Annotated in this window: 61 protein-coding genes and 2 pseudogenes; 22 read left to right on the forward strand and 41 right to left on the reverse strand. The window is 48.1% G+C overall.

Annotated features, from left to right (window positions below; translation table 11 throughout):
- The first annotated feature begins 254 nt into the window (after positions 1-254).
- From NW212_RS06345 to rodA, 7 genes and pseudogenes are all read left to right on the forward strand, one after another.
- On the forward strand, positions 255-1,397 hold the full coding sequence (locus NW212_RS06345; protein WP_258337807.1) for a leucine-rich repeat protein: 1,143 nt from the start codon (positions 255-257) through the stop codon (positions 1,395-1,397).
- Positions 1,398-1,659: 262 nt separating this feature from the next.
- A pseudogene (locus NW212_RS06350) lies at positions 1,660-2,244 on the forward strand (IMP cyclohydrolase); the annotation flags it as partial.
- A gap of 105 nt (positions 2,245-2,349) precedes the next feature.
- A complete protein-coding gene (locus tag NW212_RS06355) occupies positions 2,350-3,372 on the forward strand; it encodes a rod shape-determining protein (RefSeq protein ID WP_258337808.1) in 1,023 nt (340 codons plus the stop codon).
- Between the two features lie 118 nt (positions 3,373-3,490).
- Complete coding sequence (mreC, locus tag NW212_RS06360) at positions 3,491-4,348, forward strand: rod shape-determining protein MreC (protein ID WP_258337809.1); 858 nt, start codon at positions 3,491-3,493, stop codon at positions 4,346-4,348.
- A gap of 20 nt (positions 4,349-4,368) precedes the next feature.
- Positions 4,369-4,866, forward strand: coding sequence for a rod shape-determining protein MreD (gene mreD / locus NW212_RS06365; RefSeq protein ID WP_258337810.1), 498 nt, complete (start codon positions 4,369-4,371; stop codon positions 4,864-4,866).
- Positions 4,866-6,716, forward strand: coding sequence for a penicillin-binding protein 2 (gene mrdA / locus NW212_RS06370; RefSeq protein ID WP_258337811.1), 1,851 nt, complete (start codon positions 4,866-4,868; stop codon positions 6,714-6,716). Before mreD ends, mrdA begins: the two co-directional genes overlap by 1 nt.
- Positions 6,697-8,151 (forward strand): rod shape-determining protein RodA, encoded by a 1,455-nt coding sequence (rodA, locus tag NW212_RS06375; protein WP_258337812.1) that lies wholly within the window; start codon positions 6,697-6,699, stop codon positions 8,149-8,151. The genes mrdA and rodA overlap by 20 nt, the downstream gene beginning before the upstream one ends.
- A 5-nt stretch (positions 8,152-8,156) precedes the next feature.
- Here the strand turns inward: rodA and NW212_RS06380 are convergent, their stop codons facing one another.
- From NW212_RS06380 to NW212_RS06400, 5 genes are all read right to left on the reverse strand, one after another.
- Complete coding sequence (locus tag NW212_RS06380; protein ID WP_258337813.1) at positions 8,157-8,786, reverse strand: gliding motility lipoprotein GldH; 630 nt, start codon at positions 8,784-8,786, stop codon at positions 8,157-8,159.
- Positions 8,752-10,200 carry a regulatory iron-sulfur-containing complex subunit RicT gene (gene ricT, locus NW212_RS06385; RefSeq protein WP_258337814.1) on the reverse strand — a complete coding sequence of 483 codons (1,449 nt, stop codon included), beginning with the start codon at positions 10,198-10,200 and terminating at the stop codon, positions 8,752-8,754. The genes NW212_RS06380 and ricT overlap by 35 nt, the downstream gene beginning before the upstream one ends.
- Before the next feature lie 6 nt (positions 10,201-10,206).
- Complete coding sequence (holB, locus tag NW212_RS06390; protein WP_258337815.1) at positions 10,207-11,337, reverse strand: DNA polymerase III subunit delta'; 1,131 nt, start codon at positions 11,335-11,337, stop codon at positions 10,207-10,209.
- 83 nt (positions 11,338-11,420) lie between these two features.
- Positions 11,421-12,725 carry a cardiolipin synthase gene (gene cls / locus NW212_RS06395; RefSeq protein WP_375337957.1) on the reverse strand — a complete coding sequence of 435 codons (1,305 nt, stop codon included), beginning with the start codon at positions 12,723-12,725 and terminating at the stop codon, positions 11,421-11,423.
- A 151-nt stretch (positions 12,726-12,876) separates the two neighbouring features.
- The gene (locus tag NW212_RS06400) at positions 12,877-13,935 is read right to left on the reverse strand and encodes a carbohydrate porin (protein ID WP_258337817.1); all 1,059 of its coding nucleotides are present in this window, start codon (positions 13,933-13,935) and stop codon (positions 12,877-12,879) included.
- A gap of 557 nt (positions 13,936-14,492) precedes the next feature.
- On the opposite strand from NW212_RS06400, the gene dnaG reads away from it, so the two are divergent.
- A complete protein-coding gene (gene dnaG, locus NW212_RS06405) occupies positions 14,493-16,583 on the forward strand; it encodes a DNA primase (protein WP_258337818.1) in 2,091 nt (696 codons plus the stop codon).
- Here dnaG and NW212_RS06410 read toward each other — a convergent pair.
- The 3 genes from NW212_RS06410 to NW212_RS06420 form a co-directional block, all read right to left on the reverse strand.
- Positions 16,570-17,622, reverse strand: coding sequence for a hypothetical protein (locus NW212_RS06410; protein WP_258337819.1), 1,053 nt, complete (start codon positions 17,620-17,622; stop codon positions 16,570-16,572). The two genes, dnaG and NW212_RS06410, sit on opposite strands and share 14 nt — an antisense overlap.
- Before the next feature lie 353 nt (positions 17,623-17,975).
- On the reverse strand, positions 17,976-19,820 hold the full coding sequence (locus NW212_RS06415; RefSeq protein WP_258337820.1) for a RagB/SusD family nutrient uptake outer membrane protein: 1,845 nt from the start codon (positions 19,818-19,820) through the stop codon (positions 17,976-17,978).
- A gap of 15 nt (positions 19,821-19,835) precedes the next feature.
- Entirely contained in the window at positions 19,836-23,000 is a 3,165-nt protein-coding gene (locus NW212_RS06420) for a TonB-dependent receptor (RefSeq protein ID WP_258337821.1), read from the reverse strand.
- Positions 23,001-23,447: 447 nt separating this feature from the next.
- Between NW212_RS06420 and NW212_RS06425 the strand changes: the two genes are divergently transcribed.
- Positions 23,448-25,364: a heparinase II/III-family protein gene (locus NW212_RS06425; protein WP_258337822.1), complete on the forward strand. Its 1,917-nt coding sequence runs from the start codon at positions 23,448-23,450 to the stop codon at positions 25,362-25,364.
- A 130-nt stretch (positions 25,365-25,494) separates the two neighbouring features.
- Here NW212_RS06425 and folE read toward each other — a convergent pair whose 3' ends face one another.
- The 11 genes from folE to NW212_RS06480 all read right to left on the reverse strand — a co-directional run bounded on the left by folE (position 25,495) and on the right by NW212_RS06480 (position 42,500).
- Complete coding sequence (folE, locus tag NW212_RS06430) at positions 25,495-26,088, reverse strand: GTP cyclohydrolase I FolE (protein WP_258337864.1); 594 nt, start codon at positions 26,086-26,088, stop codon at positions 25,495-25,497.
- Positions 26,088-26,549, reverse strand: a complete 462-nt coding sequence (locus tag NW212_RS06435) for an SPOR domain-containing protein (protein ID WP_258337823.1) — start codon at positions 26,547-26,549, stop codon at positions 26,088-26,090. Before NW212_RS06435 ends, folE begins: the two co-directional genes overlap by 1 nt.
- Positions 26,550-26,658: 109 nt before the next feature.
- The gene (tpiA, locus tag NW212_RS06440; RefSeq protein WP_258337824.1) at positions 26,659-27,414 is read right to left on the reverse strand and encodes a triose-phosphate isomerase; all 756 of its coding nucleotides are present in this window, start codon (positions 27,412-27,414) and stop codon (positions 26,659-26,661) included.
- A 44-nt stretch (positions 27,415-27,458) separates the two neighbouring features.
- Entirely contained in the window at positions 27,459-28,799 is a 1,341-nt protein-coding gene (locus NW212_RS06445) for a BT_3928 family protein (protein ID WP_375337954.1), read from the reverse strand.
- 154 nt (positions 28,800-28,953) lie between these two features.
- On the reverse strand, positions 28,954-29,862 hold the full coding sequence (locus tag NW212_RS06450) for a M23 family metallopeptidase (protein ID WP_258337826.1): 909 nt from the start codon (positions 29,860-29,862) through the stop codon (positions 28,954-28,956).
- Positions 29,863-30,151: 289 nt separating this feature from the next.
- The gene (locus NW212_RS06455; protein WP_258337827.1) at positions 30,152-30,814 is read right to left on the reverse strand and encodes a DUF3256 family protein; all 663 of its coding nucleotides are present in this window, start codon (positions 30,812-30,814) and stop codon (positions 30,152-30,154) included.
- A 54-nt stretch (positions 30,815-30,868) separates the two neighbouring features.
- The gene (locus NW212_RS06460; protein ID WP_258337828.1) at positions 30,869-33,610 is read right to left on the reverse strand and encodes a substrate-binding domain-containing protein; all 2,742 of its coding nucleotides are present in this window, start codon (positions 33,608-33,610) and stop codon (positions 30,869-30,871) included.
- A 57-nt stretch (positions 33,611-33,667) separates the two neighbouring features.
- The gene (locus tag NW212_RS06465; RefSeq protein WP_258337829.1) at positions 33,668-34,642 is read right to left on the reverse strand and encodes a tRNA-dihydrouridine synthase family protein; all 975 of its coding nucleotides are present in this window, start codon (positions 34,640-34,642) and stop codon (positions 33,668-33,670) included.
- A gap of 4 nt (positions 34,643-34,646) precedes the next feature.
- The gene (locus tag NW212_RS06470) at positions 34,647-37,553 is read right to left on the reverse strand and encodes a chondroitinase family polysaccharide lyase (protein ID WP_258337830.1); all 2,907 of its coding nucleotides are present in this window, start codon (positions 37,551-37,553) and stop codon (positions 34,647-34,649) included.
- A gap of 216 nt (positions 37,554-37,769) precedes the next feature.
- The gene (locus NW212_RS06475; protein ID WP_258337831.1) at positions 37,770-39,365 is read right to left on the reverse strand and encodes a RagB/SusD family nutrient uptake outer membrane protein; all 1,596 of its coding nucleotides are present in this window, start codon (positions 39,363-39,365) and stop codon (positions 37,770-37,772) included.
- A 12-nt stretch (positions 39,366-39,377) separates the two neighbouring features.
- The gene (locus tag NW212_RS06480) at positions 39,378-42,500 is read right to left on the reverse strand and encodes a SusC/RagA family TonB-linked outer membrane protein (RefSeq protein WP_375337955.1); all 3,123 of its coding nucleotides are present in this window, start codon (positions 42,498-42,500) and stop codon (positions 39,378-39,380) included.
- Positions 42,501-43,001: 501 nt separating this feature from the next.
- Here NW212_RS06480 and NW212_RS06485 point away from each other — a divergent pair.
- Positions 43,002-43,529: a DUF4833 domain-containing protein gene (locus tag NW212_RS06485; protein WP_258337833.1), complete on the forward strand. Its 528-nt coding sequence runs from the start codon at positions 43,002-43,004 to the stop codon at positions 43,527-43,529.
- Between the two features lie 124 nt (positions 43,530-43,653).
- Here the strand turns inward: NW212_RS06485 and hisS are convergent, their stop codons facing one another.
- Positions 43,654-45,021, reverse strand: coding sequence for a histidine--tRNA ligase (hisS, locus tag NW212_RS06490; protein ID WP_258337834.1), 1,368 nt, complete (start codon positions 45,019-45,021; stop codon positions 43,654-43,656).
- A gap of 352 nt (positions 45,022-45,373) precedes the next feature.
- On the opposite strand from hisS, the gene NW212_RS06495 reads away from it, so the two are divergent.
- Positions 45,374-46,180: a KilA-N domain-containing protein gene (locus NW212_RS06495; RefSeq protein WP_258337835.1), complete on the forward strand. Its 807-nt coding sequence runs from the start codon at positions 45,374-45,376 to the stop codon at positions 46,178-46,180.
- A 512-nt stretch (positions 46,181-46,692) separates the two neighbouring features.
- Here the strand turns inward: NW212_RS06495 and NW212_RS06500 are convergent.
- Positions 46,693-47,370 carry a zinc metallopeptidase gene (locus tag NW212_RS06500; RefSeq protein WP_258337836.1) on the reverse strand — a complete coding sequence of 226 codons (678 nt, stop codon included), beginning with the start codon at positions 47,368-47,370 and terminating at the stop codon, positions 46,693-46,695.
- Positions 47,371-47,560: 190 nt separating this feature from the next.
- Here NW212_RS06500 and NW212_RS06505 point away from each other — a divergent pair, with 190 nt between their 5' ends.
- Positions 47,561-49,711 carry a DNA topoisomerase 3 gene (locus NW212_RS06505; RefSeq protein WP_258337837.1) on the forward strand — a complete coding sequence of 717 codons (2,151 nt, stop codon included), beginning with the start codon at positions 47,561-47,563 and terminating at the stop codon, positions 49,709-49,711.
- A gap of 3 nt (positions 49,712-49,714) precedes the next feature.
- Here NW212_RS06505 and NW212_RS06510 read toward each other — a convergent pair whose 3' ends face one another.
- Positions 49,715-51,088 carry an MATE family efflux transporter gene (locus NW212_RS06510; protein ID WP_258337838.1) on the reverse strand — a complete coding sequence of 458 codons (1,374 nt, stop codon included), beginning with the start codon at positions 51,086-51,088 and terminating at the stop codon, positions 49,715-49,717.
- A gap of 172 nt (positions 51,089-51,260) precedes the next feature.
- On the opposite strand from NW212_RS06510, the gene NW212_RS06515 reads away from it, so the two are divergent.
- A complete protein-coding gene (locus NW212_RS06515; protein ID WP_258337839.1) occupies positions 51,261-52,568 on the forward strand; it encodes an NAD(P)-dependent oxidoreductase in 1,308 nt (435 codons plus the stop codon).
- 58 nt (positions 52,569-52,626) lie between these two features.
- Here NW212_RS06515 and NW212_RS06520 read toward each other — a convergent pair whose 3' ends face one another.
- A complete protein-coding gene (locus NW212_RS06520; RefSeq protein ID WP_258337840.1) occupies positions 52,627-53,085 on the reverse strand; it encodes a hypothetical protein in 459 nt (152 codons plus the stop codon).
- A gap of 1,236 nt (positions 53,086-54,321) precedes the next feature.
- Between NW212_RS06520 and NW212_RS06525 the strand changes: the two genes are divergently transcribed.
- From NW212_RS06525 to NW212_RS06545, 5 genes are all read left to right on the forward strand, one after another.
- Positions 54,322-56,322: an AAA family ATPase gene (locus NW212_RS06525; protein ID WP_258337841.1), complete on the forward strand. Its 2,001-nt coding sequence runs from the start codon at positions 54,322-54,324 to the stop codon at positions 56,320-56,322.
- A gap of 89 nt (positions 56,323-56,411) precedes the next feature.
- Entirely contained in the window at positions 56,412-57,023 is a 612-nt protein-coding gene (locus tag NW212_RS06530) for an L-threonylcarbamoyladenylate synthase (RefSeq protein ID WP_258337842.1), read from the forward strand.
- A gap of 21 nt (positions 57,024-57,044) precedes the next feature.
- On the forward strand, positions 57,045-57,911 hold the full coding sequence (locus NW212_RS06535) for a mechanosensitive ion channel family protein (protein WP_258337843.1): 867 nt from the start codon (positions 57,045-57,047) through the stop codon (positions 57,909-57,911).
- A 106-nt stretch (positions 57,912-58,017) separates the two neighbouring features.
- On the forward strand, positions 58,018-58,953 hold the full coding sequence (locus tag NW212_RS06540) for a TIGR01212 family radical SAM protein (RefSeq protein ID WP_258337865.1): 936 nt from the start codon (positions 58,018-58,020) through the stop codon (positions 58,951-58,953).
- 17 nt (positions 58,954-58,970) lie between these two features.
- Positions 58,971-60,161: an FprA family A-type flavoprotein gene (locus NW212_RS06545; RefSeq protein ID WP_258337844.1), complete on the forward strand. Its 1,191-nt coding sequence runs from the start codon at positions 58,971-58,973 to the stop codon at positions 60,159-60,161.
- 100 nt (positions 60,162-60,261) lie between these two features.
- Here the strand turns inward: NW212_RS06545 and NW212_RS06550 are convergent, their stop codons facing one another.
- The 11 genes from NW212_RS06550 to NW212_RS06600 all read right to left on the reverse strand — a co-directional run bounded on the left by NW212_RS06550 (position 60,262) and on the right by NW212_RS06600 (position 81,617).
- On the reverse strand, positions 60,262-61,620 hold the full coding sequence (locus NW212_RS06550; protein WP_258337845.1) for a sulfatase: 1,359 nt from the start codon (positions 61,618-61,620) through the stop codon (positions 60,262-60,264).
- A 21-nt stretch (positions 61,621-61,641) separates the two neighbouring features.
- The gene (locus NW212_RS06555; RefSeq protein ID WP_258337846.1) at positions 61,642-64,128 is read right to left on the reverse strand and encodes a DUF4962 domain-containing protein; all 2,487 of its coding nucleotides are present in this window, start codon (positions 64,126-64,128) and stop codon (positions 61,642-61,644) included.
- 196 nt (positions 64,129-64,324) lie between these two features.
- On the reverse strand, positions 64,325-65,269 hold the full coding sequence (locus NW212_RS06560) for an ROK family protein (protein WP_258337847.1): 945 nt from the start codon (positions 65,267-65,269) through the stop codon (positions 64,325-64,327).
- Between the two features lie 10 nt (positions 65,270-65,279).
- A complete protein-coding gene (locus NW212_RS06565) occupies positions 65,280-66,908 on the reverse strand; it encodes a Tat pathway signal sequence (RefSeq protein ID WP_258337848.1) in 1,629 nt (542 codons plus the stop codon).
- A 19-nt stretch (positions 66,909-66,927) separates the two neighbouring features.
- Entirely contained in the window at positions 66,928-68,535 is a 1,608-nt protein-coding gene (locus NW212_RS06570) for a sulfatase (RefSeq protein ID WP_258337849.1), read from the reverse strand.
- Between the two features lie 70 nt (positions 68,536-68,605).
- Positions 68,606-70,582, reverse strand: a complete 1,977-nt coding sequence (gene hepC / locus NW212_RS06575; RefSeq protein WP_375337958.1) for a heparin-sulfate lyase HepC — start codon at positions 70,580-70,582, stop codon at positions 68,606-68,608.
- Between the two features lie 29 nt (positions 70,583-70,611).
- Positions 70,612-71,892: a DUF4995 domain-containing protein gene (locus tag NW212_RS06580; RefSeq protein ID WP_258337851.1), complete on the reverse strand. Its 1,281-nt coding sequence runs from the start codon at positions 71,890-71,892 to the stop codon at positions 70,612-70,614.
- Between the two features lie 160 nt (positions 71,893-72,052).
- A complete protein-coding gene (locus tag NW212_RS06585) occupies positions 72,053-73,786 on the reverse strand; it encodes a RagB/SusD family nutrient uptake outer membrane protein (protein WP_375337956.1) in 1,734 nt (577 codons plus the stop codon).
- 14 nt (positions 73,787-73,800) lie between these two features.
- Positions 73,801-76,947, reverse strand: a complete 3,147-nt coding sequence (locus NW212_RS06590; protein ID WP_258337852.1) for a TonB-dependent receptor — start codon at positions 76,945-76,947, stop codon at positions 73,801-73,803.
- Between the two features lie 141 nt (positions 76,948-77,088).
- The gene (locus NW212_RS06595) at positions 77,089-79,356 is read right to left on the reverse strand and encodes a surface glycan-binding family protein (protein WP_258337853.1); all 2,268 of its coding nucleotides are present in this window, start codon (positions 79,354-79,356) and stop codon (positions 77,089-77,091) included.
- Between the two features lie 26 nt (positions 79,357-79,382).
- The gene (locus NW212_RS06600; RefSeq protein WP_258337854.1) at positions 79,383-81,617 is read right to left on the reverse strand and encodes an alginate lyase family protein; all 2,235 of its coding nucleotides are present in this window, start codon (positions 81,615-81,617) and stop codon (positions 79,383-79,385) included.
- A 412-nt stretch (positions 81,618-82,029) separates the two neighbouring features.
- Between NW212_RS06600 and NW212_RS06605 the strand changes: the two are divergent.
- Positions 82,030-83,667: pseudogene (locus NW212_RS06605) on the forward strand (beta-N-acetylhexosaminidase); the annotation flags it as partial.
- Positions 83,668-83,792: 125 nt separating this feature from the next.
- Here the strand turns inward: NW212_RS06605 and recG are convergent.
- Genes recG through NW212_RS06635 form a run of 6 tightly spaced genes read right to left on the reverse strand, consistent with a single transcriptional unit; the run spans position 83,793 to position 89,092 of the window.
- On the reverse strand, positions 83,793-85,892 hold the full coding sequence (gene recG / locus NW212_RS06610; protein WP_258337855.1) for an ATP-dependent DNA helicase RecG: 2,100 nt from the start codon (positions 85,890-85,892) through the stop codon (positions 83,793-83,795).
- A complete protein-coding gene (locus tag NW212_RS06615; RefSeq protein WP_258337856.1) occupies positions 85,892-86,563 on the reverse strand; it encodes a 2-C-methyl-D-erythritol 4-phosphate cytidylyltransferase in 672 nt (223 codons plus the stop codon). Before NW212_RS06615 ends, recG begins: the two co-directional genes overlap by 1 nt.
- Positions 86,563-87,111, reverse strand: coding sequence for a DJ-1 family glyoxalase III (locus NW212_RS06620; protein ID WP_258337857.1), 549 nt, complete (start codon positions 87,109-87,111; stop codon positions 86,563-86,565). Before NW212_RS06620 ends, NW212_RS06615 begins: the two co-directional genes overlap by 1 nt.
- A 28-nt stretch (positions 87,112-87,139) precedes the next feature.
- The gene (locus NW212_RS06625; RefSeq protein ID WP_258337858.1) at positions 87,140-87,940 is read right to left on the reverse strand and encodes an energy transducer TonB; all 801 of its coding nucleotides are present in this window, start codon (positions 87,938-87,940) and stop codon (positions 87,140-87,142) included.
- Between the two features lie 5 nt (positions 87,941-87,945).
- Positions 87,946-88,365 carry a biopolymer transporter ExbD gene (locus NW212_RS06630; RefSeq protein ID WP_258337859.1) on the reverse strand — a complete coding sequence of 140 codons (420 nt, stop codon included), beginning with the start codon at positions 88,363-88,365 and terminating at the stop codon, positions 87,946-87,948.
- A 10-nt stretch (positions 88,366-88,375) separates the two neighbouring features.
- Positions 88,376-89,092, reverse strand: coding sequence for a MotA/TolQ/ExbB proton channel family protein (locus tag NW212_RS06635; RefSeq protein WP_258337867.1), 717 nt, complete (start codon positions 89,090-89,092; stop codon positions 88,376-88,378).
- A 170-nt stretch (positions 89,093-89,262) separates the two neighbouring features.
- Here NW212_RS06635 and NW212_RS06640 point away from each other — a divergent pair, with 170 nt between their 5' ends.
- Positions 89,263-90,147 carry an NAD kinase gene (locus tag NW212_RS06640; protein ID WP_258337860.1) on the forward strand — a complete coding sequence of 295 codons (885 nt, stop codon included), beginning with the start codon at positions 89,263-89,265 and terminating at the stop codon, positions 90,145-90,147.
- A gap of 308 nt (positions 90,148-90,455) precedes the next feature.
- Here the strand turns inward: NW212_RS06640 and NW212_RS06645 are convergent, their stop codons facing one another.
- Entirely contained in the window at positions 90,456-92,033 is a 1,578-nt protein-coding gene (locus NW212_RS06645; protein WP_258337861.1) for an MFS transporter, read from the reverse strand.
- A gap of 168 nt (positions 92,034-92,201) precedes the next feature.
- Between NW212_RS06645 and NW212_RS06650 the strand changes: the two genes are divergently transcribed.
- Together NW212_RS06650 and NW212_RS06655 are read left to right on the forward strand one after the other, a co-directional pair.
- A complete protein-coding gene (locus NW212_RS06650) occupies positions 92,202-92,759 on the forward strand; it encodes a DUF3332 domain-containing protein (protein WP_258337862.1) in 558 nt (185 codons plus the stop codon).
- A 96-nt stretch (positions 92,760-92,855) separates the two neighbouring features.
- Positions 92,856-95,342, forward strand: coding sequence for a family 43 glycosylhydrolase (locus NW212_RS06655; protein WP_258337863.1), 2,487 nt, complete (start codon positions 92,856-92,858; stop codon positions 95,340-95,342).
- The last annotated feature ends 55 nt before the right edge of the window (positions 95,343-95,397 follow it).

Genomic DNA, 95,397 nt, shown 5'->3' on the forward strand with positions numbered 1-95,397 from the left:
GTATTCTTTTTAATGCGTCAGCCCTGACGGATAATTCCGGGCAAGATGCCGCGTATGGATATCCCAAACAGCCGTTTTCCGGATGCAGGCAACAGGCTGCATGCCAGCAAAGCCGCCGGAAGCCCGCCAACGTTTGCCCCCAACCATGCAGCCTCCAGCCTGTTAATAAAAATCAATCAATGAACAAAACCGGCATCCGGATTGTATATATTTTTGCAAAATATACATTTATAATATAACAAAGAACAGACAACATGAAACGAAAGAACGTACTGAATGTTTTGGCACTCTTTGCTGCCTTGTCCGGATTGGCTGCCTGCTCGGAAAAGAACAACGACAATCCACCCACAGAAACCTTAACTCTTTCATTAGAAAAAAGCATCACACTTACTGTAGGCGAAGAACATCAGTTGTCGCTCAAAATCACTCCCGCAACCGACTATCAGGTGAATTGGGGAAGTGTCGACGCATCCGTCGCCACCGTTTCCGAAACAGGTCTGCTTAAGGCCGTGGCCAAAGGAGAAACCGAAGTGACAGCAACCGTAAACGGACATACAGCCGTGTGCGAGGTTACGGTGAAGGCTTCAGAAACATCTCAGCCCGAAACTTCCATACGCATCGCCCTCGCCGACTATCCGGATGCAGAATCCGTGGCACGGGCCATAAAGAATGCCGACGGGAAAGGCATTACCGAATACATCCTTTCGGGCGACTTTTCGAAACTGGGCATCGAAACCGTAAAAGACGCCGAGGGATATGTGACGGATGTAAAGAATCCCTTTTTAGGAACCAAGGCCGAAGTGATAGACATGTCGGGCGTAAACGGATGGCCGCAGGTGGAATCCGGCGACCTCAAGACGCTGCCCGGGCTTCCCCCTTATGCGTTCAACGGAAAGAACGGACTGAAACGTGTGGTTCTGCCCGATGAAGTGAAAGCGATAGGCAGCTATACTTTCATAAGCTGCATCTCGCTCGAGTCCATCACGGGCGAAGGGCTTGTTTCAATCGGAGAGAACGCCTTTACGGAGTGCCACTCGCTGTCTGCCTTATCCATGCCAAAAGCTGAATCGGTCGGAGATTTTGCGTTCATCAATTGCGAGGCGCTGGAAACTGCCGTCTTCCCCAAACTGCAGACCGCCGGCAACGCGGCCTTTTTCGGGTGCTACAGGCTGCGCTCCGCAGAAATGCCGAAAGTTTCCTTCATCGGACAACGCATCTTCCAGGGATGTGACGCGCTGGCCGAACTGAAGCTGAACGCCTCGGCAGAAGTGCTTCCCAACACGTTTGAGGGGCTCGACACTGCAAACTGCACGCTCTGGCTCGACCAAGCTCCCGAATCCGGAAACAAGTGGAAAGACAAGGACTGGAAAAAAATAGAAACATACCCGAAAGAATAAAAAACTTTCATATAGCACCGGCTCAATACTTTTCTTATTTCAATTCCAGGCGGGCCGTCATTCCGGACAAAGAATGGCGGTCCGTTTTGAATTTGAAGAAAACCGCGCCGGCATATCCGCCCGGCAAAAAAGGCAGGAATCCGCTTCCGGTTGCAATTTATCAGATTATCAGAAAAAAAACACATTTTTATGTTTCCATGCAACAACTTATCTCCTGAAAATTTGTATTTTTGCAGCCGAATCACTTTTAAAAGAAAAAAGCATGTCAGAAACAAAAAGAATAAAGACCGCTCTGGTATCCGTTTACCACAAGGACGGACTGGATGCCATTTTGGCAAAGCTTCATGAAGAAGGCGTAGAATTCATGTCAACAGGCGGAACCCGCCAGTTCATCGAATCGCTGGGATATCCCTGCAAGGCAGTTGAAGACATCACAACCTATCCGTCAATTCTCGGCGGCCGTGTCAAGACGCTTCATCCCAAAATTTTCGGAGGCATACTTTGCCGCCGCGAACTGGAAAGCGACCAGCAGCAGGTGGCACAATACGAAATCCCGGAAATAGATCTGGTAATCGTTGACCTGTATCCGTTTGAAGACACTGTGGCCAGCGGCGCTTCTGAACAGGACATCATCGAAAAAATAGATATAGGAGGAATCTCGCTGATCAGAGCCGGAGCCAAAAACTTCAACGACGTGGTTATCGTTGCAAGCAAGCATCAGTACCAGCCGCTGCTCGACATTCTGAAGAGCCAGGGAGCTGAAACGACACGCGAACAGCGCCGCTGGTTTGCCGGAGAAGCATTCACGGTGTCGTCGCACTATGATTCGGCAATCCGCGACTACTTCAAGAAATAAAAAACAGGAAAAGAGAGAAACAGACATTCCCTACGGAATGCATGCTTCCCGCTTAACCGTCTTTCATCAACAGTCAACTATCAATCAACAGAGAAAATGGGCTTATTCTCATTTACACAAAATATTGCAATGGATCTTGGTACGGCCAACACCATCATCATCAGCAATGACAAGATCGTTGTCGATGAGCCGTCGGTTGTGGCTTTAGACCGCCGCACCGACAAGATGATAGCCGTGGGCGAACGTGCCAAGATGATGTACGAAAAAGAAAATCCCAATATCCGCACGGTCAGGCCGCTCCGCGACGGAGTGATCGCTGACTTCAACGCATGCGAACAGATGATGAGAGGGCTTATCAAGAAAGTCAACTCAGGACGCCACCTCTTCACGCCCTCGCTGCGCATGGTTATCGGTGTACCCTCCGGTTCGACGGAAGTGGAACTGCGCGCCGTACGCGACAGCGCTGAACACGCCGGAGGACGCGACGTCTATCTTATCTTTGAACCGATGGCGGCAGCGCTCGGCATCGGGCTGGACGTAGAAGCTCCCGAAGGAAACATGGTGGTCGACATCGGCGGCGGATCCACAGAAATTGCCGTGATATCATTGGGAGGCATCGTGTCAAACAACTCCATCCGTGTGGCCGGCGACGAACTGACTGCCGACATTCAGGAATATATGAGCCGCCAGCACAACGTCAGGGTGAGCGAACGTATGGCCGAACGCATCAAGATTCACGTAGGTTCTGCCATTACTGACCTGGGAGAGGACGCTCCGGAAGACTACATCGTGCGCGGACCGAACCGCATTACGGCACTTCCGATGGAAGTACCCGTAGGGTATGAAGAAATAGCCCATTGCATGGAAAAGACAATCGCCAAGATTGAATCGGCCATCCTCAGCGCACTGGAGAACACTCCGCCCGAACTTTATGCCGACATCGTGAACAACGGCATCTATCTGGCAGGCGGAGGCGCTTTATTGAGAGGACTGGACAAGCGACTGACAGACAAGATCAACATTCCGTTCCACATCGCAGAAGATCCGCTGCTGAGCGTTGCCAAAGGTACGGGTGTGGCATTGAAGAATGTCGACCGCTTCTCTTTCCTGATGCGGTAAACAAGATACACAAGAGCTGGAGAATTGAACATGGAGGGCTGCTTCCGCAACATACCGGAACAAACGCTCATCTCCATCTTCAATTCTCCGTTCAATTAGACCTATAGACTGCCCTGATATGCGAAACTTGATTAATTTCCTGTTAAAATACAACCATTGGTTGCTCTTTGTTCTGCTGGAAGTGATTTCGTTCGTGCTATTATTCCGGTTCAACAACTATCAAGGCAGTGTATTCTTCACTTCGGCCAACCGGCTGAGCGGAGCGGTCTATGATGCTGTCAACCACATCACACGCTATTTCAGCCTGGCAGACATAAACAGCGACCTGACGCGGCGCAATGTCGAACTTGAAATAGAACTCGAACGTCTTACCGAGCAGCTGCAACGCTACACGCGCGACACGACTTCGCTCGACAAGCTCCGCCAGGAATCGCTGAAAGGATACCGGCTGTTCTCTGCACGGGTTACGAACAACAGCGTAACTCATCCCAACAATTTCATAACCATCGACAAAGGCCGCAACGACGGAATACGCCCCGAAATGGGAGTAGTCTGCGGAAACGGTGTTGTCGGCATCATCTATCTCACAGGGGCCAACCACTCCATCGTTCTGCCTGTCCTCAACTCACAAAGCAACATCAGCTGCAAAATCAAAAGGACATCCTATTTCGGCATCCTGAAATGGGAAGGAGGGTCGTCGCAATATGCTTACGTGAAGGACATGCCCAGACACTCAGAGTTCACGCTGGGCGATACAATCGTTACCAGCGGATACAGCGCCGTATTCCCCGCAGGGATTCCCGTCGGCATCATCGACGACATGAAGGACAGCCACGACGGATTGTCCTATCTGCTGAAAGTCAAACTTTTTACCGACTTTGCGAAATTAAATGACGTGCAAGTGATCAGTTCGACAACCGGAACGGAACAAGTACATCTGGAAGACAGCGCACGAACCGCATCCGACAAACAATAGACCGAAAAAAGAATGAAGCTATGCAACATCTAATAAGACTACAATGGTTTGTTCTTCTGGTGCTTCTTCAAGCACTGGTGCTTAACCATATCCATATCGGACAGTTTGCCACTCCATTCTTATACATCTACTTCATCTTGAAATTCAATTCAGGAACGAACATCAAGACCCTCACCTTATGGGCCTTTTTCCTGGGACTCTCCGTTGATATCCTGAGCAATACGCCGGGACTCAATGCAGCGGCTTCCGTGCTCACCGCTTTCTGCCGCCCCCGCATGCTGCGCATCCTCTCTACGCGAGATGTCAGCGACAACTTTGAGCCGAGCATCCGGATAATGGGAATGGCTTCATTTTTCCGCTATTCGCTGGCAACAGTGTTTCTGCACACCGCCACGTTAAATGTGATTGATGCCTTTTCATTCGTCAGCTTCAGCACACTGGTGCTGAAAATACTGACTGATACGCTTATAACGCTGGTATGTATCCTATGCATTGATTCGATAAGGAGGAACAGATAGTGGAACGCAACTACAATCTTGAAAAAAGGAAAACGGTAATCGGTGGAGCTGTCGTTGTTGTTGTAGCCATCTTTCTCATACGCCTTCTCTCCCTGCAGATCATGAGCGAAGACTACAAGAAGAATGCCGACAGCAATGCCTTTCTGAAAAAAATACAGTACCCCAGCCGGGGAGTAATCTACGACCGCAATGAAAAACTGCTCGTCTACAACCAGCCGGCATACGACATCACGGTCATCATGAAAGAAATTACGGCACTCGATACGACAGACCTCTGCCAGACACTCGGCATCACTCCAGAGTTTCTCCGGAACCGCTTCAAAGAGCTGAAAGACCGGCGGCTCAATCCGGGATATTCGCCTTATACCAACCAGGTGCTGCTCACCCAACTGTCGGCAGAAGAATGCGGAGTGTTTCAGGAAAAGCTTTTCAAGTTTCCCGGATTCTACATACAAAGACGCACCATCCGGAAATACGCTTATCCGGTGGGGGCACACATACTGGGCGATATCGCAGAAGTATCCAAGTCGGATATGGAAAAAGACGACTATTACATTCCGGGCGACTTCATCGGAAAGCTTGGCGTAGAACGCTCCTACGAAAAACAACTGCGCGGAGAAAAGGGAGTGGAAATTCTTCTGCGCGATGCCAGGGGCAGAATACAGGGAAACTACATGGACGGAAAATTCGACAAGGCACCGGTTGCCGGAAAAAATCTGAAGCTGAGCCTGGACATCGAGCTTCAGGCACTGGGAGAACGGCTCCTTGAAGGGAAAATCGGAAGCATCGTGGCCATCGAACCTTCCACGGGGGAAGTGCTGTGCCTGGTGTCATCTCCCTCATACAATCCACAGCTCATGTCTGGACGAAACAGAGGCAAAAACCACATGAAGATGGCCAAAGACCCATGGAAGCCTCTGTTAAACCGTGCCATCATGGGAACATATCCCCCCGGCTCTACATTCAAGACGGCACAGGCGCTGACTTTTCTTCAGGAAGGGATTATCGCCCCGTCTACAACCTATGCGTGCAACAAAGGATTCAATTTCCGCGGACTGCACGTGGGATGCCACGCACACCCCTCTCCGCTCCCGCTGATTCCCGCCATAGCCACATCATGCAACGGCTATTTCTGCTGGGGACTTTATCACATGATCGGCGCAAAAAAGCAATACGGCTCCGTGCAGAAGGCCATGAACACCTGGCGCGACTATATGGTATCAATGGGATTCGGATACACACTAGGAATCGACCTCCCCGGAGAAAAGAGAGGGTTTATTCCCAATGCAAGCGTCTACGACAAAGCTTACCGCGGCTCATGGAACGGACTGACCATCATCAGTATCGCCATCGGGCAGGGAGAGGTGACCTTGACTCCGCTGCAAATAGCAAACCTCGGAGCTACAATAGCCAACAGAGGATATTTCATCACGCCCCATGTGGTAAAAGAAATTGAAGGAGAATCCATCGATTCGATATACCGCGAGAAAAGATACACCAAAGCCGACCGGTCACACTACGAGGAAGTGGTGCAAGGAATGCGGGCTGCCGTAACCGGAGGAACATGCCGCATGGCAAATCTTCCTGACATCGAAGTGTGCGGCAAGACCGGAACGGCTCAGAACAGAGGAAAAGACCACTCTGCATTCATGGGGTTTGCACCTATGGACAATCCTAAAATCGCCGTTGCCGTATATGTTGAGAACGGAGGATTCGGCGCCGTATACGGAGTGCCCATCGGCAGGCTCATGATTGAAAAATACCTGAAAAGGGAATTATCTCCACAAGACGAACTATTGGCAACAGACATTCAGAACCGGAGGATAGAATATGGCATACATGAGAGGTAGCGTTTGGAAAAATATCGACTGGTGGACCGTGGGGCTTTACCTTGCCCTGGTCATCTACGGATGGTTCAGCATATGCGGAGCCAGCTACAACTATGGGGAGCCGGAGTTCTTCGACCTTGCCACACGGTCGGGCAAACAGTTGATGTGGATAGGCTGCTCACTGGGGCTGGGATTCGTTCTGCTAATGCTTGAAGACCGCATTTATGACACATACGCCTACCTGATTTATGGCATCCTGATTCTTCTGCTATTCGGAACGATTTTCAACCCTCACGAAATAAAAGGCTCACGCTCATGGATCGTGCTGGGACCCGTCAGTCTGCAACCGGCAGAGTTTGCAAAGTTCGCCACAGCCCTTGCGCTGGCAAAATATATCGGAGAATACACGTTCTCCATGCAACGCACACGCAATCTGCTGACCGTTCTGGCCATTATCCTGCTTCCTATGATGCTGATAATTCTTCAGCAGGAAACAGGATCTGCACTGGTATACTTGTCATTCTTTCTCATGCTGTACCGCGAAGGGATGACAGGCGCTGTACTTTTTTCGGGAGTCTGCGCCGTTGTCTTTTTCATTGTCGGCTTACGGTTCGGAACAGAAATGATGCCGGATGAAATGACCTCATGGGGAGAGTTCTCGGTATTGACACTGATTGTGCTGCTCGCCGGAATACAGGCATGGATTTACAAGAGCCGGGGATCCTGCACTCACATGTATATTTTAGGAATAGGCGGAGGGATCATATTGGCAAGCAGTCTGTTCTCATGCTACGTCATACCGTTCAACGTGTGCCACCTGCAATTATGGCTGTGCGGAGCCTTATGCGTGTTCCTTTTCCTGCTTTTTCTGCGCGAACGGCTGCGCAACTATCTGTACATCATTTTCTTTACAGCAGCATCCATCGCTTTTTTCTTTTCTACCGACTATGTTTTCAACAAAGTTCTTGAACCTCACCAGAAAGTCCGCATTGAGGTTCTGCTGGGAATGAAAGATGATCCGGCAGGTGCCGGATACAATGTAAACCAAAGCAAAATAGCCATCGGGTCAGGAGGACTCTTCGGCAAAGGCTTCTTAAACGGAACGCAGACAAAACTGAAATATGTGCCGGAGCAAGACACCGACTTTATTTTCTGCACAGTGGGAGAAGAGCAGGGATTTGTAGGTTCTGCAACAGTCATCCTTCTCTTCATGGCACTTATACTGCGGCTTATCATTCTATCGGAACGCCAAGAAACACGCTTCGGCAGAGTGTACGGCTATTGTGTATTGGGGATTTTCTTCTTCCACCTGTTCATCAACATAGGTATGGTATTGGGACTCACACCCGTAATCGGCATTCCTCTGCCGTTTTTCAGCTATGGAGGCTCCTCTTTGTGGGGATTCACCATTCTGCTGTTCGTCTTTCTGCGGATAGACGCAACGCGCGAGAAATAAGCACACTACTTTCTCAAAAGACGTATGCCGACATCAGCGATTCCCGGAAGCGGATTGTCGCGCATCACATGGATGATATGCAGACTTCTGTTGAAAGAGTCTGTCCCGATAACCAGCGGCTCGTCGCAGACAAATGTGCTTTGATAATACCCGCCCGCACTGCGGTCTTCATTCCACCGCCCGTTTTCATCGGCAAGGTAAAAATGCAGCGTATCTGTTACAGCAGGTAAGGTGTCACTCATAACCTTGGTAGCTTCAAGCCAGATATCCCTGTACGGATACATGTCAGTGTTCCGTATGCCTACTTCAAGCGTATACGCTGCCGGAGGAATCCCTGGAGGGAAGTAAAAATTCAGCGAATCCCCCCGCCCCCATCCGAAGTTCTCGGGGATAGCCTGGTAAGTATGATACACCGTATCATTCTGGCACGAAAAGGAAAGACAAGCCAGAAATGCCAGCAAAACAAAGTTTCTGAACTTGTAGAAGAAATAAGCGCCGCATGAATTTGCGTGATACACACTAGGGCCGGCACCACGCAAACTCTTTTCATCAAAATCACCATGCAAACAACTCTCAGACAGTCTGAAAAATGTCTTCGAATCAGGCCTGCACTTCTGGAACTGTTTTATTATCATTGCCTGAAGCATTAGTATTGCCTTCCTTTTCCGGCTGGCGCCTGTTTCCGTCATTCCGCCGGAACTTTCTGCCGTTCCGGTTCTGGCGCGGCTGCTGCGAAGCGTTGCTGCCTCCTTCTGCCACAACCTGCCTGCCGTCAGCCGGACGGCCTTCACGATGCTCTGCCGCAGCAGACTGTGCCTGAACAGCCTGCGGCATTGCTCCCCCTTGTTTCTGCCGCCCGTCGGAAGCAGGCTTGCGCGCCTGCTTATTCCGGTTCGCATTCGGTTCGCCTGCATTCTGCTTCTTTTCACTCTTTGCAGAAACATCCTTATTCTGTACAGAACTATTTTTCTGTTTTTTCTTCTTTTTCTTGTTCTTGTCAAAACGAGTCAGGCTTTCCTGCTCCAAAAGATCTTTTGAACGGGGGACATCAGACACTGTTGCATTTTCGCCCAGGGTGTCGGGCTTCTCCCCCTTTTTGTTCATGCTGATGACTTCAAACGCACGCCGTGCAGAGATTGTCACCTCATTCGCCAAAATGCCTTTGTCTGTGCTGTATGTCACCTGGTTTTTCAGGATATCAGCCTTGAAGTAATAATAAGTGCTGTCCTTCGTTTCCAAAGTAATCTCTTTGCTTGGAAGACGTTTCTGACATTCCACATAAGCGTCCACTTCGTAATTGAGGCAGCATTTCAGCTTGGCACATTGTCCGGCCAGTTTCTGAGGATTCAATGAAATATCCTGATAGCGGGCGGCACTGGTAGACACAGACACGAAATTCGTCATCCATGTCGCACAGCACAGTTCACGTCCGCACGGCCCTATTCCACCGATGCGGCCGGCTTCCTGACGTGCTCCGATCTGCTTCATTTCAATGCGGACACGAAATGTTTCAGCCAGCACCTTTATCAGCTGCCGGAAGTCCACACGTTCGTCTGCTATATAATAAAAAATCGCCTTATTGCCATCTCCCTGATACTCTACGTCGCCGATTTTCATCTGCAAGCCCAAACTCTCCGCTATTTTCCTCGAGCGGATCATTGTATCGTGCTCACGCGACTTGGCTTCTTCATACTTCTCCATATCCACCGGCTTCGCTTTCCGATAGATTCTGCGGATTTCAGCGTCAGGCTTGATATTGGCCTTCCGCATCTGCAACTTCACGAGCCTGCCTGTCAGCGTCACAGTACCGATATCATGGCCTGGACTTGCTTCGACCGCCACTACATCGCCCTTTTCCAAATGCAGCCCGTTGCTGTTCTTGAAATATCCCTTACGCGTATTCTTGAACTGCACTTCCACCATATCCTGCTCCTCCGCATTCCCTGGAATATCAGCCAGCCAGTCGTAAGTGTTCAGTTTATTATTCTGTCGTCCGCAGCCCTTGCAACAAAGCGGGCCGCTTCCGTTTTTAAGCTTGAATTCATTCATATATCGTTATCGTTGTTTCATTTCAATAATCATTTTCAGTGCCATATCAAAGAAAACCATTTTGGGATTCACATTCTGTTCAATGTGGGCTTGAGCTTCTCCCAACAATGCCATTATCTGAAAGATATTGCGTTCGTTGATGAACGGAGAGAACCGGACCGCAAAATGCTCCTCCTCCGCATTCATATAAACCATTTCCTTACGGTGGAAATTGTTGACAAAATTCTCTCTTGTCATCCGCTGGCAATACTCCAGCAAGTTCTTCTGCCGTTCGCGGCCCATCCCGGCAACCTGTTCGCTCCATGATTTGAGCCCGCGGATATCACGGCTGTATGCCTGACGCATCAAACTGACAAAAAGTTCGAAACAAAGCTTGTTCTCGTCGCTCAACTGAATGTTTTCGAGAGCCTTGATCAAACTTCCCGCCGAACGGTGAGCTATATCATGCGCATCCTCCTCCACCAGTCCGCAGCGTTCCTGCAGGAAGCGGACAATGTCCGCATCTTCCAACGGATGAAGATTTATCCGCTGCGTGCGGCTGACAATCGTGGCAAGCAACTGTTCAGGCTGCTCGCTCACCAAAAGAAACACGGTTTTGGCAGGAGGTTCTTCAAGCAGCTTCAGAAGTTTGTTGGCACACTCCACGTTCATCTTTTCAGGCAGCCAGACCAGCATCACTTTATAGCCTCCCTGACTCGATTTCAACGAAAGCTTCCGCTGGATCTCGTCACTTTCGCGCACATAAATCTGCGGCTGCTGGTTGCCGGCATCAATCTTCTCCATCCATTGCTGCAAAGTGACATAAGCGTTCCTCTCCAGCATTTCCCGCCATTGGGACAGATATTCATCACAAACCGTATCTTTACCGCCTTTTCTCTTGACTATAGGAAAAACGAAATGCAGATCAGGATGTGCCAGACGGTCCATCATCTTACAGGCAGGGCATTTGCCGCAAGCGTCTTCCGGATCCGGATGCTGGCAGAGAAGATAGCGTGACAGAGCCAATGCCAAAGGAAGCTTCCCAGTTCCAAGCTTGCCCGCGAACAACAGGGCATGCGGCATTTTGCCGTCATGCGCACAGCCCAACAAAAGTCGCTTCGCCTCATCCTGTCCAACTACATCTCTAAAAAATGGCATATCCCGTCTAAATTACTATAGCTGGACAAAAATAAAAAAAATATTGAACATAATGTGAAAGATATGACGTTTTTATTTCCTTTCTATAACAACGGAGTAAACAAATGCGCAAACCAGCCCACAAAACGTTTCCACGGGCCGCGCTTCCGATACTCTTCGCGCGTCATGACAGTACTGTTCTTTTTGTCGGCCTTGAACACATCTCCCAGTTCGGCAGTAGTGGGCAGGTCAAAGATAAACGCATTGATTTCATAATCACAGCGCAGACTCCTGCTGTTGAGATTTGTACTTCCTACCGTACAGAAGCGGTCGTCCACAATCATCACCTTAGAATGATGGAAGCCTCCGTTAAACACATAAATGTGCGCTCCTGCTTTTCGCAGCCTCTCGGCAATATAGAATGCCGCATCGGGCGTAAAAGGAATGTCTGATTTGCCCGGAATCATGATCTCAACCCGCACCCCGCGTCTGGCAGCCCGCTTAATGGCTTTCCGCACGCTGCGTGTAGGCGTAAAGTAAGGATTGATTATCTGAACCTTATGTTCGGCCACATCCAAGGCAGTGATATAAGCTTTGCGCATAATGTCGGGAGCCACCTTTGGCACACGCTGCACAATGGCCACCTGGCTGCCGAGGTGAGAAGAAGCTGTATCTGCATGCAGCGCGCCTGAAGTGTAGGGAAAATACCGGCTGCCTTCCACCTGCTGGTGCGACTCCTGATTCCATACCCGGAAAAAAGCTTTCTGAAGCTGTTCGGAAGCAGGCCCTTCAATCCGTACATGCATATCGCGCCACTGGCCCACTTCAGGAAGGCCGTTTATATAATAATCAGCTATATTCATTCCCCCCGTATATCCCGTCGTTCCGTCAATGACCACAATCTTCTGATGATCTCTGCAAAAGATATGGTTCACATAAGGAAAGCGGATAGGATCGAACTTGATGATTTCGATGCCACGGTCGTTCAACATTTTCAGATGCTCCTTCCGGAGCGGGCGGCTGTTTGACAAGTTTCCAAAGTCATCGAACATGGCGCGTATTTTCACCCCCTCCTTCGCCTTTTCGGCCAGAAGGGTAAAAAGCTCCTTTGCTATCGAGTCGTTGCGGAAATTGAAATACTCCAAATGAATATCCTGCTTTGCCTTCCGTATATCCTTGAACAGATGGGCGAACTTGCTCCTTCCGCTGGTAAGGAGAGTGATTTTATTATGCTGTGTCACAGGTATATCCCTGCTATGCAGGAAACGGACAAAAAGAGAATCGGAGGGCAAATAAGCCTTCGATGAGTCTACAGCCGCCGCATTCTGCGCCTGCACACCAAAGACGCACCAAAGAAAGAAAAACGACAACAAACATCTATTTTGATTTTTCTTCATTCCAATTCTGATTCAAACCGAAGCAAAAGTATGGAATATTTCAGAAACAGCAAAAGCACACGCACAAAATACACGCAACTCCGACAAAACAAGCCATTACCCCAGCCAAGACGACCACTTATCCTTCCGACATTCTGACCACAGCCTGCCGCCTGTCCGGACATTACAGATTGCCCAGTGACACGCTCAAGCGAAGCAGCCCCACCACATCCTTGCGATGATGGCTATAAATAAAATGCAGTGCCGGCTGTATGGAAAGCCAGTTGTTCAACGGAACCAGCCACGTATGCTCCATACCCACTTCATTGCCTTCAAGGTGGTCATGCATGCGGTTGACGGCAAACCCAGCCATCATCTTCCGATTTGAGATGCCGTTAACCGTAAGCCCTGCGCCCCAATAGCCATGCGTTCCTGACGTGTGGCGTGTCATGACGGCCCCCTGCAAGAGCAAACACCACTGCGTTCCCCTCCAATGCAGGAACGGCTGTTCCACCAGTCCCCAAAGTCCCGTTTTCCGGTCAAAAGAAGCTTCTGCGCCTTCCCCTGGAATTTTTCCATACACGTATCCCAGCGTATAATTGGCCGAGTGCTCGCCCTTGGTCTTATATTCATACGAAAGACTGCCGATAGAAAACAATCCCTCGGCAGACGGCCTGAAATGGAACTGCGTATCGAATGTTTCATGAGCCACACCGTTATATACGCTCACCTTGGCGACAAAGCCCTCAAAGGGATACACTTCAAGATGACCGCCTATTGCCGACATCGGGAAAGTAGCCACCGGATAGTTGTTTGAAATAATCGGAAAGTCCGCATCGGCCGGCGCCGTAAAGAAGCTGGTAGAAGGGGTTGTAAAATAATCAATGTCGATGTTGCGCAACCCCACAGACAAATACAGCAGGCTTCCAATCCGCTGTCCAATGGAAGCCTGAACCAGACGAAACGGCTTATTCTCATCGGTATAAATATTTGAATATCCCAGCAAACTGTTTTCAACCAGCTTGCCGGCCGCATAAGTAGCTATAGCTGCTCCCTCAAACTGGGCTCCTTTCCACAACGCCACATTCAAATCCGCCTCAAGATAATTCACCCATGCCGTCTTTCCGTCCGACATGTTCCAGTTGCCTTCAGTCATTGCAGTTACGCCCCATGACACGCGCGACTGCCCATAGGAACAGCACACACACAGCAAACAGCTCAATAAAGTTGTCAGCTTTTTCACCTCAAATAATATACGTAAATAATAATAAGAACATAATGCCGATTTATCAAAATCGCGCTGCAAATTTATATTCTTTTTTGCAATCCGCATAATTTAGACAAAGACAAAATTAAAACAAACAAAAACAAAGCATATAAACAACTGATAACAAACAATATACAGACAGAAAAAAAATAAAAGCAGGCACCCTATACCCTGATTCCTGACAAGCCTGCATGCAGACACAAAACTGAAGCACCCCGCAGAAAAGTCTGTCTTCAGGATAAAGACATGCATCTTCAAATTAAAGATACATATCTCCAGGCTGGAGATACAGATTTTTCACGGAAAAGTTTCACTTTTCAACAGGCCGGACAACTGGAACCAGCGTATTTTGACCCTCGATGATATAGCGTGTATCCCTTGACACATCGCCGACGGCATACACATGCAGCCTCAAATCTCTGGGACCGAGCAGCTCAGAACGTCCTTTTGCCTGTGACAGTTCGCTAATCTGCCGGATTTATTCGATTTTTCCAGTGATATTTCCTAACTTTGCATGCCGAATTTCATAGCACATGATAGACCAAGCCACCATAGACCGTATTCTTGATGCCGCTCAGATCGTTGATGTCGTATCAGAGTTTGTCACACTCCGCAAACGGGGAGTGAACTACATCGGACTCTGTCCTTTCCATAACGAAAAGACACCTTCGTTCAGCGTTTCTCCAAGCAAAGGCGTATGCAAATGTTTCAGCTGCGGAAAGGGGGGAAATGTGGTTCATTTCATTATGGAACATGAGCAACTGTCTTATTATGAAGCACTCAAATGGCTGGCAAAAAAATACAACATCGAAATCAAGGAACGTGAACTGACAGAAGAAGAAAAACAGGCGCACGATCTTCGTGAAAGCCTTTTTGTTGTGAATCAGTTCGCAAACGACTATTTCCAGAACATTCTGCACAACAGCATCGAAGGCCAGCGCATCGGAATGACATACTTCCGCGGAAGAGGATTCAGGGATGACATCATCAAAAAATTCCAGCTCGGATACAGCACCGACTCCCACAAAGCATTCGTGCAGGCTGCCCTGAAGCAAGGATATAAAGAAGAGTTTCTGGTCAAGACCGGACTTTGCTACCGAAAAGAAGACGGATCGCTGAACGACCGTTTTTGGGGGCGTGTCATATTTCCGGTCCATACGCTTTCGGGAAAAGTCGTGGCCTTCGGCGGACGCGTGCTGAACGCTGCCACGAAAAACGTACAGATGAAATACGTCAACTCGCCCGAGTCGGAAATTTATCATAAAAGCAAGGAACTGTACGGAATCTATTTCGCCAAACAAGCCATCGTGCGCCAGGACCGCTGCTTTCTTGTAGAAGGGTATACAGACGTGATTTCCATGCACCAAAGCGGAATAGAAAATGTTGTCGCCTCTTCGGGCACAGCCCTGACATCCGACCAGATCCGGCTGATCCATCGCTTTACGAACAACATCACCGTGCTTTACGACGGCGACGGGGCCGGAATCAAGGCCAGCATACGAGGCATCGACATGCTGCTTGAAGAGGGTATGAATGTAAAAGTCTGCCTGCTCCCTGACGGAGATGATCCGGACAGTTTCGCACGCAAGCATAACGCGACAGAATATCAGGCCTATATCAACGGGCATGAAGTGGACTTTATCCATTTCAAGACCAACCTGCTGCTCGCAGAAACCGGCAAAGACCCGATAAAGAAAGCTGCGCTCATCTCAAGCATCGTGAAAAGCATTTCCGTCATTCCAGATGCAATCGTGCGCTCGGTTTATATCCGCGAGTGTGCCCAACTGCTTGAAATGAATGAAAAGATACTGGTGGAGGCCACCGCCAAACTGATCGAACAGGCTAAAGAGAGCAAACAAAAGGAAACGGAACGCAAGAAACTGCGCGAACAGCGGAATTCCTCCTCGCCTGCTCCAGCCGTACAGGAAGGGGCGAAACCTGCACAAGAAGCGCAAGAATCAACAGGCCAGCCGGCTTTGTCCGACGGAAACGGCATCCCGGCAAACGGCGAGATTCCGGCTGACAACTATACGTCGTTCATTCCTGCCGAAGGAAACGAACGGAAAGTCTTTTATGAAAAAGAAGAAGACTTGGTGCGGATGCTTATCCGCTATGGAGAAAGAGTGATGTGCTATGTAGAAAACGAGAACGGCGATGAAACGCCGCTGACTGTCATCGAATACATTGCACAAAGTCTGAAGGAAGACGATCTCCAGTTCCACGATGCACTGCACCGGGAGATCCTCAAAGAAGCGGAAGAACGTCTGCACGATGACAGCTTCGTTGCCGAACGGCACTTTGTAAGCCATCCGAACCAGGCTATCAGCAAACTTGCAGCAGACCTGATCAGCGAACGCTACCAGCTGAGCAAATACCATTCAAAAGGCCAGAAAATAGTCACAGACGAGGAACGGCTCTACGAACTCATTCCCCGTCTGGTTATAGACTTCAAGCTGTCAATTGTAGAAGAAGAGATGAAACACACGCTTCAAGCTCTGACAAAACCGGAGATTGTCAACGACCCGCAACAATACACCCGCGTCATGATGCACTTCAAGGACATACAGCAAACCCAAATCGCCTTGGCAAGAAAAGCCGGCGACCGGGTGGTCAATGCTTCATAAGCCTGTTGAGCACCCCTTTCTCCCACATAACAGGCAGGCCTTCAGAAATACGGGAACGTCCCGGATCACGTCCTTCATTTATAGTGAACTCCATCACTTTTCTGGCTCCGGTCAGTTCTTCATCAATGGGATTGTCCGGCTCATTTACAGGAAATTCTCCGGTTACGGGATTTTCTCCCAAACTGTTGCTGATCATGCTTCCCTTGTAATTCGCCAGCACAGCATAACCGGTAGGAGTGCTCGGATCACAGTTCGAATACATATTCACCCATACTTCATACGTGCCTTTCTGCAGACAGGCCTCGTCAAAGAAAATATTCTCACTGTTTATATTGTCAATGTTACATCCGGCATTAGAGTCCACATCCAGGCCTATCGGATCCCACTCAGGCTCTTCGTCCGTATCAGCATATTCCCAGCCCATATATGCCTGATAATTTTCTGAATAATACGGGAAAGGCATACCATAATAAATCACATTCCCGTTCGGTTCCACTACATAAAGATCCACGTCCTTTGCATTGCTGAAACGCAGATTCACCTGAAGCGAACCAGTACCAGCTTCCACATAGCTGACATTTCTGGTCACTTTCGAAGAAACCTCACCATTCTTGTTTACCGTAGTGAATTCAATGGTAAAGTCACCGTCAAGATGCTGGCTGATCATTACAAGCACCTGATATTCATACAAAGATGCAGAACGCACTTTTGCGCTGACTATTTCAGGATTGCTCAAAGGAACCCTGATATAGCCAGTCTGTCCCTGAACGGTCAGATTCACTTCACTCAATTCTTCAGTAGACTGAAGTACCAGAAACGAGCTTCCTCCCGGAAGAGCCGAGCCGTCAAAAGTAGCCGACTGAAGCATCAAATCATTCTCCCCAACAGGCAATTCGCCTGCAACAAACTCCCCGCCTGCAACATCCAAATAATCATTCTGCAATCCACTGATTCCGGGGTCATCGTCGCTTCCACACGAAAACAAGAAGAAGGAACACAGCCCCAATACACACATCCGCAGTTTTTCCATGTTTTTCATAATTACATTCATTTACAGCGCCACTTCCCAAATCGCCGTTAACACTGGAGGACACAGGAAATGTTCTTTCCGACAAAAGAAGTGCCCTTAACTATCAAAAGCAAAATTAACGTTTCAAGCGAAAAAAGAAAAGCACGAATATCCCGACTCCTAACTAAGCAGCAGAAACAGGCGACTATCAGAATGAAATATGCAACTATCCGGATAAAATTGACAATCATCACGTTACTACTCCCAACTTCACCCGACACAACGTAAAAAATAAAAATCGAACGGGACAGAATCGTCAAAGACGACCTGCCCCGTTCTTCAAACTTAATATCTATGCAATTCGCCAATTGTCACAACTTGATTTACCAGCCAGGATTCTGATGCCCTTTCAGATTCGGATTGATATCCATTTCTGTCTGAGGAATCGGCCAGAGATAGTCACGTTCACGGACTACACGATCGTATTTAGAAGAAGTACGCATAATATTCTGTACCGGGCCTCCCACTTCTTCAAGCAGTCCCCAGCGCCTCATATCGCTGAAGCTATGACCTTCAGCTGCAAGTTCAACGGCACGTTCGTGCTTGATGCGTTTGAACATCTCTTCTTTTGTTGTGACTGACATCCATGCGTCGCCACCATTTATGAGAGGCATACCTACACGGTCGCGCACTTTATTCACGTATTTGGCTGCATTATCCAGATCATCCAGCTCGTTATAGCATTCGGCCATCATCAGATACACATCAGCCAGACGAATCAACGGGAAGTTAATCGGAACATCTTCGCGGTTGTTAAGCAAGCCATTCATATCACCTTCCGGCACAAACTTGCGCCACAGATAGCATAACCATCCGCCTTCCATTTTGACCCATCCGTCAGCCGGTTCCGGAGCACTTTTGGTTATAGCAAAATACATATCTTGCGGCTTATTGTTTACAGCACCCAAGTAATAAGTATAAGGGCAAATAAGCGATACGCTCATTCGGGGATCACGTTCTTCCTCATACATCTCAACCAACGGACCTTCGAATGGCCTGCTTTTCCCTGAGGTTAAGGCAGGCACTCCCTGAATTGTACCTGTCGGATATGCCTCGACCTCCGCCTTATTCAGCGTACAGTAAAATATGGATTCCCTTATTTGTGCATTTCCCGTATAATCCGAACCGGTAAAAGCATTCCAGTCAAACTGGAAAGTAGAATAGTCATAATTCTGTCCATCTTTGGTTTCATATGAGTCGGCCATATTGGTAGATACCATCACATTATGCCAACATGAGCCATAAGTAGAACGAGAGCCCATGTATTTACCCATCGGCATTCCGTAGTCCTGCCCTACTCCTCCCAAATTCTGGATCGTAAAAATCATTTCACTGCAATCATCAGCGCCTTTTCCGTCATCAGCCGGCTTGAACAAGTCCGCATAGCTTGCTTTTGCATCACCCGGAACGGTATACAATGCATATGTTGCATATTTTTCGGCATCAACTTCACCAGGTTCGCCGGCTATTTTCTTAAAGCACTCAAGGGCTTCACCATACTGCTTGTTATAGAGATGAAGTTTGCCTTTCAGCGCCATGGCTGCTCCGCAAGTAGCCCGTCCTTTATCGGCACTCTCCCATTCTTTCGGCAAAGAAGCGATAGCTGCATCCAAATCCTTGATGATAAATTCCCTTACCTCATCCTCGGTGGAGCGCGGCTTCAGCATATTCATGAAATCAGCCGAAACAACCGTAGTTTCATCGTAAAGAGGCACGCCACCCCACAAATCCAAGAGATAGAAATAATACAGCGCGCGCATGAATCTGGCCTCAGCCTTGTATTGAGTCTTCAGCTCGTCAGTCATCTCGCAATTGTCCACATTCTGCAATACGATATTCGCACGGGAGATGCCTTCATAAAACGCCTTGAACTTGTCGCTGACCAGTGATTCAGAAGAAGTGTATGTTCCCCGTGCGATCGCTTCAAATCCATATGGATCACGTCCTGCACCAACTCCTCCCAGACAGTCAAAAGAATACTGACGACCGAAAGCCGCTTCATTCTGCATCAGGCTATAAACTCCCATCATCGCCTGTCTGGCATGATCTTCCGTTTTAAAGAAAGTACCGCTCGACAATTCATCCTCCGGATATACGTCCAAATCATAGCACCCGGTTGTCAGAAACAGACAGGCACCTAAACTCAAAAATAATTTATATGCTTTCATAAACATTCTTTTCAATTAAAATGTAACATTAACGCCGATTACCATATTCTTCATCGCAGGATAAGCCAGACTCGTTCCCAGCTCCGGATCAAATCCTCTGAATGAAGTGAACGTAAAGAAATTCTCCATACTTGCATAAACACGGATTCTGTCAAGAGTCAGCTTGTTCATCCAAGCCTTTGGCAAGGTGTAGCCCAACTGGATATTACGGATTTTAAGGAACGACAGGTTTTCCAGATAGAAGTCGCTGTTCTGTGTATTTCTCTTATCCTGATAATCCAGCAGTCTGGGATAAGTGGCGTCTGTACGTCCTTCGTACCATCTTCCTTCACAAACCTCTTTATTCAGCTGATAACCATATCTTACAGTAGAAGCATTTACAAGGTAGTTCTGCCAATAAGCTTCTCCTCCGGCCTGACCTTGGAACAAGACAGCGAAATCTATTCCTTTCCATGCAACGTTCAGATTCAAGCCGAACTGGAACTTGGGATTCGGGCCGTCGCTCACAATGTCGCGGTCGTTCAAGTCGATGATGCCGTTGTCGTCCACATCCTTATACAGAAAGTCACCCTTCTCAGGCACGCCGAAGGCATCAAATGCGTTCGGATTCTTAGCCAACATCTCGTTTACTATAGCCAGATCTTCGTCTGTCTGAATGATGCGGTCTACCTGCAGCAGATACTGGGAGTTAATGGGATGTCCTTCCCAAATCACATTAGCACCGCTGATGGTCATTCCTCCCTTGTCTTTTCCTTTGTATTTATCAACCATATTCTTCACGTATGTAAAGTTTCCGGTTATTCCGTAAGAGAAATCTCCCACTTTATCCTGCCATCCCAAAGTGAATTCGATACCTTTGTTTGTAACCGTCGCACTGTTCTGCTTGGGGATTGAAGCTGTTCCGTGAACGATAGGAGCCGGCAAATCAATCAGAATATCCTTTGTCCTTTTATGGAAATAATCGAAAGTACCGGTCAAGCGATTGTTAAAGAAGCCGAAGTCAACACCCACATTGGTTACATAAGTAGTTTCCCATGTAAGGCCGGCATTTGCCAAAGCGATCTGAGCCATACCCAAAGCCAACGTATTTCCGACTGTATAATTGGAAGTCGCATAAGTCGAGATGGCATCATAGTTGCCTACAGAATTGTTACCCAGCGCACCGTAAGACAAACGAAGCTTCAGATTGCTCAGTCCTTTGTCTACAACATTCGCCATAAACGGTTCCTGGTCAATACGCCATGCGGCCGATGCCGAAGGGAAATAACCGGTGCGATTGTTCGACAAGAAACGTGAAGACTGATCCGCGCGGAGGTTCAATTCAAGAAGATACTTGCTTTCCCAGTCCAGATTGATACGGCCAAAGAACGAACGCATCGCCCATTCCGTGCTTGTTCCTGATGCCGTAGCATCGCCGATAGCCGCATCCATCGTGTTCAGACTCAAGTCGATCATATCTTTCTTATAGGCACTGAAATAATGGTTGCGATAACGCTCCTGGCTGGCACCAACCAAAGCGGTCAATCCCAGACGGTCTTTCAGGAAACGCGTTTCATAACGTGCGGTCACATCACCGAAGAAGCGTTCCGTCTTTCCGTTGTAATTCCGAATCCATGTATCACCTCCTGCCGGCGACGTAATCGTATTGGAATAGAAGTTCCACAGATCAAAGAACACAGGCTTGAGCGAACGATACTCATCCAGGAACTCGTATGTATAGGAAGCCGTAATGGAAAGGCCTTCTACCGGCTTCAAGGTTCCGAGAAAACGGGCACGCATATTGGTCTTGCGGATGTTTCCGGCCACAGCGTTCAAACGCCTCAACGGATTATTGGTCTGAGCCTGCGAGGCATCTTCCGTATTGTTGACACTGCCATATCTGCCGTCCGGCGAACGGAATACCATACCCGGAGTTGTGGCTGAAGCATATGTAAACACTTCGCTTACCGCTGTGGTTGCATCATCCTTATCATAGTTGGCGGCCGGATCCATATTAGATACATATCCGTTCACATAAGCGCCGAGAGTCAGCCAAGGCTTGATATCGGCTGTAACATTCACACGGCCGCTGAACTTTTCGAAGCCGGTATTCTCCATGATGCCCGGATTGTTCTGATAACCGAACGAAGAATAGAAACGGATTTTCTCGCTTCCTCCGCTCATTGAAAGCACATGATTGTGAGCAACAGAATTCTGGAACGAATCGTCCAGCCAGTTCGTATTAGGATATTTCAACGGGTCACTTCCCCCGGCATTGCGCCATTCGTCTATTTTTGCCTGGCTGAATACAGTAGCCTGCCCTGACTGGAACAATCCTTCATTGATCAGCTCCATATAGTCCGCATAATTCGACACCGGATCCATCGTGCCCGGGATGGTAGGCGAAGTGAACGAAACATAACCGTTGTAGTCAATCTTCATGCTTCCGGCCTTGCCCTGCTTGGTGGTAATCAGGATAACACCGTTGGCGGCACGCGAACCGTAAATGGCAGCCGAAGCCGCATCTTTCAGCACAGACATCGCCTCAATATCCTGAGGGCTTACAGAGCTGATGCTCGATTCCACACCGTCGATGATGACGAGAGGCGCAGAGTCGTTCAGAGTTCCTTGCCCGCGCACCTGGATGGTTGCATCGTCATTACCGGGCTGGTTGCTTGCCGACTGCACATTCACACCGGCGGCCATACCTGCCAGGGCATGAGAAACGTTGGTAATCGGGCGGCTCTCGGTCAGTTCGTCCATATTAATGGAAGAAACAGAACCGGAAAGGTTCACCTTTTTCTGCACACCATAACCGACAACTACAACTTCGTCCAGTGTCTTTGAATCTTCCTTCAACGACACAGACAACCGGGTGGTCGATGATGTAACTCTGATTTCCTGGCTGTTATAGCCAATATAAGACACCACAACAACACACTCTGCAGGAACTTTCAGTGTGAATTTTCCATCCAGATCAGTAATCGTACCGTTCGTCGTGCCCTTGACAACAACATTCGCACCGATAACAGGTTCCCCCGAACCATCCACTACGGTACCAGAGATTTCTTTCTGCTGAAGGATACTCTCTACAGCGTCTACATGGGAAACAGGAGAAGAACCAACGGCTCCCATCACGTTTGTGGCAGCAAAAATGAGCGATGCTCCCAACAACATCCTTTTAGAATAAAGGACTGTCATTCGTTTTTCCGTTTTCATTAAGCATTAAATTTTAGTTGGTCATATAATTCGGTTTCAATTATATCGGGAGCAAATATAAAGAAAGTTTTTAATCTATTCAATTTTAGTCCGAAAAAATTCATCAAATACCTTAATCCATAATAAAAAATCACAAAAAGCAAAAGGAGCACATCCGCAAAAAATGCTCCTGCCGCAAAAGAAGAATAATCGAAATTCGACGGAGGAAGTTATAAACAACAATGTTGTTTATACAAACCACAATGCGGTTCGTACAAACCACAACGTCGTTTATAGAAACCACGATGCCGTTTGCAAATTGAAGGGTGAAAAAGCACGTTTTTCAGAACAGAAAACAGCATTTCCCGGCTTGGAGATACAAAAGGCGCGTTTGCATAATTCAATCATTCTGCCTACATTTAACCGCAAAATTCTATAAAATCAACATCTATGAAAACTAAAAACTTTTTTCTGGCAGTCATTACATTCCTGGCGGCATTTCCGGCAACGCTGGAGGCATATACGGAAAGAAACCTGCTGCAAAGCAAAATCACCCGAGAACAAATCTCAGACTATCTGGTCACGCAACAGAAATGGGTGGACTATCCATCCTATGCAGACCGGGAAGGATGGGACAAGCTGCTGGGCAAAAATAAGGAAACAGTCATCAGAAACGGAGAAAAGCAGCTGAAGCACGAATGGAAGGTGATTACCGCAACCGACTATCTCGAGTTTGAAAGAAGCGGAAACCGCAAGATCATGGAATCACCGTTCGATGCAAACAACTATGCCATCGTACAACTGCTGCTGGCAGAACTGGCAGAAGGAAAAGGACGCTTCACCGACCAGCTGATAAACGGAGTGTTCCACACCTGCGAAATGACTTCATGGGCTCTGTCGGCACATCTCCCCAACCAGCCGTCCGGCCGCTCGCTTCCTTCATACGAATATGATCTGATCGACCTGACAGCAGGAGATTTGGGAAACATCCTTGCATGGACCTATTATTTCATGCACGACACCTTCGACAAAACAGATCCGGAAATCTCCCGAAGGCTTTATCATGAACTGGACAAACGCATCATGAAACCATATCTTGAGGACGACAGATTCTGGTGGATGGCAGTCAACTATAAGGAAGGAAACATGATAAACAACTGGAATCCATGGTGCAACAGCAATGCGCTCATGACATTCATGCTCCTGGAAAACAATCCGCAACGGCTTGAGGCAGCAATCTGGAGAAGCATCCAGTCTGTGGATAAATTCCTGAATTACGTACATAGCGACGGAGCCTGCGAAGAAGGGCCTTCTTACTGGGGACATGCATCAGGGAAAGTGCTGGATTACCTCGTCCTGCTGTCGGACATCACAGGCAACCGCATCAACTTCTTTGAGGACAGCCAGATCAGAAACATGGCAGAATACATATCAAACAGCTATGTAGGAAACGGATGGGTGGTCAACTTTGCAGACGCATCTGCCAAAGGAGGAGGAGATCCCCAGCTGATTTTCCGGTTCGGACAGGCTATCGGAAGCAGCCGGATGAAGCAGTTCGCCGCCTATCTCAAACAAAAGCAGAAAAACAGGATCACGCTTGCAAGCAGAGATTTCTACAGAATACTGGAAGGGCTGAAAGCAGATGCAGAGCTGTCCGGATATGCTCCGGCGCACGAAACTCCCGACTTCATCTGGTATCCGGAAACGCAATTCTGCTACATAAAGAAAGGAAAAGCCTTCTTTGCCGCCAAAGGAGGATATAACGACGAAAGCCACAACCACAACGACATCGGAACTTTCTCCCTATGGGTGCAGGGCACCCCGGTATTTCTGGATGCAGGAGTAGGCACCTATACCAAACAAACATTCAGTTCGGAAAGATACAAGATATGGACCATGCAAAGCAACTATCACAATCTGCCCGTCGTCAATGGCACTCCTCAAAAATACGGAAGAAAATACAAGGCCCAAGATGCAGAAGCCTCTCCCAACGAGTTCAGGCTGAACCTAAAAGAAGCCTACCCTGCGGAAGCCGGAATCAAAGACTGGATCCGCTCGTATCAGCTTAAGAACAACCAACTGGTCATCAGGGACAAGTTCAGTCTTGAAGAAGCCACTGCTCCCAATCAGATCAACTTCATGACTTGGGGGAACATCAGCATCGAAGGCGACAAGGTAAGCATCAGCAGAGAAAACATTTCCGCAACCATAAAGTTCAATCCGGACGAGTTTGAGGCATCAAAAGAAACGATACCGCTTACCGATCCGACACTGTCGAATGTTTGGGGAAAGGAAATCTACAGAATCTCGTTTACGGCAAAGCGTCTGTCTAAAGAAGGAAACTATAAGTTCACGGTCAGTTTTTGACCTTGCAGAATAACGCAACAATTCTGCAAGACGAACGCAGAGGCACGAAGCCACAGAGAAAACGCATTCAAGTTCAATACAAAAGTTCTGCGACTTTGTGCCTTTGTATTCAAAACGGTATCGCCTCAGGTCAGTATCTCGCCCGAATAAGGTTCATGAATTCTTCACGGGTTTTGGCCTGGTTGAAAGCCCCCGTAAAATCGGAGGTAGTCGTGACCGAATTCTGTTTCTCCACACCACGCATCTGCATACACATGTGTTTCGCTTCAACAACCACCATTACTCCCAGCGGATTCAAGGTTTCTTGAATACACTCTTTGATCTGCAGCGTCATGCGCTCCTGAACCTGCAGGCGGTGAGAAAAAATATCCACCACACGGGCAATCTTGCTCAATCCCGTAATATATCCGTTAGGGATATAAGCCACATGCGCCTTCCCGTAAAAAGGAAGCATGTGATGTTCGCACATCGAAAAGAAATCGATGTCTTTTACTATGACCATCTGACTGTAAGGCTCCTTGAACTTCGCCGCATTCAAAACCTCCCTGGGATCCATTTCATATCCGCGGGTCAAAGTAAGCATGGCCTTGGCCACTCTTTCCGGGGTTTTCAGCAACCCTTCACGATTCGGATCCTCTCCCAGCAGCGAAAGGATTTCAGCGTAATGCGCCTTCAGTTTCTCTACCTTCTCTTCCGGCCAGTTTATCAAGCTGTTGTCAATCATCATTCTATCGGTATATTTATTTGTTCGCGCACAATGGACACTTCCTTGAAGACGCCTGTCGCTTTCAGCATACGCATTGCCGAATGAGCCTCCTCCATAGTCTTATAGTCACCAACGCGGCACAACCAGCGTGGGGGCTGGAAATAGGTATAAACCGGCATATCTGGAAATTCCTCCTTCACCTTTGCCGCCACATCATACGCTTGCGAACGCGCCTGGCGGGAATTGTTCCCGGCATACACTTGCACGCGGAATCCTCTGGTCCTCAAAACATTCGGCTGTTCTGACGGTGAAAGTACATAGCGCTTGCCGATCATTCCGGAGATTTGCGCATCCTGATGAACAGTCACAACTCCTTCACCTGCACGGCGAGTCTGCAAACTCTCGATAATATTGCTTTGTGCGTATGCTCCGGCAGCACTGACCAGAAAAGCAACGACAGAAAAGAAAAGATATTTCATAATGTCCGGATTAAAAATAAAAGCACAGAGAAGCAAAAATGCACGCTGAAAGAGCGCCTGTTTCTGCTCCCCTGTATAAAATATAAAACGTTAAAGCTGTTCTGCCAGATTATTTGAAAGCATCGATAATGCCCTTGAAGTCAGCAGCCTTCAGTGCAGCACCGCCGATCAGTCCGCCGTCAACATTCGGTTTTGCAAACAGTTCTTTTGCATTTGAAGGCTTGCAGCTTCCTCCGTAAAGGATAGAAGTATTTTCAGCCACCTCATTGCCATACTTGGCTGCAACCAGCGAACGGATATGTGCGTGGATTTCTTCTGCCTGCTCCGGAGTTGCGGTCTTTCCCGTACCGATAGCCCAAACCGGCTCATAAGCCAGAATAACCTTGCTGAAATCTTCAGCCGACAGAGAGAATACAGAAGCCAACTGAGCTTCAACAACTTCGTTCTGCTTGTTTGCTTCACGTTCTGCCAGTACTTCACCGATGCAGAAAATCGGCTTCAGGTTGTTGGCCAATGCCAGTTTAACCTTTTCAGCCAGGATTTCAACTGTTTCATGATAATATGCACGGCGTTCTGAATGTCCCAGAATAACATACTGAGCACCTGTTGATGCCACCATCTCAGCCGAAACTTCACCGGTATACGCACCAGAAGCCTTGTCTGCACAGTTCTCGGCACCTACGCCAATGATAGCGCTGTCAACGATCGGAGTCACAGAAGCCAGATGGATAAACGGAGTGCAAATAATCACGTCGCAATTCGGCTTGTCTGCGGTCAGCACTTCGTTCAATTCCTTTGCCAAAGCAATACCTTCCTGCAGGTTCTTGTTCATTTTCCAGTTACCTGCTACAATGTTCTTTCTCATTTTGTTTAATTTTAAAGGGTTAGTATTTATAGTCAATGTATCAATCATTCCTCAGGATTCCCATTATCCGCTCTGTCGGGAACTTTTTTCTGTTTCTTCTCCTTCCTCCTGCGATATTTCATCCAAAGCAGATCTATAATTGTCAAAGCCGCCAGCGGAGCCAGAAAACTTCCGGTCACCTCCATCAATTTTCTGGATACGCCCTTGAGCTGTATCTCTCCCAAAGGCAAACGGTCAAGAGGAGCATTGAGCTGATATTCATCAGGCAGCGCATTCGCACTCCATTTATTGAGCACCACACCGTTCTTCAGCAGCATCAGTCCGGGATTGTAGCGGACCATGCTTTTCAATGTTATCTCATCTGCCAAAGCAAACGGATATTCGGCTCCTGTATTTTCCTGCCACGCCGATATCGCCTCATCTGTTGAAGAGGTCACACACAAGAAACGGTAGTCATGCTCCACACTGTAGTCGTAAATTTCATTGATCAAGTCTATCGAACTGTCATCAGCCCGATCCAGCCAGGGAGCTACCAGCAGAAAAACATATTGGCTGTCAGCCAATATCTCATCAGTCAAATTTGTTCCGTCCTCATATGACATCAATGCAAAATCCTGTATGGGAGGTTCATAACCTTTTTCCTTCAAGACCGTATGAGAATCAACAAAAGTCCAGAGGGAGTCGCCTGGATAGTTATCTATGGTAAAATCCTTTTTCACTCCGTCCTTTTCATACGTAAAGATCGTTTCATACACAGAAGGCTTTTCACCCTCCGGTATTTCTATACCTTTGCGGATATCCGCCCCTATATGATAAGGAAGAAAATCAAACACAGGCAGATAACGGTAACAGAAAATTGTAAAAAACAGAATAAAGATTATGCTGTACAATGATATCAGCCAGTCTACCTTGGTTGTCACAAGCTTAAAGATAAACCTCCTCCATTTGAACAGGCAGACAGCGGCAGCCAGCAGCACCAGATTCTTGAAAAAAGTTTCCCAATTGGTCAGCACTACCGCATCGCCAAAACAACCGCAGTCCGAAATCGGGTTCGCAATAGCCAGCCATAAAGTAAGGGGAGTCATGACCGACATGAAGAGAAGAACCAAAATGGAAGTCGCCCAACGGCGGATTCCAAAAAGAAGATAAACGCCGATGCTGAACTCAAAGGCAGCCATCAAGAAACTCGCCAGATAAGGAAACGAACCGCCGCTCAGACTAAACGCTCCCCATGCGTCCAGATAATCCTGCACTTTATAAACCGTGCCCAACGGATCATTAGCCTTAACGAATCCGGAAAACAGAAAAACAGCCGCCAAAAGAAAACGGCATGTATTTGCTCCAATTACAATTGCGTCATGTATATGTAAATGTTTGCTCGCCAAAGTTCTATCTCAATAAACAATTTTTCTGCACCTGCAAAAATACAGTTTTTTCACGGAGCAGCCAACAAAAATTCCATATAAAAAAGCCATCCGGAACGAAGCGTTACCAACTTCATTCGGGATGGCCCACTGAAATATCAAAGTAGATAATTATTTATGAACATCTCAATACTTGCCCGATCCGAAGAACCGTCGTGCGCTTGATGCCATTCAGACGGCACAGCTTGTCAATCGAAACATGATAGATACGCGATATGCGGCCCAACGTATCGCCTTTACGGATCTTATGGTAACGGATCGCAGCCTTTTCAGCTTCATCCGCACCCGACTTGCCCGCTTTCACGGCAGCCAATGCCCTCGTGCGCTGGTAAGTGTAACGGTTGGCACCACGAACGAACAGATAACTGTCGGCTACAATATCCTGATTCGGAAAGTCAAACATGAATTCCGGATTGATCACTTCCCCGAGAAAACGTGTTTCAAAATGCAAGTGAGAACCGGTCGAACGGCCCGTATTTCCTCCAAGACCGATCGGATCTCCCGCCTTCACATACTGGTCCTCATCCACAATCTGTTTCGACAAGTGTCCATAAATCGTTTCCAGACCATTATCATGACGAATCACCACATATTTGCCGTATCCGCGGCGTTCATACTTCACCATACGCACGCGCCCGTCGAATGCAGCACGGATTGTATCGCCGATATAAACTTTTATATCCAGTCCGTTATGCATACGCCGCCAGCGAGGGCCGCATTTAGAAGTAATTTTAGTGTGAGTTGTCGGCATGCAGAAGCCTGTAAGATCTATACGGAAGCTGTCGGGGATTTGCACTGTATTACCATAGGCATGGACGCGGTCATGGCTCCAGTTCGGATAAAGACTATATGCAGGATAAACGGCCTGCTCCGCCTTGATCTGGCGTATCAACGCCAATGAGTCTACAGCTTTCAATTTTCTGTCGATGGGAGCCTGTCGAGCCAGCAAGTCCTGTCCGCAGACATTTACACTCACAAAGGCCAAAGCCGCCATCGTCACTGTTCTAATACATTTTAAAATCATTACGTTATAATATTTTTCAGCAAGTATCCGTCGGCAAACTTTTTGAGAAAGTTTCGAACGTCTTCAGAATACCACTACAGGTTTACACAAATCAACTAAAAACGGCGATATTCTCCCCCTCTTTATGAAGGATAGTCTATCATATCCAACAAATTGTTCCAAAGATAATATTTTTCTCTTTGCCCACACCGGATGATTAACTATTTTTTATGTATTTTCAGTTGAAATCAATTCACGAAGCGCAGATTCCTGCTTTACAACATAAAAAACAGCCGGCGATATCGCATGATCAAATATTGCCTGAATCTTCTTTCCTCACGAACTTGCCTGCACTCCATTCATAGCGAAGCGGACAAGAACGCAGATAGGCCTTCAATTTGTCTGCCGTCCCCTTATCCAGATAGTCAGGAGTGCTATAGACAAACGAAATGGAAGGGCTTTCGGCGGAAAGTTCCGCTTTCAGCAGATACATGTCGGCATACGAACGCAGATTATCCAACGAGTCCTTTCCCGCCTCTGTCTGAGGAGAAAGATAAAAGTCCGTTTCAAGCGGGAGCTGCAAATAGTCGCCGGCAGGAAGCTCTTTCCAGTCGGAAGTAAAGAAAGAAACCTTGCTGTCAGCAGCCGGTGCCATATAAGTCTTCACCACACAGACAACATTGACGCTGTCGTTCATCGGAAGAAGCTTCATTTCCAATGTACTGGCCGATGTCAGTCTAACCGACAGGTAATCATCTGTCAGCCGGGTCATTTCCGAAATATTGCCAAAACGGTTTTTCACTTCCGCCTTCATGTTGCTTGCCAAAAAGTCTCCGAAATCCGCCCGATTGACTTCCGTCAACAGTGGAGATAATGAATCAGGCAAAGCCACAAACAAGGATTTCAAGTCTTGCGACCGCAATCCGCACGCATAACACAAAATCAATGCAAGTCCTATAACAATACGCTTCATAAACTTTGTTCTAAATCCGAGCCAAAGATACAACTATTTGCCGAACCGCAGCCATCATTTCCCATTTTTCCTTTTCAGAAAGTCTGTGGGACTTTCTCCGAAATAATCTTTATAACAACGCGCAAAATACGACGGAGAACTGAATCCGACTTCATAAGCGATCTCAGCTATCGTCTTCTCCGTAGAAGCCATCAAAGCCGAAGCTTTCCTCAACCGGACAATCCGAAGCAGCTCATTCGGAGAATAACCGGTCAGTGCCTTGGTCTTTCTGTACAACTGCACACGTCCAAGACCGATCTCGCTTCCAATATTCTCCACATTCAAATCAGAATCACTCATCCGTTTTTCAATCAAGTCATACAGCCTGTCAACAAACCCCTTGTCAATATTGCCCAAGGGTGTTTCCTGCACCGTGGCAGCGCGGTCACTGAAAAAGGATTTCAGCCGCTTATGATTGGCTATCAGATTGTGAAGACGGGTCAGCAGCAACTTCGCGCTGAAAGGTTTCGACAAATAAGAATCGGCGCCACATTCATATCCTTTGATCTTTTGCTCATCCATTGCATATGCCGTAAGCATCATCACAGGAATATGAGATGTCTGAAGCTCGCTCTTCAACCGTTTGCAGCACTCCATACCGTCCATCACCGGCATCATCACATCGCAAATGATCGCATCGGGAACATATTTCATTGCCTGCTTCACCCCCTCTTGTCCGTTAACGGCTTCAATCACCGTATATTTCCCTTGCAAAAGCATACGCACATAGTCGCGTATGTCCTGATTGTCATCAATGACCAGCACCGTTTCCTTATCTTCCGGAATGAACTTATCATCTTGCTGGCTGACGGTTTCCAGATCCGCGTCAAGCACAGCTCCTTCCTTCAGGTTTGTCAGCATCACATTGCGCTGCAATCCCTCTTCCAATGCACCAGCCTGGCGCATCGGTATTTCAATTATAAAAGCCGTCCCCTTTTCTTTTCCGCTTTCTACCCGAATCACCCCTTTGTGCATTTCCACAAAAGCCTTCACCAAAGCCAGTCCGATACCCGAACCGGCATGATGCACATCTATTTGGTAGAAGCGTTCGAAAATGTGCTGCACATGCTCGGCCGACATGCCTATGCCCGTATCAGAAAACTGCATTCTCAGCCAATCAGCCTCATCCCGCCTAAACCGTGAGAGCCTGACGGATATGCGGCCATTTTCTGGAGTAAACTTGAAGGCATTCGACAATAAATTATAGGTAATGCGCTCCAGCTTTTCTGCATCAGCTATCACAACGTATCCCTGCCCGGCCTCATCAACAGACATGTCAAAACGGATATGCTTACGGAACGACAAGGTGCGGAACGCTTCGGTCCACTCCTTCATCTCGCTGCAAATGTCGAACTCGGAAAGATGCAGCTTGAGCTTGCCGTTCTCAAATTTCCTGAAATCCAATATCTGATTGATCAGCCGGAGCAGAACAACAACATTCTTATGTGCAATGTTAAGCAAAGAGCGTTCATGTTCATTCAAGTTACGGCTTTGCAACAGCTGATCCACCGGATCGGCTATCAGCGTCAGAGGCGTGCGGAAATCATGCGACACATTGGTAAAGAAAGCCAGTTTCGCATGAGTTGCCTCTTCCAACTGATGAGAAAGATCAATCAGCTGATCACGCTGTTCCTCCAGCTTCATCTTCTGGCACGAAAGTTCTGCATTAAGCCTGTTTTTTGTCCAAAATGCACGGACAACGAAAACCAGCAATGCTCCCACAAGCAAAAGAATGACAATACATGCATACAGGAACATGCGCTGGGAAGAGTAACGAAGGAAATAAGCATCTACCTTCTTATTCAGATATTCGATTTTCTTGTCCAATTCAAAGATATGCTCCGTCTGCATCTCCATGACACGGGCGTTCGACTTGTCAACCAATGCAGTCTGCAGTTTGGTATCCCTGTCGTATGGCTTGCCTTCCAAAACCGCCATCACCACCTGCATTACCTTATCCCCAGATGTCGGATAAATGAACGTTGCGTCCAGTTCACCGGAAGCCACTTTCTCCACTCCATACCCTTCTCCCGAAACTGCATCAATCCCGACAAACAACATATCCTTCTGCCGCCCGCACTTCAAAGCCGCCTGATAAGCGCCGATCGCCATGCGGTCGTTTTGGGCAAACACCAGATCAATGTCTTTATGCCGGGCTAGAATCGAATCAAACTTGTCCTCAGCTTTCTGCTGAAAAAAGCCTGCATCCGCTCTAGCCACTACCTCCATTTCAGGAGATTCGGCCAACGCATCCATAAAGCCACGATGACGCTCTTCGGCCGAGGTTGAGCCCCTCAGTCCGGTGATCTCTACCACATGCCCCTTTCCATGCAGACGATTAACGATGTAAAACCCGGCACGCCGGCCAATATCGTAGTTGTCTGCACCTACATAAGCTGTATATTTTCCCGAATGAATCTTCCTGTCGACCAATATCACCGGAATGCCCGCATCGAAAGCCTTTTCAATTACAGGAGTTACCGTTTCAGCTTCATTGGGAGAAACAACCAGCGCATCCACTCTTTCCTTGATGAACGTTTCGATATCTTCTATCTGAATTCCGCTGTTATCTTTTGCCGAACGAATCTTCACTTCCGTTTCAGGATAGAACAAGGCTTCCCGAAGCATTTCCCTGTTCATCTGTGTCCTCCACTCATCATCACTGCATTGCGAAACGCCAATTACCAAATGTTCTTTTTCATCCGAACAGGCAGCCAGTGCCACCAAAGATACGATAAAGGCTAATACTGTTTTCATGGCTTACTATTTACAAGCCACAAAACTAAAAAAAAAACGGGAAATCTCAAACTAAAATCATTTGCCAGTCAAACTGCTCACCGCAGCGTGATACGCGCCAAGCTTTGTTGCCTTTAACACAGCCTTGCGCGCCTTCCGGTCGGCATCCGGAAGCAGATAATCCCAAAAGCTCTTCATCTTTGTCAATAACTGGGCATCACCTCCTTGGAGCTGCCTGGAATAAGCGTCAAAAACAAAATCATGCATTTTTCTGATTCTTTCCATCTTTTCCGCTTCAGGCAATGCGCTTCCCTGGCGATACTCCAACGCCAATGCCGGATTTGCCAAAAGTCCACGCCCGACAGCCACACCGGCAAGACGGGGAAACCGTTCATGTATATCGGAGATATCATCCGCAGAGAGCAAATCACCGTTATAAAAAAGAGGTTTCTCACAAGCGTCATAAAAGGCGGCAAAAGCATCGAGATCAACACTCCCCTTGTATTGCTGCCTTCCCAGCCGCGGATGAAGAATGACGGCCGACAAAGGCAAACGGTTAAGCAAGGGCAGCAGTGCCAGACATTCGTCCGGGCTGTCCCACCCCAGCCTAAGCTTGACAGACAAAGACAATTGAGGAAAGCCTTCCGCAACACCTGTCAGCAAACTTTCAACCTCATCCGGATAAGGCAACATGCCTGCACCATTATGCCGTCTGGCAAGTACAGGAAACGGACACCCCAAATTAAGATTCGCATTGCGGTATCCTTTCTCTACAAAAAGCGAAAGAATATGCTCCGCCTTATCCCTGTCGGAAGCTATAAACTGGGGAACAAGGCTTAGGTTTTCATTGTTCTCAGGCTCAATGTCACGCATATCCTTACGGCGGATCTCTCCATGTTCGATCCGGACAAAAGGAGAATAGTAGCATTCCACCCCACCGAAAAAGCGAGCATGCGCCCGACGATAAACGGCATCCGTATACCCCTGAAGCGGTGAAAACTGAACTGAAAACCCACCTTGCATCACGCCTTCATTCTTTACTGCCACATCCATAATTTCAAATTCTCTCCAGTTCAAACTCTACAGGCTGTCCGTCTTGGCATTTCACAGTCAGTTCCGTCATGCCTTCCGAAGCCGCCAACGTTATTTTATCCGAATTCCCCACAAGCTTCCAATCGCCATAAAGCACCAAAGACTTATCTTTCGGCCTGCTGGATTCTTTAGTAGTATATGACTTTTCCTTGATATCCAGATCCGGATCACAAACGCTTATCCGAAGCGACGCTTCTTCCTGTTTGTACATAACCATGGTTTCCGCCGGAAGTTCCGAGAACAATCCGTTTTGCCCCAACTTCACGTCTTCAAACACAGCACAAGCTGTAATTCCTGTCGGGATATCCCGGACAATATGCGCTTTGTCATCGCATTGCAGCACTTCATACGAATCCAACGGTGTTCCAGCCTCCAGCTGCTCTTCCGAAGGCTGAATCCAGACCAGATACTCATAAGAAGCCTTCTGAGGAGCACAGCCATGATCAATCCATGCTGAAGCAAATTCGCCCTCTGTCAACGTGCGTTTCTTTTCATGCCGCGATTCCTGTCTGGCTATCTGCACTTTGACATTTCCTTCCTTTATATAATAATAATTGTCATAACCGTCACGCAGACAAAGAGGATGCTTGCCGGTCACATCAAATTCGCCGGAAAAGCCAAGTTCGTTTTTCACATCTCCGTCCACAAGCAAATCATGCGCTCCATCGTCAGTCCATACGCTCTGGAAAAGCGTCGTTTCTGTAGAATAGTCCCGATTGCTATTCGTAATTCCTGATCCCAAAAAGACCATCCGGTTATCAAAACAGAACACGGACTTCCGGGCTACAAAATCGGGCGTAAAGTTTTTCAGTTCACGTTCCATCAGCTTAGTGGCGAACATTCCGTTCTTTCCTTCAAAACTGGAAGCCCCTGAAAAATGCTCCTTCGACTTAAGCATCGTCGTGCCCTTCAACGGACTGTCAAGCATCTCAAAAGGCAAATGAATGGCGGTTGTTCCCGGAAGCCTGTTCCAATCCCAACCGTTTTCATCATAGCCGCTTGTCCGGCGAGAATCTCCTCCCATTATCTGCACGGAACCATAACTCTGGTAACGCCCGTAACGGTTGTCCTTCGTATAAATCTCTGCACCCCAGACATCCGTATTATATCCTTTCAGTGTCACCATCCAGTCATTGCGCCGAAAGACTCCCGCAGCTCCATAATTGTACACGAAGAATCCTTCCGGCGCTTTGGCAGGACGGATTCCCTGCTTCCTGAAATAACGCGCCTCCGGCGTATCTTTTCTGCACAAGCGCAAATAATCCGCAGCCAATGAACGGTCGAACTCATTTTTTCCTCCCGACAGGTCGCCCGCAAGAGCAAGAGAAGCAAACGAAGCTATATCCTCTTCCCGCATCGACCCGCCGAAAGGATGCCTCCCACTGATTCCGATACCCCATTCGTATTTGTTGCAATAATTTCTCATCGCCAAAAGCGCCGTCTTCAGCACCTGCCGGGGGTCTGCCGCCAACTCATACTGCGTGTCTTTTGTCAGTGCTACAAACGAAGCTACTGCTGCCAAGGCACCGGTTGTATAGGCCGGATAAAAGCCGCCATGATGAAACGTTGTCCCGTCCACCTTTATCCCTCCGATCGTACCGGATGTATACCTCAACGAAGACGCCACCCACCGTGACAGTCCCTTAAGAGCTCTCACACGCTCCCTTTCATCTACAAGCAGCATAGCCGACACAACCTTAGGCTGGAGCAGCGTATGCCAAGTGTCAAGCAGTTCATCCCTCCCCTGAGGACAAGGCTGGCGCGTTTCCTGCAGCGCAGCCCAAAAAGCCAGTGTCGCGACAATGGCATCGCTCTTCTGAGCCTTCCATATTTTATCGCGCATCAGCCAAGCTGTAGTGTAAATATTCCGCACCTGATATCCGTAATGATGGTTTGTTCCCATTCCGCTGCCATAGGCAAACCCTTGATCCATTGCATAATCCCAAACAAGGAAGTATTTATTCTCCGCCTCGCTCGAGCCATTATAAAGAGCATCGTAAGCAAAGCCGGAAAGCATCGTTTCCAAATCATTCCATGACAATTCTCCCTTCGCACGCTTCAATTCATCCGGAGCAACGACCGGAGCGCCGGCAAAGCCGGTCAGCGAACGGCGGATGTTTGCTTTATCAAAAACGTCATACGCTTTCTTCACAAGCTTTTGAGGCGCTTTCTTCAATTCCAGCGCTGCGTCCAGACGGCCAGCCATCATATCCAGTTCTTTCTTTTCTTCCAAAGTCAGTTTTGCAGGAATCGGTATATCATATGCAAGCTGTTCCCATTGCCAGACACGGCACCAATGCCACAAATCGCGAAAATCCAACGCATTGTTATAAGGCATCTGCTGGTCGGGCGTCGTACGGAGATTCATTTTCGTAACCGGAAAAGTAAGCCGGTCGATAAAGACACGCCCTTTTCTTTTCGGTGCAACAATTCTCCATCCGGCTATTTCCTTGTCAGCCTTGTCGCCATGCATATGCTGAAACCCGATCCAACAAGCCCTCCAGCCCGCAGCACACAGATTAAAGCTGAACTGATAAGAAACATGCCCTGCAGGTGAAAGAAACTCAAACCGCAGACTGTCGGTCTGAGACTCCTCATTATAAATCCACAAGGCTATTCCATAATTTTCCTCCTTGCCCGAAGATAAAGACAGCGGCTCTTTCATGTTCACCGTCAGCACCTCTTCAGGCCCAAACTGCCACTCCATGCTGTTTGCCCCTTCCTTATAGAACAAGGCAGAAGTACTCAAACTGTGTTTCCCGGAAGCCGTAAAGTCTTCCGGAACTTTACCTTCAAAGTTCCATGCCTGCGCATATCCGCATAAAGCCGCTCCCAAACATATAATGGAGCATATAAAAAATTTCCGTTTCATATAACAAAAATATAAAAAGACTGCCAACTTGACAAGCAATCCGAAAAATTTGGTCAAACAAAGTGGGTGTGCCAGGAACCAGCCACGACACACCCACCATTACTTAACATCTAATTCACTCATGAACAAGAATGCCATGAAACGCACCGCATCCTATTCCTCACAATGAATCATAGACATCCTGTTGAGTTTTCCTAAAACCTTTACTATCGCAAATCATTTCCAATAGTCATTCTGCTGCAATTCTCCATTTACATCCAGCTCTTTTGTCGGAATCGGCATGAACTGGTGTTTGGCTTGCGTTCTTGTCACATAATCTTTGGCACCTTGATACTGGTTGCCCGTAGCCCAGCGGGAATCATTGACAGCGGCACCCAGCTTATCGTGAATAGCTTCCACATAGATTCCCCAGCGGACCAGATCATACTTACGGAGCGATTCAAAGCAAAGTTCACGTCCGCGTTCGTCACGAACTTCCTGCTGGAAATCCTCGTAGCTTAATCCAGACAACGGGTCTGTCAGTCCAGCACGGGATCTGACAGCATTGATGCATTCATAAGCCAATGCAGTAGGTCCCTGGTTCGCTTCATTTTCAGCCTCAGCCAACATCAGAAGCACATCCGCATAACGCAGAATCGGATAATTCTCCGGTGTCCAGTTCTTTTCCTTTTGCGATGAAGGCTCCCATTCACGGCGGAATTTTCCGCAAGAACGCTGCACAATCTGGTTCTTTTTCCATTTAACTTGTGCGTCTTTGTTATTTATCTGGTAAGGAGCGATGTAAAGATCACGACGTTTATCGCCATCCTCATACAAATCCCAAAGAATAAGTGTCGGTGCATAAAAGCCATAGCTATATCCCACAGCATTACTGCCTTTCTGAATATTGCCTATAACATTTCCGATTCTGCCGTCTGTATAGTTGCCCAGTCCGTCGGCCGAACGGTTCCCGATAAATTCAGCCTCCCACATGCTTTCGTTATACACCTCATCATACTGGTCGGCAGCCAGATTCTTCCAGAACTGTTCCATATCAGGATTCAACTGATGTTTGCCAGACTTCTTCACTTCATTTGCCCAATAAGCAGCCTTCTCATAATCCGCCTTTCCTCCATTGTTGGGATTGCCGGCACGCCACAGGTAAACGCGAGCAAGAATACCCATCACCGTAGTCTTTTTCACATAAGAAGGAGATTTGTCGTAAGCACTGTCGTCTACCATGTCTACGCATGCTTCCATTTCCTGCACAATCCAGTCCAACGCTTCCTTGTTGGGAGTGGCTTTCAAGGCAGAATTATTCACGTCCTTAAACGACTCCTTCCGGAGGGGCACTTCATGCCAAGCCTGCACCAGAAGGAAGTGATAGTATGCGCGCAAGAATCTGGCTTCTCCCTTTATCCTTGTTCTTACATTCTCATCCATATCTGCTTTATCTATATTGTCAAGCAGCATGTTTGCATTATTAATTCCCTTATACAAAGCCTTCCATACTCCCCATACATGCTGGTTGCTCGGATTGTGATCATTCCCATACACCTGACTGGTAAGCTGGCCGCTCTGACGCTGATAATAGCTCAAGTCATCTATGTTAGAAAGCATACAAGAATAAAAGTTTCCGTAAATAGCCTCAGTCACCAGCGTATAATACACACCGGCCAAAGCCATCGTGCATTCTTTTTCGTTTGTATAGAACGTTTCAGGCGCTACAAAGTCATACGGTTTCGTTTCAAAGAAATCCTCACACGAAACGCCGGTGGCGCACAGGCAGACAGCCAAAAATATATTTCTTCCGTATTTATATATAGTTTTCATAAATCTGTTTTTTTAGAATGTGACATTTAATCCAAACGACAATGTAAAAGCACGCGGGTATGCAGACCAGTCAAAACCCGGAGTAAGCACAGAGTTACGGGTAGAAACCTCCGGATCATCACCCGAATAATGAGTAAAGGTCGCAATGTTTTCAGCAGCAAGATAAATGCGTGCGGCACTGATACCCAGACGGTCCAAGACTTTCGGTCCAAAGTTATACCCCAAAGAAATGTTCTTCAGCTTCAGATAAGAACCGTTCTCCACATACAGCGAACTGTATTCAGTCGCTCCGTTCGCTTTGGCACGAGGCATATTGCTTTCCGGGTTTTCAGGTGTCCACCGGTTGGTGTAAGTAGCGAACATGTTGGTATTCTGCTTCGACGACGGATTTTCAAAAACCATACGGTTGGCATTGAGTATGTCATTGCCATAACTCCACTGCAAGAAAATATTCAAATCAAAGTTCTTGTAAGTAAAATTGTTAGAAAAACCGCCCGTATGCTTCGGCTGTCCGTTACCGATCGTTGTTTTGTCGTCATCGTTTATTTCACCTTCGCCGGTCAAGTCCTTGTATTTGGGATCTCCCGGCTGCGGGTTGGTCTGATAGTGAGGAATGCCATCCTTGATTGTATATACCGTTTCACCGTTTGCTCCTACAGATGTATTGAAGTCATCATACTTATATGTTCCCTCATAAACAAAGCCATACATTTTACCTGCAGATTCTCCTACCTTGCTTATATAAGCCGGCATCGTTCTATACTTGTTGTCCCAGCTGAGATAGCTTGTCATGTAGGGCTGGCCTGAGTTCAGTGCAATGATCTCATTGTTATTAAACGCAATATTAAAATTGGAAGTCCATGTAAAGTCTTTATTCTTGATGTTTGTCGTTTCAAGCGTAAGCTCCAAGCCTTTGTTGCGCAGCTTGCCGACATTCAGTGTTGCCGAAGAGAATCCGGAACTTGCAGCAATATCAGCATCCAACAGCAAATCCTTCGTTGTCTTCACATAATAGTCCATCGTCAGATTGATGCGCCCGTCCAAAAAGCCCAAGTCCAGTCCCAAGTCAAACTGCTCCGTAGTTTCCCATTTCAACAATTCGTTGAACATGCTGCTGAGCACGTATCCTTGAGTAAACTCACCGTTCCACGGATATTTGTAAACGTCATCGCTCGTCACAAGATGAGCCATATAATCATAATTGCCAATACGGTTGTTGCCTGTCTGACCGTAGCTGAAACGCAACTTACCGTTAGACAACCAATGCAGATTGTCAGAAACAAAAGCTTCGCGCTGGAAAGCCCAGGCTACAGAGCCTGAAGGGAAATATCCCCAACGATGACCTTTAGCAAACTTGGAAGAACCGTCAGCACGCATGGTCGCGGTCAGATAATAGCGTGAATCATAATTATAATTGATACGCCCAAAATATGAAAACAATTTGTTTTCTCCCTTTGATGAAGAAACCGTAGGATTGCTTCCTTTATCCAGGCCAGCCATTCCGAACGACTCATTGCTGATCTGCTCGGTAGTTATAGAATGAATGTAGCTGGTATTTTTCTGCACAGACATACCGACCAATGCATTGAAACTATGGGACTTCTTGTTCAGCTGATAAGTCAACGTGTTTTCATTCAGATAGCTTCTCGCTTCCCCTTGGTACAGATAGGCATTGATACCCTTGCTCTGCGTATTCGACGGATGCGAATTACCTGTACGGGTCTGCGAACCGTTGAACTCTTCATTCTTGTAGTCGCGCGCCGTATATCCGGCCGTTACCTTCAGTTTCAGATTCTTGATGATTTCATATTGTGCACCAACATTGAATGCCATGTTATTCGTCGTCTTGTGACGATATTCATTCCGTGCAGAGAGAACCGGGTTAAAACGGTAGTCTTCGGTCATGTTGACACCCTCATCATACATTTGATTCAGCAAGTCAGTTCCGGTAGGTGATACCGGGCGGAATGACCATACGCTGTACATGTATGCCGTCGACATGGATGTAGTGGATGTAGAAACAGTCGGACCATCCTGCACATTGCTTGAATAATTGGCGTTGAAGTCAATCTTTAATTTGTCATTTACCGTTTGGCTCAAGCTGGCACGCCCCTGATAACGCTTGAGGCCTGAGTTGATGATGACACCCTGCGTATCATCGTATGTCAACGAAGTGGTATATTTAAGATTGTTGGCACCGCCTGTCAAAGACACATGATGACTGTGGCTTAGTGCCGTGCGATAAATATAGTCCTGCCAGTCATACGACGGAGCGTTGCGATAGTCTTCGACGGTAGGATACAAGTCTGTAAGGTAGTTGTTCTGAAAATCTTCTCCGCCGCCCATAATTTCTTGCTGCAAGGTTACAAATTCATAGGCATCCATCATCTCAGGCTTATTTTTCAAGGTACTGATTTTAAACGTGCCGTTATAAGTGACGGTTGGCTTTCCAGCACCTCCCTTTTTGGTCGTTACAATAACAACGCCGTTTGCACCGCGTGCTCCATAAATGGCTGTAGCTGAAGCATCTTTCAGGATATCAATCGATTCAATGTCATTCGGATTCAAAGTGCCAAGACCGGAACTTTCCGAGGGAAAACCGTCGATGACATACAAAGGCGCCGTGCTTCCGGTCAGCGAGCCGGCACCGCGGATTACAATGCTGAAATTGTCGCCCGGACCACCGTCACTGGAAGAAACTCGTACACCGGCAATACGGCCAGCCAGATTCTCTGTAATGTTACTTACCGGAGTCTTTACCAGATCTTTCATGTCCGCAGAGCCGATAGAGCCTGTCAAGTCCCTTCTTCTCACGTCACCATAACCGACAGCAACGACCTGCACCTCATCCAAAGTCTGGGCATCTTCCACCATTGTAATATTGAAGCGGGTTTGTTTTCCAACTTTGATCAATTGTGTCTTATATCCGATAAAAGACAACTGAAGCACATCATCCGGCTTCACTCCGCTCAGTTTAAATTCACCAGTCAAATCTGTTATGGTTCCATTGTCAGTCCCTTTCACGACCACACTTACACCGGCAAGCTCACTCAAAGCATCAACAACCTTACCGCTTATGTGACCACCACTCTGAGCCTTTACAGAAAGGCACAAGAACAGACTGGCTGCTAACATCAAAAAAAACCTGTTTCTCATGATCTTAAATTAAATAGGTTAATAAAAGCGTTTTTACAAAAACATTGTTCTTACTCTCAAAAATCTAAATCATCAACAAAACGCAACTTCCCATTGTTCATTTCCTGAAGAAAATTGCACTACCATTCTTCAGAAGTTTATTATAAACAGCTACAAACATAAAAAATAAACGAAATGTTAATCCTGATTCTAAAAGGCCAAACCGCCTTATTTCCAACCTATTCAGAAAGAAAGGAAATTTATAAAGCCATTTTGCCCCGTACCATTCTATATCTCCAGGCTAGAGATACAAATCTCCAGACTGAAGACATATATCTCCAGACTGAAAATGCATATCTCTAAACTGGAGATAAAAAACAGACCGCTTTTTATCCTTTTTATCCGCAATATTATGCCATTTGTCTGCAATCGCCGCAAAACAAGCGCACAGAACAAAGCGATTGACTATCTTTGCAGAATCATAAAAAACGACTTGATGCAATGAAGAAACCAAAACTTTTTTTCTTCCTGCTGACTCTGTCCGCACTTGCACTTAGCCCGATGCGGGCATCAGAACCGGAAGAGAACTTATATCTTACTCCGCAACGGCTGTTCCATATTGCCAGAAGCATAAACAAGAATCTGGTCTGTTATGACGCCAATCTGGTTGGAGGAAAACTGGATACACAAAAGCCGCTGAATGTATACTGGGTAAACCGCGAAGAGCATATGGGAGAAAAAAACGGACTGAGCTTTATCCAGCGAAAAATGGCATACGGATACAAAGTGGTGGCCGAAGGAAACAACACAAGCACGGTAACTCTGACTGCCTATGACGGCCGCAAACTGGAGATTTGCCAGCAGGGGGCGCATTACGTATGCCGCACGACCATCAATGGCAAGCCTGCTGTCTTAAAATACCTGTACGTGAAGGTAAACGACAGGAATCCGCTCAGCGTAGACTATGTGGAGCTTCACGGCGAGTCCGTTTCATCCAAAGAGAAAGTGACGGAGCGGATCATGAACTGAAAACAAAAGCACAAGGACCAGAGCTTTATACGCCAGAACTTCAGTCATATTCCCTTCTGATCCTTGTGCTTCTGCATTCACCAACGTGCCGGCGCGTCAGAACGCCCGGCGACAAACGCATGGCTTATTCTCCTTTTACAGCTGAAATCAGTTCGTCAGCGGTAACCAAAGCCTGCTCTCCCGTAGTCATATTCTTCAAAGTCACTTTTCCTTCATTCATTTCGGTTTCGCCCGCGATGGCAACAAAAGGAATAGACTTGCTGTTTGCATAACTCATCTGCTTCTTCATTTTCGCACTGTCAGGATATACTTCCGCACGGATGCCTGCCCCGCGCACCTTAGCCAGCACCGGCAAAACATAATCCGCTTCCGCCTCGCCGAAATTGACAAACAGCAGCTGAGTGGCTTCGGACGCCTCTTTCGGATAAAGATCAAGCTGATTCAGCACATCGTAAATACGGTCGGCACCGAAAGAAATGCCCACGCCCGAAACACCGTCCATGCCGAAAACGCCTGTCAAATTGTCATAACGTCCTCCTCCGCTGATGCTTCCAATCTGCACATCAAGCGCCTTCACCTCAAAAATCGCGCCGGTATAATAATTCAGCCCGCGTGCCAAGGTCAAGTCAAGTTCAACTTCTGACTTCACTCCCAGACCTGCCACTTTCTTCAAGATGAACTCGCATTCTTCAACACCTTTCAGTCCGGTTTCACTGGAAGCAAGTACAGCCTTCAATGTCTGAAGCTTTTCTTCATTCGAACCGCCCAGCAGAATAATCGGCTGCAACTTTTCGATGGCTTCTTGAGAAATGCCTTTTGAAGCCAGTTCTGCATTCACATTGTCAAGGCCAATCTTGTCAAGCTTGTCTATAGCTACAGTGATGTCTACAATCTTATCGGCTTCACCGATGATTTCTGCAATCCCCGTAAGAATCTTCCGGTTGTTCACTTTGACCGAAACACGGATTCCGAAACGGCTGAACACCGCGTCAATCATCTGCACCAACTCTACCTCGTTCAGCAGGGAGTTGCTTCCCACCACATCGGCGTCACACTGATAAAACTCGCGGTAACGTCCTTTCTGGGGACGGTCGGCACGCCACACCGGCTGAATCTGAAAACGCTTGAAAGGAAAAACGATTTCATCACGGTGCATCACCACATAACGGGCAAACGGCACTGTCAAGTCATAACGCAAGCCCTTTTCACAAAACTTGCCCGCCAGCTTGGCTGCATTCCGGCTCAGCAGCTCTTCGTCTGTCAGGGCAGAAAAATAATCACCCGAATTCTGTATCTTGAACAAGAGCTTGTCGCCTTCTTCTCCATATTTTCCCATCAACGTAGAGAGATTCTCCATTGCCGGCGTTTCAATCTGCTGAAATCCGTAAAGATAGAACACCTCACGTATGGTATTGAATATATAATTACGTTTCGCCATTTCTACCGGCGAAAAATCTCTGGTTCCTTTAGGTATGCCTGGTTTTGTTGCCATAATTGATTTCAAGTTTTTGATTTTCCGCACAAAAGTACGCAGAAAAATGCGGATTCCGCAGATTCATGCCGATTTTATTTTAAATTTTCATCGGTTTGATACAACCGATTGAGAAATAAACTTTTAGCGGAGTATTTAAGAAACAGAGGTAACGGTTTGGCGACCATACGAAATTCAGCGATTTGCGGTGCTGTCAAATTACTCTTTCAGATACAAAGGTATAACATTCTCGGAAAAGACAATATCCGTTATCGCGCTTTTGCGTTCTATTTTTGTAAATTATTCATTGAAAGAGAGATAATCTCGCGAATTATAGCTACCTTTACGGTTGAAAACCAAAAGCATAGGCCCAATGGCAAAGATTACTGTTCAAAATACAGACATCAGTGTTGTCAAGTACAACGAAGAAGATTACATCAGTCTTACGGATATGGCACGAAGCCAGCTGCAAGAGCATATAATCTTCCGTTGGCTCAGTCTCAAAAGCACCATTGAATATCTTGGCGAATGGGAAATGCTGTATAATCCCGATTTTAATTGTACCGAATTCGGTACAATTAAAAATGCAGCGGGAAGCAACAACTTCGTGCTTTCGGTAAAAACTTGGATAGAAAGAACCTATGCAATCGGCATCCGTTCAAAGGCCGGTCGCTATGGTGGCACGTATGCACATCGGGATATAGCCTATCATTTCGGTATGTGGATTTCGCCTAAATTCCAATTGCTTCTCGTCAAGGAATATCAGCGGCTAAAGAATAAAGAACAAAGGTTGCTCGGTTGGTCGGCAAAGCGTGAACTATCGAAAATCAACTACCGCATACATACCGATGCCATCAAACAGAACCTTATCCCGACGGAAGTTACTCAGGCGCAAGCAAACATCATCTATGCCAACGAAGCTGACGTATTGAACGTGGCAATGTTTGGCATGACGGCAAAGCAATGGCGCGAAGCCAATCCTGACCTGAAAGGCAATATTCGAGATCATGCCAGCATCAACGAACTTATCTGTCTGTCAAATATGGAAAATCTCAATGCAGTGTTCATCGAACAGGGTATGCCGCAGGGTGAACGTCTTTTAAAACTCAATCAGATAGCCATTCACCAAATGAGCGTATTGGGAAACAGTGATAATGGAGAGAGAAAGTTGTTGAAATAATCATTGCCAATACATTGCCCTTTATTATAGCCTATGTTTCTTAATTGTTTCTCAAGATTCCAGTTATCTGACTTTTTCTGAGGTTCAAGCCATTTGGTTCCCGATTCAAGCCATTGTTTGCGATACTCTGCTTGGGACTCAGTAGTATAATCCTCATTACCCCATTCTACACCGCAACATGGGCAAATATCGTACCGGAGTCTTTCCATCATCACCCCACGGATTGTGGTTGCCAAGTGGATAGCCACAAATAGGACAAAAATTGTTTCCATCAGTTTGTTTATCGGTCAGCTTCATAGCTTGCCTCCTTTCCTCCAAAGACATAGAAGAAACTGTTTAAATTTTCCAATTAAGTATTTTTATCCGCCCCTTTTTGAGTTTGTTTACAAATCGGGCAGGATGCCTCTCTTGCTTTAATTTTGCGGTTATATTGGCCGGCGTATGTTCTGTCTTAACTTCCCGATGCAAATCTGCGGAATCCCTACACCTATCTAAAATTTCCTTCAAGATTTTTACTCGCGCCGGTTCATATAAATCATGACATAATAAATCAGCGTGGCCAGCGAACCCAAAGCAGCCACCACATACGTATAGGCGGCCGACCTCAAGGCGTCTGTGGCCTGGCGGTGATTAAAGGCGTTGGTAATGCCCGCACTGCTCAGCCACACCAGCGCACGGCGGCTTGCGTCAATCTCAACCGGAAGTGTGATCAGGCTGAACAGGGTAGTCATGGCAAACAGGCAAATGCCTATCAGCAGCAGCTGGGGAAATGAATTGACCATCAGAATGCCCGCCAGCAATACCCATGAAACGATGGATGAAGAAAACTGCACCACCGGAACCAAGGCTGAACGCATCTGCAAAGGTCCATAGGCACGCGCATGCTGTACGGCATGCCCGCATTCATGAGCGGCAACCGCAGCCGCAGCCACACTGCACGTTCCATAAACCCCTTCGCTCAAATTGACAGTCTTGTTCGTCGGGTTATAATGATCAGTAAGCATACCCGGTGTGCTGGTTACCGTCACATCGTAAATGCCGTTGTCACGGAGCATCTTTTCTGCAACATCGCGCCCGGTCATTCCGTTGGCTAGAGGCAACTCCGAATACTTTTCAAATTTACTTTTCAATCTGGCCTGCACAATGTAACTGATTACCGCAATGCCGATGAATACAATCCAAATTAACATAGTCTTTTTCTTTTGATTGATGATTTACAATAATATACAGCAAAAACCTTGCCAGAAGATTCCGGCCTTCCTTCTGCCGGCAGAACTGCTCAAAGTTAATCAATTTGCAGATAGCAGAAACGAAGAGATGCCGATTTTTATTTTTTTATTGGACAACTTTACGTAATTTTGTTCATTATTTGAAATGACCATGATAGTTTGCATTGCCGAAAAGCCCAGTGTGGCACGCGATATCGCGGATGTGCTCGGAGCACGAAACCGGAAAGAAGGATATATTGAAGGAAACGGATACCAGGTCACCTGGACATTCGGGCATCTGTGCACCCTGAAAGAACCGCACGAGTATTCGCCCTCATGGAAGACATGGAGCCTCAGCACGCTCCCCATGATTCCGCCGCGCTTCGGAATAAAGCTTATCAATGATCCCGGCATCGAAAAACAGTTCCGGATAATCGAAGGACTGATGCAAAAAGCTGACATGATCATCAACTGCGGCGATGCCGGCCAGGAAGGAGAACTTATACAGCGCTGGGTGATGCAAAAGGCCGGTGCAAAATGCCCGGTCAGACGGCTTTGGATTTCTTCACTCACCGAAGAAGCTATCCGGGAAGGATTCTCTAACCTGAAAGACCAGTCTGAATTCCAGTCGCTTTATGAAGCCGGATTAAGCCGGGCCATCGGCGACTGGACACTGGGAATGAATGCGACCCGACTTTATACGCTGAAGTACGGACAGAACAAGCAGGTGCTGTCTATCGGCCGCGTACAAACTCCTACGCTGGCATTGATCGTAAAGCGCCAGCAGGAAATCGAACATTTCATTCCCAAACAATATTGGGAACTGAAAACGGTTTACCGCGACACGCTTTTTTCTGCCATCGTACGAAAAAGTGACGAAGAACTGGCAGAAGAAGCGGAAAGGGAAAAGGAAAACCCAAATGCAAAAAAGAAAGCGCCATCAGCCGATGCCAACCGGGGCATACCGCAGATAACTGACGAAAAAACGGGCCAGGAACTGCTGGAGCGGGTGCGCCAGGCTCCTTTCTGCATCACGGAAATCTCCTCCAAAAAAGGTACGGAAGCTCCTCCCCGATTGTTCGACCTGACTTCATTGCAGGTGGAATGCAACAGGAAGTTCAGTTATTCGGCGGACATGACCCTGCAACTCATCCAGTCGTTGTACGAAAAGAAAGTGGCGACATACCCGCGTGTCGACACGACTTTTCTGAGCGACGATATCTATCCCAAATGCCCGAAAATACTGGAAGGACTGAAAAGCTACACCCAGCTCACGGCACCTCTGGCGGGAAAACCGCTCGTCAAGTCGAAGAAAGTGTTCGACAACTCGAAAGTGACAGACCATCACGCCATCATCCCTACCGGTGTACAACCGCAGGGATTGAGCGACATGGAAACACATGTATTCGATCTGATAGCGCGGAGATTCATTGCCGTTTTTTATCCTGACTGCAAGTTTTCAACAACAACCGTTATCGGAAAAGCCGACGAAATAGAATTCAAGGTAACCGGAAAGCAGATTTTAGAGCCGGGATGGAAAGTCATCTTTGCGAAAGACACCAAAGACATGCCGGAGGAACAGAAAGACAATGACGACGAGAAGGCGCTCCCGGCATTCACCAAGGGCGAATCGGGGCCCCACGAACCGGCTCTATACGAAAAGTGGACCCAGCCTCCGCGTCCTTACACCGAGGCAACCTTGCTGCGTGCGATGGAAACCGCAGGCAAGCTGGTGGACAACGACGAACTTCGCGACGCTTTAAAGGAAAACGGAATCGGGAGGCCTTCTACACGTGCGGCCATCATTGAAACACTGTTCAAGCGACATTACATCCGCAAGGAGCGCAAGAATCTCATAGCTACACCAACCGGAGTGGAACTGATACAGCTTATCCATGAAGAACTGCTGAAATCGGCTGAACTTACAGGCATATGGGAGAAGAAGCTAAGGGAAATAGAAAAGAAGTCGTACGATGCAGGCACATTCCTCACCGAACTCAAGCAAATGGTGACCGACATTGTATACAGCGTGCTACGTGACAACAGCAACCGGCATGTAACCGTCGCGCAAGATTTTCAGACTCCGCCGGCGACTAAAAAAGAGAATACAGCCAAGACTCGGACACGATCCTCCAAAACAAGAACCAAGGCAAAGCCTGCCCCTGCACTGAAACCGGCCTCTCTTCCCTCCGACGACAGCATCATAGGAAAGGCTTGTCCCCTGTGCGGAAAAGGCATCATCATCAAAGGAAAGACAGCTTACGGATGCTCACAATGGAAAAACGGCTGTACGTTCCGCCTGCCTTTTGCGCAAGAAGCATAAGACTCATGCCGAACGCACCGGCATCCGGCGGAGAATCTTCGGGAATTGCCATGCAAACAGAAGCGTGCAGCAGATGGCGGCAACGGCATCAGAAATGGCCTCGGAAGCAAACACCCCGCTCACTCCCATGAAATGAGGAAGAATCAAGGCCAAAGGAACCAGCAAAATAACCTTGCGAAGCAATGCTATCAAAATGGATATCCGCGCCTGCCCCAGGGCAACAAACATGTTCTGGCAAGCGCGCTGCAGCCCGAATATAGTCATGCCGGCAAGGAACAGCGGCATTGTCCACCGCACCGTTTCAACCAGACGGTCATCGTCCGTAAACACGGCCGCGACCAAGGTAGGAAAACAAACCATAAGCATCATCAGCACAAAGTTAAACGAAAACATCACAATTACCGCCACGCGGAAACAGTCTTTCACACGCTGCTTGTCGCCATGCCCGTAGTTGTAGCTGGCTATCGGAACAAATCCTTGAGCGAATCCGGTCAGCGGAACGCTGGCAAACTGCATGGCGCTCTGCAAAACAGCCAGCGCACTGACATAAATATCACCGAAACGCTCCAGCCTTCCGTTCAGCACAAAGCCTACAAGACTTTCTGTGCTTGCCATAATAAAAGGTGACATGCCCAATGCAAGCATCGACAGGATTACTCCCTTGTCCGCCTTCATATAACGCTTTTCGAGCCGGAGCGTCGCCCTGTCTGAGGACAAGAAGCCAAGCACCCAGACAGCACTGCACGCCTGAGAGATGATGGTTGCCAATGCAGCCCCCTTTACTCCCATGTCAAGCGCGAAGATAAAGACAGGGTCGAGTATGATGTTGAGCAAAGCACCTACCAGAACAGAGCACATGGCAACGGCGGGCCGCCCCTGGCAATTGATGAACATGTTCAGTCCCGTAGAGATCTCTACAAACACGGTGCCCAGCAAATAAACCGACAGATAATCCACGGCATAAGGCAGTGTCCGTTCGGATGCCCCCGTAAGCAGCAGAACAGGCTCCATAAACACATACGCCATGAAGGAAGTCGACAAGGCAAGCAGTATCAGCAGCACAAAACCGTTTCCCAGGATTTCTCCTGCCCGCACCCTGTCGCCCTGTCCCAATGCAATGGCGGCCAGAGGAGAGCCGCCGGCACCCACGATAGACGAAAACGCCGAAATAAGTATGATGATGGAAGTGGTAACGCCCACCCCCGCCAACGCATCGGTTCCGATTTCCGGTATATGACCTATATATATACGGTCGACTATATTGTAGAGCAAATTGACAAACTGTGCTGCGACTGCCGGGAGCGCCATCTTGAAAACAAGAGGCAACATGCGGTCTGTCCCTAATCGTTCTTCGTATCGGCTGTTCTGACTATTCATACATATTATTTATGGCACGCAAAGTTACTCATTCGGTTCAGAAAATCGGGTTCTCCCGCTTTTCCTGCCTTCCGACAATGTTAAAACAAACTTAAATCTGCAAGCAATAGTTGTTCAGACAGCACAAAATAGCTACTTTTGCAAAGTCGAGTTTACAAAAGTGCAATTTTCTATGAACAACAACACATTCAAAGAAATCAATGAAAGCTTCACCATCAAAGAAGCTATTGATGAAGCAAAACGTTGTCTGAACTGCAAGAATCCTTCCTGCAAGAAGGGATGTCCCATCGAAAACGACATTCCCGGATTTATCCACCAGCTCTCTATGGGTAATATGGGAGATGCGATGGCGATCATAAACGAAAAAAGCAACCTGCCTGCCATCTGCGGACGTGTATGCCCGCACGAAAAGCAATGCCAGGGGCACTGCGTGCTTTACGCAAAGGGGAAAGGCATACAGATCGGCAAGCTGGAACGCTTTGTGGCCGATTTTGATACGGACATGAATCTGATCCGCGAACGCCTGCCGCAAAAGACACGTGGGAAAGTGGCCGTTATCGGTTCGGGACCGGCCGGACTGACCGTTGCCGGCGATTTGGCAAGGCAAGGATTCAATGTCACTATCTTTGAAGGACAGAGCGAACCGGGCGGCGTATTGATGTATGGCATACCCGAATACCGGCTCCCCAAAGAAGTCGTAAACAAAGAAATCAAAAAGATTGAAGCGCTGGGAGTCAATTTTGTGCTGAACTGTCTTGTAGGGAAACAGATAACCATCGACCAGATGTTCGAACAGGGATATGACGCCATCTTTATCGGAACAGGAACTGCCCTTCCGAAAGCGCTGGATGTGCCGGGAAGCAAGCTGAGAGGCATTGTCCAGTCGTCTTACCTCCTCCACATGGCGAGCATCTACAACCAGAATATCGTGCCGCGCGACATGGTTCCGTTGGGAGAAGGCGAAAAGGTAGGCATCATCGGATGCGGAAACGTAGCCATGGATGCTGCACGCACCGCCGTTCGCATGGGAGCCGGAAGCGTGAGCGTTATCTATCACAAGACGGAAGCTGACATGCCTGCCATCCAGAGCGAATACCAGGAAGCCGTAAAAGAAGGGGTTCAGTTCCTGTGGCAGACATCCACTCTGGAATTTCTTGGAAATGAAGAAGGAAAAGTGCGCGCCATCCGCGCCACGACTCCGGACGGAGAAAAAGAAATTCCGTTCGACCGCATTTTCCTCGCAATAGGTTCACGTCCGGCAAACCGCATCGTTTCGACAACCACCGGAATCGATGTCGATGAAACCGGTTACGTCATCGTGAAGGAACGTCCCTATGGCATGACTACACGCAAAGGGGTATTTGCCGGAGGTGACGTGGTACACCGCCCGCATACGGTGGTACTGGCGATGAAGGCTGCCAAACAAGTTGCGGCAGGCATCGCCCAATACGTTGACGCAGTGAAGCTTCTCGAAGCATAAACGCACATTTATTCCATATCTTGCGGGGACGCACGGCTTGTGTGCCCCCGCAAGCCGTTTATCGCCCGTTGCGTCTGATATATTCGGAAATGACCAGAAAGAAGTTCACCCTGGTATAGAACACCAGCAAGAGCACGATGTCGCAATTCACGATGCCTTTCCTCCAGGCCGACAGGGAAAAGCCGTCGGGGAAAAAGGTCATCACCAGCATAACCCCCAGATAAATGAGAAAACCTTCGGCAAAACTCTCCACGACAAAAAGCGCGGGGCTCTTCAAATAAGTGCGGTGCGCCCAGCTTCCCAAAGAAATCTTATAAGTCAAGGGGTTGCTGCACCGGTAATGCCACAAGCCCGCTACGGCCAGAAGCGCACCGAACGACAAATTTACAATCACTTTTCCCCATCCGGCTCCCAACAGATACGATACCGGCAGCCAGACCAGCACGAACAGAAGCGCGCTCATCCAGCATGCCTTCCCCCTCAGACGCGGGGATGCTTCAAATTCTTCCGTTTCCATAACACAATAATAGAGGTCAACCATCTGACAAATATAAACAATGCAATGCAAAACGCCAAACTTGTTCATGTCTGAAACGGAAATGTCATCTTATAAACTTATTTTTTGATTTACATCAATAAAAGCGGGACAAAACGCAATTTCATGCTGAAAAACATATTTTGATAAGAAAAAAGCCTTATCTTTGCAGTGTAATTAAAAGAAAACAAGTTCTAGAGCTTGACTAAAGTAGAAAGAAAGTTTTAAGGATAACGTAAAAAACAATAGGTAAAAGAAAAGAGGCCTGCCGCGACGGTCCGCCAAAAAAGAAGGTTTTTTAAGGTATTAATTAAAAAAGAAAGGGTAACAATTATGAAAAAGGTAAAAAACATTTTCCACAAAATCGCTAACGCAGATCCGATGATCTGGGGTTACGTAATGCTGAATGAAACCAACCGCAAATAATTGTTGCGGAACGCTGAGTTCGTCAGCATTCTTATCGAGAACAGGAAGGCCATAAGGCCATTGGTTAATATTACGGTAAAGAGGGTGATCCGGCTAGGGGTCATCCTTTTTTTGTACGGTTCAAGAAACGCAAGGCCGAAATGTCAATCTGACAAAACGTCATTTCCGGACCGCGAGAATCGCCTGCTTCGGGCAAGGGCAAAGGGTTGTCCATAAAACCGCAGACACAAACGCCCGGAGCGGTTCAAACAGCTTGCATATAGCGAAAAAGGCAGACAAAAGCATATATACAGAAGGGAGAAACGCATCAAAAAGAAAGATAAAATCCGCAGAAGTCTTCTCCACGAAAGAATGTCAGTTGGCTGATTCGGAAACAATCCGGAGAAAAAACGCCGGCATCCGGCACCCTGAACCACGGAAACGGAGCGTTTCTTCAGGAATGACGGGACATTTCACACAAGATATATGGTCATTCGGACGAAAATGACGGGACATTTTGCCGCAGATGACGGGTTATTTTCACGGAAAGGCAGGGATGAAAATCCTCTCAGAAGGGTTTCCGGAGGGAAAGGCAGCATGTTTCCGGAAGAAAAATGCCTGCAGAAGAGTGTAAATCCGCCCGTTGCAGGTCAGCAGATCGGCCGATATGCAAACATTATGAAAGCGAAATGCCGAAGCAAACAGCGATTTGCATCCGGTGCCAAGAGCGGGATTTATCGTCCCGGACAAAGCAGCCGCACGGATTATGAAGATATTTTTGTACCTTTGCCAACCACCTAAAAGGCCAAGACCATGACACACCTCTCGATCGACACAGACAATCCGGAGTTTCAGAATGCCCTGAAACTGATCCAATATACCCGCCAGTCGGTTTTCCTTACCGGGAAGGCAGGCACCGGAAAGTCTACGTTCCTGAAGTATGTGTGCCAGAACACCCGAAAGAAATATGTGGTGCTGGCTCCCACCGGAATAGCGGCCATCAATGCCGGAGGAAGCACACTGCACAGCTTCTTCAAGCTGCCTTTTCATCCACTCCTGCCCGACGACCCCAAATTTGCGGGAAACAAGCTCAAGGATTACCTGAAATACTCGTCCGACCACCGGAAACTGATAAAAAACATCGAACTGGTCATCATCGATGAAATCTCGATGGTACGGGCGGACATCATCGACTTTATCGACCGGATTCTGCGCACTTATTCACAGAACATGCGCGAACCCTTCGGCGGAAAGCAGCTCCTTCTGGTAGGCGACGTATACCAGCTTGAGCCGGTGGTGAAAAGCGACGAAAGGGAAATACTGAACCGCTTTTACCCGAACCCATACTTCTTCTCGGCCAACGTGTTCCGGCAGATTGAGCTGGTATCAATCGAACTGACCAAAGTGTACCGGCAGACCGACAAAGTGTTCGTAAGCGTGCTCGACCATATCCGCACCAATACGGCCGGAAACGCCGACCTCCAGCTTCTGAACACACGGTGCAACGTGCCGGAAAACAGGGAGGAGAACGACCTGTATATCACCCTCGCCACACGGAGGGACACGGTTGACTACATCAACGAGAAAAAACTGGCGGAGCTTCCGGGCGAACCCGTCACGCTGAAAGGCGTCATCAAGGGAGAGTTTCCCGAAAACAGCCTCCCCACACTCATGGAGCTGATCGTAAAGCCGGGCGCGCAAATCATTTTCATCAAGAACGACCAGGAGAAGCGGTGGGTGAACGGAACCATCGGAACCATCTCCGGAATATCCGACGACGGCATCCTTTACATCGTGACCGAGGAAGGACGCGAATTTGATGTCCGCCAGGAAAGCTGGAGCAACATACGCTATCACTACAACGAACAGGAAAAGAAAATCGAAGAAGAAGAACTGGGCACCTTCACGCAATATCCCATCCGGCTGGCATGGGCCATCACCGTCCACAAAAGCCAGGGACTTACGTTCAGCCGCGTGGTCATCGACTTTACCGGAGGGGTGTTTGCCGGAGGACAGACGTATGTGGCGCTGAGCCGGTGTACGTCGCTCGAAGGCATCCGCCTGAAACGGGAAATCACCCGGAGCGACATCTTCGTGCGGCCGGAAATCGTAAGCTTCGCCAAGCATTTCAACGACCGGATCGCATTCGACCGCGCCATGAAGCAGGCGCAGGCCGACGTGGAATATGCGGAAGCAGCAAAAGCTTTCAACAAAGGCGACTTCACCGCCTTCCTGAGCTCGTTCTTCAAGGCAATACACAGCCGATATGACATCGAGAAGCCTCTCATACAGCGGTTTATACGCAGAAAGCTGAACATCATCAACCGCCTGAAGGAAGAAAACCGCCGGCTGAAAGAGGAAATGGCAGCACAACGGAAGAACCTGGAGAAGTATGCACGCGAATATTACCTGATGGGGAACGAGTGCATCACAAAGGCACACGATGCACGGGCGGCCATCGCCAACTACAACAAAGCCATCAAACTTTACCCCGGATACGTAGACGCATGGGTGCGCAAAGGCATCACCCTGTTTGATGAAGGGCACACCGAAGAAGCCGGAATATGCCTCAACAAAGCTGTCGAAATACGCCCCGGAGAATTCAAGGCCGTATACAACCGCGGGAAACTGCGCCTGCATACGGGATACATCGAGGGAGCCATAGCCGACCTTGACAAAGCGACCAGCCTGAAAGCGGAACACGCCGGAGCGCACGAATATTTTGCTGAAGCGCTCGAAAAAGCCGGGAAAGAAACGGAAGCAGCCATCCATTACCGCATAGCCGAAGAGCTCAGAAAAAAGAAAAAGCAATAAAGCGCAGGTATTCTGCACTTCAAGGCATCCGTTTCAATTAAAATTCGTACTTTTGCGGATGCGGAAGTCTAATCTTCTGCAACCAAAGCATGCTACTCAAACTTTATTCAAAGAACAACAATCCGGATGACATCCAGCGGGTAGTGGAGATACTCAACGAAGGAGGCATCATCATCTACCCGACGGACACCATGTATGCCATCGGATGTCACGCGCTGAAAGAGCGTCCAATCGAACGCATCTGCAAACTCAAGGACATCGACCCGCGCAAGCCAAAGCTTTCCATCATCTGCTACGACCTGAGCAACATAAGCGAATACGCCAAGGTAAGCAACAACACGTTCAAGCTGATGAAGCGCAACCTCCCGGGACCGTTCACGTTTATCCTCAAGGCCGACAGCAGGCTGCCGAAAATCTTCCGTAACCGTAAGGAAGTGGGAATTCGCGTGCCCGACAATCCCATCATCCATGAAATCTGCCGCGCGCTGGATGCACCGATACTGACCACAACGCTCCCGCTGGAAGAAGGCGAAGACACCGAATACGTGACCGACCCGGAACTGATAGATGAAAAGTTCGGGGACAAGGTCGACCTCGTAATCGACGGAGGAATAGGAGGTCTTGAACCTTCCACCGTCATCAATTGTTGTGAAGATATTCCTGAAATCACACGCCAGGGTAAAGGCGAACTTATAGAATAACCATTTTACAGAAGAAACATTATGTCAGCTACACTACAACACATCATGCTATTGAGCGCTTCTACGAAAATCAATATGGAAGCCGTTCTTGACCGACTGATCGACTGGGGTATCGATGCCGGAAAAAACATCATCGGCGCCATCCTGATCTTTATCATCGGACGCTTCATCATCAAACAGATCAACCGTCTGGTAAGCAAAATACTCAGGAAAAGAAAACTGGAAGTCAGCGTAGAAACCTTCCTCAAAAGCCTCCTAAGCATCTTGCTCAACCTGGTGCTGGCCTTCGCCATCATCAGCAAGCTGGGAATAGAAACCACCAGCATCGCCGCCCTTCTGGCCTCTGCCGGCGTAGCGGTAGGTATGGCTTTGTCAGGCAATCTGTCAAACTTTGCCGGCGGACTGATCATTCTGGTATTCAAGCCGTTCAAGGTGGGCGACTATATCGATACGGAAACAGCCGACGTAAGCGGAACCGTAAAGGAAATTCAGATCTTTCATACGGTGCTCGCCACACTCGACAACAAAATCATTTACGTCCCCAACGGAGTGCTCAGCAGCAGCGCCATCACCAACTACAGCAAGCAGAGCATGAGGCGCGCCGAATGGATCATAGGCATAGAATACGGTGAAGACGTAGACAAGGTGAAGGGCGTCCTCGAAGAACTTATCGAAGCCGACACACGCATCCTGAAAGACCCGGCTCCGCTTGTCGCTCTGAAGGCACTTTCGGCAAGCAGCGTCGACATTGTCGTGCGCGCATGGGCCAAAAGCGAAGACTACTGGAGCGTATACTTCGACATGAACAAGAAAATATACGATACGTTCAACCGGAAAGGAATCGGCTTCCCGTTCCCGCAGCTCACTGTACATCAGGCCAAAGACTGACGGACAGCCGAAAACATTTAAAGGTATTTAAAGGGCGGAATGTGCGGAAACCAGACTTTGCACTTCCGTGAAAAAAGATTATCTTTGCGCCCGTAAAAGACAAACGATGGACGAACGGGTACGCTACAACGACTTTTCCGGTTTTCTGGCCGCGCACTTTCCGTACAAAGTACAGAAAATATCAATCAACGCAGGCTTCACGTGTCCGAACCGTGACGGCACAAAGGGATATGGAGGATGCACGTACTGCAACAACCAGACATTCAATCCGGCGTATTGCCACACGGAAAAACCTGTCGGGCAACAGGTACGTGAGGGGGTAGCCTTCTTTTCCAGAAAGTATCCGAAGATGAAATATCTCGCATACTTCCAGGCTTACACCAACACCTATGCCGGGCTGGAGGAACTGAAACGCATGTACGAAGAGGCTCTGGAAGTGGAAAACGTAGTGGGACTGGTCATTGGAACACGGCCGGACTGTATGCCGGATTCGCTGCTGGACTATCTGGAAAGACTGAACAGGCAAACATTCCTGATCGTTGAGTATGGCATCGAATCTACAGACAACCGCACATTGAAACGGATCAACAGAGGACATACATTTGAATGTACAGCCGATGCCGTCAGAAAAACAGCGCAAAGGAAGATTCTGACAGGAGGGCATGTCATTCTTGGCCTGCCGGGAGAAAGCAACAGACAGATCATCGCTCAGGCGGAAACGATTTCAGAGCTGCCTCTGAATACGCTCAAGCTCCACCAGCTGCAGCTCGTGAAAGGAACCCGCATGGCGCATGAATATGCCGAACACCCCGAAGAGTTCCATCTGTACAAGGCAGACGAATACATCGATCTGACCATCGACTATCTGGAACATCTTCGTCCCGACATCGTGATCGAACGGTTTATATCTCAGTCGCCCAAAGAACTGCTCATCGCTCCCGACTGGGGACTGAAGAATTATGAATTTACCGAAAGGATAAAGAAGCGCATGAAAGAACGCGATTCATGGCAAGGAAAACATTATAAAAACAGGATACAATAAATAACTATTAGATTCAAATGGAAATTAAAGGAAAAGTTCATTATGTAGGTGTGAACGACCGGACAAAAGCATTGTTCGAGAATCTGTGGCCATTGCCTTACGGCGTATCTTATAACTCTTACCTGATTGCCGATGACGACATGGTTGCACTGGTCGACACGGTGGACGTGGCTTTTTTTGAAGTATACATGAAAAAAATCCGCAGCGTTATCGGCGACCGGAAGATTGACTATTTGATTATCAATCACATGGAACCGGACCATTCAGGCTCCCTCGCTCTCATAAAGAAATACTATCCTGAAATTGTGCTGGTTGGAAACAAAAAGACTTTCGACATGGTTGAAGGCTATTATGGCGTAACCGGCGAACGTTATGTCGTGGGCGACGGCGATTTCCTGAAGCTGGGACACCATAGCTTGCGGTTCTATCTCATTCCGATGGTACACTGGCCCGAAACGATGGTCACTTTTGATGAAACAGACGGCATTCTGTTCTCGGGCGACGCGTTCGGATGTTTCGGAGCGCTAAACGGCGGATGCATCGACAAGAACATCAACACGGACATCTATGAAAACGAAATGCGCCGCTATTATTCAAATATCGTCGGGAAATTCGGCAATCCGGTACAGAAGGCTTTGCAGAAATGCAGCAGCCTGCCAATCAGCATGATCTGTCCGACTCACGGTCCGGTATGGGAAGAAAAGATACCTCAAGTTGTCGACCTTTACGACAAGATGAGCCGCTATGAAGGCGAAGAAGGGGTTGTAATCGCTTACGGAACCATGTACGGAAACACCGAAGAGCTTGCAGAAACCATTGCCGAAGAATTGAGCAAGGAAGGTATCAAGAACATTATCCTCCACAATGTTTCGCATACCCACCAGTCGTACATTCTGTCGGACATATTCAAATACAAAGGTCTGATTGTCGGATGCACTACCTACAACATGCACCTGTATCCGGAAATGGAAGCATTGCTCAGCAAAGTGGCAGGAAGAGAGATGAAGAACCGCATCATGGGCTATTTCGGTTCATACACATGGGCCAGTGCAGCCGTAAAGAAACTGGCTGAATATGCGGAAAAGCTGAAATTTGAAGTAGTCGGCAATCCGGTAGAAATGAAACAAAGCATGAAAGCCGACAATTACGCTCAGGCAAAAGAACTGGCCAAAGCAATGGCCGACCGCCTGAAAGCAGACCGGAAATAAGATATAGCCAGCATAAAATACAATGTGCCGATGCACGACAAACGCAGAACCCACATGCGAAAGAGTCGGAGCATCGGCACATTAATTTATATCAGCACTATCAATCGGCAGGAATCAGACTCAGATGTTTCTCCCGTCCTGGCGCAGGATGTTTCTCCAGCCATTCTTTCAACATCTGCCGGTGTTCCTCCAATACCTGAGCATAACCAGCCTCAACCGCAAGGTTTTGCATCTCGCCTCTGTCTTTATCCATATCAAACAACTGCTCACGATACTTTCCCTTGTCATAAAGCACATACTTGTAATGAGGCGTGCGCACCATCCATCCCAGCGTACCGCTGGTCTGGTTGAAATTGGTTTCAGTCACCACATATTTCTGGTGAGGCTTCTCCGGAAGTCCGCTTTCAGCAATGCCGCGGAAACTCACGCCCTGTCTGCCCGCCGGCATGTCAATGCCCGCCCAATCGCATACACTAGGCATGAGATCAACGGCATTGTTTACCAGCTGGGGCAACACCTTGCCTCCATTCTTGCTTCCCGGAAGGCAGACAATGAACGGGATATTAGCCACTTCTTCATAAAGCACGGTCTTCTGATTCCACTGGTGAGCACCGCATCCGTCGCCATGATCGCTTGTAAATATGATAACAGTATTTTTCCACAAGTCCTGACGGTCTATTTCATCCACTATCTTCCCGATTTCGGCATCAACCGCCTCCACCAGGCGGAAATACGCATTTCTGTAGCGCCGCCAGTCGTCCGGAGTAAAATCTTGCGAGGGATACAAAGCATAACTCTGCTTCTTCTCGAAAGCGAGCACACTGGCATCATAAGGATTCACGGCAAAATTCGCAGGAAGATTCGGACATTCCTCCAAAGGCGGTTCCTCTACCGTTGCATAAGGCGTATGCTGATGGCGTGCATATTCGCAGATATTATGCGGATTCGTAAAGGAAGCCACAAGGAAAAACGGAGTTTCAGGCTTGCTCCGGAGGAACTCCACGCAAGACTCGGCCAAACCGATGTCCCCGTTCATGCTCAGACGATGAAAACCGAAAGAATATTCGGAAGGCAGCGAAACGGTATTCGCATGCCACTTGCCTGCATAAGCACAATAATACCCTCCTTCCGTCATCAAGGAACCAAGCGTATGCTCCTGCAGTGAGTCGGGAATCGCTATGCCGTTTTCTATCGTGCCTATTTCGCTCGGCATATAGCCGGTAAACATGGCCGAACGCGTCGGACCGCTCAAAGGCATCCCGCAGTAGGCGTTCTCAAACCTCACGCCATGCGCAGCCAGCCGATCCATATTCGGCGTTTTCACCTCAGCCGTCCCAGCGCAGCTCATGGCTGCAGCCGACTGCTGGTCTGTCATAATATAAATAATATTCGGACGGTTCTGAGCAGACAATGCAACAGGGGCAACCGTCCCGGCCAACAAAAAAAACTTTACATTCATACCTAATACATAAATTTGCCACTAATATACATAATTTCCTTCAGGTATCAAGTCTGAACAAGAATGTTTCATTCCGTTTTCTTCAAGCCGGGTTTCCCGTTCGCCGACATCAAGCCGCGAAGTTCCGCATTCCACTTTAAGCATAACAGGCTTGCCGGCATCAAGCTGCGCCTCAATTGAAACGTTTCCGACAGTCCACTTTCCTTTTCCCGTGCATACGAGCGGGCAAAGATCCGATCCCTTGTCGCTCATCCGGATTACGGTCAGGAAACGCATATTTCTGACCTTTGCGGCATTGCTGAATGAAGCATGATACTGCAGAGGGGTTCCGTTCTTATATTTCTTCTTGAAGTCGACCGCCGGAGAAAAGAACTTGTCGGTCAGTTCCGCACGGAGAGGCACACTGCCAAATACATCGGCGCGTGCAACACTGCGCTCCGTATTCAGCTGCAAAGCCAGCGAATCAGCCAGCGAACTTTTTTCGACCGTATGGAGCAGCATAGTCCACACCGAAGGATTTTCAGCCTGAAGTACATCATACACAACCACGATATCCGGACGGACAAACACCAGATGCCGCTCGTATTTCTTCAATCCCGAATCGCCGAAACCGGAAGCACTGTCCTGGGCTATGCCGTTCTTTTCCAGCAAATCCTTGAACTGGCCGTCCGTCACCGGGCGGTAAGCACGGCTGGCATCGCCGCACACATACGACAGCAAGCGTCCGTGCAGGTGCCTTTTGATCCATCCATAGCCCTCATGACCGAAAGCCTGTCCGCATCCGTTCACCAGAATCGTATTATGTGCGCGCGTATGACGGTATGAAGTCAGCGAATGAGGGTCGGCAAACGACGTATAATAACCCGTTGGATAAAAAAGCCGTTCCCCTTTCCGCGAGATGTTGAAGCTGTTCTGATTGGCGTGCATATGTCCTTTTGCGCCAAAGGGAGAAGACCGGAAAAACACAGCCGTATTTTCTGCGGGATGCAGCACATCCGTATGCATGGCTGCCGCCCCTACGCCGACAAAGACCTTATCCTGAGCAACCGTATCCGGCTCCACCGCATCTTTTGCCGTCAGCCTCACATTATCCACAATCTGATACCAGGGCTCTACTTTCGCCAAAGGCTTTTTCCAATAATCAGCCGGACACTTCCCTCCATAAAAAGAGTCTGCCGGCTTCAAGGAACTGAACAGACGGTAAACGGCTTTCGGATTATTCTCCTCGCAACTGATGACCAGCATCTCAGAACGTCCCTTCAGACTTCCTGTAGCTACGCGGTCGTGCATATCTCCGAATCCGGACACAGGCGAAGCCACAGGAGAAAAATAGATGAAATAGTCGGGCAGGTTACGGTACCATCCCGACTTGAAGATGTCTATCTTCCCTATTTTCTTCAAGAGCAAAGCCATGTCAACGATCGCGCTCTGATTCACGCTATAGTATCCTTCTCCTTCAGCCCATCCGCCATCCTGAGTCGACAGGTTCGGAAAGCGGGCGATAAAGAGCTCGTAGGTGTAGCGCAACATTTCTTCAGCAGATTTCAGATGTCCCAGTGTAGCCAAAGCCGCAGTAAAGTTGCCCGTAATCTCCATCTGCCAGAAATGATTTTCCACCTGACGTGCCTCCGTGTATCCCGGCCAGCGCTTCAGCCCGTCCTTCAACTGGCTGTTGATGACCGCCAGTATCCGCTTCTTCACCTTGTCATCCAGCTTATCATAAAGCATGTCGTATCCCAAGGCCAGCGAAGTCAGCACTTTTGAGCCCAACAGGTCGTAAGTGGGCCATTGTAGCAGAACATCCGTGCGCTCCAGCAAAGCGTCGAGCAGCTCCGGTTTTCCGGAAAGCACATAGCCTTCAAGCAAGGTTCTGTATATTTCGGTTTCCTCCCCTCCTATCTGGTTCAGCCGGCGTTCCTCGGCAGGAATATCACTCTCCACCGGACCACGATACACAGGCTTGACCGCAGCCTGTTCGGCAGCACGGATCATGCGCTTGTACAACGGATGCGAAGGCGCTTCATGCCGGATAGCGTCCAGATTTCTGCCATAGTTCATTACCCTGGGATGGACCTGCGGAATATTCCGGACAAAAGCATCGAAAGCGGGTGTGACCGTTCCTTCCGCATCAGCTTCAACCACAAAAGAAAACACTCCCTGAGGACGCACCTTTCCATTGTCTACAATCTCGTATTTCCAGTACCACACACCGGGTTCAAGCGACCGGTGAGGATTGAAAAAACAATAACGCTGTCCCATGCTCCGCATAGTGGACTCGTCAGAAAACACGGAATCCCGGCTCAAATAAACATTGTAAGTCACATCCTTCTTTTCCCAATACCTCACAGAAGGCCACAACAGAGGAGATGGATTTACAGAAACCGTCACCCCTTTCTGAGGGAAAGGCGATTTCCTCCATTCCTCATAAAGATAGTCGGGCAAAAGCCCGGAAGCCAGCCCCCACTGCACCGCCATGCACAGCAAGGCCAATGATAAAACTCTCTTCATACTCATTGCCTAAACATTAAACCACATTACAAATGCCGAAAATACGGCAGACAATCTCCATCTCCAGCCGAAAGACACATATCTTCAACCTAAAGATATATATCTCCAGCCTAAAGACATACATCCTTAGGCTGGAGATACAGAACAAGTGCTGTTCCAACAGCTTACATAAGGGAAATCACGAAAGATACAAGACTCATCCGCAGAAAAACAGCGAAGCCGCCCCCAAGCATCCGGCACGGTTTCCCAAAGAAGCCGCTACAATGCGCGTGTTGACCGCACAGTCGGGAATAGCATATCTGAATGCACTCTCGCTGACTTTCTTTATATAGAAGTCGCCCGATTCGGACAATCCCCCGCCGACAACGACCAGCTGGGGACTGAATATATTGATGAATCCCGCGATGCCGTGCCCCAAAAAGTCGCAATGCTCGTTGAAGCTTTCCACGGCAATTGCATCATTTTCCTTGTACAAACGCACGATCAGTTCACCGTTAATCTCTTCCGACGGCACCGGAGCTCCTGCTTTTTCAAGACGCTCGCGGAAACGGCGGACCAGCGCCGAGGCCGAAGCATAGTGCTCCAGACACCCCACCGATCCACAGGCACACCGCTCTCCGTCTGCAATCAACGGCACGTGTCCAAGTTCGGTACCCCGGTTTGCATAACCGCCGAACAGCTTCCCGTCGATCAGCACCGCACCGCCGATTCCGGTTCCGACGGTCACGAACACGATGTTTCCACAACCTTTTCCGGCACCGAAAGCCATTTCTCCCAGTCCCATCATGTTCGCATCGTTTCCGATTCGCACCGGCAGACCGATTTCCTTCTCTATGATGTCGGCCAGAGGCAGGTTCTCCCATCCGGCCAGATTCTCCGCACCGCCCAGCACCCTGCGTCCCGATGCATCCACAATGCCTGGAGTCCCGATGCCGATGCCTTCAACACGGATGCCGAGATTGGCCGCCGCATCAGCCGCATCCCTTACAGCCTTGCAGATCTGTCCCGTTATCGCTTCGGCCGAAATGTCAGCATACGAGGGCAAACGCCCCTGGCGGTGAAACGTCCCTTCGTTGTCAATCAAGGCATATTTCACGGACGTGCCGCCCAAATCAATTCCGATTACATATCTCTTTTCCATACAAACTCAATCAAACACGTTCCACCCATATCGGAGAACTGAAAGCCCACTGCTGGTCGCGCTGACGGACACGCACGTAATAATAGTCCGTATCTCTTTCAGGCTCCTTGTCCTCCATGTAATGCTCAATCATATAGCAGCTTTCAGGCATGGCGCGGTTGAACAAGATGGCCTCGCTCAGCCATCCGATCATAAAATGCGAGCGCGAGCCTTCCAGCAGCTCGCCCAGCGAATGCTTAAACTGCTTGCCGTTAAAATCAGCCGTTATGATTCCGTCCTTCGGCATCTCCAGTTCGAGAATAACAGCCTGAGTAGCCGGAGTCAGCGTATTCGGGTTCTTCGACGTATAGAGCAAAAGCTCCGTCTGACGCTCCGATGCCGAGATGATCTTGTTGACATGGGTATGGAACTCCGTTTCACCCTCCTGCGGAGAAGTAAACGCTGCACCGCGGAAACAAGGAGTGACTTTCAGGATGCGTCCCTTGTCGATTGACAGGTTTCCTTTCCACGTGACATAACGCTCCTCACGGTTCCAGCCGAATTCAACCTTCACTTTGCAATGTACGGTATCGCCTTCCGGCATAACCGGAGTCATCGGACCGTTCATCCGCGCAAGCAGCCTTCCGTTCTTGATGATGTCGATATAGTCGATGCAGCTCTGCCCCTCTACATTCAGATAAATGCGGCGGCTGTTTCCTCGCGCCACATCCCCCATCATCGCGTCATTCAGCCGGAAGTCAATCTTGATATTGTCGCCCGTAGCGCAGCAAACGTGGCGCGTGCGCAAGGCCTCCCATACCGCATCACGGGTCAACGAAGGAGCCAATACCCCCACACGCCCGTCGCCGTAACTTCCCGGATACCCCGAATGCTGGTCGGTAGATCCTATCAATCCGAACTTATGCCCCTGCTCAAGACCGTACAATATAGTGCCTTCCCACTGGCGCGGTCCCATATCATGCAGATACGGATAATCTCCCTGATCCGTTTCGGCCAAGCCATGACGCGAATACATTTCAACAAACGGAGTCTGATCGCCTTCCGTAAAGAACTTCCAGTTATATCCGCGGTAGCCGGTCTGATACCCCATGTGGTGAGGGGTAATGAAAACCTTATGCCCCTTTGCCTTCTGTTTCCAGTCCTCGATCGACGTACATTCTACAAGCGGGGCATTCAAGTCGTAATTCAAGGCCACGTGGTCGCCATGCTCCATGCTGTGCGCCTCATAGCCTATGAAAGTCAGAAACTCTCCCTCCCTGTTATATTCGTTCGTCATCTTTACATACTTGTCATAGCCTCCCGCCCTCAAGCGTTTGAAAGCACCGGTATGATAGTCAATGACCCACGACAGACGCGGATCGTTCCTACCCGGAATGTCCGGCCACATCGCATGAGGTGTCACGCTCACAAAATCAAGCTGCCCTTTGGCAGCCTCGAATGCGTCGCGCATATCGCCGTGCCCATACGTCAGGTTGCAATGATTGTGCAAGTCCCCCCAAAACAGCTTCGTGTTTGTAGGCGACGGCATGATTTTCTTTGCTTCCTTGCTTCCCGGCTTGCATGCGCCGAGCAAACTGCCAGAAGCGGCCAGTCCCAAAAACGACCAGCCCGAAATCTCCAAAAAATGTCTTCTGTCCATGATATCAGATTTTATATAATTACTTTTGTCTATGCTGGAATCTTCTGTCACCTTTGAAAAGCACCTTTTCCTTCTCTTCGGGATCCGTATCGCCATACTGCGTCTGAGTTTCTTTCAGCAGCGACATCATTTCCTGCTGAACTTCCGCATATTCCGGATGTCCGAACACGTTGTTCATTTCATTCGGATCCTTCTTCAGGTCATACATTTCCCACTCATCGATATCATTATAAAAATGTACCAGCTTGAAGTCCCGGGTACGTATGCCGTAATGACGCTTTACGCTATGCTCTGCCGGATATTCATAGTAATGATAATAAGCGGCCTTTCTCCATCCGTCCGGAGTTCTCCCTTCATTTTCAAGAATCGGCTTCAACGATTCGCCCTGAATGTCTTCCGGAATATCTATCCCGGCAAGGTCGAGGAACGTAGGAGCGAAATCCACATTCATGCAAATGGCCGAACTGACCGAACCTGCCTTTATCGCCTTCGGATAACGGACTATCAACGGCATACGCTGGCATTCTTCATACATGAAACGCTTGTCGAACCAGCCGTGCTCGCCCAAGAAAAAGCCCTGGTCGGATGTATAGACGATGACCGTATTGTCAAGTTCCCCCTTGTCTTCAAGGTATTTCAGCAGACGACCGATGTTTTCATCCACAGAAACGACTGTCGCCAAATAATCTCTCATATACTGCTGGTACTTCCAACTGACAAGTTCTTTTCCTTTAAGGTTGCCTCTGCGGTACTCTGCTATTCTTCCCGCATAAACAGAATCCCATTTGTGCTGCACTTCCACAGGCATTCTTCTATACACCTTTGACAGACGGTTGGTTGTGTCTTTCAGAAGCTCTTCCCTCGTCATAAGCTTCAAGTCCCAGTCGTCCGTAAAAGTCCTGGCGAGCGACATGTCCTGTTCCGCCGCAGCGCGCCCCCTGCCGGCATAATCATCAAACAGCGTGGCAGGCTCCGGAAAAACCGTATCGTTGAACATCCCAAGATGTTCCGGAGCCGGCATCCAGTTCCTGTGAGGAGCCTTTTGATGGAACATCACGCAGAAAGGCTTCGACGTATCTCTTCCGTCAAGGAAACGGATCACCTTATCCGTGATGATATCCGTCACATAACCTTTTTCCGTGATGTGTTTTCCGTTCTCGTTGAAATCCGGATCATAATAGTCGCCCTGCTCTTCCTGCCCGGTCAGTATACTCCAATAGTCAAAGCCCTGAGGCTCCGAAATCAGATGCCATTTTCCGATAACAGCAGTTTCATAGCCAGCCTGCTGAAGCAGCTTCGGAAAAGTCTGCTGGCTTCCGTCAAAGGTACTGGCATTGTCTGTAAATCCGTTCACATGACTGAACTTTCCCGTCAGCACACAAGCGCGCGACGGTCCCGACAAAGCATTCACCGCATAGCAATTGTCAAAACGGATACCTTCCTCCGCAATGCGGTCCATATTGGGAGTCTGGATAAGATGGCCTCCATAACATGACATTGCCTGTGTTGTATGGTCATCTGTCATGATGAAAATGATATTGGGCTGTTCTACATGCTCTTTCTGATGGGAAGCACATCCCAAAAGCCCGAGTGTGGCCACACAAAGACTGCCTGATATGTTTTTCATAATTACCGATTTTTCTTAAAAAAAACGAGCGTGCACCGAACTGTGACGGCACACGCTCATCCGTCAATGATTATAAATTGTATTTCAATACCTGTTTCTTGCCGTTCACCTTCACTTCCACTTCAAGCCCTTTCTCATCGAACTTCTTGTTCTTGAACTTGGCAGACATTTCGGGCGCATCGGCACTGTCTTTCATCGGATAGATGACAGTGATGTAGCGTACGGCATCGCCTCCGTCTTTTCTGACATTGAACGAAACATTCATACGCTTCACCTTCTTGCGGTAAGCAGTCGACTGCCACCCCTCTTCTTTCTTCATTGTCATTCCGTCCGGGCCGAAACATTGCAGCTTCATGTTGCTGCCGTTTTCAAACTGAGTGACGAAAGTCATATCCTCACGGCTGTTGGCTATCTTTCCTTTCGGCATCTGATAATGCAGATTCACTACACCTTTGGCACTGCCTGCAGCCTCATCGACAATCACGAAATAAGTGTTGTCGACAAAGAACACCGAACGGCGATGCTTCAGGTTCTTGTAGCCCGGATTTTCTGTCACCAAAGTCTGCACATCTCCATCCGGCTGCCAAAGCTTGGTTACAGACTCTGTCGTTTCCAAGTCCTTGTCGTTCAAGGTCAGCGTATTATGCACCCTTGTCTGGCGGAACCATTTTCTCCATTCCATCACTTCTCCTTCACCGGCGTAAACATACGAACCGGAATCAGGGAACAAGTCTTTTCCGTTGAACCAAAGTTCAAACGTTCCGTTGTCCGGCTGGCAATGCCAGAACCCTTTCGGACCAGCTTTCACAACCATCTGGGTAGCATCCATTCCCCAAGAGTTGCGGAAAACAAAGAAGCCGGATGTCAGGAAACCTTTCGACAGATAAGCAGGCAGTTCGCCTTTCTTTCCCTCCGTTGCAAAATAAAGAATCGCCTTGTTGTCGGGGAAAAGCTTCGCCCATTGCTTGTAGTTCTTTATCATTTCCTTCTTGGTTGTCAGCTTAGCATCGCTGAAACAAGGATTGGTATAGTCCGGGAAGCTGACGTTCATGTAGAACATAATCATATTTTCCACCGTATCCAGATACTTTTTCGGGAACTCGTCACGGAAGCCGTTCATATCTGCCAGATACAAGGCCTTGCAGAAGATATTGATAGCTGCCAGATGATAATGCGGATCAAGTTCAAACTGCCCTCCGTCATCATATACCTGCACGCCGATTTCACGGTTCAGGATATCGATACCGCTTTTTCTCCACATCTGAGAATCCTTGAACTCGGGGAAGAAAGTCCCGGCATACATGATGCGCTGCGACTCAAACAACAGGTGGTTTCCCTTGTCAGAGTAGTGTCCGATAAGGTAGTTCGCATGTTTGTAATAATTGAGCAGGAACTCGGTAAGGAATTCCGGCGTAAACGACGGAGAAACGAGGAAAAGCTGGAACTGCGTAGTCTGGTCCTGCAGACGGTTGCTGATTTCCAGCGGACGCCATGCAAAGCGCATGTTCTCGGCATCCCCCTTCAGTTTAGAATCTCCTTTCATTTCAAACTCATCCTTGCTGATTTCCACCAGCGGATTTTTCTTTATCCAGTCGATGTACTGTCTGGTCCATTCTTCCGCATATTTTTCATCACCCGAAATACGGTAAGCCTTCCCCATCGGAGTAAACCATTTGTGACGGTGAAGCTGCCAGCGCAGTTCATTATCCTTTACCGGCCAATAGCGCCAGTCGATGTCTTCTCCGTAATTAAATGAAGGCTGGTATCCCTTATGCGCAAAAAAAGTATGCTGCAAGGCATCGTCCGCCCACTGCTGTTCGGTCTTGCTGATTTTGATGCTTTTCAGATTGATGTCCGGGGTTTTCACACCTGTGCGGGCACGGTAATAATCCAGCAGTTCTTTAGCCGCATCAGCATCTTTTCCTTCATTATGCAAAGCCTTCACCTTTTCCAGTCCGGGATAATCCAGATTAAGCAAAGAAAAGACTTCAGTCTTCAGTTCCTGCGCCATAGCCTGTCCCAAAGCAAAGCATGAAACGACAGCCATCGCCACGGTCTTCAAATTCAGTTTCATAATCATTTAAGATCTTTATAGGTTAGTTTTTTCAGGTCCATATAACGCTTCAGTGCCTCCATATAATAATAATCGGCATAATTCAACGGTGTATCAATTTCTGATCCGTTGGGAAGCGATCCGGTAGAATGCATCAATATAAATCCGCAATTCTCGCCCGGTTTTGCCAGATAAGCAGGCGATGACAGACTCTTCAGAATCTTTTCGGCATAGTCAAAATATTTCTGTCCGTCAGGAACCATTGTGCTCAGTTCCAGCATTCCGGAAGCGGTAACTGCCGCAGCCGAAGCATCACGCGGAGTTTCCGGAGTGACAGGAGCATCATAATCCCAATACGGAATGGCATCATCGGTCTTCACCTTATCCATAATCATATCGCCTATATGGCAGGCAAAGTCGAGATAAGTCGAGTCACCTGTTTCACGGAAGCAGGAAGTATATCCATACACAGCCCATGCCTGTCCGCGAGCCCAGGAAGAATCGTCGTTCTTCCCCTGATGAGTCTGCTTCCTTTCTACCGTACCGTCATCGTTGTAGCTCACCACATGCCAGCAGGTGTAGTCCGGACGGAAATGATTGTGCATGGTCGTATTGGCATGTTTTACGGCAATGTCCTTATATTTAGAATCGCGTGTCATCTTGCTGACCGTAAACAAGAGATCCAGATTCATCATATTATCGATAATCACAGGGAAATTCCATGCGCCGAAATCCCACGAACGGATACAGCCGATTGAATCATTATAACGTTTGTACAGATTATCCGCCGTTTCAGTCATGACAGCGGCAATGGTGTCATTCGGAGCCAGACGGCGCGCATTTCCGTAACTGCAGTTCACCATAAAGCCCAGGTCGTGCGTTCCGCCATAATAGCGGACCGGATTCAACTGATTCGTATACTTGACCGCTTCTGTCTTCAGTGAGTCATTGCCCGTCAGTTCATATGCATACCACAGCGTGCCGGGGAAGAATCCGCTTGTCCAGTCATATACATTACAAAGGCGAAGCTTTCCGAGTTTGTCGGCGGCAGGATTTATCCGCAATGAATCTTTAAAAGTAGCGGAATCACGTTCCAATTGACTGCAAAGGAAATCCATTGTATAGCCTGTCCATATTGACCGGGGGAACTTGCCAGTTCCATCAATTTCCTCCGCTGTCTGCATCAGTTGAGCAGAAGCCACATCCAAACTGTTTTTAATCCAACTGTAATCCTCCTTGGGTGCATTCTGACAAGCAGCAAAAGTCAAAGCTGCAGAAGCGAGAATAACAAAATGTCTTTTCATTCGTCTTTTTAAGTTTAATGTTAATAATTGAAGATTCTCCTGTTTCCTTCTATTACAAAGTTAGGCTTTCTGCTGTAAACAACTGACTTCAAATGTCAAAACGACTGTCAGAAAAGCCGGGAGAATCTTCAATTTTGTTGAAATTTATGTCACTTCTGTATTACCAGCCGGGATTCTGCTCAAACTGGGTACACAAGTCCATGTCGCGCTGCGGGATGGGACAAAGTTCGTTTTTGCCTTTCACCGTATAGTTGTAAACCACATAGTTGGCATCCGGCCACCAGTTCATCAACTTGTCATAAGTTTCCTGAATGGTTTCATAATAAATGCCCCAACGTACCAGATCCAGGCGGCGGTGTCCTTCAAACGCCAGCTCATACTTGCGTTCCTTGCGGACAGCCTCACGGAAAGCAGCCTGATCCATTCCTTGTGCAAGGTCATGACTGGTATCATTATAGGCACGGCGGCGCACTTTATTTACTGCCGCATATGCTTCGTCAGTCGGTCCCCCTTTCCATTCATTCAACGCTTCGGCATAAATCAACAGCACATCAGCATAACGGAGCACATACCAGTTTACATTCGACTTATCATCATTAATGACAACATTGGCAGCCTGAGTGTATTTTTCAATATCCCACTTTGCAGGTGTATAATTCTGTTTATACCTTTGTCCGGCATCCGGATTAAGATCATTCTGAGCCGCCACTTCATCCGTAGTACTGGATGTTTTTGTCCACAGCACATAGTCATCATTATACTGATAATTAGCGATCGAAAGAGGACGACGGCAGTCATAGCCCGGTGTACCGGCTTCCGGTTCATACGTATAAACATTGTTAGTTCCGTCTGTCGTCATACCAATGCCATCTTCCGCTCTCCAGTCAAGCACAAATGAATGCACCACTTTATCGTTTGCCGCACAACGTCCTCTCGTACCTGCTATCTGAGTCGCTCTTACCCCATTCCACTTTCCGATACGTCCTACAGGATCGCTGGAAGCACTTGCAGTAGGAGAATAGAAAGAGATCTCAATCAAGCTTTCTGTCGGGTCCCAGATACTGTTGCACGTGTTATACCAAAGCTGTTCAAAATCAGCCAGCAAATCATGCTTTCCTGAATTTATCAACTGACCGGCAATATTGGCAGCCTGCTCCCATTTCGAAGTATCCTGGATAGGATATCCGGCCCATGTTGCATAAACTTTTGCCAGCAAACCCATTGCCGCACCTTTTGAAAAACGAAAATCATTACTTTCACGATAAGTGTCGTCCGTTGCATACGGAAGCGTTTCTATAGCATATTTCAGGTCTGCCTCTATGAACTCATATACCTTCACCGGATCCTCCTGCACAAAGGTAGAGGGATGCTGGTCTGACATGGCCGTACTGGTCATCAATACAATGTTTCCAAAACGGCGCACCAACTCAAAGTTATACAAAGCGCGCAAACAACGGGCTTCCGCCAAATAGATAGCGGCAAGATTCTTGTCATCCTCCGACTCAAAACTTTCCATTTTGACAGACAAACGTTCCAAGAAGTCATTGGCACGGTAAACACCCGTATAAAGGGCCTCCCATGTATTCTGGATATCTGATTGAGTGGTAGGATAAGCATTGGTCGGAACGATACGGAAGTTCTCTGTAGAGCTTCCTTCCACCTGTTCGCAGTCCGTGCCCATATTCAGATAAAAAGACAAGTTCATCCCATAAGTAGCATCAACCGCTCCGGCCTGATATACTCCAAGCAGCACGGTTTCCGCCTCACTCGCGTCGTTCATATAATTGTTCTTTTCGATGTCTACATAATCCTCTTCATCCAAGGAGCATGACGTAGCAACTGTTGTCAGACAAGCAGCAGCAAACAGCATCGTATATAGATATTTCTTTTTCATCGTTCGATTGTTTTTTAGAATTGTAAATCAAGTCCAACAGTAAAGATACGGCTCTTCGGATAAGCTCCCCAGTCAAGTCCCGGAGTCATTGGGTTGCTGGCTGCCATGCTGACCTCCGGATCGTAGCCGCTATAACCGGTGATACAGAACAGGTTCTGTGCCTGAGCATATACACGCAGTTTGGAAACCTTAAATTTCTTCGTCCATTCGCGCGGGAAAGTATAGCCCAATGTCATCGTCTTCAGACGCAAGAATGAACCGTCCTCCACAAAGCGTGAATACACATCATTCGTTATATATCCGTCATATTTCGGCACATTATTTGAAGCATTGGTCGGACTCCAACGGTCTGCCACCTCAGCCAGCATATTCTTACGTCCCAAGCGAGATTGAGTAGAGAACAGTCTGGTTGCATTATACACATCATTTCCATAGTTGAACTGGAACATGAAGCTGAAGTCCACGCCATAGAAATTAAATGTATTGGTGATACCTCCATACCATTTAGGAAGTGCATTGCCGATTACCGTACGGTCATTTGTCGTAATTACTCCATCACCGTCCTGATCTTTGTATTTTACAACTCCCGGTTCCACTCCTTCAGTGTAACGCTGGTTGTCTGTTACTCCCGGCTTCAGAATCAGCTCACCGGTAGAAGCGCTCGTATAGAAGTCATCGCTCTGATAGATTCCGTCAAACTCATAACCGTAAATCAGGCCAAGCGACTCGCCTACCATCGCTACATAGTCGTAAGCCGTAAAGTTACTGTCGAAACCGGAACGTGCATACATGGCATCCACACCGTCAGCAAGAGCCTTCAGCTCATTGCGGATAAACGAAATATTGAAATTGGTCTGCCAAGTGAAATTCTTCCGTTCAATGTTCGAACTTGTAAGACTAAGCTCTATACCTTTGTTCTGTATCTTACCGATGTTCTGCATCTGAGATTCAAATCCAGTTACATGCGCCAACGACTGTGCAAGCAACAGGTCTTTCGTATTCTTGATAAAGAAGTCGGCAGTAACATTCAGGCGGTTGTCAAAGAAACCCAGATCCAGACCGAGATTCACTGTAGAAGAAGCCTCCCATTTCAGATTGGAGTTTCTCAGCTGCTTCGGCGTTAAAACGGTCACAACCTGATTGCCCACGCCATACTTTGTTGTTTCATAGAGGTCGAGTGAAAGGTAATTGGAAATCCGGTCATTACCAACCAATCCCCATCCGAAACGGAGTTTCATGTTTGAAATCCAGTCAATGCCTTTCATGAAGTTTTCTTCCGAAATACGCCATGCAGCAGAGAATGAAGGGAAATATCCCCACTTGTTCTTTGCAGAGAACCGGGTAGAACCATCGGCACGCATTGTCGCCGTCAAGAGATAACGGTCGTTATAATTATAGTTTGCACGGGCAAAGAAAGAAAGCAGCTTATTGTCCAAACGGCTCGAAGTGACACGGCTCGGGGTAGCTCCTACACCAAGATTGTCGTTTCCTAAATTGTCAAACGGGAAATCCATCGACTGCCCCAACAGATATTCTGTACCTCTGAATACAATTTCATGACCAAGCATCACATCGTAGCTGTGCTTCTTGATTTTCTGTTTCCACGTCAAGGTATTGCTGTTTGTCCAACTTACCTCACGAGTCATCTGGCTTTGTCCGTATGGACTCTGACCATTACGGTAAGCCTCCTTGGATCCGTCATGGTAAAAGACATCAGCACGCGTATTGGTCGTACGATACGTTCCTGAAACATTGGCAGTCAAGCCTTTGATAATCTCCCATTTAACAGCTGCGTTTCCCGACCACATTTCAGCTTTCCTATTGTTTGTCACATTTTCTGTCTGCATCACAGGGTTCACCTGCGCCAAACTTTCGCCGCTTTCCAGCAGTTCCGGGTCAATGGCAGTAGCAAGAAACTCTTCGTTCGTCATACGAAGACCTGCAGTAGGACGTGCGGTAAGAATCTGAGCCAACATGTTGAAACGCCCGCTGTCTCCCGATGTACCCTGTCCCCTGCGGTTAGTCATAGAATAGTTCACCTGTGCATTAAACGACAAACTCTTTGAAAGTTTCTGATCAAAACGAAGTTTGAAAGTCGTCTTGTCAAAACCACTGTTATTAAAAATACCGTCTTCTACATAACGTGAAAAAGTTCCTGCATACTTGCTCTGATCAGTACCTCCGGTAAGAGATACGCTATGCGACTGCGACCAAGTCGGATTAAATGTTTCATCCTGCCAGTCTACCGGTTCCACACCTATATAATCATCCAACGTTTGATAACGGTAAGGATTGCCATCCTCATCGTTACCTTCTCTATAATAGGTGTTAAGATACTGTGAGTTGATTTCTCCTTGAAGCTTCACAAACTCATACGGACTGAGCACATCCAGTTTCTTTGAAATATGACGGTAAGTAGCTGATCCGTTATAAGTGATTGTCGGCTTGCTCACCGTTCCCTGCTTGGTAGTAATCAATACGACACCGTTAGCCGCACGTGCTCCATAGATAGCAGAAGAAGAAGCATCTTTCAGCACTTCAATCGATTCAATATCTGCATCTGAAAGGTATTCGATATCATCCACCTGAAAGCCATCCACAATATAAAGCGGAGAAGCGTCGCCCGTCAAGGTTCCCACACCGCGAATGTTGATGTTGAATCCCGAACCCGGCGTTCCGTCAGTCTGCGTGATCTGCACACCAGCCACCTGGCCTGCCAACGCTCCGGCAACCGAGCTGCTCTGATAGCCTATCAAGTCTTCACCGCGGACAGAAGCAACCGATCCCGTCAAATCGCTGCGCTTCATCGAACCATAACCGACAACAACCACTTCATCCAGCAACTTGTTGTCCGGCTCCAGACGAACAGTAATATTATTCTGTCCCTTAAAAGTCATTGTCTTTGTCTGATAGCCGATGTAAGAGAAAGTCAGTTTGTCCCCCACTTTCACTTTCAGCGTGAACTTTCCGTCCATATCTGTCACCGTACCTCCCGTTTTTCCGGAGAATGCCACTGTAGCCCCTATCAAAGGCATATCCTGCTCATCAAGCACCACCCCGTTCAATGTTTTCTGAGCATACACACAGACTGTAAGAAGCAATGCGCAAAGTGTAAGCGCAAACTTCCGGCCTGTTGAATTTGATAAATGTATATGATTCATAATCGTTTCATTAATTGTTTTTATTATAAAGAAAACGGTTTCAAAATCTCCGGCCCTTTCCGGCATCCTGTCCCTTGATATTCTTCACCTACCGAAAACTTCTCGGAAAGAATATGCCGGAGATTTTTTTATTTTCTCTTATCAATTTAAACTCTTGTCAAGCCAGATGGCTATAGGACGAATTTCTGTTCCACCATTCACATTATTAATGTTTCCATCAACTGTAAAAGTCATTGTCATCATAAACACGCCATCAGCCCAACCATCGTCATTCCATAAATTCGGATTGACAACAACAGAGTATTTGTTTGAACTTCCTGATGTGTTATCCACATATCCTAATTTCCTAGACAAATTACTATGATCAATATCAGTTCCTCTAAAGAATCCCATGGGATCCTTCGACCCTGTACCTGCACCATAGGTAGTCCACAAATTTGTTAGGAATTGGTTGTCCGCAATAGCACCGCTTTCATGAGGTGTCCCGTCACTTCTCTTACCATTCAAGTTCCAATATTGGGGACTTCTCCGGTAATCTATCAAAAAGTTAGAAGCATCCGCTCCTCCAAGTACCGGCACACTTGAACGACCGCCCAATCTAGGACTTGTACGAAATACGAACGGAGTATATTCTAAAGTGATTCCGTTAACTTCTTTCGCATAATGGAAGAATACAGGTACCACATGCGAGTAAGAGAAATCATCCAATGTAGCCGTTGCTGTCACAAAAATTATCGGCATCTCTCTGGCAAAATTAGCCTCAGTTGTTCCTAAAGTCAGAACCCCAGTGTTACGATCGATACTAATACCTGCAGATTGAAATTTAGCTTCACTACTCCATGTCAAAGTAGCTCCACCATCTGGATTAAAGTCTGTTTTAGGAGCAATAGTTCCCATACTCTGTATTTCGCTAAGACTATGGAAACGGAACTGACTGGCTTCAGTTGTTTCATCCAAGCCCAGATTGTTTCCATATCGGATATAAGTGAAGTAACACGGGTGTTCATCCACATGCAGATTCATTGTTCCGGTAATTTCACCGACAAAATTGCTTGCTTTCACTACAACCGTATAATCACCCGGAGTTATTTCATGCATTTGCGCAGCTGAAATCACGCCGGTTTCCGAATCAATAGACAAATAATCCGCCAGACTTTCATCAAGGTTATCAAATGAATAAACCAATGCAGTCGTACCTCCTTCATATTCCGGAGATGCAGTAAACTCAATAAGACGTTGGGCACTCACGTTGCCATAAGACAAAGATATCGGTGCGCTCACCCAATCTACCACTGTAACCGTCAACGCATCTTCTCCAACGTACACTTCTCCTTCAGCAGAATACGCATTAGTTACGCTAACATCTACCGTATAAACATCATCAATCACAAAACCATGATCATCGCTCACAGTAATGATTCCGGTTGCTGCATCAATGCTGAACTTAGCCATCGCGCTTTCATCTTCCACACCATTCCTCTTTACTGCAACAATGGCATAGTTCACACCTTCTGCAGATCCGCGCAAAACAGGAGCTTCACTGGTGAATCCTCTCATCGGATGTTCTGATGTGCCGTCACCGGCTTCTACATAGCCGTCTGCATAACTTAAGCCGCGCGGAGCAGAAATGACATTCACCTGCAACGCATCCGTATAAATACCCAATTCACTGTTCGCATCAGCCGCACGTGTATTCAACTTCAAGTCAATTGTATATACACCGGGGACTAAATTCGTTTCAGTTGCTTCATCATGTCCCTTCACAATGGAGATTTCTCCCGTTTCCGATATAGCAAAAAGCGGATTAGCCGTATTGTCATAAATAACATCGCCACGACGCACATTGGATATGGCATACCCTGTGATGGTTATATGCTCTGCAGAGTTATCCGTTGTTACTTGCGCTGTCGGCATTTCTGCTTCGCTGTTTGCATCAAGAATATCATTGTAATCAGCGGTCAACAGATTCGGCTCAACTACAATTCCGTCAGGGACAGGCTTCAGAAAATTTACTTCTACAATATCAGGAAACGAATAGGTTGTACCTCCCGATACGCATGAAACAGATATCCGATACACTCCTACAGACAGGTTGTCCGTATTCAGAATCTCTATTGATCCGGACGAAGCATCAATCTGAAAGCTGTCACCTGTATAAGCCTCACCTTCTTCACCAAAAGTAATCCGCGTAATCGCAAAATCAGAAGGAGGAAGTCCCTTATATGAGGGGTTAGCGATAACATACCCCGACATGGACGGCGCTATATCAGTCATGCTGGTATAGTGCAACTGAAAGCCCGACGTGTCGACGGTTTCCGTGTCCTTGCAGGAAGTGGTTGACACCGCCATTAGGACAAGCATCAGGATTGCCAGAAACCCTGATGAAAAGTGTTGACGTTTTAGTTTCATTGTATGGATATTTAGTTAATGAATTATTACAATGTATATGAAAGGTCGAAAGTTTCACCGCCCACCGTCACCTGGAAAGCTGCACTTTCAGGATAAGTCACATCAGCAGGTGCGTCTGTAAACTTCGCCTTAATTTCCGTAGAAGGTACAGCAGTTCCATTATACGGATACAGAATCGTGATGATACGGTTCATTGATCCCGCAGGTTTACGTCCGTTAATACGCAGCCAGTCGCGCACTTCGCCTGTTGTCTGCCCTACCGTTTCAGAAACAGCCACATCACCCTTGTTCGTTGTCATCTCGAAATCCTGTTCATTATATGCAAATGCTTTGACAAGCAGGTTATTCCCGTCTTCAAATGCAGTATGTGCCTGCGCATATTTGGCCTCATCGATGGTTGCATCGCTTTTCTTCGGATTATTGTCTATAACAACATTCTGTCCTGCTTCAGCATACAGATGGAAATTTATGTTGAACTTGTTGTTCACATTTGTTTCTCCCGGTTCGCCGTGCATCTCATCCAACAATACGAAGAACGGCGTTGCTGCACTCTTCACAAAGAATGCCGTGCGGCGGTGATAAAAATTCCCTGCCATTGTTGCACTCCCTATAGACATACCTTGAGGATAAGAAAGGTTTTCCGTAACTATGGCGTCATAAACGCTTGTAGACTCATGCTTCAGCATCTCGCCCAACTGCTGGCTTTCCGGGAAATTGTTGTTTTGAATCGACACCGTATTGTGAATCATAGACTGCCGGTAAGTGCTGCGTTGAGTGCCTTCGTCATAAGAATAGCAACCAGCATCAGGGAAGAAATTGCGCCCCTTATACCACAGGCTGAATGTGCCGTTGTCTGGCTGGCAATGCCATGACTGGTCGGGGTTATAGTTGTTTTTCAACACCATCATAATCGGGTCGTTCCCCCAGTTGCGTAACATATAATAGCCGCTGGTAGCATAAGCCTTGCTTGTCCATGTGGGTTGAGTTCCTCCGTGAGATCCTCCCCATGACACATAAAGCCATTCATCATCTTCCGGGAAAAGAGCAGCATATTCCCTCATCCGGTTTCTCCATGAAGTTGTATAGGCACTGGCACGCGTATCATTCCAATTGTCAACCTGATAATTCGGATAGGCCAGGTCAAACACAAACTGCATGGACGATTTAAGACGGTCGACAATATCCCCATACAGAGGGGTAGACGAACCGTTCGCCTGTGCCGCTTCTGCCAAACTGACTACAGAAAGAAAATCAGAAATCGCTGAGATATGATAAGAAGGATCTAATTCATAATGCACGCCGTCTGCAAGCCATTGCTGATCCATCGCCTCATTGAGCATAGTGCAGCCTTCGTTTGTCCACTCTTGCGAATTTTTGAACTCTGGCATAAGAATTCCAGCAGTAGCCACAGACTGAGCCTGCGTAATGCGGATGTTTCCATCTGAATAATAATTCAGACGAACCATTTCCACATGATCAGCAAACGAATTAAGGAATGTGGTCAACAGTTCAGGAGTAAAATTGTCCGAGTATATATAATAAGGTAGAATATTAACCATCGTCAGCACACGTTCCGCAGTCTGAAGTCCTTTCCACTGATAAGAGTCGTTCTTGTAGTCCGAATCATTGACTCTCGGGTCATCGAATTTCACGTTAGGGCAAGGAAACGCATTCAACCAGCTGTTGTATACGTCTATCCATGACTGAATATATGTTTCGTTACGAGTTGAACGGTAAGTTTCAGCTTGAGCTTCCATCCACTGCCAGCGGTGTTGCTGGTAGCTGAACTCACGGCTTGTACCTTCCGGTTCCATATTCCAGTTTATTCCAGCATCTCCATTATCAAAAGAATAATACACTGCATCAGACTGCCCTGCCGTCCCTTCTTCGACAAAAGTTCCCACACGGAAACGATACCCGTTTTCTTCCAGAGCCTGGTCTGCCATCCGTTTCTCTGCGTCTGTAGGAGAAGGAGTTATCAGGTCTACTTCCGGATTGGATATGTTCCGGTTGCGGTAATAGTCTAATAAAGCAAGAGCGGCATAATACTGCTCATCTGCTTCATAGTGCTGTTTCACTTTTTCCAGACCTGGATAATCAAGATTGAGTTTGGCAAACACATCTCCTGTCACCACATCGTTCGGTTTGTTCTCGGGAGTGATTACCGGCTCCGCAATTTCTCCACCACTAAAGATTTCCTCATCATCGGTGCAAGCCGTCAAAGCCAAGAACCCGAACAGATACAAAAACTGTTTTTTCATAATAGTTTTATTGGTTAATAAATCATTTAATTCTTATGATACAAATTTAGATTTAATAAAACCTTCATCTTCATCGGTTTGTATTTGTTTTAGACAAATATGTATTCACAATATCAATTTTGTTTTAAAGGCTGTCACTTTTGTTGAAGCAAAATGAAAAATATCATCTTTTATACAAAAAAAACGCACCAATGATACCTCCTATTTCATTTCTAAGACAATATAAAAAAAACAACTCCGGAAAAAGTTCAAGGCCCCACGGACAAAACGAAAGGAACGTATTTGCCTGCCACTGACCACTCCATCCCGACGAGAAAAATCCACATTATTATCCCCTCAGCATTAGGCACAATGACAAACATCCATTATATTTGCAGAAAGACTCAACATTTAACTTTAAAAACACACAACCATGAAAAAAAGCTTTTTATTGGGCGGCATCTTCGTCCTTTCACTATGGGGCACTTCATGCCAACAGCCTGCGGCAACCGCCGACTACCGGATTGTACCTTGTCCGCAGCAAATAGACACAACGGCAAACAAGGGTGAATCGTTTGTTCTAAACAGCCGGACGAAAATCGTTTATCCGGAAGGCAACGAAAAAATGGGACGAAACGCACAGTTCCTGTCTGAATACATCAGCAAAATGGTGCATTTGAATCTTCAGACCACAACTGAAGCGAAAGACAACAACGTCATACTGCTGCAAACCGGCCTTGAATCTGATAATCCGGAAGCATACTCACTGAAAGTAACTCCTGACCAGATAATCATTCAAGGAGCCTCGGAAGCCGGAACATTCTACGGAATACAGACATTGCGCAAAACGCTTCCGGCAAGCGAAAAGAAAAGCAACGTGGAATTTCCATCCGCAACAATAGAAGACAGTCCACGCTTCGGATACAGAGGAGCACACTTCGATGTAGCTCGCCATTTCTTTACAATCGAAGAAGTAAAAGAATATATTGACATGATGGCTCTCCACAACATGAACCGCCTGCACTGGCACATCACTGATGACCAAGGATGGAGAATCGAAATAAAAAAATATCCCAAACTGACGGAAGTGGGTTCGCAACGTGAAGAAACGCTGATCGGACATGCGAGCGAAAGGCCGGAGCGCTTCGACGGAAAGCCCTATGGAGGATTCTACACACAGGAAGAAGCCAAAGAAATCGTGGCGTATGCAGCAGAGCGTTACATCACAGTCATTCCAGAAGTCGATCTTCCCGGACACATGCAGGCTGCCCTGACTGCTTATCCGGAGCTTGGCTGCACAGGAGGCCCGTATAAAGTATGGACTAAATGGGGAATATCCGAAGAAGTTCTATGCGCCGGCAATGACAAGGTGCTTCAGTTCCTCGACGACGTATTCACCGAAATCATGCAGGTATTCCCGGCACAATACATCCATATCGGCGGCGACGAATGTCCGAAAGTGCGCTGGGAAAAATGCCCCAAATGTCAGGCACGGATCAAGGCAGAAGGCATCAGAAGCGACAAAACCCATACAAAGGAACAGTATCTTCAGACATTCGTAATGCAGCACGTGGCTTCTTTCCTTGAAAAACACGGAAGAAAAATAATCGGCTGGGACGAAATGCTGGAAGGAAACGCAATACCCGGAGCAACCATCATGTCGTGGAGAGGAGAAAAAGGCGGCATCCAGGCTGCTCAAAGCGGACACGATGTGATCATGACACCCAACACTTATCTCTATTTTGATTATATGCAAAGTAAAGACAAGGAAAATGAACCGCTGGGAATAGGCGGCTATATCCCGGTCAAGAAAGTATATGAATACAGTCCGATACCGGAGTCACTCTCCGTTGAAGAAAGCAAGCACATCATCGGTGTACAGGCCAACCTGTGGACGGAATATATCGCGACGTTCGACCACGTACAATACATGGTTCTTCCACGCTGGGCTGCCTTGTCAGAAAACCAGTGGACTTGTTCATCCCATAAGAACTACCGTGATTTCCTGAACCGGCTGGAAGCGCTGATGCGAGTGTACAAGGCAGAAGGATATAATTTTGCCAAACACGTTCTGAGCGATCCGGACTTCCCCCAACAGCCGCAGGCTGAAGAAATGGAATAAACATATTTCCCAACAGAAAGAGGTGTGCCGAATGAAAGGCTGATTTTCATTTCGGCACACCTCTCAAAGAAATCTCAGGAAATCACAGACCAGTTTACATTTTTCTTGCGCAGCTCTCTTAGCTGCCTCCATACAATGGCATTTTCCGGACGTTCTCCGTTGGGATCAGAATCAAGCAGTCTTTCGGCTATATCACGCACATATTGCAGAAGCTGGCCATCCTTGGCTATATCAGCGACCTTCAAGTCAAAAGCCACGCCGCTCTGTTGCGTCCCTTCCAGATCGCCGGGCCCGCGCAATTTCAGATCAGCCTCCGCAATCTCAAAGCCATCGTTTGTCTGCACCATGATTTCAATGCGCTTCCGCGTGTCTTCCGTAAGCTTATAGCCGGTCACCAGAATGCAGTAAGACTGATCCGCACCCCGTCCCACACGCCCGCGCAACTGGTGAAGCTGGGACAGCCCGAACCGTTCAGCATTCTCAATCACCATTACAGATGCATTCGGAACATTCACTCCGACTTCTATCACCGTTGTAGCCACCATGATCTGCGTTTCATTCCGCAGAAAACGCTGCATCTCTTCATCTTTTTCCGCCGGCTTCATCTTGCCATGCACCTTGCTCACTTTATACTCCGGAAATGCCTCGCAAATATGCAGATAGCCGTCCTCCAAGTTCTTGATATCCATCTTTTCGCTTTCCTGAATCAAGGGATACACTACATAAACCTGCCTCCCCTCCTGTATTTGCTTCCGCATGAAAGCATACATACTGGCACGACGGTTGTCGAACTGGTGAACAGTCTGTATCGGCTTTCTTCCGGGGGGCAGTTCATCGATAACAGATACATCAAGGTCGCCATAAAGCGTCATTGCCAGCGTGCGGGGAATAGGGGTGGCCGTCATCACCAGCACATGGGGAGGCGAAACATTCTTAGCCCACAGTTTGGCGCGCTGAGCAACGCCGAAGCGATGCTGCTCGTCTATCACGACAAGACCAAGCGAAGAGAACCCCACCGTATCCTCTATCACCGCATGGGTGCCTATCAGGATATGCACGTCACCTGTCAGCAGGTCGCGCAGAACCGTTTCCCGCCTTTTCCCTTTAATGCTGCCTGTAAGCAGTTCCACCCGCACATCCATTCCGGCAAGGAAACGCGTGATGGTTTCATAATGCTGAGTTGCAAGAATTTCCGTAGGAGCCATCATACAGGCCTGATAACCGTTGTCCAAGGCTATCAGCATGGTCATCAAGGCAACAAGCGTCTTTCCGCTCCCCACATCCCCCTGCAACAGGCGGTTCATCTGACGGCCGCTGCGCATGTCTTGCCTCATTTCCTTTATCACCCGCTTCTGCGCACCAGTCAGTTCAAAAGGCAGGTTCTTTGAATAGAATGTATTGAAAATCTCTCCCACCCGGCCAAACACCAGACCGCGGAACTTGTTTCTCCGCTCTTTCGTATACCGCAGGATATTCAACTGTACGTAAAAGAGTTCTTCGAACTTCAGACGATAACGCGCCTTGCGAAGAAATTCCGGATTACGCGGGAAATGAATATTATGCAACGCATCAGTCAGCGGCATCAAATGATAGGCGGCCACCAGCGACGGGCTGAGCGTTTCATCAAATGCGTCTTCTTTCAGCAGGGCAAAAAGATTCTTCATCAGTTTCTGGACGGCATGTGAGTTCAGGCTGTGACGCTTCATCTTCTCCGTTGTATTATAATACGGTTCAAGCCCCATCTCGCTCAGCTTCAGGTCTGCCGCAGGATCAATGTCCGGATGCGCCACATTGATGCGTCCGCTAAAGACAGTAGGCTTGCCGAACACGATGTACTCTTCGTTAGCCTTATACTTCCCTTCAATGTATTTCAACCCCTGAAACCACACCAGATCTATCACGCCCGTGCCGTCGGTAAAATGCCCCACCAGCCTCCGCTGGCGTCCTTCTCCAAACGTTTCAAAGCTCAAGATACGTCCACGCAACTGGATATAAGGCATATTTCCGTCAATCTCCCGAATCAGATACAGACGGCTTCTGTCTACATACTTATACGGGAAATAATACAGCAGATCCTTGAAAGAACATATACCCAGTTCTTTGTTCAGAACAGCCGCACGCTGAGGTCCTACCCCCTGCAAGAACTTTATGTCGCGTGTAGATAGATCAATCATCAGTCTTTTATGAGTGCCTCCGCCATTTTCAGATCAAAAGGAGTGGTCAGCTTGATGTTCTCCCGGTTGCCCGGAACCAGATACACCGGATGCCCCAATGCTTCGACCACAGAAGCATCGTCTGTGAATTGGGGAACATAATCCTGAGCGTATGCCTGCTTCAAAAGTTTCACTGCAAAAACCTGGGGAGTCTGCACAAGCCTGTAATCGCTGCGAGGAACCGTTTCACTTCCTCCGTCCGGCAACAGACGGCGCACTGTTTCCACCACATCTATGACCGGAACAACGGCCTCCCTGCTTTCAGCCTGACGATAACACTCCGCTATCACCTCGGCCGATACAAACGGACGCACACCATCGTGTACACCCACCATCCCTTCTTCGCCAGGAATCAGTTCCAACCCGTTTTTCACCGAATGGAAGCGCGTTTCTCCCCCTGAAACAACCTTATGCGGAACATGAAAGCCATGTTCCGCACACAAATGCTTCCAGCAGGACTGCTGTTCTTCCGGAAGCACCACAATCAGTTCCATCCCCTTGTCCCAGGAATAAAACGCTTCAAGCGTACGCATAAGAACCGGCTTGCCCTTCACAGAAAGAAACTGCTTGGGCACACTGCCCCCCATGCGTACACCTTTGCCACCTGCAACAACTATCAGGTATTTTTTCATCAGGCAAACAGCATTCCCGATTTAACTTCCTGCGCCTTTGACTCTCCCGCAAGCTTTGCCAGCAAAGCGAAGCCAAACTCAGCAGCTGCAGCCGGGCCTTTGCCAAGGATGAAATTATCACATGCTTCTACCATGTTGCCTGTATATTCAGCCCCTTCCAGATATTTGTCGAAGCCGGGATAGCAGGTAGCCTTCTTGCCTTTCAGCAGTCCGCGTTTTCCATATACCATCGGAGCCGCACAAATAGCAGCCAACGGCTTGTTTGCTGAAGCAAAATCCATGATCAGTTTGCCCAGTCCTGCATGAGCGTCCAGATTGGCAGCTCCCGGCAGTCCGCCCGGCAATACAACCATCTCCACGTCATCCCCTTTCAGGTCTTCAAACAACATATCCGCAACTACAGGAACTGCATGCGCACCTGCAACCGTCCTGTTTCCCGTAACGGAAACCGTCTTCACACTCAGTCCGCCACGACGCATGATGTCTAACGGCAACAATGCCTCAGATTCTTCGAATCCTTCTGCCAAAAAAATACAAACTGCTTTCATATTCATATGTTTATAAGGTTCTACAATTCTACTTCAGCTTGAAATAATACGTTATTGTTCCGCTTTGGTTGTCCACTCCGTCAACCGCATTAAAGCGTGCTTTTTGGGCAGCCTCCAGCGCAGCCCGGCGCAAAGCCGGATTCACCGTATTGGTACGCTTGTTGATGCTTGTGCGGATAACCGCCCCTTCGGGATTAACAACGATAGTCACCACCACGCGGCCTTCATCCTGGACATTATAGACAGGCACCGGCAATGCGCCTGTACCCAGCGAACGCCCCTGAAGGTCATACACTCCGATTCCGCCGGTTCCCGAAGGCTTCCCTTCGCTGCTGTTTCCTGCCGCACTTCCCTGACGGTGCGTCCCGTGTCCGTCGCCCGCAGCCCCCATCTTCGAGCCTTTGCCGAAAGCCCCGGCTATCTTGTTTGCAGCGGCCTGCGCCATGGCACGTTCCGCCTCGGCACGCTTTTCGGCTTCGGTCTTCTCCTTCGGCTTCTTCACAGCCTCAGTTTCAGGCTCTTTCGCTTCCTCTTTTTTCTTTTCGGTTTCCTTTTCAACCTTCATGGGCGAGTCGTCCTCCTGCGAAATCATCGGACGGTCGTCCACTTCCGCTTCACTTGCCTCTTCCGGGGCAGGCATCACATCCACTTCAGTCAGCGAATAAGCCTCTTCCTCCCCCGTTCCCGATTCCGCATCGCCGAGCATAACAGGCACGCCACCTTCTTCCTGCTCCTGCGGAACAGAAAACTTCAGAAGGAAAAGCAGCGCCAGCACAGCCAAATGAAGCGCCGCCGTACATACGACTCCCGTTACCTTGCTTCGTTTCATTCCGGTCATTTACTCTTGTCCGGCCGCCTTGTGGCCAGCACCATCTTAAAATGATTTTCGTTTGCAATATTCAGCACACGCACTATTTCCCTATACGGTATCGACTCGTCGGCATAAAGAGCCACATACATTTCCGGCTCCTTTTGCGCGCATTCCTGCAGAAAAGCAGTCAGTTCGTCTACCCCGAGCGGCATTTCATCTTCGTTGCCGAACGCTCCGTAATAGTTGAGGTTCTTGTCGATGATCACCCTCGCCATCGGTTTGGCCGACGTCTGTTCAGAGCCTTGAGGCAGAAGCACCTTGATGGCATTCGGCGAAACCATTGTCGAAGTAATCATGAAAAATATCAGCAGCAGGAAAATGAGGTCCGTCATGGACGACATATTGAACACCGGCGATATTTTTTGTCTTCTTTTCAATGACATACTTCAGAATTTAAGAGTTTGGTTCGTTCAGCAGATCCATGAAAGCCATGGTCTTTGCCTCCATCTGATTCACCACCTTATCTATGCGGTAGACCAGATGATTATAGGCAAACATCACCGCAATGCCCACAATCAGACCGCCCACGGTAGTGATCATGGCCTCGTAAATGCCGCTCGACAACAGCGTGATGTCAATGTTGTTTCCCGCATTCGCCATATTCCAGAAGGCACGCACCATACCGGTTACTGTTCCCAGAAACCCCAGCATCGGCGCTCCGCTGGAAATGGTTGCCATAATCGAAAGCTTGTCCTCCAGTTTCGCCACCTCGATGTTTCCGGTGTTCTCAATGGCCGCCTGGATGTCTGAAACAGGGCGTCCCATGCGTTTGAGTCCCTTTTCTATCATACGCGCGGAAGGCGTATTGGTCATCCGGCAATAGTTGAGAGCCGATGTCATGTCGTCCGACTTCACATAGTCGCGTATGCGGTCCATGAACAGCGGATCATCCTTTGCCGCCTTGCGTATTGTCACCGCACGTTCAAAGAAAATATAGAACGCGATGACCGACATCACGGCAAGCACAATCATAATCCAGCCTCCCTTGCAGGCCATATCCCAAAGATTCATCTGAGGTTCGCCGGCAGTAACAGGCGTGAGTACCGGATTTTCACCGGCTACAGTTTCAACGGCAGCCTGGGCTGCCGCAAGTACAGTAAGCATCATAATCCCTTAAGACAATTTTGTTCGTCACTCTTTTTATGGTTCAAAATACAGCAGACGCAAATCCGTTTTGCACGAAAATTGCTATCTTTGCGTCTACGATATGCAAAGTTAGCAGGTTTTACGAGAAACTTGCCATAACACCCCTAAAAAGATTGATAAAAGCAACAAAATATATGCAACCAAACATGAAGTTCGCCCTTTTCGGGAACACTTACCAAGAACACAAATCTGCACATATAGCCAACCTGCTGGACATCCTGCGCCGGAAAGAAGCGCAAATCTGCATCAGCAGCGAATTCTACTATTTCCTGAAGCACCACACACGGGCAGACCTCGGCGGACTGGAAGTGTTTGACGGGAACGACTTCCATGCCGACATGGCCCTGAGCGTAGGCGGAGATGGAACTTTTCTGAAAACGGCCAGCCGGGTAGGAAACAAGGGAATACCCATCCTCGGAATCAATACCGGACGGCTGGGATTCCTGGCCGCCATATCGCCCGACCAGATGGAAGAAACCTTTGAAGAAATCTACCGCGGAAAGTATCTCGCCGAACCCAGACGGGTACTCAAGCTCACCAGCAACGGCCAGGTGCTGAAAGGCTACCCCTACGGACTGAACGAAATAGCCGTGCTGAAACAGGACAGTTCGTCGATGATTACCATCCGGGCCTACATAAACAACGAGCCGCTCAACGTGTATCAGGCCGACGGACTGATCATTGCCACACCTACAGGATCTACGGCCTATTCGCTCAGCGTGGGAGGACCGGTCATGGTTCCGCAAAGCGGCACCATCAGTCTGACCGCCGTAGCTCCTCACAGCCTCAACGTCCGTCCGATCGTGCTGCGCGACGACTGGGAAATAACCCTTGACGTAGAAAGCCGGAGCCATAACTTCTGGGTTTCCGTCGACGGAAGAAGCGAAACCTGCAGGGAAGGAACCCGACTGACCATCCGGCGCGCCGAATACTTCATACGCATCGTGAAACGGTGCAACCACTCCTTTTTCAACACGTTAAGGGAAAAGATGATGTGGGGAGCCGACAACAGACAATAAAAAAACAACGGGAAGCTCCGAAAAACTTCCCGTCATCTTTATCTCTTCACTGCAGTGATACGATCTCCTCACTCCAGTGATGCAATCTCTTCACTCCAGTGATACGAACTCCTCACTGGAGTGAAGAGGTAAAAATATCCTTATTTCTCAGGGCTGACGCATTAAAAAGAATATTGATTATTAGGTACTTATTATTCAGCATATACTGATTTTATAGGTAAAAAACAGCCTTTTTATCAGGCTTTAGTATATTTCTAAATATCAGATACTCTGAATATCAATGACTTTAGTAATGCGTCAGCCCTGCCTTATTTCTTTATATTGGCCTCCTCAAGCCCGTAATGTTTCTTCGCGTCTTCCGAACGGAGCATCAAGGCTATCACGATTGCGCACAGCCCGAAAAGAGAGAAGATAGCCATCGGAACCGTATAGTCATACCCCGTAATGGTTCCGGAAGCGTCGCGCAAGGTCGCAAAGCGGTCGATCACCCATCCGATCAGCCAAGGCACAGCCATCAGACCGATATTCTGGATGTAAAAAATGATGGCATAGGCAGAACCCAACTGCTTCAAGGGAATGATTTTAGGAACAGAAGGCCACATGGCACTCGGCACGAGAGAAAAAGCGATTCCAAGCACAACCATCACAATCACGGCAAACCACCAGTAGTCGAGCACTGGAAGGGTAAACAAAATATGCACCACGGTAAGCATGACCGAACCGATAAGCATCAACGTAGCCCCTTTGCCGATACGGTCGTACAACGACCCGAACAGGGGGGTCAGCAAAATGGTTCCGAACGGAAGCAAAGCCGGAATCAGTCCGGCAAACGATTCGGGAACGCCATACTTGAAGATCATCAGCTTGGTTGCGAACTTGAGGAACGGGAACACGCCGGCGTAAAACATCAGGCACAGCAACGTGATCAGCCAGAAGCCCCTGCTGCCGAATATCTGCTTCAGGTCGGCCATTCTGAAGCCTTCCTCTTCCTTTTCTCCCGCTTCCTGACGCACAGCAACTTCCGAAGCATCCTCCTTGCGATCCATCACGCAATATACCATATAAGAAACAAAACCTACACACAGGGCAATGGCTCCGAACAACACCGGATAAGAAACAGCCCCCATCATCCGTGCGACAGGCAGGCTTACCCCCAGCGCTATCGCTGTTCCGATACGCGCCATAGCCACTTGAAGCCCCATTGCCAAGGCCAGTTCCTTGCCCGTAAACCATTTCACGATCACTTTCGATACGGTAATTCCGGTAATTTCAGCTCCCATGCCGAACACCGCAAAACCGACAGAGGCAAGCGCCACCTGCATGTTCATTCCAAAAAGCATCGAGCCTCCGAAATCCGTAGACAACGCATACCATTTGATGAGCGCTCCCGCCAGCATCAAGCCGCACGACAATGTACCGGTAAAGCGGATTCCCATCTTATCCAGAATCAGTCCGCCGAAGAAAAGCATCAGCAGAAACACGTTTATCATGCCATAGGCACCGGAAAAGAATCCATATTCCGTACTCGACCATCCTTCTCCTTTCGCCACGGCGCTGACCGTTTTCTCCATCTCCGTCTGTATGCCGTCAACCGAATCCATATACTTGAGGTTCATCCCTTCCTCCAGCTTTTCCACCGCCAGTTCAGGTTCTGACAGGGCGCTTGCCGCTGAAAAAAGCTTCACCTTGGTTATCAGACTGTCAGCAGACATCGACGTATCGTCCGTAAAGTACACTACCTTTCCCTGAGTTGTCAACAAATTTTCCAAAGGGGACATCACATCGGTCAAGAAGTAACCGCACATCATTGTAAACGAAACGATCAGCATGGCCGACCAGCGCGCCGTCTTCGAATCGCTCAACTTTTTCTGGATATGTTCTTTCATCTTTTAATTTTATGTTTTAATTTGATATTTATCCTAAAAAAACGCACAAAGATAATGATTTTTCCGGCTTTTTTCTTTCAATTTCCAAATTAAGTTCTAACTTTGTTGTCAATACATAAAAAACGAGATATAAAACGGACTTATAACTCAATTAAAATTTGAATGCGTATGAAAAAAACAAGAATGACAGTTCTGTGCGCCGTATTAAGCGGAAGCCTGCTCTGCACATCCTGCATCGGCTCCTTCGGGCTCTGGAACAACCTGAAAGATTGGAACCAAAGTATCGGAAATAAGTTTGTGAACGAAGTTGTTTTTCTGGCCTTCCACCTCATCCCGGTGTATGAAGTGGCATATATAGCGGATGTCATCGTTCTGAACTCCGTGGAGTTCTGGTCGGGCTCAAACCCGCTGGCTGATGTCGGAAAGGTAAAGACCGTGAAGGGCGAAAACGGCGAATACATGGTACGCACCAACGAAGACGGGTATACCATAACGAAGAAAGGCGAAGAAGACAAGCCGCTGGACCTGGTTTACAATGCAGAAAACCGCACATGGAACGCCGTCACCTCTGAGGGCGAAAGCTATGAACTGATTACGATGAACGAAGACGGAACCATCACGTTCAAACAGGCGGACGGCACTCCAATGACTGTATCTCCCGACTTGCAGGGACTCGCCACTGCACGTGCGGCCAGCGGACAATCATTGTTTCTTGCAGCAAGATAAAAAACTTTTCTAAAAAGACACTCCATCATAAAGGCTTTCAAACGAGGTTCAACCTTTCTTTGAAAGCCTTTTTTTGAGCTTAAGCCGTAAACATTTATGCGAAAACTTCTGGCACTCATCTTCCCGCTATTCATGTGGATGGGACTCTGGGCGCAGACCTATCCCAAGGCTATCTTTCCGGGCGACTATCCCGACCCCACCATTCTGCGCGACGGAAAGGACTATTACATGACGCACTCTCCGTTCTATTACGCGCCGGGGTTCCTCATCTGGCATTCGCAGAACCTGGCAAACTGGAAACCTGTCTGCCGGGCCGTGCCCGAGTACGAAGGTTCGGCGATGGCTCCTGATTTGGTGAAGTGCAACGGCAAATACTACATTTATTATCCTTCAGACGGAGTGAACTGGGTGGTCTGGGCCGATGACATACGTGGCCCGTGGAGCAAGCCTGTCCGACTCGACATCAAAGGCATCGACCCGGGACATGTGGTGGGCGAGGACGGGAACCGCTACCTGTTCACCAACAACGGCCGGGTGACTCCGCTGACGGATGACGGACTGAAAGTGGCCGGAGAAAGCCGGAAAGTGTATGACGGATGGAAATATCCAAAGAACTGGGTTACAGAAGGAAATGACATGTACCTGGAATCTCCCAAGCTGGTCAAGAAGGACGGATATTATTACATGGTATCGGCTGAAGGCGGAACTGCCGGACCCGCAACCAGCCACATGTGCGTGGCCGCCCGCTCGAAAAGCATCTTCGGCCCGTGGGAAAACTCGCCCTACAACCCGATAGTGCATACCTACAGCAGCAAAGAAAGGTGGTGGTCGAAAGGGCACGGCACACTGGTGGATGATGCAGACGGAAACTGGTGGATCGTATACCACGCCTACGCGAACGGCTACCACACGCTGGGACGCTCCACCCTCATCGAACCGGTTGAATGGACATCCGACGGATGGTTCCGCACGGCCCGAACCGCTCCGTCCGACCTTCCGGAAGGACAGGCGGTCATGGAACTCTCGGATGACTTCAGCACCCCCCAGCTCGGCCTGCAATGGACATTCTGGAAGGAATATGCCCCGAACGCTCTGAGCATAAAGAACAACACGCTGGAGGTAAGCGGGAAAGGGGAATCTCCTTCGGACGGACGCCTGCTGCTTGCCACCGCCACCGACAAGTGCTACGAAACACAGGTGGAAATCACAACCGGCAAAGGAAACCAAGGAGGCCTCCTGCTCTACTATAACGAAAAGGCGTACGCCGGAATCGTTTCAGACGGAAAGACCTTCACCGTCTATCGGGGCGAAAAAGAGCCTCTGACAAAGCCCAGCATATTCGGAAAAACATTCATCGCCAAAATCCTGAACCAGGGGAACAGGCTGACAATATCCGCAAGCAAAAACGGCAAGGGATGGACTACGATTCAGACTGTACTTGCTGAAAATCTGGATGTATCGTCATTGAACCACAATGTATACAAGGGCTTCCATGCGCTCCGTCCGGCACTTTACTCGGGCGGAAAAGGCAAAGCATTCTTCAGAAACTTCCTCTACCGCAATGCCATTCCGCAGGAAAAGGATATGAGGGCTTATCTGATGGTGTTCCATCGGGACGAAACGCACGGACTCTATATGGCCGTAAGCCGCGACGGATATACTTTCACCGCAGTGAACGAAGGACAACCCGTGCTTGCCGGGGACACCATCGCCAGCCAGCACGGCATCCGCGACCCGCATATCTTCCGCGGACCGGACGGTGCCTTCTACCTTGCCATGACCGACCTGCACGTGTTCGCCCGACGGGACGGATACCGTGATACGGAGTGGGAACGGCCCGGCGAAGCATACGGATGGGGAAACAACAGAGGGCTTGTCCTGATGAAGTCGTGGGACCTGATCAACTGGAGCAGAGCGAACATACGCTTCGACCAGCTTTCGGCAGGACTGGGAGAAATCGGATGCGTATGGGCTCCGGAAGTTGCCTACGATGATGAAAAAGGGAGGCTGATGATTTACTACACCATGCGCTTCAAGAATGAGCAGAACCGCCTCTACTACGTATATGTCAACGATGACTTCAACCGCATCGAAAGCATGCCCCAAATACTGTTTGAATACCCGATGGACAACATCTCTGCCATTGACGGCGACATCACCAAAGCAGGCGGCAAATATCACCTGTTCTATGTAGCGCACGACGGAAACGGAGGCATCAAACAGGCCGTTTCCAGCCGGATGGACGGAGGCTATGAATACGATCCACGCTGGTATGATTTCGAGCCGAAGGCCTGTGAAGCCCCCAACGTATGGAAACGCATCGGAGAAGACAAGTGGGTGCTTATGTACGATATCTTCAGCATCCATCCGCACAATTTCGGATTCGCTGAAACAAGCGACTTCATAAACTTCAAGAATTTGGGACACTTCAATGAAGGTGTGATGAAAACCACGAACTTCACGTCGCCGAAGCACGGCGCCGTCATCCATCTGACCAAAGAGGAAGCGGACAGGCTGGTGAATTATTGGAAAGAAAACCAACGGAACTATGACCGGACACGGTTTCTGAAAAAAACGGAATAAACTGACAGAAAATAAGGTGCATAAGGCCTCTCATAAAGCGTTATGCACCTTGCTT

Source organism: Bacteroides sp. ET225 (genome assembly GCF_024733745.1).
Lineage (GTDB): Bacteria > Bacteroidota > Bacteroidia > Bacteroidales > Bacteroidaceae > Phocaeicola > Phocaeicola excrementipullorum.

What these genes read in the sequence shown, in the direction of transcription:
- NW212_RS06345 (WP_258337807.1), top strand. Translation starts at nt 255, where the DNA reads ATGAAACGAAAGAACGTACTGAATGTTTTGGCACTCTTTGCTGCCTTG.
- NW212_RS06355 (WP_258337808.1), top strand. Translation starts at nt 2,350, where the DNA reads ATGGGCTTATTCTCATTTACACAAAATATTGCAATGGATCTTGGTACG.
- mreC (WP_258337809.1), top strand. Translation starts at nt 3,491, where the DNA reads ATGCGAAACTTGATTAATTTCCTGTTAAAATACAACCATTGGTTGCTC.
- mreD (WP_258337810.1), top strand. Translation starts at nt 4,369, where the DNA reads ATGCAACATCTAATAAGACTACAATGGTTTGTTCTTCTGGTGCTTCTT.
- rodA (WP_258337812.1), top strand. Translation starts at nt 6,697, where the DNA reads ATGGCATACATGAGAGGTAGCGTTTGGAAAAATATCGACTGGTGGACC.
- NW212_RS06380 (WP_258337813.1), bottom strand. Translation starts at nt 8,786, where the DNA reads ATGATAATAAAACAGTTCCAGAAGTGCAGGCCTGATTCGAAGACATTT.
- ricT (WP_258337814.1), bottom strand. Translation starts at nt 10,200, where the DNA reads ATGAATGAATTCAAGCTTAAAAACGGAAGCGGCCCGCTTTGTTGCAAG.
- holB (WP_258337815.1), bottom strand. Translation starts at nt 11,337, where the DNA reads ATGCCATTTTTTAGAGATGTAGTTGGACAGGATGAGGCGAAGCGACTT.
- dnaG (WP_258337818.1), top strand. Translation starts at nt 14,493, where the DNA reads ATGATAGACCAAGCCACCATAGACCGTATTCTTGATGCCGCTCAGATC.
- NW212_RS06410 (WP_258337819.1), bottom strand. Translation starts at nt 17,622, where the DNA reads ATGAAAAACATGGAAAAACTGCGGATGTGTGTATTGGGGCTGTGTTCC.
- NW212_RS06415 (WP_258337820.1), bottom strand. Translation starts at nt 19,820, where the DNA reads ATGAAAGCATATAAATTATTTTTGAGTTTAGGTGCCTGTCTGTTTCTG.
- NW212_RS06420 (WP_258337821.1), bottom strand. Translation starts at nt 23,000, where the DNA reads ATGACAGTCCTTTATTCTAAAAGGATGTTGTTGGGAGCATCGCTCATT.
- NW212_RS06425 (WP_258337822.1), top strand. Translation starts at nt 23,448, where the DNA reads ATGAAAACTAAAAACTTTTTTCTGGCAGTCATTACATTCCTGGCGGCA.
- folE (WP_258337864.1), bottom strand. Translation starts at nt 26,088, where the DNA reads ATGATTGACAACAGCTTGATAAACTGGCCGGAAGAGAAGGTAGAGAAA.
- NW212_RS06435 (WP_258337823.1), bottom strand. Translation starts at nt 26,549, where the DNA reads ATGAAATATCTTTTCTTTTCTGTCGTTGCTTTTCTGGTCAGTGCTGCC.
- tpiA (WP_258337824.1), bottom strand. Translation starts at nt 27,414, where the DNA reads ATGAGAAAGAACATTGTAGCAGGTAACTGGAAAATGAACAAGAACCTG.
- NW212_RS06450 (WP_258337826.1), bottom strand. Translation starts at nt 29,862, where the DNA reads ATGATTTTAAAATGTATTAGAACAGTGACGATGGCGGCTTTGGCCTTT.
- NW212_RS06455 (WP_258337827.1), bottom strand. Translation starts at nt 30,814, where the DNA reads ATGAAGCGTATTGTTATAGGACTTGCATTGATTTTGTGTTATGCGTGC.
- NW212_RS06460 (WP_258337828.1), bottom strand. Translation starts at nt 33,610, where the DNA reads ATGAAAACAGTATTAGCCTTTATCGTATCTTTGGTGGCACTGGCTGCC.
- NW212_RS06465 (WP_258337829.1), bottom strand. Translation starts at nt 34,642, where the DNA reads ATGGATGTGGCAGTAAAGAATGAAGGCGTGATGCAAGGTGGGTTTTCA.
- NW212_RS06470 (WP_258337830.1), bottom strand. Translation starts at nt 37,553, where the DNA reads ATGAAACGGAAATTTTTTATATGCTCCATTATATGTTTGGGAGCGGCT.
- NW212_RS06475 (WP_258337831.1), bottom strand. Translation starts at nt 39,365, where the DNA reads ATGAAAACTATATATAAATACGGAAGAAATATATTTTTGGCTGTCTGC.
- NW212_RS06480 (WP_375337955.1), bottom strand. Translation starts at nt 42,500, where the DNA reads ATGTTAGCAGCCAGTCTGTTCTTGTGCCTTTCTGTAAAGGCTCAGAGT.
- NW212_RS06485 (WP_258337833.1), top strand. Translation starts at nt 43,002, where the DNA reads ATGAAGAAACCAAAACTTTTTTTCTTCCTGCTGACTCTGTCCGCACTT.
- hisS (WP_258337834.1), bottom strand. Translation starts at nt 45,021, where the DNA reads ATGGCAACAAAACCAGGCATACCTAAAGGAACCAGAGATTTTTCGCCG.
- NW212_RS06495 (WP_258337835.1), top strand. Translation starts at nt 45,374, where the DNA reads ATGGCAAAGATTACTGTTCAAAATACAGACATCAGTGTTGTCAAGTAC.
- NW212_RS06500 (WP_258337836.1), bottom strand. Translation starts at nt 47,370, where the DNA reads ATGTTAATTTGGATTGTATTCATCGGCATTGCGGTAATCAGTTACATT.
- NW212_RS06505 (WP_258337837.1), top strand. Translation starts at nt 47,561, where the DNA reads ATGATAGTTTGCATTGCCGAAAAGCCCAGTGTGGCACGCGATATCGCG.
- NW212_RS06510 (WP_258337838.1), bottom strand. Translation starts at nt 51,088, where the DNA reads ATGAATAGTCAGAACAGCCGATACGAAGAACGATTAGGGACAGACCGC.
- NW212_RS06515 (WP_258337839.1), top strand. Translation starts at nt 51,261, where the DNA reads ATGAACAACAACACATTCAAAGAAATCAATGAAAGCTTCACCATCAAA.
- NW212_RS06520 (WP_258337840.1), bottom strand. Translation starts at nt 53,085, where the DNA reads ATGGAAACGGAAGAATTTGAAGCATCCCCGCGTCTGAGGGGGAAGGCA.
- NW212_RS06525 (WP_258337841.1), top strand. Translation starts at nt 54,322, where the DNA reads ATGACACACCTCTCGATCGACACAGACAATCCGGAGTTTCAGAATGCC.
- NW212_RS06530 (WP_258337842.1), top strand. Translation starts at nt 56,412, where the DNA reads ATGCTACTCAAACTTTATTCAAAGAACAACAATCCGGATGACATCCAG.
- NW212_RS06535 (WP_258337843.1), top strand. Translation starts at nt 57,045, where the DNA reads ATGTCAGCTACACTACAACACATCATGCTATTGAGCGCTTCTACGAAA.
- NW212_RS06540 (WP_258337865.1), top strand. Translation starts at nt 58,018, where the DNA reads ATGGACGAACGGGTACGCTACAACGACTTTTCCGGTTTTCTGGCCGCG.
- NW212_RS06545 (WP_258337844.1), top strand. Translation starts at nt 58,971, where the DNA reads ATGGAAATTAAAGGAAAAGTTCATTATGTAGGTGTGAACGACCGGACA.
- NW212_RS06550 (WP_258337845.1), bottom strand. Translation starts at nt 61,620, where the DNA reads ATGAATGTAAAGTTTTTTTTGTTGGCCGGGACGGTTGCCCCTGTTGCA.
- NW212_RS06555 (WP_258337846.1), bottom strand. Translation starts at nt 64,128, where the DNA reads ATGAAGAGAGTTTTATCATTGGCCTTGCTGTGCATGGCGGTGCAGTGG.
- NW212_RS06560 (WP_258337847.1), bottom strand. Translation starts at nt 65,269, where the DNA reads ATGGAAAAGAGATATGTAATCGGAATTGATTTGGGCGGCACGTCCGTG.
- NW212_RS06565 (WP_258337848.1), bottom strand. Translation starts at nt 66,908, where the DNA reads ATGGACAGAAGACATTTTTTGGAGATTTCGGGCTGGTCGTTTTTGGGA.
- NW212_RS06570 (WP_258337849.1), bottom strand. Translation starts at nt 68,535, where the DNA reads ATGAAAAACATATCAGGCAGTCTTTGTGTGGCCACACTCGGGCTTTTG.
- hepC (WP_375337958.1), bottom strand. Translation starts at nt 70,582, where the DNA reads ATGGCTGTCGTTTCATGCTTTGCTTTGGGACAGGCTATGGCGCAGGAA.
- NW212_RS06580 (WP_258337851.1), bottom strand. Translation starts at nt 71,892, where the DNA reads ATGAAAAGACATTTTGTTATTCTCGCTTCTGCAGCTTTGACTTTTGCT.
- NW212_RS06585 (WP_375337956.1), bottom strand. Translation starts at nt 73,786, where the DNA reads ATGAAAAAGAAATATCTATATACGATGCTGTTTGCTGCTGCTTGTCTG.
- NW212_RS06590 (WP_258337852.1), bottom strand. Translation starts at nt 76,947, where the DNA reads ATGAATCATATACATTTATCAAATTCAACAGGCCGGAAGTTTGCGCTT.
- NW212_RS06595 (WP_258337853.1), bottom strand. Translation starts at nt 79,356, where the DNA reads ATGAAACTAAAACGTCAACACTTTTCATCAGGGTTTCTGGCAATCCTG.
- NW212_RS06600 (WP_258337854.1), bottom strand. Translation starts at nt 81,617, where the DNA reads ATGAAAAAACAGTTTTTGTATCTGTTCGGGTTCTTGGCTTTGACGGCT.
- recG (WP_258337855.1), bottom strand. Translation starts at nt 85,892, where the DNA reads ATGATTGATCTATCTACACGCGACATAAAGTTCTTGCAGGGGGTAGGA.
- NW212_RS06615 (WP_258337856.1), bottom strand. Translation starts at nt 86,563, where the DNA reads ATGAAAAAATACCTGATAGTTGTTGCAGGTGGCAAAGGTGTACGCATG.
- NW212_RS06620 (WP_258337857.1), bottom strand. Translation starts at nt 87,111, where the DNA reads ATGAAAGCAGTTTGTATTTTTTTGGCAGAAGGATTCGAAGAATCTGAG.
- NW212_RS06625 (WP_258337858.1), bottom strand. Translation starts at nt 87,940, where the DNA reads ATGAAACGAAGCAAGGTAACGGGAGTCGTATGTACGGCGGCGCTTCAT.
- NW212_RS06630 (WP_258337859.1), bottom strand. Translation starts at nt 88,365, where the DNA reads ATGTCATTGAAAAGAAGACAAAAAATATCGCCGGTGTTCAATATGTCG.
- NW212_RS06640 (WP_258337860.1), top strand. Translation starts at nt 89,263, where the DNA reads ATGCAACCAAACATGAAGTTCGCCCTTTTCGGGAACACTTACCAAGAA.
- NW212_RS06645 (WP_258337861.1), bottom strand. Translation starts at nt 92,033, where the DNA reads ATGAAAGAACATATCCAGAAAAAGTTGAGCGATTCGAAGACGGCGCGC.
- NW212_RS06650 (WP_258337862.1), top strand. Translation starts at nt 92,202, where the DNA reads ATGAAAAAAACAAGAATGACAGTTCTGTGCGCCGTATTAAGCGGAAGC.
- NW212_RS06655 (WP_258337863.1), top strand. Translation starts at nt 92,856, where the DNA reads ATGCGAAAACTTCTGGCACTCATCTTCCCGCTATTCATGTGGATGGGA.